Consider the following 98,811-nt stretch of genomic DNA (forward strand, 5'->3'; position numbering starts at 1 on the left):
GAGGTCGCCACCCGCAAGGACAAGAGCGCCGCGGCCGCCAAGACGATCCCGCTCAAGCTCACCGTCACGGGTGCCAAGGCCCCCACCGAGACCCCCCAGGTCGTCATCGACGCCCACGGCCTGCCGTACCTGGACAGCAAACTGCCGGTGCGCAAGCGGGTCGCGGACCTGGTCTCGCGTATGTCCCTGGAGGAGAAGGCCGGCCAGATGACCCAGGCCGAGCGCGCCGGCCTCACCTCACAGGGCGACATCGCCGCGTACGCCCTGGGCTCGCTGCTGTCCGGCGGCGGCTCGACCCCGACGCCCAACACCCCCGAGGCGTGGGCGAAGATGATCGACTCCTTCCAGCTGAGGGCGCAGGCGACCCGGTTCCAGATCCCGCTGATCTACGGGGTCGACGCGGTCCACGGCCACAACAACCTGGCCGGCGCCACGATCATGCCGCACAACATCGGCATCGGAGCCACGAGGGACCCGAAACTGGCCGAGAAGGCCGGTGCGGTGACGGCCAGTGAGGTACGTGCCACCGGTATCCCCTGGGACTTCGCGCCCTGCCTGTGCGTCACGCGCGACGAGCGCTGGGGCCGCTCCTACGAGTCCTTCGGCGAGGACCCGGCCCTCGTCGAGTCCATGGAGACGGTCATCCAGGGCCTCCAGGGGCGCGCCGACGGCAAGGACCTGAGCCGCGACGACAAGGTCCTGGCCACCGCCAAGCACTTCGTCGGCGACGGCGGCACCGAGTACGGCTCCTCGACGACGGGGTCGTACAAGATCGACCAGGGTGTCACGAAGGTCACCCGCCGGCAGCTGGAGGACATCCACCTGGCGCCCTACCAGACGGCGGTCGACCGCGGCATCGGCTCGGTCATGCCGTCGTACTCCTCGCTGGACATCCTCGGCGACGGCCAGGGCCCGGTGAAGATGCACGCCCGCGGCGACATGATCAACGGCGTGCTCAAGGACCGGATGGGCTTCGACGGCTTCGTCATCAGCGACTGGAACGCCATCGACCAGCTCCCCGGCGACTACGGGTCCCACGTCCGCACCGCGGTCAACGCGGGCGTCGACATGATGATGGTGCCGTACACGTACAAGGACTTCCGTACGGCGCTGATCAGCGAGGTGCAGGCGGGCCGCGTCAGTGAGAAGCGGATCGACGACGCCGTCTCGCGCATCCTGACGCAGAAGTTCAAGCTGGGCCTGTTCGAGCACCCGTACGCCGACACGAGCGGCGCCGCTCGGATCGGTTCCGCCGAGCACCGGGCCGTGGCCCGGCAGGCGGCCGCCGAGTCGCAGGTGCTGCTCAAGAACGCGAACGGCGTGCTGCCGCTGAAGCAGAGCCAGAAAGTGTACGTCGCCGGCTCCAACGCCGACGACCTCGGCAACCAGACCGGCGGCTGGACCATCACCTGGCAGGGCGCCTCCGGCAACCACACCCAGGGCACGACCATCCTGCAGGCGATGCGCAAGGCCGGGGGAGACGTCACCTACTCCAAGGACGCCTCGGCACCGCTGAACGGCTACGACGTCGGCGTGGTCGTCGTCGGTGAGACCCCGTACGCCGAGGGCGTCGGCGACGTCGGCAACGGACACTCCCTGCAGTTGTCCGCCGCCGACAAGGCCGCCGTGGACAAGGTGTGCGGCGCCATGAAGTGCGCGGTGCTGATCGTCTCCGGACGGCCGCAGCTGATCGGCGACCAGCTGGGCAAGATCGACGCCCTGGTGGCCTCCTGGCTGCCGGGCACCGAGGGCGACGGCGTCGCCGACGTGCTCTACGGCAAGCGCCCGTTCACCGGCCGGCTCCCGGTCACCTGGCCGAAGTCCGAGGCACAGCTGCCGATCAACGTCGGCGACTCCTCGTACGACCCGCAGTTCCCCTACGGCTGGGGACTGACCACGCTCACCAAGGCCCCGGCGGGCGGTACGGCGACCCTGAAGGCGCTGGAACACGCCGCCGCCGTGGCCGAGAAGGCGGGGTCCGCGCGGGCGGGTCAGGAGATCGTGGCCAAGGCACGGCAGCTCGTCCAGCAGAAGGTGGGATCCGGGATCACGGCGGCCGTCTCCGGGCCGTTCGCGGACGCGGACCATCTGCTGCTGACGGGCAAGTACGGGGCCGCGGTCGCGAGGCTGACGGAGGCATACCGGGCGGCGTGACGGCCTGGTGGCTCCCCCGGCGGGCGGCACAGCGTGCATGTGCCGCCCGCCGGGCATACCGGTCTCCGGGGCCGACGGCGCCGGCCTCCCCGCCTCGGGCCGCCGGTTCGCCCCGCACGTGCCGCACCGGGGCACACCCCCGGGCCCGGCGTCCGGTTCCGGGTGCCGTCGGGTAGCGTCGAAGTATGAAGACCGCGCTGGTCCGAGGACTCGCCGTCCCCCTGGTCGCCCTGGTCATGGCCGCTCTGACGGTCCTGTCCACCGGAGCCGCCCATGCGTACGCGGCCACCGACATCTCGGCCATCGCAGCCTCGCTGCGCCACGGCCCGGTGTATGTCGATCCGGCAGCCTCCGGGCAGCTGTCCACCGCCGACGCCGACGCGCTCGCGAAGAAGATCGAGGATGCCGGCAAGCCCGTCTTCGTCGTGGTCCTGCCGGCCGGCTACCCCACCCAGAACCTCTTCTCCGATCTGCGCACGGCCACCGGCATCACCGGTGTGTACGCGATCCGGCTCGGCGACCGCTTCGACGCCCGGGCCGACTCCTCGGTGCTGCCCCGCACCGCCGTGCAGAACCTGGTCACCAGCGTCCAGGGCGAGAGTGCCAAAGCCCAGCTGACCGACTTCACCGACCGGGCCCTGGTCAGCGTCCGGGGCCACGCACCCTCGTCCTGGGGCACCTCGAGCGGCCGGAGCGGGGTCTCGTCCACCGCGCTGATCACCGTCGGCGCGGTGCTGGTGGCCGGTGGCGTGGGCGCCTACGCGCTCGTACGGCGCAGCCGGCGCCGCCGGGAGGAGGAGCAGCGGGCCGCGCTGGAGAAACTGCGGGTCGTGGTCGACGAGGACATCACCGCCTTCGGTGAGGAACTGGACCGTCTCGACTTCCACCCGGCACAGCCTGGCGCGGACGACGCGATGCGCGCCGACTACGAGCGGGCGCTGGACGCCTACGAGCAGGCGAAGTCGTTCATGGCCGCGGCCCAGCGCCCGGAGGACGTCAAGCCGGTGACCGAGGCCCTGGCGGACGGCCGCTTCTCGCTGGCGCTGCTCGCCGCCCGGCGGACCGGCCGTCCCCTGCCCGAGCGCAGGCCGCCGTGCTTCTTCGACCCGCGCCACGGCCCGTCCGTCGCCGACGCGACCTGGACACCCGCCGGCGGCGCACCCCGCGAGGTTCCGGTCTGCGCCGCGGACCAGGCCCGGCTGGCCGACGGCCGCGACCCTGCGGTCCGCGAGGTGGACACCGAGTACGGCCGCCGTCCGTACTGGGACGCGGGCCCCGCCTACGGCCCCTGGGCGGGCGGCTACTTCGGCGGCGGCATCCTGCCGGGGCTGCTGGTGGGCACCCTGCTCGGCAACATGATGGCCACCCCCTCGTACGCGGCCGACTACGGCGCCGGATACGGCGACTTCGGTGGCTACGACGGCGGTTACGAGGGCGGCGACATGTCGGGCGCGAACTTCGACCCCGGCGACTTCGGCGGCGGCGGGGGAGGGGACTTCGGCGGGGGCGGGGGCGGGGGCGACTTCGGCGGAGGCTTCTGAACCGGCCGGCCTACCCGTCCCCTCCGGGCCGGACCGCAAGCCGCCGCACATACGACGCGCCCGCCTTCCACAGACGGGGAGTGGAAGGCGGGCGCGTTCGTGTGCGCCTGGGTGGGCGCTCGATGGACCTGTGGGTCAGGCCTGCTTGATCGCCGAGAGGTCGAAGACCAGCTTGATCTTGTCGGAGATCAGCACACCGCCCGTCTCCAGGGCTGCGTTCCAGGTCAGGCCCCACTCCGAGCGCAGGATCTCCGCCTTGCCCTCGAAGCCGACGCGCTCGTTGCCGAACGGGTCCTTGGCGGCGCCGTTGAACTCGAGGTCGATGGTGATCTGCTTGGTGGTGCCGAGGATGCTGAGGTCGCCGGTGATCCGGTAGTCGTCGCCACCCAGCGCTTCCGCCTTGGTGGAGCGGAACGTCATCTGCGGGTGGTCCTCGATCTTGAAGAAGTCCGCGCTCTTCAGGTGGTTGTCGCGGTCGGCGGAGCCCGTCTCGATGCTGTCCATCTTGACGTCGATCGAGGCGGTGGACTTCGACGGGTCCGAGCCGTCCAGGTGCAGCGTGCCCTCGAAGTCCTGGAAGCCGCCCTTGACGTTCGTGACCATGGCGTGGCGGGCCACGAAGCCGATCGTCGAGTGGGACGGGTCCAGGGTGTAGGCGCCGGTCAGCGCGGCGAGGTCGGTGTTGCTCTCGGCGGGGGTGTCGGTGCTCTTACGGCCGAAAATGCCCATGACGTGTTTGCTCCTTTGGGGGACGGTTCGCGGCCTTGGAGAGGCCGCGAAGCCAAAGCTGTTTAACGTTCAACGATGCGAACAGACTCGACCGTAGACTTATTCCGTTCAATTTTCAACGTCATCGGTACGTGTCGCCGACGACGTTGCGCCGTCCCCGATGACGTCGCGTCGTCGGGGGTGGCGGAGTGGCGCACTCCCGGCGGGCGGGTACGGTGGACCGGCCGACGGTCGTGTGCGGCCGCTCCCGCGGTCGGGACGGGTGGTCCCAGGGCGGCCGTTCGGGGTCCCGTGTCACTCCGAGGATGGCATGCGGGAGCCCCCGATGTGAGGTTCCTCTCGGTCGAGCCTGTTGTGCGACCTCTACAACGCCCACGCCCTCTGAGCAGTCGGATGGGCTGCATCCGATGGGGATTCTGTTCAGTGCTACCAGGAAAACGGGCCGGAGACTGTACAGAGTGGACGGCTCGCTTTGCTTGGTGGACTTCATAAGGTCGCTACATGACCGTTTTGGAAGAGGCTGTAGGTTCCGGGAGCGAGCCCACGGATGCGCGCGGCCGGGTCGCCGAGCTGCACGACATCCGTGCGCAGGCCGTGGCCGGGCCCAGCGAGAAGGCGACCGAGGCGCAGCACGCCAAGGGCAAGCTGACCGCCCGGGAGCGGATCGAACTGCTCCTGGACGCAGGGTCCTTCCAGGAGGTCGAGCAGCTGCGCCGGCACCGGGCGTCCGGGTTCGGCCTGGAGGCCAAGAAGCCGTACACCGACGGTGTGATCACCGGTTGGGGCACGGTGGAGGGCCGGACGGTGTTCGTCTACGCCCATGACTTCCGCATCTTCGGCGGCGCGCTGGGCGAGGCCCACGCCACGAAGATCCACAAAATCATGGACATGGCCATCGCGGCCGGCGCCCCGCTGGTGTCGCTGAACGACGGCGCGGGCGCCCGTATCCAGGAGGGTGTCAGCGCGCTCGCGGGCTACGGCGGCATCTTCCAGCGCAACACCAAGGCGTCCGGCGTCATCCCGCAGATCTCCGTGATGCTGGGCCCGTGCGCGGGCGGCGCGGCCTACAGCCCCGCCCTGACGGACTTCGTCTTCATGGTCCGCGAGACCTCGCAGATGTTCATCACGGGCCCGGACGTGGTCAAGGCCGTGACCGGCGAGGAGATCTCCCAGAACGGCCTGGGCGGCGCCGACGTGCACGCCGAGACCTCCGGTGTGTGCCACTTCGCCTACGACGACGAGGAGACGTGCATCGCCGAGGTGCGCTACCTCCTGTCGCTGCTGCCGCAGAACAACCGGGAGAACCCGCCGCGGGTGGAGTCCACCGACGCGGTGGAGCGCCGCAGCGACGTCCTGCTCGACCTGGTGCCCGCGGACGGGAACCGGCCGTACGACATGGCGAAGGTCATCGAGGAGATCGTCGACGACGGCGAGTACCTGGAGGTCCACGAGCGGTGGGCGCGCAACATCATCTGCGCGCTGGCCCGGCTGGACGGCCAGGTGGTGGGCATCATCGCCAACCAGCCGCAGACCCTCGCCGGGGTCCTGGACATCGAGGCGTCGGAGAAGGCCGCGCGCTTTGTCCAGATGTGTGACGCCTTCAACATCCCGCTGGTGACCCTGCTGGACGTTCCGGGATTCCTGCCCGGTGTCGACCAGGAGCACGGCGGGATCATCCGCCATGGCGCGAAGCTGCTGTACGCCTACTGCAACGCGACCGTGCCCCGGATCTCGCTGATCCTGCGCAAGGCCTACGGAGGCGCCTACATCGTGATGGACAGCCAGTCCATCGGGGCGGACCTCACCTACGCCTGGCCGACGAACGAGATCGCCGTGATGGGCGCGGAGGGCGCGGCCAACGTGATCTTCCGCCGCCAGATCGCGGGCGCCGAGGACCCGGAGGCCATGCGGGCGCGGATGGTCAAGGAGTACAAGTCCGAGCTGATGCACCCGTACTACGCGGCCGAGCGCGGGCTGGTGGACGACGTCATCGACCCCGCGGAGACGCGCGAGGTCCTCATCAAGTCGCTGGCGATGCTGCAGTCCAAGCACGCGGACCTGCCCTCCCGCAAGCACGGCAACCCCCCGCAGTAACCGAGCGGACCCTCCGCGGCAACCTCGCGGACCTCTCTCTCACGGAGACTGACATCCATGAACACCCCTGACATCCGCGTCGAGAAGGGCTATGCCGAGCCCGAGGAAGTGGCCGCCATCACGGCCATCCTGCTGGCCCGTGCAGCCGCCCAGCCGTCCACGACGATCCCGGCCCACCGCGGCCGCGCGAAGGCCGGCTGGCGCCGCCTGGAGCGCGAGCCCGGCTTCCGGGCGCCGCACAGCTGGCACGGCTAGGCCTTCCCCTCAGCAGTCCGAGAAGGGCCCCTCCGCCACGGAGGGGCCCTTCTCGGTGCACGGCGCACACGGAGGTGCACAGGAAAAAGAAATCCCCGCGCCCCATGAAAGGGGGCGCGGGGATTTAACGCGATCAGCCACGGACAGTCCGCAGGCGTCCTGCGATCCGCCGGGCCGGCCCGGCGGATGCGATCTGCGCCTAGCGCAACCGAGCCATCAGCGCGTGCTCCACGAGCGTGATCAGGGCACTCTTGGCATCCGCGCGATGGCGGGCGTCCGTCGTGATGATCGGGGCGTCCGGGCCGATCTGCAGTGCCTCGCGGACTTCCTCGGGCGCATAGGGCTGATGTCCGTCGAAGCCGTTGAGGGCGACGACGAAGGGCAGGCCCGAGTTCTCGAAGTAGTCGACGGCGGGGAAGCAGTCGGCGAGGCGGCGGGTGTCGACCAGGACGACGGCGCCGATGGCGCCGCGGACCAGGTCGTCCCACATGAACCAGAAGCGGTCCTGGCCGGGTGTACCGAAGAGGTACAGGATCAGGTCCTGGTCCAGGGTGATGCGGCCGAAGTCCATGGCCACCGTGGTGGTGGTCTTGTCCCCGGTGTGGGTGAGGTCGTCGATGCCCGCCGAAGCGGACGTCATGACGGCCTCGGTGCGCAGCGGGTTGATCTCCGAGACGGCGCCGACGAACGTGGTCTTGCCCACGCCGAAGCCGCCCGCCACCACGATCTTCGCGGACGTGGTGGAGCGGGAAGGACCGCCGCTAGAGCTTGCGAAGTCCACTGAGCACCCTTTCGAGCAGTGTCACGTCTGGCTGGCCGCCGGCGTTCTCGTCGCCGCCGGGCTGATGAATGGCGACCAGTCCCGCCTCCGCCAAGTCGGCGACGAGAATTCTGGCCACGCCGAGAGGAATCGTCAGGAGCGCCGACACCTCGGCCACCGACTTGATCTCCCGGCACAGGTTGCAGATCCGCTGATGCTCGGGCAGCTGGCCCTGCATCTGGTGCGGAGATGCGGTGGTGTGCACCAGCGCCTCGATGGCGAGCTGGTAGCGCGGCCTGGTACGACCGCCCGTCATGGCGTACGGGCGCACCAGAGGGTTGTTCGACGACCCGGCGGGCGCGGGCTCCGGCGAGCGGCGCTGCGGCTGCACGGGCTGGATGCGCGGTGCCGGCGGCTGGTCGTACGGCGACGGCCCGGGACCCTGTGGGCCCTGGGGCGCGTACGGCTGACGCCGCTGGCTCGGCGCGGAGGGGAAGTTGTACCGATTGTGCTCACCCTGGCCCGGACCCTGACCAGGGCCGTAGGACCAATTGCCCGAGGACGAACCGCCTGGGGGTGTTGCCACTTTCTCTCCTCCTCCGACTGCGCTGTGCACCCATCCTGTGGAAGCCGCGTCCCGAAACCTTACGGCCACGGGACGCGAATACGCACCGTCCGTCTGTTAGTTGAGAAGGCTTCCCTGAAGCTCCGCACGAAGGTCCGGAGTGAGAACCGTGCCGGCACGGTCCACCAGAAGCGCCATCTCGTACCCAATGAGGCCGATGTCCGCCTCCGGGTGTGCAAGAACCGCGAGCGACGAACCGTCGGAGACGGACATGATGAAGAGGAATCCCCGCTCCATCTCCACAACTGTCTGGTTCACACTGCCGCCCTCGAAGATGCGGGAGGCGCCCGCGGTCAGCGAGGTCAGACCGGAAGCGACGGCCGCCAACTGGTCGGCGCGGTCGCGCGGAAAGCCTTCGGACATCGCCAGAAGGAGTCCGTCGGCGGAGACCACCACGGTGTGGGACACCCCAGGGGTGTTGTCCACGAAGTTGGTGATCAACCAGTTCAGGTTCTGTGCCGCCTGGCTCATCGGGCTCACACTAACGCTCCTGGTTGTAGGTGCTGTCAGGACCGAAGCCCTGGCCGTTCGTTTCACTGCCTGCGTTGCGTCCCCGCTGGACGCCTCGACGCAGGTTGCTCAGCCTGCCCCGCACGTCCTCGGGGGCACGGGAGACCTGTGGGCCTCCCTGCGGGGTCGTCTCCGCGGCGCCCTCGATCAGGTTCGCCTTGGGCACCCGTCGGGGCAGACCGGAAGAGGTGACCCCGCCCGCCTTGGGTTTCCGGAGCTGCGTCGCCTGCTGCCACCGCTCGTCGTTCGCGGAGCGCCAGTCGTCGCCCGGCTCCATTGCCGACGGCTCCTGCGTCACGGGCTGCTGTCGGCCGACGGCGCCGTTCGGGGTGGAGCCACGACGGGGCAGTCCGGCGTCGGTGAGCTCGTGAGCGGCGGAGGAGGCCGGTCCGGGACGGTCGAAGCCTACGCGGTCCCGCTCACTCACGTCAGCGGCCTGCATGGATTCCGTTTCCGGAGCGTAATCAGCGCGGTAGGCGCTCTGGTACCCGTCCTGCTTCGGCCAGTCGTCCCGGTAGCGCGACTCGTCGAAGGCCGAGAACGTCTCCGAAGCGGTGCCCTGGGTCGCCGAGCGGTTGTCCTGCACCGGCTCCGCATAGGCGGGCTCCGGGTAGCCGCCGGTGGACGGGAAGCCGTCACCCTGCGGCAGGCCGCCGGCTGGCGGGTAGTACGTCTCGTCGTACGCAGGCTGCTGCGGATCGCCGTACGCCGTCTGCTGGTCGTAGCCCGGCTGCTGCTCGTCGTACGGGTGCTGTCCGTTGTCGTACGCGCCCTGCTGTGGCTGGAAACCGTCCTGGTAGGTCTCGGCGGGCTCCTGCGCCTCCTCGGGGCGGCCGTGGCCCTGCGCCTGAGCTTCCAGGGCCGCACGGCGCTCCTCGCGCATCAGCGAGCGGCCGACGGGGTCCAGGTCCCTGATGTCGTCGGGGACCTCGGTGTAGCGGCTGTCGTCGAAGCCGAGATCCGCGGCGGTCAGCATCGGCTGTGCGGACCCGAAGTCCTCGCCCCGGAACTGCTGCTCCGGGATGATCTGCGAGACGGTGAACTCGTCGCGGCCCATCGGCTGCTCGCCACCGCCACCGTGGGTGATGGCGTCCGGGAGCATGACCAGCGAGGTGGTGCCGGCCTGCTCGCCGGAGGGGCGCAGCTGGACCCGGATGCCGTGCCGGTCGGACAGCCGGCCGACCACGAAGAGGCCCATGCGCTGGGAGATCGCGGCGTCCACGGTCGGCGGGTTGGCCAGCTTGTGGTTGATGTCCGCGAAGTCCTCGGCCGTCAGGCCGATGCCCTTGTCGTGGATCTCGACCATGATCCGGCCGTCCGGCAGCCGTGTGGCGGTGACCCGGACCTTGGTCTGCGGGGAGGAGAACGTCGTGGCGTTCTCCAGCAGCTCGGCGAGCAGATGCACGAGGTCGGTCACGGCGCGGCCGTGGATCTCGGCCTCCGGGACGCCGGAGAGCTCGATGCGCTCGTACTGCTCCACCTCGGAGGAGGCGGCGCGCAGCACGTCGACCAGCGGGACCGGCTGGTCCCAGCGTCGGCCGGGCTCCTCGCCCGCGAGGACGAGGAGGTTCTCGCCGTTGCGGCGCATACGGGTCGCGAGGTGGTCCAGGCGGAAGAGGTTCTCCAGCTGGTCCGGTTCGGCCTCGTTGTTCTCCAGGTCGGTGATCAGGGTCAGCTGGCCCTCGATCAGCGACTGGTTGCGGCGCGAGAGGTTGGTGAAGATCGCGTTGATGTTGCCCCGCAGCAGGGCCTGCTCGGCGGCGAGCCGGACGGCCTCGCGGTGGACCTGGTCGAAGGCGCGGGCGACCTCGCCGATCTCGTCCGTGGAGGTGATCGGGATGGGTGCCACACGGGTGTCCACGCGACCGGGGTCCGTGCGCGAGAGCTGGTCGACCAGCATCGGCAGACGCTGCTCGGCGACACCGAAGGCGGCGTTGCGCAGCTGGCGCATGGAGCGGCTCATCTGGCGGGCCATGAGGCTGGCGATGATGAACGCGGCGAGCAGGGCGACGATGACGATGGCACCGGTGATGAACGCGGACTGCTTGGCGTCGTCGGCGATGTTCGAGGCGTCCGCCACGGCCTTGTCGGCGAGGTCCGATTCGATCTGACGGTAGGCGTTGTACTTGAGGGTGTTCACCGCCAACCAGTTCTCGGGGGTGACGCCCTGCTTGGCGAGCGCTGCGACGGCCGTCTGGTTCGGGGCCGACAGGGTGGCGAGCGCGGAGACCATGTTCGTTGCGGGGTCGGACGTGGGTTTGGACGGCGGTGGCACGTACGTCTGGCCCTTGGCCTGCGCGTCCGCGGCCGCCTTCTGGGCCAGAGCCTTGCCGTCCGCCTCCACCTTCGTCTTGGCCTCGTCCAGCTTCCTGGCGTCCGCCGCGGTGCCACCGCCGAGGTACTCCTCGACAGCGATGCCCTCGAGGTAGGCGTACGAGGAGAGGGCGACGCGCTGCTTGGCGAAGCTTTCGGCGTCGGGGCCGGGCTGGATCAGCAGGTGCAGACCGATCGAGCGCTCCAGCGAGAGCGCGGCCTTGGTGAGCGAGATGGCGTAGACGCTGCGGCCGTAGCTGGTGATGTTGCCGGTGCCGAGACCGAGCTCGTTGGCGAACTCCATCAGCGGGTGCGCGACCCCGACGTAGTCCTCTTCGGTCTGAACGCCCTTGAGCTTGGTGTACGCGCCATCGCGCAGGTCCGGCAGCTTCTTCTCGGCCGTACGGAAGATGCCGAGCCGGCGCTCCAGGCCGGATTTGTGTGGCATGTTCAGGGCGGCCCGGTCGAAGGCGTCGGCAGCCTTGTCGGTGGCGAGCCTGACCTGGACGACGGTCGGGTCCTTCGCGCCCTTGCCTGTCAGCAGGGGTGCCGCGGACGCGTCGCGCTCCTGGTAGAGCGCGTCGGCGTAGCTCAGTGACGCCTGCACCAGCCGGGCGGTGTTCTCGGCGTCCTTGGCCTGGTTCCAGGTGTCGATCGAGCTCTTCACCTGGAAGCCGCCCATGACCAGGCCGACCAGCACGGGTATGAGAAGGATCGCGTTCAGCCTGGTCGGCACACGCCAGTTGCGCGGCGAGATACGACTGCCGCTGGGCGGGAGAGCCGACGGCTCCGGGCCGGACGCTTGTGCGGGTGCCGCTCCGCGCGGCGGCGGGGTGAAGTTGCCCCGTGCCGACGGCTCGGGACCGTTCTTGCTTCGCCTCACTCGACCAACAACCTCTCGGCGACGGCACCTTCGTCGTGCCGCGGTGTCTCCAAGCCCTGTCTCCGACCTGTACGTCTTTGACCAATGGGCAGTTCAGGCATTCCAGCACGTCGGCCTGTGCGATTCCAAACACTCGGAAGCGAGCATTCCACCTACTGAAAGCCCCCGATAAAACGGTCATAAAGAGCGAGCCCCGCCAAAAGGCGGGGCTTTTGTGAGCGCAGTGACACCGGCCGAACGCGACGCGTGGCGATACCAGCGGATATCTCTGTCGAAACGTTATGAACACAGAGGCCGACCGTGTCAAACGCCACAGCCGGCTCCTGTATGTCTACGACAACTGCTGTATTGCACCGATGACTTGCACTACCGCAGACGTGCCATGAGCGCATGCTCGACCAGCGTGATCAGGGCACTCTTGGCATCCGCGCGATGGCGGGCGTCCGTCGTGATGATCGGGGCGTCCGGGCCGATCTGCAGTGCCTCGCGGACTTCCTCGGGCGCATAGGGCTGATGTCCGTCGAAGCCGTTGAGGGCGACGACGAAGGGCAGGCCCGAGTTCTCGAAGTAGTCGACGGCGGGGAAGCAGTCGGCGAGGCGGCGGGTGTCGACCAGGACGACGGCGCCGATGGCGCCGCGGACCAGGTCGTCCCACATGAACCAGAAGCGGTCCTGGCCGGGTGTACCGAAGAGGTACAGGATCAGGTCCTGGTCCAGGGTGATGCGGCCGAAGTCCATGGCCACCGTGGTGGTGGTCTTGTCCCCGGTGTGGGTGAGGTCGTCGATGCCCGCCGAAGCGGACGTCATGACGGCCTCGGTGCGCAGCGGGTTGATCTCCGAGACGGCGCCGACGAACGTGGTCTTGCCCACGCCGAAGCCGCCCGCCACCACGATCTTGGCGGAGGTGGTCGCCCGACCACCGTCAGAGCTTGCGAAGTCCACTGAGCACCCTTTCGAGCAGTGTCACGTCCGGCGCGCCGCCGTTGTTCTCGTCGCCACCCGGCTGGTGGATGGCGACGAGGCCGGCCTCCGCGAGGTCCGCGACGAGGATCCGTGCCACACCGAGCGGCATGGCCAGCAGCGCCGACACCTCGGCCACCGACTTGACCTCACGGCACAGGTGGCAGATCCGCTGGTGCTCCGGCAGCAGCCCCATCAGCTGCGCCGGGTCGGCCGTTGTACTGATCAGTGCCTCGATGGCGAGCTGATAGCGCGGCCGGGTCCGGCCGCCAGTCATCGCGTACGGACGGACCAGCGGCTGGTCGCCCTCGTCCCCGTACGGCTCTGCGTACGGATCGTGAGAGGCGGTGGGCGGGGTCATGAATCCTCCGGGCGGGACAGCAAGTCGGTCAGTCGTGCCGTCTGACGGGGCCGGTGGGGGGATTGTGGCGGCCGGACGGTGATTTGGTGAGACGGGTGGTGCCGGGGCCGATCAGTGAAGCAGACTGCCTTGGAGTTCGGCGCGCAGGTCCGGGGTGAGCACCGCACCCGCGCGGTCGACCAGGAGTGCCATCTCGTAGCCGACGAGGCCGATGTCGCACTCGGGGTGTGAGAGTACGGCGAGCGACGAACCGTCCGAGATGGACATGAGGAAGAGAAAGCCGCGTTCCATCTCGACGACCGTCTGCGCCACGGTGCCGCCCTCGAAGATGCGAGAGGCGCCGGCGGTCAGCGAGGTGAGCCCGGAGGCCACGGCCGCGAGCTGGTCCGCGCGATCGCGCGGGAAGCCTTCCGACAGCGCCAGAAGGAGTCCGTCGGCGGACACGACGACGGTGTGGGACACCCCGGGGGTGTTGTCCACGAAGTTGGTGATCAACCAGTTGAGGTTCTGTGCCGCCTGGCTCATCGGGCTCAACTAACGCTCCTGCTGGTGAGTGGGGCTCGGGTAGCTGCCGGTCTGGTGGGGACCGGTGCCGGCCTGGCGACCCTGAGCGATGCCCCGTCGGAGATTGGTCAGCCGGCCTCGTACGTCATCGGGCGCACGCGAGACCTGCGGACCGGTGTGGTGCTGTTGCTGTTGGGCTGTGCCCGGCACGAGGTTCGCGCGCGGTACCCGGCGCGGCAGGCCGGAGGTGGTCACGCCGCCCGCGGCGGGCTGGCGTACTCGCTCGGCCTGGCGGACGAGCTCGTCGTTGGGCGAGGTGCGCCAGGCCGCGGTGGCGGCCGGACGCTGAGGCGGGGCGGCGGGGGGCTGCTGCGGACCCTGCGGCGCGTAGCCGTTGCTCTGCGGCTGCTGTCCCTGTCCGCCGCGGAACCAGTTGGTCTCGAGCGTGTCGTACAGCGGCGTACGCCCGTCGCCGGGGCCCGGCGCCGGCGGGAGGGCCTCCGGCTCCTGACGGCGCGGCGGCTGCTGCGGCTGCTGGGGACGCTGCGGGGCCGGCGGCCGGGAGGCCCCGTAGCCGTTGGCGCCGGTCTGCGGCCGCTCGAACTGGCCGGTGGAGGACGGGTCCTGCGGATTCCCGTGGCCCGGGGCGGCGAACTGGCCCGTGCCGGCGGCGTCGTAGCCCGGGGCGCCGAACTGGCCCGTGTTGGAGCCGTCGTAGCCCGGGGCGCCGAACTGGCCCGTGTTGGAGCCGTCGTAGCCCGGGGCGCCGAACTGGCCCGTGTTGGAGCCGTCGTAGCCCTGATTGGCGAACTGACCCGTGTTGGAGCCGTCGTAGCCTTGATTGGCGAACTGGTCGGTGGAGGAGGGACCCTGGGCCCGGCCGGGCGCCTGGTACTGGCCCGTGGGGCTGCCCTGGTCGCGGGTGCCGTAGACGTCCGAGCGGACGAACTGCCCGCCGTTGCTCGGCGAACCCGCCCCGGGACGCGGGGCGTTGAAGTCCGGCCGCGGGAACTCGGAGGTGGAAGCGGGGCCCTGGCGGTCGTCGATGCGGGGCATGGGCGAGGTGGAGGACAGGGCGTCCGGCTCCTCGTGACCGCGAGGGGTGTCCAGCGAGGCCCGCGGCACCGGCGGCTGCGCGTTCTCGTCGCTCCAGCTCGGGGTGCGCTGCTGGTTGCCACCGGGCAGCTCGGCACGCGGACCGCCGCGGCCGGGCAGCTGCGGACGGCGGCGCGGGCCGCGTTCCTTGGGCTGCTTTTGCTGCTTCTGCTGGGGCTGCTGAGGCTCGGCAGCCGGGGCGCCGTCGCCGAAGCCGCCCTGGCGCGAGCTAGTGTCCTGCGCGCCCTGGGTTGCCTGGGGACCGCCCTGGCCCTGGCCGAAAGCACCGGCACCCGCGCCCGCCGGGGCGGGCCGGCCCTGCTGCGGGGAGGCGGGGGCCTGCGGGCCGCCCGGACGTCCGCCCGGGGCGTTGCCGGGCAGTGCGGCACGCGGGCCCTGCCCGGCACCCACCTGACCCCGCTGCGGGGCGGCACCGAGACCGACGCCGCCGGCACCGAACGAGGAGCCGCTCTGCTGGGCCTGCCGACGGGCCGCGGCCACACCGGCGGCGGCCTGAGCGGCGGCCGGGCCGCCGCTCTGCGGGGCGCCCTGGCCCGGCTTGCCGGCCGGCTTCTTGCCGCCCTGGGCGACATCGACCGGGAGCATGACCAGCGCGGTCGTACCGCCGGAGTCGGACGGGCGCAGCTGGATGCGGATGCCGTGGCGCTGCGACAGACGACCGACCACGAACAGACCCATGCGCCGGGACACCGACACATCCACGGTGGGCGGCGCGGCGAGCCGCTCGTTGATCTGTGCGAGGTCCTCGGGGGACAGGCCGATACCCGTGTCGTGGATCTCGATCAGCACCCGGCCGTCGGGCAGGGCGTGACCGGTGACCTTGACCTTGGTCTGCGGCGACGAGAACGAGGTCGCGTTCTCGAGCAGCTCGGCGAGCAGGTGCACGAGGTCGTTGACGACCCGGCCGGCGACCTCGGTGGCCGGGACCGCGGCGAGCTCGATGCGCTCGTACTGCTCCACCTCGGACGCGGCGGCGCGGAGCACGTCGACCAGCGGGACCGGGCGGGTCCAGCGCCGGCCGGGCTCTTCACCGGCGAGGACGAGGAGGTTCTCACCGTTACGGCGCATACGCGTCGCGAGGTGGTCGAGCTTGAAGAGCGAGGACAGCTGGTCCGGGTCGGCCTCGCGGGACTCCAGTTCGGAGATCAGCGACAGCTGGCGCTGGATCAGACCCTGGGAGCGGCGCGAGAGGTTGGTGAACATCGCGTTGACGTTGCCCCGCAGCAGGGCCTGCTCGGCGGCGAGGCGGACCGCCTCGCGGTGCACGTCGTCGAAGGCCGCGGCCACCTGGCCGATCTCGTCCCGGGAGTGCACACCGACCGACTCGACGGAGGTGTCGACGTCCTGCGGGTCGGACTCGGACAGCTGCTTGACCAGCTCGGGCAGTCGGTCCTGGGCGACCTTGGTCGCGGTGTCCTGCAGACGGCGCAGCGAGCGGATCATGGACCGGGCCACGACGAAGGCGCCGACGAGGGAGACACCGAGGACGATAAGGATCAGCGCACCGGAGATCAACGCCTCGCGCTCGGAGGCGTTGCGCAGCTCGCGGGCCTTCTGCTCCATCTCCTCGAGGAGCGTGCCCTCGATCTTCTTCATCTGGTCGATCTTGGCCGTGTCGTCGTCGATCCAGTCCTTGTACGAGCGCTTGTCCTGGTTGCTCATGCCGGAGGCGCTCTGCAGGACGCGTGTGGCGTAGGTGTCGGCCGACTCGATCGTCGGGCTGCCCTGGTCGATCGGCTTCGTCAGGTCCTCGGCGCCGTCGCCGTAGATGCTGTGGAAGCCGTCCAGCTCGGATTTCTGGCTCTGCAGGGCCGAGAGGGCGTACTGGCGGTCGTTCTCGGAGATGTTGCCGAACGTGGTGGGAATCGCCGGCAGGGCCGCGGCGATGACCGCGCGCTGTTCCGAGGCGTACTCCTTGGCGGTCGAGAAGGCCGCCAAGGCGCGCGTGCGCTGGATCATCTCCGGGTTGCTGGTCGCCTCCGCCATGTCCTGGGACAGGCTGAGGAGCTGGGTGATCAGGCGGTGGTACGCCTCGACCGTCTGCGTGGAGTTCTTCGGGTCCTTGTAGGCGGCGGCCCGGATGGAGCTGAGGTTGTTCAGCCCACTCGCGATGCCGACGACGCTCTCGCGGATGCCGGAGAGCTTGCCGCTGTCGGAGGCGTCGCCGATCTCCTGGGTGCCTTCCAAGAAGGAGGCGCGAGCGTGGTTCGTCTTGTCGCGGACGCCCTTGACCTGGAAGTCGTCGTTCGCCGTCGCGCCGTGGGCGAGGGGGCCGGCGGACTGGTCGCGCTCCTCCTGGAGCGCGGCGGCCAGCTGTGTCGCCTGCTTGGTCATGTCCGTCAGCAGCTTCATGTTGTCCAGCTGCTGGATCTGGTTCAGGTTGTCGTTGATGCGCAGGGCACCGAGCGACGTGGCGGCGACCACGGGGAGCGCGAGCAGTGAGACCAGACGCGTGGAGATGCGCCAGTTGCGCAGGGCTATGCGCGGGCCGGGGTCGGTCGAGTTGGTGATCTTGGGTGGGGCGGGCGGTATGGGGGCCGCGGTCGCGCCGGTGCGCCCAGGCCGCTCGGAGCCGCCGCCGGACGGTGCCGGTCCCGGGTTCTGGGCGTGCTGGGGCGAGGAACCACGGTCGGTCCCGCCGTGCGGCTCCGGCTCCGCCGAAGCGCTGCCATCCCTCTTGAAACGTCCCTGCACTAGCGTCGCAACCTCTGGACCAGGCGCCCCTCCGCGCAAGCGGCGGGGCGGTGTCGGCGTCGTGAGGGGGCGTCCTGAATACGCCCCCCTGGTGGTCGTGAGTGACCGGCGCTGGCTCCCCCTGCCCGCCGCTGCTCGGCGCTGCGTTGCGCCCCCTGAGCGCCGGTGCGATCCCGCGGCGGTCCGTGGAATTCCAGCACAGTGGCGGATCTCCAACAAGGCCAATGGTCCAGCCCGTGACCACCGTGACGGCTTGTGAGCGCGCTGTCACAAGCCGTAGAAAGTTATCTCCCTCATAAGGGACTTAAGGCTGCGAACCGCTGGTCCATGCCCGGTGTCCCAGTCGCCATGATCAGGAGCGGAATGCGGGCTTCAATGGGTCAATGTCCGTTTCGAGGGGGCGGAATCGCGGCCCACATTGCCCCTTTTGTTCGTCAGGCAGTGAGCAAACTCACACCGAGCTCATGGCCCTCTTCCGGCTTCCGGTGGGAATTGCATGTTTAGCCTGACGCTTTACAGGGACGGCGAATCCGACAACCCGCGCCCCGTGGAAGGCCTCAGAGGCCCGCCGGGCGCCCGCAAGGACAAGGTCAACGACAACAGTGAAGACCACGATGATGTTCCGCACGATAGCCAACCCGCGGCGCACGACGCTGGCGCACCTCGCCGACGCCGAAGAGCTGCAGGCACCGGCGACGCCGGAACGGTCCGTCGACCTTCCCACTCAGACCGCCAACCCCAGGCGCACCGTTCTCATGGAGGTCCCGGTCCAGGCCTCCGCCGCCGAGTAGTACGCGCCGCAGGCGCCGCCCGCTCAACCGCGATTCCGCAGGAGGGGAACGTGCCGGCCACGGCGCGGCGCTCGTGCGCACCGTGACGCGAGCGATCACGCGGCCCGGGCGATGGCGGGGTGACCGATCGCACGGCGGCTCCTGCGACCGGTGGGTGATCGATCGCACGACTCCGGCGACCGCGGGCGAGCGGTCGGCGGTGCCCGGCGGTCCGCCGTAATGGGCGAGGTCCCCGCCCCTTGCCGCGTTAGCCTGGAGCGTCAGACTCCAGCCGGCTCAGTTAGGGGCGCAAGGATCCCGTGCGCATCGCCAGATTCTCCATTGACGGGAATGTCGCCTTCGGCGCGGTCGAGGGCGACAAGCCGGACGAACTCGTCCTCGACATCATCAAGGGCATCCCGTTCGCGGACTTCGAGCTCTCCGGCACCAAGGTGCCGCTGAGCAAGGTCAGGTTGCTGCCGCCGGTGCTCCCCAACAAGGTCGTGGCCTTCGGCCGCAACTACGCGGAGCACGCGCGCGAACTGGGGAACGAGGTCCCCGACGCTCCGTTCGCCTTCTTCAAGCCGTCCACCTCCGTGATCGGCCCCGGCGACGAGATCGCCTACCCGCCCTTCTCCCAGGAGCTGCACCACGAGGCCGAGCTGGCCGTGGTGATCGGCCGTCTGTGCCGCGAGGTCCCCCGTGAGCGCGTGAAGGACGTGATCCTCGGTTACACCTGCGCCAACGACGTCACCGCCCGCGACGTCCAGCGGCGCGAGAAGCAGTGGGCGCGGGCCAAGGGTTTCGACACCTCCTGCCCGCTGGGCCCCTGGGTGGAGACCGACCTCGATCCCAGCGATCTGACCATCCAGCTCACGGTCAACGGGCAGCAACGCCAGCTCGGCCGTACCAGCGAGATGATCCACTCGATCGAGGATCTGATCGTGAACATCACCGAGGCCATGACGCTGCTCCCCGGCGACGTGATCCTCACGGGCACCCCCGCGGGGGTCGGCCCCCTCAGTGTCGGCGACGAGGTCGCCGTCACCATCGAAGGCATCGGCACTCTCACCAACAAGGTGATCAAGCGTGGCTAACGCGAACGTCCGCGTACGTTTCTGTCCGTCCCCGACCGGCAACCCCCATGTGGGCCTGGTCCGCACCGCCCTGTTCAACTGGGCGTTCGCCCGCCACACCGGCGGCACGTTCGTCTTCCGCATCGAGGACACGGACGCTGCCCGCGACTCCGAGGAGTCGTACGTCCAGCTCCTGGACTCGCTGCGCTGGCTGGGCTTCGACTGGGACGAGGGCCCGGAGATCGGCGGCCCCCACGCGCCGTACCGCCAGTCGGAGCGGATGGACATCTACAAGGACGTCGCGCACAAGCTCCTGGACGGCGGATACGCCTACCGCTGCTACTGCACGACGGAGGAGCTGGACGCCCGCCGCGACGCCGCCCGCGCCGCCGGCAAGCCGTCCGGGTACGACGGGCACTGCCGCGACCTGTCCGCCGAGCAGGTGGCGGCGTACGAGGCTGAGGGCCGCACCCCCATCGTCCGCTTCCGGATGCCCGACGAGACGATCACCTTCAGGGACCTGGTCCGCGGCGAGCTGACGTTCACGCCGGAGAACGTGCCCGACTACGGCATCGTGCGGGCGAACGGGATGCCCCTCTACACGCTCGTGAACCCGGTCGACGACGCGCTGATGGACGTCACCCACGTGCTGCGCGGCGAGGACCTGCTCTCCTCCACCCCCCGCCAGATCGCGCTCTACAAGGCGCTGATCGAGCTGGGCGTCGCGAAGGCCGTGCCCGATTTCGGTCACCTTCCCTATGTGATGGGCGAGGGCAACAAGAAGCTCTCCAAGCGCGACCCGGAGTCGTCGCTGAACCTCTACCGCGAGCGCGGCTTCCTGCCGGAGGGCCTGCTCAACTACCTCTCCCTGCTGGGTTGGTCGCTCGCGCCGGACCGCGACATCTTCTCGGTCGAGGAGATGGTCGCCGCCTTCGACATCTCGGACGTGAACCCCAACCCGGCCCGCTTCGACCTGAAGAAGGCCGAGTCGATCAACGCCGACCACATCCGCCTGCTGGATGTGAAGGACTTCACGGAGCGCTGCCGGCCGTGGCTGAAGGCCCCGTTCGCGCCCTGGGCGCCGGAGGACTTCGATGAGGCGAAGTGGCACGCGATCGCGCCGCACGCGCAGACCCGGCTCAAGGTGCTGTCCGAGATCACGGAGAACGTCGACTTCCTGTTCCTGGCGCAGCCGGTGTCCGACGAGGCGTCCTGGGCGAAGGCGATGAAGGAGGGCAGCGACGCCCTGCTGAGCACGGCCCGCGAGAAGCTGGAGAGCGCCGACTGGACCTCCGCGGAGTCGCTGAAGGAGGCCGTCCTGGCCGCCGGTGAGGTCCACGGCCTCAAGCTCGGCAAGGCACAGGCCCCGGTCCGCGTCGCGGTCACCGGCCGCACGGTGGGCCTGCCGCTCTTCGAGTCCCTGGAGGTCCTGGGCAAGGAGAAGACGCTGGGGCGCATCGACGCGGCGCTGGCCAGACTGGCCGCCTGACACTTTCGTACGTGAGGGGCGGCACCCGAACGGGTGCGCCCCTTCTGCGTTTTCGCGGTGGTCCGCCGGGCCGGTTGAAAGGGACGGACAAGGCCGCCGGCCCCGGGATACCGTCGGAGCATGAGCATCAGCGCCGTCGTCTGGGACGTCGACGACACTCTCTTCGACTACACGACGGCCGATCGCGTCGGCATGCGGGGGCATCTGGCCACCGAGGGGCTGCTCGGCGGGTTCGGGACCGTGGAGGACGCGCTCGTACGGTGGCGGAAGATCACCGACGATCAGTGGGCGCGGTTCGCGGCGGGGGAGACCTCCTTCGAGAACCAGCGCAGGGACCGGGTCCGGGTCTTCGTGGGCGAGGAACTGACCGACGCGGCGGCCGACGCCTGGTTCGCGCGCTATCTGGGTCACTACGAGGCCGCGTGGGCTCTCTTTCCGGACGTCCTGCCCGTCCTGGACGCCCTCGCCGCGAGTCACCGGCACGCGGTGCTGTCCAACTCGAGCCTGCACGTGCAGGAGCGCAAGCTGCGCACGCTCGGGGTCCGCGACCGCTTCGAGTCCGTTCTGTGCGCCGCCGAGCTGGGCGTGTCCAAACCGGACGCCCGTGCCTTCCGCGCGGCCTGCGACGCCCTGGGCCTCGCTCCGCACCATGTGGCGTACGTCGGGGACCACCCGGAGATCGACGGCCGCGGCGCGGCCGAGGCCGGGCTCATGTCCGTGTGGATCGATCGCAGCGCGGTGAGCGCCGTCCCGGACGGGCGTACCCCGCCGCAGGCGGAAGGGGCCGCCGGCCCGCACCGGATCGCCTCCCTCGCCGAACTCCCCGCGGTCCTCGGCGCGGATACCCGTTTTGGAGCGCCGTCCACCTTCGGGTAATGTTCTTCCTGCGCCGCCGGGGAGCGGGCCGAAAGGCCGGAACCGAGGGCGCAAGCTAGAACAAAACCCCATTCGGGGCTTGCGTTCCAGTGGCCTATGGTGTAATTGGCAGCACGACTGATTCTGGTTCAGTTAGTCTTGGTTCGAGTCCAGGTAGGCCAGCTCGCAGAGCTCATCTGCACCCGCGGATCTCATCCGCGAGCCCCCGTTGTGTAGCGGCCTAGCACGCTGCCCTCTCAAGGCAGTAGCGCCGGTTCGAATCCGGTCGGGGGTACAGATCCTTCCCGTCGAGGACAGCTGGGTCGCACCCGCTGGTTTCGATGCAGGATCGCCAGGGCCCCCGTTGTGTAGCGGCCTAGCACGCCGCCCTCTCAAGGCGGTAGCGCCGGTTCGAATCCGGTCGGGGGTACGAATTGGTCTAAACCACATTGGTCTATGGTGTAATTGGCAGCACGACTGATTCTGGTTCAGTTAGTCTTGGTTCGAGTCCAGGTAGACCAGCTCGGATCTGCGGAAACGCAAGATCCTCGCCCCCGTTGTGTAGCGGCCTAGCACGCCGCCCTCTCAAGGCGGTAGCGCCGGTTCGAATCCGGTCGGGGGTACGTTGCCGCAGGGCCCTCACTTCGGTGGGGGCCCTGCGGCATTTCCCGGTGCCTCTCGGGCGCCGGGCGCCTCACTCCAGACCGTAGCGCCGCGCCGACTCCTCCTCCTGCGCCAGTCGGTGCAGCGCACGCAGCACCGGCTCGAAGAGCACGGCCGCCGCGACCGCCGTCTCGACCTTCTCCTCTTCCGAGGTGTGCGTCTCCATGAAGTCGAGGTCGCGCTGTGCGACCTGCCGCATCAACTCCGCGTACGGCGCCATGAGTTCGGCGTCCCAGCGATAACCGAGCCGGATCAGCGTGGCCACCGCCACCACCAGCGAGCGGTGCACGGGCGACAGGGGCGCGAGTTCGCGCGCGGTCTCCCAGCCGAGCCCGCGCAGCAATGTGTCGACCTCCCGGCGGGCGGCCGCCACCGCGGGGTCCTCCTCGTCCGGCTCCGGCCCCTGCGGCAGTGCCCACAGGGCCGCGCCCAGCCGGATCGTACGGCCGAGCGATTCGTCGCCGACGTGCGAGAGGACCTCCTTGGCGGTTGCCACCGGCACCCCGCCCACCTGGATCAGCGCGCGTACCAGTCGCAGTCGGCGCAGATGGCTCTCGTCGTATTCGGCCGTCGTCGTGTTGACCTGGCGGCCCGGTGCCAACAGCCCTTCACGCAGGTAGTACTTGATCGTCGCGGTGGACACACCGCTGCGCTCGCTCAACTCCGACAGCCGCATCCCTTGCGCCTCTCCTCGGGTGGCGCCACTATCCAAGCACGAGGTACTCGGATAGTGGCGCTAGCCAATGTTGGGCCGAGGAGGGCGTCATGTTCGGGAAGGCCATGGCCGCGGGCCGCACCACCGCGGCGGCCGAAGGGGACGTCGTCGTCCTGCTGATCGGCATGAGGATCAACCACTTCTGGGCGGTGCACCACTGGCTGCCCGCGTTCCTCGCGATGCCGCGCATGCTGCGCGAGCTGGGGAAGGATCCCGCCCGGGGGCTGCTCGGCCATGTCCTGCTGACGGCCTCCCCGCGGACCTACTACGTCGTCCAGTACTGGGAGTCCAAGGAGAAGCTCTACGCCTACGCCTCGGCGTCCGACATGTTCCACCACCGGGCTTGGGCGATGATCAACCGCAAGGAGAAGGCGGGGAAGGTCCAAGGCCACGTCGGGATCTGGCACGAGACCTATGTGGTGCCGGAGGGCTCGTACGAGTCGATCTACGCGGACATGCCGGCGTTCGGCCTCGCGGCCGCGCACGGGCAGGTGCCGTTGGAACGGCGGGGACGCCGGGCGGTGGACCGCTTCGCGTACCGGTCCGGGACGAAGCCCGGCCGGGCACCGTCGTCTTCGGCGTAGTGCCCGGCCCGCGACCGGTCTTGATCTCTCTCGCCGCGCCGGCCTGCCGGGCGGCGGGTGTGGATCATGTGTGTACGTGCGCAGCTGATCGCGTCCGTGGTGCGCGCGAGCCGCGCCCCCTTGTGTGACTCGTCCCGGAAGTGGGCCTGCCGCGGCGTTGAGGCCGGCCCACTGCCGGTGACGTGGCGATCGCTCAGCCGGAGCGGCGCAGGGCCTCGGAGAGGCGGGCGGCCGCGTCGATGACGGACTGGGCGTGCATACGGCCCGGGTGGCGCGTCAGGCGCTCGATGGGGCCGGAGACGGACACGGCGGCCACCACGCGGTTCGAGGGGCCGCGTACGGGAGCGGACACGGACGCCACGCCCGGCTCGCGCTCTCCGATGGACTGGGCCCAGCCGCGGCGCCGTACGCCCGACAGGGCCGTCGCCGTGAAGCGGGCGCCCTGCAGGCCCCGGTGCAGGCGCTCCGGCTCCTCCCAGGCGAGCAGGATCTGCGCGGACGAACCCGCCTTCATGGTGAGGGTGGAGCCGACCGGGACGGTGTCCCGAAGGCCGGACAGACGTTCCGCGGCGGCGACGCAGATACGCATGTCTCCCTGGCGGCGGTAGAGCTGGGCGCTCTCGCCCGTGATGTCGCGCAGGTGGGTCAGCACCGGCCCCGCCGTCGCCAGCAGCCGGTCCTCACCCGCCGCCGCGGCCAGCTCGGCCAGCCGGGGACCGAGAATGAAACGGCCCTGCATGTCACGCGCGACCATGCGGTGGTGCTCCAGTGCCACGGCCAGGCGGTGGGCCGTGGGTCGTGCCAGTCCGGTGGCGCCGACCAGGCCCGCGAGGGTGGCCGGACCGGACTCCAGAGCGCTCAGGACGAGGGCCGCCTTGTCCAGAACGCCGACGCCGCTACTGTTGTCCATGCAACGATACTCGCGTCTCACTCTGTGAAACGCAAGTTCAATTTTCCGTGGAAGGCGCCACCCTGGAAGGCACGGCGGCCCGCGGACCGACGGGCCCGGAGGCACACGCCCGCGAACCAGAGGCTCGGGCGCCGCCACCCCAAGATCTCTAGTTGGGTCGGCCCACCACGCCGGCCGAAGGGAAAGCGATGGGTAGGACACTCGCGGAGAAGGTCTGGGACGACCATGTCGTCCGGCGCGCCGAGGGCGAGCCCGACCTCCTCTACATCGATCTGCACCTGCTGCACGAGGTGACCAGCCCGCAGGCCTTCGACGGCCTGCGCAAGAGCGGCCGCCAGGTACGCAGGCTCGACCTCACCATCGCGACCGAGGACCACAACACCCCCACCCTCGACATCGACAAGCCCATCGCGGACCCGGTCTCCCGCGCCCAGCTGGAGACGCTGCGCAAGAACTGCGCCGAGTTCGGTGTGCGCCTGCACCCGCTGGGAGACGTCGAGCAGGGCGTCGTACACGTCGTCGGCCCGCAGCTGGGCCTGACCCAGCCCGGCACGACCGTGGTCTGCGGCGACTCGCACACCTCCACGCACGGTGCCTTCGGCGCGCTCGCGTTCGGTATCGGCACCTCCCAGGTCGAGCACGTGCTGGCGACCCAGACGCTGCCGATGGCCCGTCCGAAGACCATGGCCATCACGGTCGACGGCGAGCTGCCCGAGGGGGTCACCGCAAAGGACCTGATCCTGGCGATCATCGCGAAGATCGGTACCGGCGGCGGCCAGGGCTACATCCTGGAGTACCGCGGCTCCGCCATCGAGAAGCTCTCGATGGAGGCCCGGATGACCATCTGCAACATGTCCATCGAGGCCGGCGCCCGTGCGGGCATGATCGCCCCGGACGAGACGACCTTCGCGTACCTCAAGGGCCGTCCGCACGCCCCCGAGGGCGCCGACTGGGACGCCGCGGTGGAGTACTGGAAGACCCTGCGGTCCGACGACGACGCGGAATTCGACGCCGAGGTCCGCATCGACGCCGCCGCCCTCTCGCCGTTCGTCACCTGGGGCACCAACCCGGGCCAGGGCGCGCCGCTTTCGGCGTCCGTCCCCGACCCTGCTTCGTACGAGGACGCTTCGGAGCGCCTGGCCGCGGAAAAGGCCCTGGAGTACATGGGGTTGACGGCCGGACAGCCGCTGAGCTCCATCGACGTGGACACCGTCTTCGTAGGCTCCTGCACCAACGGCCGCATCGAGGACCTGCGCGCCGCGGCCTCCATCCTCAAGGACCGCAAAGTCGCCGACGGCGTACGGATGCTGGTCGTCCCGGGCTCCGCGCGGGTGGGTCTGCAGGCCGTGTCCGAGGGCCTGGACGTGGTCTTCAAGGAGGCCGGCGCCGAATGGCGGCACGCCGGCTGTTCGATGTGCCTCGGCATGAACCCGGACCAGCTGGCCCCGGGCGAGCGCTCCGCGTCCACCTCCAACCGCAACTTCGAGGGCAGGCAGGGCAAGGGCGGCCGTACCCATCTGGTATCGCCGCAGGTCGCCGCCGCCACCGCGGTCCTCGGCCACCTGGCCTCCCCGGCCGACCTGTCCGACGTCCCCGTGCCCGCTGGAGTCTGAGAACCATGGAAGCCTTCACCACCCACACCGGCCGGGCCGTCCCGCTGCGCCGCAGCAATGTCGACACCGACCAGATCATCCCCGCCCACTGGCTCAAGAAGGTGACCCGGGACGGGTTCGAGGACGGGCTGTTCGAGGCCTGGCGCAAGGACCCGGAGTTCGTGCTCAACCGACCGGAGCGCCAGGGCGCCACGGTGCTGGTCGCGGGCCCCGACTTCGGCACCGGCTCCTCCCGCGAGCACGCCGTCTGGGCCCTGCAGAACTACGGCTTCAAGGCCGTGATCTCCTCCCGCTACGCCGACATCTTCCGTGGCAACTCGCTCAAGAACGGCCTGCTCACGGTGGTCCTGGAGCAGAAGATCGTGGACGCCCTGTGGGAGCTCACGGAGAAGGACCCGACGGCTGAGGTCACTGTGGACCTTGAGGCGCGTGAGGTGCGGGCCGAGGGCATCACCGCCCCCTTCGAGCTGGACGAGAACTCCCGCTGGCGGCTGCTGAACGGCCTGGACGACATCTCCATCACGCTCCAGGACGAGGCAGGCATCGCCGCCTACGAGGCCCGGCGCCCCTCGTACAAGCCGCGGACGCTCCAGGCCTGACGCCCGGCCCCGCAAGGGCTGGTTTCGGCCACCGCAACACCACTCTGTACCCCCAATCGTGGACGGTTGGGGGTACAGCTGTGTCTGCCCCCGAACAGGCCCGGCGCGCCGCCTCGCCCAGCGGCAACTTCCCTGGTTACAAGGGTGATTGCCGGGGTACGCGAACCACGGAGCGGTGCCGCGCCAGGGCGCTCGAAAAGACTGGCGGAGCCGACAGTTGCCCCCAGCGCGGGCGACAACTCGCCCCAGATGGCACAATCTGTGCATGGACGACGACGGCCAACTCGAGCTCTATACGGCGGTCGCCACCCAACTCAAGGAAGCGCACGCCAGGGTGCGCGCACTGCAAGTCCCGGAGGGCGTACGCATGGCGCTGACCCGGAAACTGCTGGTCATTACGGCCGCGGCCAAGCACGATCCCGCCGAAGCGACCAGGCGTCTCGAGCGGTTCATGACCGACCTCGACGAGGAGCGAATCCCCGAAGAGGAACTCTGAGACGCCGAGTCTGTTGCGGCACGAGGGTGATTAGCCCGTTTCGTGTTTGATTTGCGGTATATATCTGCCTAACGTGCGAAAAAGCTTGAACACTTTCGTTCTGGCGATGTCTCCGAAGGGGAAGACGTGAACAAGGCGCAGCTCGTAGAAGCGATTGCCGACAAGATGGGCGGCCGCCAGCAGGCCGCCGACGCTGTCGACGCGGTCCTGGACGCCATCGTCCGCGCGGTTGTCGGAGGCGACCGGGTCTCCGTCACCGGCTTCGGTTCGTTCGAGAAGGTTGAGCGGCCGGCCCGTTACGCCCGCAATCCCCAGACGGGTGAGCGGGTTCGGGTCAGGAAGACCTCTGTGCCGCGCTTCCGCGCGGGTCAGGGCTTCAAGGACCTGGTCAGCGGCACCAAGAAGCTGCCGCGCGGTGGTGAGGTCGCGGTCAAGAAGGCGCCCAAGGGCAGCCTCCAGGCCGGCGGTGCCGCCGCCACGGTCAAGAAGGCCGCTGCCAAGAAGACCGCTGCCAAGAAGGCGGCGCCCACGAAGAAGGCCGTCGCCAAGAAGGCCCCTGCCAAGAAGACGACTGCCGCCGCGAAGAAGACGGCTGCCAAGAAGACGACCGCGAAGAAGACCAGCGCGGCCGCCAAGAAGACCACTGCGAAGAAGACCACTGCCAAGAAGGCTGCTGCGAAGAAGGCCCCGGCGAAGAAAGCCCCGGCCAAGAAGGCGACGGGACGCAAGACCACCGCCAAGAAGACCACGGCCCGCAGCTGAACGGGCCGCACGGACACTCACGCGACGGGCCGGACTCCCCTGGGGAGCCCGGCCCGCGGTCCGCCCAGGACTGTGCTCAGAACGTGTACAGGGTCACCAGCGTGACGTGCCGGGCCTCGCCCTCGCCCTCGGTCTCGATCCGCACCCGCTGTCCCGGGCGCAGCAGCCTGAGCCCGCCCGCCTCGAAGGCCCGTGCGTCGAAGGGGACGGGAGTGCCGTCGTCGAGCAGCACCTGACCGGTGTGCGTCTCGGGGTCGTAGGTGTACGCCGTCGCCTGCATGACCGCAGCCTATCGACCGCCCGGCGGGCCCACCCCGGCCGCGTCCGCGGCGGGCCCTGCCGCATCACGCGCCGTGCTGCCCGGGAATCAGCAGCCGTGCCGCCGCCGCTGCCGTGCGCGGTCCGACGCCGAGCGCCAGCGCCGCGCGCAGATCGTCGCCGGTGTCCACGTCCTGGCGCACCGAATCCACCGACTTGAGCGCCAGTTCCACCGCGCCCGAGGCCCGGTGCCGTACACGGGAATCCGTGCCGAATGCGGGCAGCAATTCCAGGCCCGGGGCCGCGCTCAACAGCGTCGTACCGATTCCGGCGGCGTCGGGCAGAAATGCGCGGGGGAATTCGGCGGCGGCATCGAGTACCCGGGTCAATTCCACGGTGCGCAGGGCGGGGAGATCGGCGTTGAGGGCCGCCACGGAGCCGCCGGGGCGCAGCTCCTGTACGACGGCCGCCGCGTGGGCGAGCGCGGGGTTCAGACCGCCCGCCGGCTCGTCCCGGACGATGCGGGCGCCGAGGGCGGCCAGTTCCCGCCCGGCCAGCGGATCGTCAGTGACGACCGCCACATCGAGCACCGCGGCACTGGAGAGCGCCGCGGCCACCGTGTCCTGCGCGAACGCGAGCGCGAGCCCCGGACGAAGTCCGTCCCCGGCGGTGTCCGAGAGCCTGCTCTTGGCCCGCGCCAAGGCCTTCAGGGGTACGACCACAGTCCACTGCACGAGCGCTCCGTCCCTGTTTTGTCGGTCCATTCTCACCCCGTCCGACCGGTGACGGGCGACGCCGATTCGGGCGGCGGCACATCGGGAAGATGTGCGAAGCCACATCCATGCGCCGTGGTGGGTGACAGGCGGGCGTACCGTGTTCTCGACAGACGGGCGGCCCGGGGCGACACTTGTGCGGCCCACAGCCCCAGCCCCGGGCCTTCGCCCGGTCCCTAGAGGAAGGTGTCCGCGTGCCCCGCCGCAGAATCGGCTTCTGGTACCGCTTCGCAGCGGTCCTCGGCAAACCGCCGCTGTTGGTTCTGCTCAAGCGGGACTGGCGCGGAATGGAGAACATTCCGGCCGACGGTGGATTTATCACAGTGGTGAACCACAATTCACATGTGGATCCGTTCGCCTACGGACACTTTCAGTACAACACCGGGCGCGTTCCTCGTTTCCTGGCGAAGAGCGGTCTTTTCAAGAAGGGATTCGTCGGCGCCGTGATGCGCGGCACCGGACAGATCCCCGTCTACCGCGAGAGCACGGACGCCCTCAGCGCCTTCCGGGCCGCGATCGACGCCGTCGAGCGGGGCGAGTGCGTCGCCTTCTACCCCGAGGGCACCATCACCCGCGATCCGGACCAGTGGCCGATGACCGGCAAGACCGGTGCCGCCCGCGTCGCGCTCCAGACCAAGTGCCCCGTGATCCCCATCGCCCAGTGGGGCGCGAACGAGCTCCTGCCGCCGTACGCCAAGAAGCCCCAGGTCCTGCCGCGCAAGACCCACCACGTCCTCGCCGGTCCGCCCGTGGACCTCGCGCGCTTCTACGACAAGGACATGTCCCCCGAGCTGCTGAAGGAGGCGACGGAGGTCATCATGGCCGCCATCACCCGCCAGCTGGAGGAGATCCGCGGCGAGAAGGCGCCCGAGAAGCCGTACGACCCGCGCGACGTGCGCATCGAGCAGCGCCGTCGGAGTGCCGAACAGGACGAGGCGCGGCAGAAGGAGGGGCAGGGCCAGTGAGCAAGCCGGTCAAGGCGGCCGTGTTCGGAACGGGATCGTGGGGAACCGCCTTCGGCATGGTGCTCGCCGACGCGGGGTGCGACGTCACCCTGTGGGCACGCCGCGCCGAACTGGTCGAGGCGGTCAACTCCACCCGTACGAACCCGGACTACCTGCCGGGCGTCGAACTCCCCGAGAACCTGCGGGCCACCACGGACCCCGCCGAGGCCGCGCGCGACGCCGATTTCACGATACTCGCGGTCCCGTCGCAGACGCTGCGCGGAAACCTCGCCGAATGGTCGCCGCTGCTCGCGCGCGGCACCGTCCTCGTCTCCCTGATGAAGGGCGTCGAACTCGGCTCCGCCATGCGGATGAGCGAGGTCGTCGAGGACGTCGCCAAGGTCGTACCGGAACGCGTCGCGGTCGTCACCGGCCCCAACCTGGCCCGGGAGATCGCCGCCCGCATGCCGGCCGCCGCCGTGGTCGCCTGCTCCGACGAGGCCGTCGCGCAGCGGCTCCAGGCCGTCTGCCACACCCCGTACTTCCGGCCGTACACGAACACCGACGTCGTCGGCTGCGAACTCGGCGGTGCGGTCAAGAACGTCATCGGGCTGGCCGTCGGCATCGCGGACGGCATGGGGCTCGGCGACAACGCCAAGGGCTCGCTCATCACGCGCGGGCTCGCCGAGACCACCCGGCTCGGACTCGTCATGGGCGCCGACCCGCTGACCTTCTCCGGGCTCGCCGGCCTGGGCGACCTGGTGGCCACCTGCTCCTCGCCGCTGTCCCGCAACCACACCTTCGGCACCAACCTGGGCAAGGGCATGACGCTCGAGGAGACCATCGCGGTCACCAGCCAGACCGCCGAGGGCGTCAAGTCCTGTCAGTCGGTGCTGGATCTGGCCCGCCGGCACGGCGTCGACATGCCGATCACCGAGACGGTCGTCGGCATCGTCCACGAGGGCAAGCCGCCTGTGGTGGCGCTCAAGGAGCTGATGTCGCGCAGCGCGAAGCCCGAGCGACGCTGAGCGAACGCGCCGGGCGGACGCTGTCTCAGGGCCCTACGGGCAGGTAGTCTCATCGCGATATGAGCACCGAGAACCTCCCCCAGAGCCCTGAGCAGCCGTCCCGCAAACCGCGCGTTGCCGTTGTCTTCGGCGGCCGCAGCTCCGAACACGGGATCTCCGTGGTCACCGCCGGTGCCGTGCTGCGCGCCATCGACCGGACGAAGTACGACGTGCTGCCGATCGGCATCACCCGGGACGGCCGTTGGGCGCTCACCGCCGACGAACCCGAGCGGATGGCGATCACCGACCGCCGTACGCCGAGCGTCGAGGAGCTCGCGGAGTCCCACGAGGGCGGCGTCGTGCTGCCCGTCGACCCCGCGAACCGCGAAGTCGTCTACAGCGAGCCCGGTTCGGTGCCCAAGGCGCTCGGCGAGGTCGACGTGGTCTTCCCGGTGCTGCACGGCCCCTACGGCGAGGACGGCACCCTTCAGGGCCTGCTGGAGCTCTCCGGTGTCCCGTACGTGGGCGCGGGCGTGCTCGCCTCCGCCGTCGGCCAGGACAAGGAGTACATGAAGCGGGTGTTCACCTCGTTCGGGCTCAAGGTCGGCCCGTACGTGGTGATCCGGCCGCGCGAGTGGGAGCGCGACGAGGCCGCCGCCCGCAAGAAGATCATCGACTTCGCGGGCGAGCACGGCTGGCCGCTGTTCGTGAAGCCCGCCCGCGCCGGTTCGTCGATCGGCATCACCAAGGTCGAGGACCTCGCGGGTCTTGACGAGGCGATCGCCGAGGCCCAGCGGCACGACCCGAAGATCCTGGTGGAGGCCGCGGTGCGCGGCCGCGAGATCGAGTGCGGTGTCCTGGAGTTCGAGGACGGCCCGCGCGCCTCGGTGCCGGCCGAGATCCCGCCGCCGGACGCGCACGCCTACTACGACTTCGAGGCCAAGTACATCGACTCGACGCCCGGCATCGTGCCCGCGCCGCTGACCGACGAGCAGACCGCCGAGGTCCAGCGGCTCGCCGTGGACGCGTTCGAGGCCGCCTCCTGCGAGGGCCTGGTGCGCGCGGACTTCTTCCTCGCCGAGGACGGGGAGTTCGTGATCAACGAGATCAACACGCTGCCCGGCTTCACCCCGATCTCCATGTACCCGCAGATGTGGCAGGCGAGCGGGATCAGCTACGGCGAGCTGGTGGACCGTCTGATCCAGGCGGCCCTGCGCCGTTCCACCGGACTGCGCTAGAGGGCGTCCGGCCCTTCACGCCGCCCGGCGGGAAGGACCGGACACGCCCGGGCGTCCGGCACCGAGTTCACGAGGCGATCCCCTTGGGGATCGCCTTTGTGACGGCTGGGGCCAGATCGGCGAGCGGCCCGACACCGTCGCCGGTCCGGTCCTTGGGGAGGCTCACCTCGACATACGCCTGGCGCAGCGTCGTGGTGAAGAGGAACGAGCCGTCGTCGCGCTTGTGCAGCAGCCAGCCGACGCCGTTCGCCTCCAGCCCGTCCGCCTCCGGATCGTTCATCTCGGCGGGCCTCTCGACACCGCAGCGCAGTATGATCGCCGGGCTTCCCCAGCCCGCCGTCAGCGCGGACCGGGGCTCGGGATCGTTCCGCTCGAGGCCGTCCACCTTCCGCGGCAGCGCCTGGTCCAGGTTCTGGCACAGCTTCGTGACCTTCGCGTCCGGGCTGGGAACCGCGGCCGAGGGGCTGTCGTCGCTTGAGGAACAGCCCGCCGTGGCGATCAGCAGGGCGAGGGCGGGCAGACCGAGTCGCCGGTGACGGAAGAAATCCACCGGCCAAGCGTAGACGGGGGCTAGAGGTGCACGACCGGGCAGGTCAGGGTGCGGGTGATGCCGTCCACTTGTTGGACCTTCGCGACCACCATCCGGCCGAGTTCGTCGACGGTGTCCGCCTGGGCGCGCACGATGACGTCGTAGGGACCCGTCACGTCCTCGGCCTGGATGACCCCAGGGATCTTGCTGATCGTATCGGCGACGGTCGACGCTTTGCCGACCTCCGTCTGGATCAGGATGTACGCCTGTACCACGGAACCTCCAGGGCGGCCACGAGGATCATGTGGGGAGAAGGGACGCCACGGTATCGCGTCGCCGCTCGCCGCGGGGAGACCCGCGGAGGCTGTGGCGTGAGCGCCGGGGAACTCCGGCGACACAAGTTGACGGTCGACTCGACGGTATCGAGGACCACGAGGGCTCGCGACCGGGCGCAGCAGGGAACAGAAGGGGACGAACGACGATGAAGGGCACCGTGGGCGAGCTGGGCGAGTTCGGGCTCATCAGGGAGCTCACCTCCCGGCTCACCACCACCCCGGCGGTCCGGATCGGCCCCGGCGACGACGCAGCGGTGGTCTCCGCGCCCGACCGCAGGGTGGTGGCGAGCACCGACATCCTCCTGGAGGGGCGGCACTTCCGCCGCGACTGGTCGACGGCCTATGACGTCGGCCGCAAGGCGGCCGCGCAGAACCTCGCGGACATCGCCGCGATGGGCGCCGTGCCGACCGCGCTGCTGCTCGGCCTCGTCGTCCCCGCCGAACTGCCCGTCACCTGGCCCACCGAGCTGATGGACGGCCTGCGCGACGAGTGTCAGGTGGCGGGAGCGGCGGTGGTCGGCGGTGACGTCGTCCGCGGCGACACGATCATGATCTCGATCACCGCGCTCGGCGATCTGCGCAACCACGAGCCGGTCACCCGGGGCGGCGCCCAGCCCGGTGACGTCGTCGCCGTCACCGGCTGGCTCGGCTGGTCCGCGGCCGGCTACGCGGTGCTCTCCCGCGGCTTCCGCTCGCCGCGCGCGTTCGTCGAGGCGCACCGGCGCCCCGAGCCTCCGTACCACGCGGGCCCGGCCGCCGCCGGACTCGGCGCCACCGCGATGTGCGACGTCAGCGACGGGCTGATCGCCGACCTCGGGCACATCGCGGAGGCGAGCAAGGTACGGATCGACATCCGCTCCGGGACCATCGACATCCCGTCCCAGATGAACGACATCGGGCAGGCCCTGGGCGTCGACCCGATCCAGTGGGTGCTCACAGGCGGCGAGGACCACGCGCTCGTCGCGACCTTCCCGCCGGACGTGAAGCTGCCGGCGCGCTGGAAGGTGATCGGCGAGGTCCTCAACCCGTCGGCGCTGCCCCAGGTGACGGTCGACGGTGCGCCGTGGACCAGCAAGGGCGGCTGGGACCACTTCGGGGGCATCGAGTCGTAGGGCGAGGGGCGGACGCAGACGCCGACGACGGCCGCTTCGGCGTCCGTCCGCCCGTCACGGCACCGTTCCCGGGCGCGACTCGCCGCTCAGGCGCTCCCGTGGGCGTGCGGGCACAGCAAAAAGCCGGTCCACATTCGTGGACCGGCTCTGTGCAGCGAACCAGCTGTGGCCGCGCGCTTAACTGGCGTCAGCGCGAGACCTTGCCGGCCTTGATGCACGAGGTGCAAGCGTTCACGCGCTTCGGCGTCCCGCCCACCACGGTACGCACACGCTGGATGTTCGGGTTCCAGCGACGGGACGTACGGCGGTGCGAGTGCGAGATGTTGTTGCCGAAGCCCGGCCCCTTGCCGCAGACGTCGCAGTTGGCAGCCACGGGTCACTCCAAAGACTTCAGATGCACTTACGGTTGATCCCGGCATGCCGGGATCAAGATCATAGGATCTGAGTGGCGCTGCCAGGGGGAAGGCCCGATCGGGATCGGGCAACCGGAGCAGCATACAACGCCTGCTCCCGTAGAGCGAAACTACCACGGCTGCCGCGGCCCGGAGGCGCTCGCCCAGGGGCCCGGAGCCCGGGATCCGCACAGCCCTCTTCCGGACCCCGACCACTCTGGGTCTACGCTGCGTCCCACGTCCAGCAGCTCAAGGAGGCGCAGGTGGCGCAGGTGCCGCAGCCATTGGATGCTCTCGCGGTGCGCACCTGGTGCGGGCTCGCGCTCCAGGAGCTGGGGCGGACGCGCGAGGAGATCGACGCGATCAACGTCTATCCAGTGGCCGACGGGGACACCGGCACGAACCTCTATCTCACCGTGGAATCGGCCGCCGCCGCCGTCGAGGCGGTCTTCGCCGGATACGAGGCGGGCGGCACGCAGCGCCCGACGCTCGCCGACGCCGTCCGGGCCATGGCGCACGGAGCGCTCATCGGGGCCCGCGGCAACTCCGGGACGATCCTGGCCCAGCTGCTCCGGGGCATGGCACAGGTGCTCGCCGACGGTGAGACTGCTCACACCGATGCGCAGGGACTGCGGCTCGCGCTCCGACGGGCGGCCGACTCCGCCCGTCAGGCCGTCGCCCACCCGGTGGAGGGCACCGTCCTGACCGTCGCCTCGGCCGCCGCGGACGCGGTGACCGGAACCGAGGGCGACTGCGCGGGCGTCGCACGGGCGGCGTACGAGGGGGCGCGGGCGGCGCTGGCGGCGACGCCCGGGCAGCTGGCGGTCCTGGAGCGCGCCGGTGTGGTCGACGCCGGCGGCCGGGGCTTGGTGGCGGTGCTCGCGGCCCTGGTGGAGACGTTCACCGGCGAGGCGCCGCGGCTGCCGGACAGCACCGGCCGGATCGTCCACGCGCGCGTCGGCGGCGTCACGCCCCTCGTTCCCGGGGAGTGCCCGGACGTCCCGGCCGACGGAGGCGGCCCCGCGTACGAGGTGATCTATCTCCTGGAGGCCGAGGACGCGGCCGTGGCGCGGCTGAGGCGCCGGCTCGACGCCCTCGGGAACTCCCTCGTCGTGGTCGGCGGGGACGGGTTGTGGAACGTCCATGTGCACGCCGACGACGCGGGAGCCGCCGTGGAGGCGGGGGTCGAGGCCGGACGCCCGTACCGGATCCGGATCACGCACTTCGCCGAGGGCGACGTGCACACCGGGGGCGCCGGACGGCCGCCGCGTGAGCGGGTGCAGCGCGCGGTGGTGGCGGTCGTGCCGGGGGAGGGCCTGGCCGGGCTGTACCAGGAGGCCGGGGCGACCACCGTGCTCGCCCGGGCCGGGGAACCGCCCGCGAGCGGTGAACTGGTGGAGGCGGTGCGCCGGGCGCACGCGCGCGAGGTGGTGCTTCTTCCGAACGACGCGGACCTGCGCCACACCGCGGCCGCCGCGGCCGAGCAGGCGCGCACCGAAGGCGTACGTGTGGCGCTGATCCCGACCCGGTCCGCGGTCCAGGGCATCGCCGCGCTGGCCGTGCACGAACCGGAACGGCGGTTCGACGAGGACGTCGTGGCGATGACGTCGGCGGCGGGGGCGACACGGTACGCCGAAGTCGTGGTCGCGGAACTGCAGTCCTGGACGACGGCCGGGATCTGCCAGGCCGGCGACGTCCTCGGCCTGATCGACGGAGACGTCGCGGTCATCGGCTCGGACGTCACGGCGACGGCCGAGTCGGTCCTGGACCGGATGCTCGCGGCGGGCGGGGAACTGGTCACCCTGGTTCTGGGCGACGAGGTCCCGGAGTCGATCTCGGAGCGTCTGGAGTCGCGGGTGCGGGAGTCGTACCTCGCGGTCGACACGGTGGTCTACCGGGGCGGGCGCCAGGGGGCACTGCTGCTGATCGGCGTGGAGTGACGGGGCCTGCGTGCCGGTGGTGAGGGACACCGTGGCGTGAGCCGCCGGGTGCCCGTCGAAGTCGCGGGCACCCGGCGCGCTCCTCACCGTTCCCGGGGTGCCTGAAGCAGCTCCAGCAGCCGTTCCGCCTCGGCCCGCCGCGTTCCGGCAGCCTCGGACGCGCCGTCCGCTTCCTCGTACGCCGACAGCACCGCACGCGCGCGTGCCGCTGCCGCGTCCTGGCGGCCGAGGTCGGCCTCCAGGCGGGCCGCCGTCAACTCCGCGCCGGTGCGGACGTCGAGGGCGTCCGCGCCGAGGGACGTGAACGTCTCGATCGCCTCCGTGAGGTGCGTCAGCGCCTCCTCGAAGGCAGTGCGCATCGCCTCGTCCTCGTCGTCGGCCGACCGGGCGATCAGTTCGCCGAACTGACGGTGCGAGTGGCCGAGTTCCATGGTCAGCCCGGCCCGCGCCGCGGCGTCCTCGGCGTCCGCCGCGGCGGACCCGCACTCCTGTGCCGCCTGTGCCATCAGCTCCCGGGCCGCCTCCAGGCCGGCGTCGCCGCCGGCCGCCAGCCACGCGCGGGCGCGCAGCGCGCGCACCAGCCCGTGCGTGTTGCCCAGCTCGCGCCACAGGTCGGCGGCACGGGCGTACGCCCGGTCCGCCTCCGCGGGCAGTTCGGCGTGTCCGAGCGCCTCGGCGGCCAGATGGGCCAGCATCGCGTGGTCCCGCTGCTCCGGCCAGTGCCGGGCGATCTCCGCTGCCCGCAGCCACCGTTCCGCCGCGGCGCGGTGCTCGCCGAGTTCGGTGTGGCAGTCGCCGAGCCACCACAGCGTCTGCACGATCGCCCCGTCACCGTGCGTCTCGGCGGTCAGATCGGGCAGCGCGGACTCCAGCACCTCGGCCGCCTCGGCGCAGCGGCCCTGGCGCAGCAGGAACCCGCCCAGCTGGTGCCTCGCCCACGCGCCCAGCGTCGCGGCCTCGTCCGCCTCGTCCGCCTCGTCCGCCCAGTGCGCCGCCTCCAGGGCGTGCTCGGCGGCCTCGGTGAACTGACCCGAGGCTCCCAGCGCATCCGCCAGCTGAAGGTGCAGCTGCGCCTGGACGACCGGCTCGAGAAGCTCCCGGCCGTGCTCCAGCGCGTCGCGCGCGGCCCGCTGAGCCGTCTCCGCGTCGCCGAGCTGCCGGGCTGTCTGGGAGAGCCGCACCTCGTGCTCGACCGCGAACCACGGCAGGTCCGCCGCTATGTACTCCTCGGCCGCCTGCGCCAGCAGCTCCACCGCGGCCCCGCCGTCCCCGGCGTGCGTCGCGAGCTCCCCGAGCATGGCCTTCGCCTCTGCGGCCCGGTACGCGAGACGCACCTGAGAGGTGTGCGGCCCGGCGAACGCCAGCAGCTCCCGTACGGCCTCTTCCGCAGCCTCGGGGGAGCCCTCACCCTCGTGCAGTCGGTGCATCAGGATGCGCGCCCGTCCGACCAGCACGGACGCCGTCTGCCGTACACCCGTGCCACCCTCCTCGAAGAGGGCGAGAGCCTGTTCGCACAGCCCGGTGACGGTCTCCAGCGCCTCGTCCGCGTGACCGGTCAGGGCGCGTACGTACGCCCCGCGCGCCCGTGCCGCCAGCGCCTCACCGGGGTCGCCCGCCTCGGCGTACAGACCGGCAGCCCGCTCGAAGGACTCGGCACCCTCCGGACCCCGGCCCAGCGCCTCGTGGTCGACGAGGTCCGCGCGGTCTCTTGCGTCCAGTTCCAGGCCCTCCGCGGCGAGCGCCACCGCCGCCCACGCCTCCACGGCGTCCGGGTGCAGGCGCTCCGACAGCCGCCGGGCCTCGGCCAGCAGATCCGGAAACTCCTGCTCCGTCCGGGCCGGGGCGGCCGGCGGCGCAGCCGCCACGGGTGCCGGCCGGGTCGTGCGCACGCCCAGCGGCAGCCGGTCCACCAGCGGGCGCCGGTCCATCCGCTCCCGGGTGCGCTCGCTGACGTACGAGGTGCCGTTGCGCGTGTCGAAGCGTGCGGCGAGCGCCAGCGCCTCCCCGCGCGCGTGGGCGGCGAGTTCCCGTGCGGTGAACTCCCGGCCCGCCGGTCCCGGTACCGCCTGGTCGCCGAATCCCCGCTCGACCAGCCGGTCCATCAGCAGCGTCACCACGGCCAGGAAGTCCAGTTTGCTGCGCGGCTCCCCGGAGTCCGTGAAGTAGGCGGGCCGCTCGGCCAGCAGTTCCAGACCGCGCGCCTCGTTCCCGGTCAGCGCGCAGAACTCCACGTGGTCCGCGTACGAACCGCGCATGCTCTCCATGGCCCGTACCAGCCGGAAGCCGCGCAGATGGTGCGCCCGCGCCTCGTCCAGGCGGCCCAGACGCACCAGCGACAGCAAGGAGGAGGCGAGCACGGCGTGCGGCTCGTGCGCGCACACGTACTCGCCCTCGAGGACCGGCCGCCACAGCTCCAGCGCACGCTCGTCCTCGCCCTTGCGTGCCTGCCACCACCCCTGGTCGTGCAGCTCGCACGCGTGGCAGTCGGCCATCTCGTCGCGGTCGGCGGCCAGCCATGCCGCGTACGCCCGCTCGGCCCGCTCCAGGTCCCCGGTGTGCGCGGCGACGCTGAACTCGGCGCTGCGCACGGCTCGTTCGGAGTGGCCGGCCAGCCGGTAGCGGTGCTCCATCTCGCCGAGCCACTTCTCCATGGAGGCGAGCGGGATGTGCGGCTGGCCCAGCATGCCCGCCGACATCCACTTGAAGACCCAGTACAGCGAGTGGGTCTCGTACGCGTCGAAGTCCTCGGGGCGTTCGTCCCACATGCGCAGCAGACGCGCGAAGGGGACGAACATCTTGTCCTTCTCGGAGCTGTAGTTGTAGACCTTCAGCTGGTGGCCGAGCGCCTCGATCACGGCCAGCGGGATGTCGAGCTTCTCCGCCTCCACCAGCAGCTGCTCCGCACGCGCGTTGCGCGCCGGACCCTCCGGCTGCTCGTGGTTGTCCGCCATCGCCCGGCGCAGCGAGTCGAAATCCATGACCTCGCTCATCGGGATCCGTCCTTGGGTGAGTTGGTGTGGGTGGCCCATTCGAGGAGGCCGATGAACGCGCGGTTGAGGAGTGCGGAGTCGGCGGGCCGCAGCGGGCGCTGGGCCATCAGCAGGGCCTGGCCGTAGAGGGACTCGGTGGCGGTGCCGATCAGCTCCGGGTCGTCCACCGAGCTGATCCTGCGGATCAGCGGGTTGAGGTGGTTGAGGACCAGACGCGCGCGGGGCGCGCTGCCCCGCAGCGACCCGAGGATCCCCGCCCACAGGTCGCCGGCCTGTTCCTCCGCCTCGGCGCGCGCCTGCTCGTGGCGCGCGGCCCGGTCGTCCAGGTGCAGGGCGGGCACGGAGAGCGGGTGGAACGCACGCAGGACCACGTCGCAGCCCAGCGGGTCGAGGGTGGCGCGCGCGGCGGAGAGGAACGCCGACAGGGCCAGCTCCTCGGCCGGGTCCACCGCGTCCAGATGCGCGGTCACGGTCTCCGCGTCCAGCTCGGCGACCACCGTCCCCGGGCGCACCGACGGCAGTGCCTCCACCAGCTCGGCGTCGTAGGTGTAGCCGCCGTTGACCACGCCGACGCCCTGTGCGGACGCGATCGGCGCGACCTGCCGGTACTCCTCCACGGTCCGGGTGAAGTGCACGACGGGATGCCGCTGTGCGAACTCCTCCAGGGACAGCCGTCCGTCCGTGGTCTCGAAGGGGAGCCACGGCAGCATCGTGCGCAGCATCTCCTTGTCGTGCCGCGCCAGCGACTTCACGCCCAGGTAGTGCACGGACAGGAAGGCCGCCAGGCGCTCGGGGTCGCCGGCCGCCAGGCCCGTCAGCCAGGACCGGATGCGCTCCCCGAGGGCCTCCCGCACGGCCGCGAGGGTCTCGTCCTCGTAGAGGGACTCGCGTGAGGCCGTGGGCCGCAGACTGTCCGTGTCGAGCACACAGCGCACGAAGAACGCCCAGTCCGGCAGCAGCTGTTCGGCCCGCTCGGTGAGCAGCATGCCCTTCAGGTGCACGCGGTGGCTTGCCCGCTGCGCGGGGCTGACCGCGGTCGGCAGCACATAGGCCACGCCCCGGATCCCGGCCAGCGGGACGTCGAGGTCGATCGAGTCCAGCGGGGTGAACCCGAACAGGTCGTGGCAGTGGCGCGCCAGGGCCACCCTGCGGGTGGTGGGTGAGGGGTACGCGCGGTCCCAGGGCGCTGGCAGATCCGTGATCGCCTCGTCGCCGACCCGGACGTCGTACGGCAGCAGCGACCCGAAGTCCCGTGCCAGGAGCCGCACCCGGTCCGCGGAGAGCCACTCGGCGGCGCCGGGACGGGCGACCAGGTGCACGGTGGTGCCGGGTTCGGGCCGGGCATCCGGCGGCAACGTCCGCACGACATAGGACCCGTCGTCGGTGGCCGTCCACTCCACGGGCGGCGCGTCCGGCGTACGGGCGCTGCGGCTCACCACCCGGATGCGCTCGGCGACCACGAAACAGGCGAGCAACCCGATGCCGAACTGGCCCAGGAAGCCGGACCGCGCCTCCTGGAGCCCCTCGGCCCGCTTGGAGCTGCGCCCGATGGTGGCGAGGAGGTCGTGCACGTCCGACTCGGTGAGCCCGATGCCGGAGTCCTCGACGCGCAGGCTGCCGCCGTCGGCGTACAGCCGGACCCGGGCCGGTGCGTCCGGCTGCTCGGACCGGCGGGTCGTGATCGCGTCGACCGCGTTCTGCAGCAGCTCGCGCAGATAGACCTTGGGGCTCGAGTAGAGGTGATGGGAGAGCAGGTCCACCAGACCGCGCAGGTCGACCTGGAACGTATGAGGTGGTTGAGGTGACTGAGGTGCCTGGGATGACTGTGAGGTCTGGGAGTCCATCGTCACGGCGCCGTGGGTGGGGGCAGGTCGACGGCGCGGGGGTCGGGCGGTCCCGGTGGGGCGGTGACCGCGGAACGAGCCGGGGCGCGCCATCCTAGGACGGGAGCCACCCCGCTGACCAGCGGATTTGCGAGACGTATACGGCATTGTCAGTCCGGTGGTGTGCAATGGATCTCGTGCCCGCACTGGAAGACCCGCTGAAGAAGGTGCTCGGCCCCGCCACCGCGAAGGTGATGGCCGAGCACCTCGGCCTGCACACCGTCGGAGACCTGCTCCACCACTACCCGCGCAGATACGAGGAGCGCGGTCAGCTCACCCATCTCGCCGACCTCCCCATGGACGAGCACGTCACGGTGGTCGCCCAGGTCGCCGACGCCCGGCTGCACACCTTCGCCTCGGCCAAGGCCCCGCGCGGCAAGGGCCAGCGCCTGGAGGTCACGATCACCGACGGCAGCGGCCGCCTCCAACTGGTCTTCTTCGGCAACGGCGTGCACAAGCCCCACAAGGAGCTCCTGCCCGGCACCCGCGCACTGTTCGCGGGCAAGGTCTCGGTCTTCAACCGCAGGCTGCAACTGGCACATCCCGCGTACGAGTTGCTGCGCGGCGACGACGTGTCGGAGACGGTCGACAGCTGGGCGGGCGCCCTGATCCCGATGTACCCGGCCACGGCCAAGCTGGAGTCCTGGAAGATCGCCAAGGCGGTGCAGACGGTGCTGCCCAGCGCCCAGGAGGCCGTCGACCCGCTGCCGGACTCCCTGCGCGACGGCAGGAGTCTGGTCTCCCTGCCCGAAGCCCTGCTGAAGATCCACCGCCCGCACACCAAGGCGGACATCGCCGACGCACGCTCCCGGCTGAAGTGGGACGAGGCCTTCGTCCTCCAGGTCGCCCTGGCCCGCCGCCGGCACGCGGACGCCCAACTCCCGGCGGTGGCCCGCGTCCCCGCCCCCGACGGCCTGCTGGCGGCCTTCGACGCCAAGCTCCCCTTCACCCTCACCGAGGGCCAGCGGAAGGTCTCCAAGGAGATCTTCGGTGATCTGGCCACGGAACACCCGATGCACCGGCTGCTCCAGGGAGAGGTCGGTTCCGGAAAGACCCTGGTCGCGCTGCGCGCCATGCTCGCCGTCGTGGACGCGGGCGGTCAGGCCGCCATGCTCGCGCCCACCGAGGTGCTCGCCCAGCAGCACCATCGCTCCGTCGTCGAGATGATGGGGGAGCTGGCCGAGGGCGGCATGCTGGGGGGCGCCGAGCAGGGCACCAAGGTGGTGCTGCTGACCGGGTCCATGGGGGCCGCCGCGCGCCGGCAGGCGCTGCTCGATCTCGTCACCGGGGAAGCCGGGATCGTGATCGGCACCCATGCGCTGATCGAGGACAAGGTGCAGTTCCACGACCTCGGTCTGGTCGTGGTGGACGAACAGCACCGGTTCGGGGTGGAGCAGCGGGACGCGCTGCGCGGCAAGGGCAAGCAGCCGCCGCATCTCCTCGTGATGACCGCGACGCCGATTCCCAGGACCGTCGCCATGACCGTCTTCGGCGATCTGGAGACCTCCGTCCTGGACCAGCTCCCGGCCGGGCGCTCCCCGATCGCCAGCCATGTGGTGCCGGCGGCCGACAAGCCGCACTTCCTGGCGCGCGCCTGGGAGCGGGTGCGCGAGGAGGTCGCCGGCGGTCATCAGGGCTACGTCGTCTGCCCCCGGATCGGGGACGAGGAAGACGCCCCGAAGAAGAAGTCCCCTGAGGACGAGGCCGAGAAGCGGCCGCCGCTCGCCGTGCTCGACATCGCCGGGCGACTGGCCGAAGGGCCGCTCCAGGGCCTGAAGGTCGAGGTGCTGCACGGGCGGATGCCGCCCGACGACAAGGACGCGGTGATGCGGCGGTTCGCCGCCGGTGAGACGGACGTGCTGGTCGCGACGACGGTCATCGAGGTCGGCGTCAACGTCCCGAACGCCACCGCGATGGTGATCATGGACGCCGACCGCTTCGGGGTCTCGCAGCTCCACCAGTTGCGTGGCCGCGTCGGCCGCGGCTCGGCGCCCGGGCTCTGCCTGCTGGTCACCGAGATGCCCGAGGCGAGCGCGGCACGTCAGCGGCTGAGCGCCGTGGCGTCCACCCTCGACGGCTTCGAACTCTCGCGCATCGACCTCGAACAGCGGCGCGAGGGCGACGTCCTCGGCCAGGCCCAGTCCGGGGCCCGGTCCTCGCTGCGCATGCTCGCGGTCATCGAGGACGAGGAGATCATCGCCGAGGCCCGTGAGGAGGCCGCCGCGGTGGTCGCCGCCGACCCGGACCTCGACCGGCTGCCCGGTCTGCGCACGGCCCTGGAGGCCCTGCTGGACGAGGAGCGGGAGCAGTACCTCGACAAGGGGTGACCGAGCGCCCACGGCGCGCGGCCTGCGAAACTGGAGGGGCACACCCGCCCCGTGGAACCGGGCACCCCCGCATACCGACAAGGACCCGAAGATGACTCGCGTGATCGCCGGCCGGGCCGGCGGACGCCGTCTGGCCGTCCCGCCCGGGAACGGCACCCGACCCACGTCCGACCGGGCGCGCGAGGGCCTCTTCTCCACCTGGCAGGCGCTTCTCGGCGGCCCGCTGCACGGCGAGCGCGTCCTCGACCTGTACGCCGGATCGGGCGCCGTGGGCCTCGAGGCGCTGTCCCGGGGGGCCGGTCACACCCTCCTCGTCGAGGCCGACGCCCGGGCCGTGCGCATCGTCCGCGAGAACGTCAGGACACTCGGCCTCCCCGGAGCCGAGGTGAGGGCAGGTAAAGCGGAACAGATCATCAGGACACCGGCGCCTGAACAGTCGTACGACATCGTGTTCCTGGACCCGCCGTACGCCGTCTCGGACGACGATCTTCGCGAGATTCTGCTCACACTCCGCACCGGGGGCTGGCTCACGGCCGAAGCCCTCGTCACCGTGGAGCGCAGCACCAGAGGCGGAGAATTTCGGTGGCCACAGGGCTTCGACGCGATCCGGTCCCGTCGTTACGGCGAGGGGACGTTTTGGTACGGTCGCGCCGCCTCTACGTGCGAAGACGCACGATGACCGGACCGGAGAGCGAGGGATCACAAGTGCGCCGCGCCGTCTGCCCCGGGTCGTTCGACCCGATCACCAACGGACACCTCGACATCATTGCCCGCGCGTCGAAGCTGTACGACGAGGTCTATGTCGCGGTGATGGTGAACCAGTCCAAGAAGGGCCTCTTCGACGTCGACGAGCGGATCGAGCTGATCCGCGAGGTGACGGCCGAGTTCGAGAACGTCGTCGTGGAGTCCCACCACGGCCTGCTCGTGGACTTCTGCAAGCAGCGCGACATCCCCGCCATCGTCAAGGGGCTGCGTGCCGTCAGCGACTTCGACTACGAGCTGCAGATGGCCCAGATGAACAACGGCCTCTCCGGTGTGGAGACCCTCTTCGTCCCCACCAACCCCACCTACAGCTTCCTGTCCTCCTCGCTGGTCAAGGAGGTCGCGGCCTGGGGCGGTGACGTCTCCCACCTGGTGCCCCCGCAGGTCCTCGAGGCCCTGGGCAAGCGCCTCGGGCAGGGCTGAGCGATCTCCCGGCGGGTTCCTCGGAATCTGACACCTCGTCACCTGGTGTCGGGCGGGGCGGCAGTGGTCGTAGAGTCGAACCGTCCGTCTCCAACACAGCTGTAGAGAGTGGCGAGCACACGGTGGACGTGCAGAACAAGCTCGACGAGATCGTCGCGATGGTCACCAACGCCCGGTCGATGCCCATGTCGGCCTCGTGCGTGGTCAACCGCGCCGAGCTGCTCTCGATGCTGGAAGAGGTGCGCGCGGCGCTGCCCGACTCTCTGGCCCAGGCCCAGGAGCTCATCGGCGGCCGCGAGGAGATGGTCGAGCGGGCCCGCCAGGAGGCCGAGCGGATCATCGAGACCGCGCACGCCGAGCGGGGCTCGCTGATCTCCGACACCGAGGTCGCCCGCCGCTCCCAGAACGAGGCCGACCGCATCCTCGCGGAGGCCCGCCGGGAGGCCGAGGAGGTCCGGGCCGAGGCTGACGACTACGTCGACTCCAAGCTCGCCAACTTCGAGGTCGTCCTCACCAAGACGCTCGGCTCCGTCGGCCGCGGCCGGGAGAAACTCCTCGGCACCGGCCCGGAATTCGACGAGCAGGGGTACGTGGACCCCGAGGAAGACGACGCCCCCGAGCGCAGCCACGACCCCGAGACGCTGCGCCGCGACGCCGACGCCTACGTGGACGCCAAGCTCGGAGCCTTCGAGGCGGTCCTCGCCAAGACCCTCGATGCCGTCGGCAAGGGCCGCCAGAAGCTGCACGGCCGGATCGCCAGCGACGACCTCGGCGCCCTCGCCGCGGACCCGACGACCGTCCGGCACTCCAGCGACGCCGACTACCTGGCCGATCTCGCGGCCCTGGCGGACAGCCCCGCCGAGGCCCCCGCGGTCCCGGCCCAGAGCCCCCAGATCCCGGCCCAGCAGGCCGAGCCGGTCTACGCCCAGCAGCAGGATCCGTACGGTTATCAGCAGGTCGACCAGTACGGCTACCAGCAGACGTACGCCCAGCAGGACGCCTATGGCTACCAGCAGGCCGACCCGTACGCCGCCTACCCGCAGCAGACGTACGACCAGCAGGGCGTCTACGACCAGGGGCACGGGCAGGCGCACGGATACACCCAGGGCAACGCCCTCGACGAGACCAGCCTCTTCGACACCAGCATGATCAGTGCCGAGCAGCTCCGCGCCTACGAGCAGGGACGCGGCGGTCACTGAGGGCCGCGGACCCCAGGGTGCGAGCGCACCGGATTGGGCCGTGAGCGGAAGGTCCAGTATCCTGGCACTTCGGTCGCGCGTAGCCTCCGCGATCGGCGCTGCCCGGAATGCCACGGGACGGTGTCCCTTCCGAGTCTTGAAGACCCAGGACTCGAAGACCGAAAGCAGGAATGGCCCTGAACGCCCGCCTCGACCACCGCAACCCCCTCGTGTTCGACACGCACGAGCTGGGGCGGCGTCCTGGTGCGCTGCAGCGCCTGACCCGCACGGTCGACGCCCCGAAGGACCTGGGTATCCAGGGTGTCGTCGGGGTGCCCGAGGGGGCCCCGGTGGAGCTCGAACTCCGGCTCGAGTCGGTCATGGAAGGGGTGCTCGTCACAGGCACCGCCCGTGCATCGGCCGAGGGGGAGTGCGTAAGGTGTCTGGAGCCGCTGGAGCTGGAGCTCGAAGCGGAATTCCAGGAGCTGTTCTCGTACCCTGACGCCGACGACCGGGGCCGTGTGATCACGGAACCGGGCGACGACGCCGAGGACGACGAGGACAGGTTCTTCCTCGAGGACGGACTTTTCGACCTCGAACCTCTGCTGCGCGATGCGGTGGTGCTCGCACTGCCGATGCAGCCGGTGTGCCGGGAAGACTGCCCGGGTCTGTGTTCCGAGTGCGGAGCACGGCTCGCGGACGACCCGGACCACCACCACGACGCCGTCGACATCCGTTGGGCGGCACTGCAGGGACTCGCCGGCACCATGAAGGACGGCGAGAAGGACGAGATGAGCGGCGCCGAAGCGGGCGTCGACGAGAAGCAGGAGAAGTAGCCGTGGCTGTTCCGAAGCGGAAGATGTCGCGCAGCAACACGCGCCACCGCCGGTCGCAGTGGAAGGCTGCGGTCCCCACTCTGGTTGCGTGCGAGCGCTGCCACGAGCCCAAGCAGCAGCACATTGCGTGCCCCTCGTGCGGCACCTACAACAAGCGCCAGGTCCTCGAGGTCTGAGCGGCTGGTGAGAGGTCTGATGTCTGACGCCAAGGCGGATCCAAACGCCAGGAAGAAGGCGGACAACACAGCCTCGTCCCACACGCTTCTGGAAGGGCGGCTCGGCTACAAGCTCGAGTCCGCCCTTCTGGTGCGTGCGCTCACCCACCGTTCCTACGCGTACGAGAACGGCGGTCTGCCGACGAACGAGCGCCTGGAGTTCCTCGGGGACTCCGTCCTCGGCCTCGTCGTCACCGACACGCTGTACCGCACCCACCCCGACCTGCCCGAGGGCCAGCTGGCCAAGCTGCGGGCCGCGGTGGTCAACTCGCGTGCGCTGGCGGAGGTGGGCCGCGGGCTCGACCTGGGCTCCTTCATCCGGCTCGGCCGGGGCGAGGAAGGCACGGGCGGCCGGGACAAGGCGTCCATCCTTGCCGACACCCTTGAAGCGGTGATCGGTGCTGTCTATCTCGACCAGGGCTTGGACTCGGCGGCGGAGCTGGTGCACCGCCTGTTCGACCCGCTGATCGAGAAGTCCTCGAATCTCGGCGCCGGCCTGGACTGGAAGACCAGCCTCCAGGAGCTGACCGCGACCGAGGGACTCGGCGTGCCCGAGTACCTGGTCACGGAGACCGGCCCGGACCACGAGAAGACCTTTACTGCTGCCGCCCGCGTCGGAGGCGTCTCGTACGGCACCGGCACCGGCCGCAGCAAGAAGGAGGCGGAACAGCAGGCCGCGGAGTCGGCCTGGCGCTCCATCCGTGCCGCCGCCGACGAACGCGCGAAGGCGGCGGCCGAGGCGGAGTCGTCCCCCGACGGGGACACCGACACGGCTTCCGCCCAGGCGACGGCCTGAATCCTTCATCACGGAACGCGCCCCGGCACACATGCCGGGGCGCGTTCCGCATCCTGAGGCTCTGCCGAGGCCGCCCCTCGTCCGTCCGGGCCCGCCTCAGGAGCCCTCCGAGGGGCCTTGATCACGAGGTACTCTGCGGACGTCGTCCCTGTTCACCCTTTCGGAGGAGCCCCGTGCCCGAGCTGCCCGAGGTCGAAGTCGTGCGGCGTGGGCTGGAGCGCTGGGTCGCCCACCGGACCGTCGCCGACGTCGAGGTGCTGCACCCGCGTGCCGTCCGCCGGCACACCGCGGGCGGCGAGGACTTCGCGCACCGGCTGAAAGGTCAGCTCCTCGGCACGCCCAGCCGTCGCGGCAAGTACCTCTGGGTCCCGGTGGAGACCACCGGCTCGGCGATCCTGGCCCACCTGGGCATGAGCGGTCAGCTCCTCGTCCAGCCGCACGAGGCCCCGGAAGAGAAGCACCTCCGCATCCGGCTCCGGTTCGACGACGCCCTCGGTACCGAACTGCGCTTCGTCGACCAGCGCACCTTCGGCGGCCTCTCGCTGCACGACACCGCCGCCGACGGGCTGCCCGACGTCATCGCGCACATCGCCCGCGACCCCCTCGATCCGCTCTTCGACGACGAGGCCTTCCACCAGGCGCTGCGCCGCAAGCGCACGACCATCAAACGGGCCCTGCTCGACCAGTCGCTGATCAGCGGCGTCGGCAACATCTACGCGGACGAGGCCCTGTGGCGCGCCGCCGTCCACTACGAACGCCCCACGGCGAACTTCACCCGGCCCCGCACCGCCGAACTCCTCGGCCACGTACGGGACGTCATGAACGCCGCGCTCGCCGTGGGCGGCACGAGCTTCGACAGCCTCTACGTCAACGTCAACGGGGAGTCGGGCTACTTCGACCGGTCGCTGGACGCGTACGGCCGCGAGGGGCTGCCCTGCCGGCGCTGCGCCATGCCGATGCGCCGCCGTGCCTGGATGAACCGGTCCAGCTACTTCTGCCCGAAGTGCCAGCGCGCTCCGCGCCTGCCGGCCCCGCCGACGCGGGGCGAGAACGGCTAGCCGGCTCGTGTCTCGTCGTACCGGCGGCGGGCCTCGAGCACCTCGTCCATGCGTCCCTCCACGCAGTGGATGAGGCTCAGCAGCTGCTCGGCGACCTCACGGCCCAGCGGGGTCAGTTCGTAGTCCACCCGCGGCGGGTTCGTGGGCTGGGCCTCGCGGTGCACAAGACCGTCGCGCTCCAGTGCGTGCAGGGTCTGGGACAGCATCTTCTCGCTGACGCCGGCGACCCGGCGACGCAGCTCGTTGAACCGGAACGAGCCCTCGTACAGCGCCCCGAGCGTGAGCGCCCCCCAGCGTCCCGTGACGTGCTCAAGCGTGCCGCGAGAGGGGCACGCCCTGGAGAACACGTCGTACGGGAGGTCCTGCTCCGGCGCGGTGGTCATGCCGGAAGCGTACGCGACCACAGCGCTGACCGGCAGGTTGCACTAACCGAGGGAAAGCGCCTCCCGCGTGCGCGGGAGACATCGCGGCGAAATGCGCGAATGTGGGCCAGTAAGGTGCTCGGCTGACCTCTGGATAGGCTCCTGGCTGTGAATACGTCCATGATCAGCGGTGGAAGGGCCGAGCCGGCCGTCTTGGACGCGACGGAGCTGTCCTCCGACCCGGAGCTCGAGGCCCGCTTCGCGGAGTCCGCCCACCGGATCCTTGCGGACCTGGTCGGCGGGGGCGCCGCGCTCGGCTGGGTCGAACCACCCTCACTCCTTGAGGTCGCGGAACTCCTGGGCCACGTCGTGAGTGCAGCAAGGACCGGGGACGGGTCCCTGCGTGCCGCATACCTCGACCGTCGGCTGGTCGGACTGGGGTACTGGCTGCGCTATGCCCGACCGACCCACCGGCCGCACGCCGATCTGGAGAAGATCGCGGTGGATGCCGCCGCCCATGGGCGCGGGGTCGGCCGGGCGCTGACCGCCGCCTTGATCGCTGACGCCCGGCGGGCGGATATCGAAGTCCTCACCCTGGACGCCCGTGGCGACAACAGCAATGCCCTGCGCCTCTACCGGTCGCTGGGCTTCACCGAATACGGCCGTCTGCCCGATTTCGTCGCCGTCGGCGAGCGCCGCTACGACAAGGTCTTCTTCATGCTGGACCTGCGCCGGGGACGGGCTGTCCCGGGCGGAGACTCATAGGGAGCTGACCTGCGGCGTCGGCTAGCCGAGCGGTTCGGCGAGCAGATCGTCGATCACCTGGCAGCGAATCTCAGGGAAGGACTCCGCGATCGCCTCACGCATCGATGAAAGGGCTTCTGGATCGACGCCCTGGCACCGCTCGCGGGCTGAGGCGTCCGGCCAGCGTGCGTATGCGACCCAGGTACCGTCATCGGCCTGGTGCAGGCGGGATCCATAGCTGCCGCACTGGTTGTGGATTTCCTCTGTCATCCGGTGCCAACTCGATGCGAACTGCTGCTCTTTGCCTTGATGTAGGCGCCACCGGTAGATGACCGCAAACATGACGCGACCTCTTCTTTCATCGCCCAGTGATCATTTCCTTGATCGGACCAGCACCGTACCGCGGGTGTTGGCGCCTCTGGCCGGTGGCCTGCGCAGGATGGGATGAACCGAGGTCGGCGGGGCGAAGCGATGACGGGTGCTCGACGATCGGCAGCGGCGTCCTGCACTCCGCGCCGCTGCTGTGGCGACAGGGCGGGACAAACGGGACGCACGCGCTACGGCACTGTTGCGCGTCCGTGCTCCTGGACGCGGGGGAGAGCATCACCGGATGCCGTCCAGCGTGAACCTGTACGCGGGCCGCCGTCGATGCCGTCATCGGTGACGAGAGAGCCACCGATGACGGCCCCGAGACGGCCCAGGAGACTTCAGAGGGCGCTGACCTGCGAAGTTCTCAGTACCCGAAGTCCTGTGTCCACCAGGGTCCGCCGGCCCCGTAGTGGACGCCGACGCCCAGGGTCTGGAAGTCGCAGTTCAGTATGTTCGCCCGGTGGCCGGGGCTGTTCATCCAGGCGTCCATCACCTCTTGGGCGGTCGCCTGGCCACGGGCTATGTTCTCGCCGCCGAGGTCGGTTATGCCGAGCGCGGCCGCACGGTCCCAGGGGTCCTGGCCGCTGGGATCGGTGTGGTCGAAGAAGTTCCGCGCGGCCATGTCCTCGCTGAACGCCTGTGCGAGCTTGCGCAGGGTGCCGTTCGGGGTCACGGGGCTGCAGCCCACCTTGGCCCGCTCCTGGTTGACCAGCTTGAGCACTTCGGTCTCGGCCGCGGACTCGGGGGTTGTCGCATGCCCGGGCGGGGTGGCCTTGGGCTCCTTCGTCTTCTCCTTCTGCGCCGGCGGGGCAGCCGGGGCCGTCTGCGTCGCCGTCGGGGACGGAGACTGCGAGGGCTCCTGCGCGGGCGCCGACGCCGCCGGGGAGGCGGGGGCCGAAGGGGCCGTGGTCGGCGTGGTCGTCCGGTCGGCGTCACGGCTCGTGGAGGTGGACTCGCGGCCGCCGTCCGCGGTGCCGTTCGTCCCGCCCTGCTCGGTCGCGAAGCCCGACGGGCTGGTGCCCCCGGCCTGAACGTCGCCGGAGTCCCCACTCACGGTGAAGTGGTTGCTGCCCGGCAGTACCCCGGCGGCGACCGCCACGGTGCCGAGCGCGACGGCCGCGGAGACGCCGAGGAGGCCCGTACGGACCGGCGTCGCGGCCCTCTTCTTGCGGTGCGATCGGGTCGCAAGTCGCTCCGCCTCCAGAACCGCGGCGAAACCGTAGAGGTTCTCCGGGCCGTACCCCTCCGCGGGGGGCTGGGGCTGGTGCTTCTGCGTGACTTCGGTGGCGCGGCCCCCCGTGGCGGCGCGTCCGGCGGCGGAGCGTCGGTGGCGTCCCATCTGCTGGCCTTCCTGGTCTTGCGGTCAGCGCAACTCACACGATCGAGTGAGTTTCACATGAGATTCATATGGGTGGGGACGCTACCGCATGGCGCAAGGGGAGGAAGTGCCTCGTGTGACATTGGCCGGTTAGCGTGCACCCATGAACGACGAAGCACGGCTCGTAGCGTGGGTGCGCGGACGTGTCCAAGGTGTGGGTTTCCGCTGGTTCACCCGGGCCAAGGCGCTGGAGATCGGCGGCCTGAGCGGTTTCGCCGTCAATCTGGACGACGGTCGGGTCCAGGTGGTCGTCGAGGGTGCGCGGGAAGGCTGCGAGGGTCTGCTGGACTGGTTGCGGGGCGACGACACACCCGGACGTGTGGATGGAGTCACTGAGATTTGGGACACGCCCCGCGGGTGCTACGAGGGCTTCTCCATCCGCTGAGTCCGGACCCCGGATCGGGCCCGCGGAAGCGGAAGGGCATGCCGTTGGCACCCACTGTGAGCAGAAAGGGCCTGGTGGTTGCCAAGAATCGCTTGCCGTGGCAGGCTCCGCCGGTAAGGATGATCTCCACGCCCTCAGGGGCCCGCAGGAGCCGCAGCGCAGCCCGTCCAGGGCCGCGCGCCCCCGGGTCGCCCCCCAATGCAGGGCGTGATCGTGTTGACCGTCAAACTTTTTGGTGAGACGCTGAAAGCCCCGCGCACCTTAGCTGTTTGGCATGTAAGAACGGCGCAAAACTCAAGAGTGCCAAGCACCGCGGGTGCGAATTCCCTCACGACCCACACCGCATCGGTCGGTCACTCAGTGTGGAGGACCATCCATCATGGCAAAGGCGCTTCTCGGTTACGTCGGCGGCTCCGACCCTCGACTCCTCGCCGAGATGCGACGGCTCCAGCAGCGCGTCCAGGAGCTCGAGTCCGAGCTCGGACGAATCCAGGCGGAGAACGACGCGCTGACGGCTGCCGCTTCTCACGACAGGATCATGGAGAGCATCGACGCACACCAGGCGGAGCCTGCGCTCACCTGATCACTGCATCGCTCCACCCGACAGCACACGCAGTGGTTCGGCTGCCCGTATCAACCGCTCAGTTGTCAGAGTTGCAAGGGACGCCTCGGCGTCCCTTCTTTCTTGCCCCCGCGCACCCTTTCCGCTCTCTTTAACGGATGGTGTGCCCTGCACGTTCAGGGGTGAAACCGCGGGTTCACGCAGTGAGACACCCGGTGGAAGGTAGAGTCCAGCGGCGTGCACCTCAAGGCCCTGACCCTCCGTGGGTTCAAGTCGTTCGCCTCGGCGACCACGCTCCGGTTCGAGCCCGGTATCACGTGTGTCGTCGGCCCCAACGGCTCGGGCAAGTCCAATGTCGTGGACGCGCTCAGCTGGGTGATGGGCGAGCAGGGGGCCAAGTCGCTGCGCGGCGGCAAGATGGAGGACGTCATCTTCGCCGGCACCACCGGGCGCCCACCGCTCGGCCGCGCCGAGGTGTCCCTGACCATCGACAACTCCGACGGGGCCCTCCCCATCGAGTACGCCGAGGTCACCATCACGCGGATCATGTTCCGCAACGGCGGCAGCGAGTACCAGATCAACGGCGACACCTGCCGGCTGCTCGACATCCAGGACCTCCTCTCCGACTCCGGCATCGGCCGCGAGATGCACGTGATCGTCGGCCAGGGGCAGCTCGACTCCGTCCTGCACGCCGACCCCATGGGCCGCCGCGCCTTCATCGAAGAGGCGGCGGGCGTCCTCAAGCACCGCAAGCGCAAGGAGAAGGCCCTCAGGAAGCTGGACGCCATGCAGGCGAACCTCGCCCGCGTCCAGGACCTGACCGACGAGCTGCGCCGTCAACTCAAGCCGCTCGGTCGGCAGGCTGCGGTGGCCCGACGGGCGGCCGTGATACAGGCCGACCTCAGGGACGCCCGGCTGCGCCTGCTCGCCGACGACCTCGTCCGGCTGCGCGAGGCGCTCAAGGCCGAGATCGCCGACGAGGCCGCGCTCAAGGAGCGCAAGGAGGCCGCCGAGGGCGAACTGAAGAAGGCGCTGCAGCGCGAGGGACTCCTGGAGGACGAGGTACGGCGGCTGACGCCCCGTCTGCAGCGTGCCCAGCAGACCTGGTACGAGCTGTCGCAGCTCGCCGAGCGAGTGCGCGGCACGATCTCGCTGGCCGACGCCCGGGTCAAGAGCGCGACCTCCGCGCCGCCGGAGGAGCGGCGGGGCCGCGACCCCGAGGACATGGAACGCGAGGCCGCGCGTATCCGCGAGCAGGAGGCCGAGCTCGAGGCGGCCCTCGAAGCGGCGCAGCGCGCGCTGGACGACACCGTCGCGCACCGCGCCGAACTGGAACGCGAACTGGCGATCGAGGAGCGGCGTCTGAAGGACGCGGCCCGCGCCATCGCCGACCGCCGCGAGGGCCTGGCCCGGCTCAACGGCCAGGTCAACGCGGCCCGTTCCCGCGCCGCCTCCGCCCAGGCCGAGATCGACCGCCTGGCCGCCGCCCGCGACGAGGCGCAGGAGCGTGCCGTCGCCGCCCAGGAGGAGTACGAAGCCCTCAAGGCCGAGGTCGACGGTCTCGACGCCGGAGACGCGGACCTGGCCGAGCAGCACGAGTCGGCGAAGAGGACCCTCGCCGAGGCGGAGGCGGCCCTGTCGGCGGCCCGCGAGGCGGCCACCACCGCCGAGCGCCGGCGCGCCGCGGTCGCCGCCCGCCACGAGGCACTCGCACTGGGCCTGCGCCGCAAGGACGGCTCGGGCGCCCTGCTCGGCGCGGAGGAGCGCCTTTCCGGACTTCTCGGACCGGCGGCCGAACTGCTGACGGTGACCCCGGGATACGAGGTGCCGCTCGCGGCCGCCTTCGGTGCCGCCGCCGACGCGATCGCCGTGACGAGCCCGGCCGGGGCGGCCGAGGCGATCAGGATGCTGCGCAAGCAGGACGCGGGGCGGGCGGCGCTGCTGCTGGCGGGTGCACCCGAGGAGCCCGCGTACGAGGCCCAGGGCCCGGGTGCGGGCGCCGCGGAGAACCCGCGGGGGACCGGAGAGACCGACGGGCCGGGCACCGCCCCCTCGCCGGCGGCCGGTGCCGGATCGTTTGGGCAGCCCACAGCCGGCGCCCATGACGACGAGGTTCCCGCAGCGCGGGGCGCCCTGGGCGGCGTGCCCGGGTCTTCCTCCGCGGACGGGCCGCCCTTCGCGGCCGACCTCGTCCGGGGTCCCGCCGCTCTGATGCCCGCCGTGCGGCGGCTGCTGCGCGGCATCGTCGTGGTCGGCACCCTCGAGGACGCCGAGGAACTCGTCTACGCGCGGCCCGGACTGACCGCCGTCACCGCCGAGGGCGACCTGCTCGGGGCGCATTTCGCACAGGGCGGATCGGCCGGGGCGCCGAGCCTGCTGGAGGTGCAGGCCTCCGTCGACGAGGCCGCCGCCGAGCTCGCGGAACTCGCCGTCAGGTGCGAGGAGCTGACCGAGGAGCAGCGGCTCGCGGGGGAGCGCCGCAAGGAGTGCGCCGCCGGTGTGGAGGAGCTGGGGGAGCGGCGGCGTGCGGCCGAGCGTGAGAAGTCGTCCGTCGCCCAGCATCTGGGACGGCTGGCCGGGCAGGCGCGGGGCGCCGCAGGAGAGGCCGAGCGTTCCACCGCCGCCGCGGCCCGGGCGCAGGAGGCCCTGGAGAGGGCCCTGGGCGAAGTGGAGGAACTCGCCGAGCGGCTCGCCGTCGCCGAGGAGATGCCGGTCGAGGAGGAGCCCGACACCTTTGTACGCGACCGGCTCGCCGCGGACGGGGCGAACGCGCGCCAGACCGAGATGGAGGCCCGGCTCCAGGTCCGTACGCACGAGGAGCGGGTCAAGGGCCTGGCCGGACGGGCCGACTCCCTGGACCGGGGCGCCCGTGCCGAACGCGAGGCACGCGCGCGTGCCGAGCAGCGGCGGGCCCGGCTGCGGCACGAGGCCGCCGTCGCGGAGGCCGTCGCCTTCGGCGCCCGGCAGCTCCTGGCCCATGTCGAGGTGTCCCTCGGCCGGGCCCAGGCCGAGCGCGTCGCCGCGGAGGCCGCGAAGGCCCGCCGCGAGCAGGAGCTCGCCGCGGCGCGCTCCGAGGGCCGCGACCTCAAGGCCGAGCTCGACAAGCTCACGGACTCCGTCCACCGGGGTGAGGTGCTCGGCGCCGAGAAGCGGCTGCGTATCGAGCAGCTGGAGGGCAAGGCGCTGGAGGAACTCGGTGTCGAACCGGCGGGTCTGATCGCCGAGTACGGCCCCGACAAACTGGTTCCGCCCTCGCCGCCCGCCGAGGGCGAGGAGCTGCCCGAGGACCCCGAGCACCCGCGTAATCAGCCCCGCCGGTTCGTCCGCGCCGAGCAGGAGAAGCGGCTCAAGGCCGCCGAGCGGGCGTACCAGCAGCTCGGCAAGGTCAACCCGCTGGCCCTGGAGGAGTTCGCGGCGCTGGAGGAGCGTCACAAGTTCCTCAGCGAGCAGCTGGAGGACCTCAAGAAGACCCGGGCCGACCTGCTTCAGGTGGTGAAGGAGGTCGACGAGCGCGTCGAGCAGGTCTTCACGGAGGCGTATCGGGACACTGCACGGGAGTTCGAGGGCGTCTTCAGCCGGCTCTTCCCGGGTGGCGACGGACGGCTTGTGCTGACCGACCCGGACAACATGCTCACCACGGGCGTCGACGTCGAGGCGCGGCCCCCGGGCAAGAAGGTCAAGCGCCTGTCCCTGCTCTCGGGCGGCGAGCGGTCGTTGACCGCCGTGGCCCTGCTGGTGTCCATCTTCAAGGCGCGGCCGAGCCCGTTCTACGTGATGGACGAGGTCGAGGCTGCCCTCGACGACACCAACCTGCAGCGGCTGATCCGCATCATGCAGGAGCTGCAGGAGGCCTCGCAGCTGATCGTGATCACGCACCAGAAGCGCACGATGGAGGTCGCCGACGCGCTCTACGGCGTCTCCATGCAGGGCGACGGTGTGTCGAAGGTCATCTCCCAGCGGCTGCGATAGATAGATGCGACGTACACCGTTCTGACCTGCATCTTCTCAAGACTTCAATACATGAACGCAAGTGCAGATCGTTTTCGGGCCTAGCTTCAGACTCACCGGCTTTTGACTTCGAAACTTGAACACATAGTCTCTGCAACGTTGCTTTTACCTTCAGGTGTGAGCGGCGTGAACAGGTGCTCCCTGGGTACTTGGATGCCACCCATGCCCTGAAAGGGCTCGCCCCCCACCCCCGGCGGCGTTGCCGGTGGCCCGAGGAGTTACACACGTGACCAGCACGGCGCAGGCACCTCAGACAGGAGCCAGGACGGCTCACCCCGAACATCTCGGGCACGTCATCTTCATCGCGGCGGCGGCCGCGATGGGCGGCTTTCTCTTCGGCTACGACAGTTCCGTGATCAACGGCGCCGTCGAGGCCATCCGGGGCCGCTACGACATCGGCTCCGCAGCGCTGGCCCAGGTCATCGCCGTCGCCCTGATCGGCTGCGCCATCGGCGCCGCCACCGCGGGCCGGACAGCCGACCGCATCGGCCGCATCCGGTGCATGCAGATCGCCGCGGTCCTCTTCACCATCAGCGCCGTCGGCTCCGCGCTGCCCTTCGCCCTGTGGGACCTCGCCTTCTGGCGCATCATCGGCGGCTTCGCCATCGGCATGGCCTCCGTGATCGGCCCCGCCTACATCGCCGAGGTCGCCCCGCCCGCCTACCGCGGCCGGCTCGGCTCCTTCCAGCAGGCCGCGATCGTCGTCGGTATCGCCATCTCGCAGTTGGTCAACTGGGGCCTGCTGAACGCGGCGGGCGGCGACCAGCGCGGCCGGCTGATGGGTCTCGAGGCCTGGCAGGTCATGCTCGGCGTGATGGTGATCCCGGCGGTCCTCTACGGCATGCTCTCCTTCGCCATCCCCGAGTCCCCGCGCTTCCTGCTCTCCGTCGGCAAGCATGAGCGCGCCCGGGAGATCCTCGCCGAGGTCGAGAGCAAGGACGCCGACCTGGACGCACGCGTCGCCGAGATCGAGCACGCCATGAAGAGCGAGCACAAGTCCACCTTCAAGGACCTGCTCGGCGGCGGTTTCTTCTTCAAGCCGATCGTCTGGGTCGGCATCGGCCTGTCGGTCTTCCAGCAGTTCGTCGGCATCAACGTCGCGTTCTACTACTCCTCGACGCTGTGGCAGTCGGTCGGCGTCGACCCGAAGGACTCGTTCTTCTACTCGTTCACGACGTCGATCATCAACATCGTCGGCACCGTGATCGCGATGATCTTCGTGGACCGCATCGGCCGCCGGCCCCTCGCCATCATCGGTTCGGTCGGCATGGTGGTCGGCCTCGCCCTGGAGGCCTGGGCGTTCTCGTACCACCTGGTCGACGGCAAGCTGCCGGCCACCCAGGGCTGGGTCGCCCTGATCGCCGCCCATGTGTTCGTGCTCTTCTTCGCCCTGTCCTGGGGTGTGGTCGTCTGGGTCATGCTCGGCGAGATGTTCCCGAACAAGATCCGTGCCGCCGCCCTGGGTGTGGCCGCCGCCGCGCAGTGGATCGCCAACTGGGCCATCACCGCGAGCTTCCCGTCGCTGGCCGACTGGAACCTGTCCGCGACCTACGTGATCTACACGGTCTTCGCCGCCCTCTCCATTCCGTTCGTTCTCAAGTTCGTGAAGGAGACGAAGGGCAAGGCGCTGGAGGAGATGGGCTGACCCGTCGCTTCGAGCTCGAGGAGAAGGGTCAAGTCCCCGCTGCCCCTCTCCTCGGACCCACCGCCGCCCGGCTCGGTCGCCCGAGCCGGGCGGCGGTGTCGGGTGCGGCTCCGCTCGCCCCTGCCCGTCAGCGGTGGCGAACGAGGATCAGTCCGTCAGCCGGGGCAGTACCTGCTCGCAGAACAGATGCAGGCTGCGCCAGCCCTCGTCGAGGGGCATCCCGGCGACCAGGGGGTGCAGGACGTGGTTGTCCAGGCCCAGCGCGACGCAGTCGTCGGGCGTCAGGATCCGGTAGACGCCCTCCGCGCGCAGTTCGTCCACCGTCGTGGCGGCCGACTTCACCGCCGAGCGGACGTCTCCGGACTGCCAGGAGGCGTAGGTACGCGCCTCGTGCAGGAAGTGCTCGCCGTAGTGCGCCCACGCCAGCTCCGGGTCCTCGGCGATGTGCAGCAGGGGAGTCTCGGCGGCGGGCATCATGGTCCAGCCCTCGGTGCCGTACTCCACGAGCCGCTCCTTGTAATACGCCTCCAGCTCCGGCAGGTGAGCGCTGGGGAAGAACGGCAGGCCGAGCCGCGCGGCACGGCGCGCCGCCGCCTTCGAGGAGCCGCCGACCAACAGCAGGGGGTGCGGATTGGTGTACGGGCGCGGGGTGACGCGCACGGTACGGCCGCGGTAGGTGAACTCCTCGCCGGTCCAGGCCCTGAGCAGGGTCTCCAGCAGCTCGTCCTGGAGCTGCCCGCGCCGCGTCCAGTCGACGTCGAAGAGGGCGTACTCCTCGGGCCGGTAGCCGATCCCGGCGACGGTGACCAGCCGGCCGCCGCTGAGCAGATCGAGTACGGCGATGTCCTCGGCCAGCCGCAGCGGATCGTGCAGCGGACCGATGAAGGCGGAGACGGTGACCGCGACACGCCGGGTCGCGCCGAAGACGGCGCCCGCGAAGGCGAGGGGCGAGGGCAGCCAGTTGTTCGCCACCCCGTGGTGTTCCTCCGTCTGCACCGTGGTGATCCCGCGCTCGTCGGCGTACGCGGCCATCTCCACGGCCGCCCGGTAGCGGGCGCCGAGCGAGGCGCGGGTCGCACCGGGCTCGACCAGGTTGAAACGTACGACCGTGACGGGCATGCGAGGAGCCCCCTTCGCGTTCGCCGGGCGGGTGTGCAGGGAGGACCGTAACTGACGAGGCGTCAGATAACCAGGTGTGCGCACCCCGGAGCCGCCGCCGAACGGCCCGGTGGCCGGTCGCGCATACTGGGACGCGTTATGGACATCGTCATCCTTGCTGTAGTCATCGCCGTGGTCGTGATCGGCGCGCTCGGCGGGCTCCTCGTCGGCACCCGGCGCAGAAAGCCGCTGCCTCCGGCGCCCCCCAAGACGCCCGACATCACCGCCCCTCCGGCCGAGCCGCACGTCGGCGAAGAGGCCGAGACACCGCGCGACGAGGAGCGCCGGACGATCGAGGAGGTGGACCTTCCACAAGGTCCGGCTCCCGTGGTCGTCGAGGAGCCGCCCACCGTCGAAGCGCCCCCGATCGAGATCCCCGAGCCCACAGCCGGCCGTCTGGTCCGGCTGCGTGCCCGGCTGTCCCGCTCGCAGAACGCGCTCGGCAAGGGGCTGCTCACGCTCCTGTCCCGGGAGCACCTCGACGACGAGACCTGGGAGGAGATCGAGGACACCCTGCTCACCGCCGACGTCGGTGTGCAGCCCACCCAGGAGCTCGTCGAGCGGCTGCGTGAGCGGGTGCGGGTGCTCGGCACCCGTACGCCCAACGAGCTGCGCGGGCTGCTTCGGGAGGAGCTGCTCACGCTGATCCGCACCGACATGGACCGCACCGTCCGCACCGAGCCCGAGGCCAGCAAGCCCGGCATCGTGATGGTCGTCGGCGTCAACGGCACCGGCAAGACCACCACCACCGGCAAGCTCGCCCGTGTCCTCGTGGCCGACGGCCGCACCGTGGTCCTGGGTGCCGCCGACACCTTCCGTGCCGCCGCCGCCGACCAGTTGCAGACCTGGGGCGAGCGGGTCGGCGCGTACACCGTGCGCGGGCCCGAGGGCGGCGACCCCGCCTCCGTCGCCTTCGACGCGGTCAAGGAAGGCAAGGAGATGGGCTACGACGTCGTGCTCATCGACACCGCGGGCCGCCTGCACACCAAGACCGGCCTCATGGACGAGCTCGGCAAGGTCAAGCGCGTCGTGGAGAAGCACGCCCCGCTCGACGAGGTGCTGCTCGTCCTCGACGCCACGACCGGGCAGAACGGTCTTGTCCAGGCCCGTGTCTTCGGCGAGGTCGTGGACATCACCGGCATCGTGCTCACCAAACTCGATGGCACGGCCAAGGGCGGCATCGTGGTCGCGGTCCAGCGCGAGCTGGGCGTCCCGGTGAAGCTGATCGGCCTCGGCGAGGGTGCCGACGACCTGGCGCCCTTCGACCCGGAAGCGTTCGTGGATGCGCTTATCGGCGACTGACGGTTCCCGCGAGGCGTACGGCCGTCACGAACCCGTGCGCGACGAGGGCCCCACTCCATCGTGCGGATGGAGCGGGGCCCTTCTGTTGCGCCGAGGCCACCGGGTCAGGCGCGGGAGCGGTGCGCCAGGTAGGCGAGCGTGCCGATCAGCAGGCGCGCGGCCGGTGGTCGGGTGGCCGAGTCCAGGGCGGGGGAGCGCAGCCAGCGGACCGGCCCGAGGCCGCCGCGGTCCGAGGGCGGAGCGGTGATGTGGGCGCCGGGGCCCAGGGCGTGCAGATCCAGGGCCGTGTCGTCCCACGCCATCCGGTAGAGCAGTTCGGGGAGCTCTGCCGCGGAGCCCGGGGCGACGAAGAAATGGGCCCGGCCGTCGGGAGTGGCCGTCACCGGGCCGAGCGGGAGGCCCATGCGCTCCAGCCGGATGAGCGCACGCCGCCCCGCCGACTCGGCGACCTCGATCACGTCGAACGCCCGGCCGACGGGCAGCATCACCGCGGCACCGGGCACCTCAGCCCAGGCCTCGGTCGCCTCGTCGAGCGTGGCGCCCGCCCGCACCGCCGGCGCGAAGTCCAGCGGATGCGCGCCGGGCGCGTCGCAGTCCCGCTTGCCGCATGAGCACATTCCCGCGGCCGCCCGGGCGCCGGGCACCACGTCCCAGCCCCACAGGCCCGTGTACTCGGCCACGGCAGTGCACTCCGACGAGCGGCCCCGGCGCCGAGCGCCGGGCCTGATGTCGCGGATCGCCCGCGTGCCGCCGATCGTGAAGCCCATGCCCCCTCCAACGGGTCCGACGCACCGACGGTTACGCGGTGGAATCAAATCGTGACTCTGTGTCCCGGATTCGCCGGTGATCGCCGCGTGGTCCGGGCGGCGTCCCGTTGCGTCCCGGGTGGTGCGCCGGGCGGCGCGCGCCCGTGAGTGCACCGTCCCATCCGCTTCCGCCCGTCATGTGTCAAGTGAATCGCGCACAGGCCACGTTGAGTTCATCCGAAGGGGTGGCGAATGGTGGCGATTCTGGAATCGCCATGGCTGGGCGCGTGATCGTAGGACTACTTTGAGTGCACGATTCCTGGAGATGCACGCACTCGTGGGTATGCCGGAGGCAACCCGGTTCCCGTTCGACAGGTGAGAACTGTCGGACGCGGGGCCGTATTCACCGGCATTCTGGTAGGGCTTTGCGTACACAGCGCACAAGCGGATTGACAGATGGGGGCGTTCCAGTGGGCGACAACGGCGGAAGCGGTGCGAACGCTGACAAGCGCCCCAACGAGCTGCTCGGCTCCTGGTTCGCGCGCAGCGGCTGGTCCAAGGGCGAGCTCGCACGCCAAGTGAACCGCCGGGCTCGCCAGTTGGGTGCCAGTCACATCTCGACGGACACCTCGCGGGTGCGCCGCTGGCTCGACGGGGAGAATCCGCGCGAGCCGATCCCGCGGATCCTGTCGGAGCTGTTCTCGGAGCGCTTCGGCTGTGTGGTCGCGGTCGAGGACCTCGGGCTGCGCACCGCCCACCAGTCACCCTCCGTGTCCGGCATCGACCTGCCCTGGACGGGCCCGCAGACAGTGGCGCTGATCAGCGAGTTCTCGCGCAGCGACCTGATGCTGGCGCGGCGCGGCTTCCTCGGGAGCTCGCTCGCCCTGTCGGCGGGCCCGGCCCTCATCGAGCCCATGCAGCGCTGGCTGGTCCCCGGGCCCACCGCCCCGCGCGAGGAGCCCGTCCCGTCCGCGCGGGGCCGGAGCCGGCTGTCCAAACCCGAGCTCGACCTCCTCGAGACCACCACGGTGATGTTCCGCAAGTGGGACGCCCAGTGCGGCGGCGGTCTGCGCCGCAAGGCCGTCGTCGGCCAGCTCCACGAGGTGACCGACCTCCTCCAGGAACCCCAGACCGAGGCCACCGCCAAGCGCCTGTTCAAGGTCGCCGCCGAGCTGGCCGAGCTGGCCGGCTGGATGAGCTACGACGTCGGGCTGCAGCCCACGGCGCAGAAGTACTTCGTCCTCGCACTGCACGCCGCCAAGGAAGCGGGCGACAAGCCGCTCGGCTCGTACGTCCTCTCCAGCATGAGCCGCCAGATGATCCACCTCGGCCGGCCCGACGACGCTCTGGAGCTCATCCACCTCGCCCAGTACGGGAGCCGGGACTGCGCGAGCCCGCGCACCCAGGCGATGCTGTATGCGATGGAGGCCCGCGCGTACGCGAACATGGGCCAGCCCGGCAAGTGCAAGCGGGCCGTCCGGATGGCCGAGGACACCTTCGCCGACGCGGTCGAGTTCGACGAGCCCGAGCCCGACTGGATCCGCTTCTTCTCCGAGGCCGAGCTCTACGCCGAGAACTCCCACTCGTTCCGCGACCTCGCCTATGTCGCTGGCCGCAGCCCCGCCTACGCCTCCCTCGCCGAACCCCTGATGCGCAAGGCCGTCGACCTCTTCGCCGATGACTCCGAGCACCAGCGGTCGTACGCACTCAACCTCATCGGTATGGCGACCGTGCACCTCCTGCAGCGTGAGCCCGAGCAGAGCGCGGTGCTGGCAAAGCGGTCGATGGAAATCGCCAAGAACGTGCGGTCCGAACGTGTCAACACGCGGATCCGAAAGACCGTCGACACGGCTGTACGCGATTTCGGTGATCTTTCCGAGATCGTCGAATTGACCGACCACCTCGCCACCCACCTGCCCGAGACCGCCGAGGCGGTCTGACCCCTTCCGGCCCCGTCACTCGAAGGGCCCCATGCGACCCCGGCCGCGGCCGCCATCCCGAACTGCCCGACTCGGCTCCCCCTGCCAGGTCATCGGATGGCTGTCGCGGCCGGCCTGCATTCCGTGATCTACCCGGGCGGAATCGCGCGAATGATCAGCCGACGTGCGGCGACGTCGGCGCACGCATCCGGGCGGATGCCATTCCCGGCAGGTTGCGTCACGATAACGATCAACGCGGTCGGCATCCTGCAGTTCATCAACGCGTAACACTCCCGGCGCCTTCGTCACTGCGGTGAAACATCGAGGGGCTTCGACGGAAACGGCGCTGCGCCAATCTCATGGCGCATAACCGGCCCACCCCTCACTGACCGGACCGCTCAGGCTTCGCCCGCACGGGGCCGTACCAACCGACGAGGAGACGCCGATGGCACCAGCCATCATGCTTGCGGCGGACGCACCCAAGCTGTCGTCCGCCAATACAGGCTTCATGCTCATCTGCTCCGCCCTGGTGATGCTCATGACCCCGGGCCTGGCCTTCTTCTACGGAGGCATGGTCCGCGTCAAGAGCACTCTGAACATGCTCATGATGAGCTTCATCAGCCTCGGGATCGTCACCATCCTGTGGGTGCTCTACGGCTTCTCCATGGCCTTCGGTACCGACAGGGGCTCGGTCGTCGGCTGGACCTCCGACTTCGTCGGCTTCAGCGGCATCGGCAAGATGGACCTCTGGCCCGGCTACACCATCCCGGTCTTCGTCTTCGCCGTCTTCCAGCTGATGTTCGCCATCATCACGCCCGCACTGATAAGCGGCGCCCTGGCGGACCGCGTGAAGTTCTCGGCCTGGGCGATCTTCCTGGTGCTGTGGGTCACGATCGTGTACTTCCCGGTCGCCCACTGGGTCTGGGGCACCGGCGGCTGGGCCTTCGACCTCGGCGTGATCGACTTCGCCGGCGGTACGGCGGTCCACATCAACGCCGGTGCGGCGGCGCTCGGCGTGATCCTCGTCATCGGCAAGCGCGTCGGCTTCAAGAAGGACCCGATGCGTCCGCACAGCCTCCCGCTGGTCATGCTCGGCGCCGGTCTCCTGTGGTTCGGCTGGTTCGGCTTCAACGCCGGCTCGTGGCTCGGCAACGACGACGGCGTCGGACCGCTGATGTTCGTCAACACGCAGATCGCCACCGCGGCCGCCATGCTGGCCTGGCTCGCCTACGAGAAGATCCGCCACGGTGCGTTCACCACGCTGGGTGCCGCCTCCGGCGCGGTCGCCGGTCTGGTCGCCATCACCCCGTCCGGCGGTGCGGTCTCCCCGCTCGGCGCGATCGCCGTCGGCGCCATCGCCGGTGTCGCCTGCGCCGCGGCCGTCGGCCTGAAGTTCAAGTTCGGCTTCGACGACTCGCTCGATGTGGTCGGCGTCCACATGGTCGGCGGAATCATCGGCTCCCTGCTCATCGGCTTCTTCGCCAGCGGCAAGGGCCAGTCCGCGGTCAAGGGCCTCTTCTACGGCGGCGGCCTCGACCAGTTCTGGAAGCAGTGCGCCGGCGTCTTCGCGGTCCTCGCCTACTCCCTCGTCGCCTCCGCGATCCTGGCCTTCCTCCTCGACAAGACCATCGGGATGCGGGTCCCCGAGGACGAAGAGGTCTCCGGGATCGACCAGGCCGAGCACGCCGAGACCGCATACGACTTCAGCGGCGCCGGTGGCGGTGTCCTCGGGAGCGTCGCCTCGGCCCTCACCGCCGCGCAGACCAAGAAGGTGGACGCATGAAGCTCATCACCGCCGTCGTGAAGCCGCACCGGCTCGACGAGATCAAAGAGGCCCTCCAGGCCTTCGGAGTACATGGTCTGACGGTCACCGAGGCGAGCGGCTACGGTCGGCAGCGGGGACACACCGAGGTCTACCGGGGTGCCGAGTACACGGTCGACCTGGTCCCCAAGATCCGTATCGAGGTACTGGCCGAGGACGACGACGCCGAACCGCTCATCGATGTCATCGTCAAGGCGGCTCGTACCGGCAAGATCGGAGACGGCAAGGTCTGGTCCCTCCCGGTCGAGACGGCCGTCCGGGTCCGGACCGGCGAGCGCGGCCCCGACGCGCTGTAAGGCACCGAGGAACAGGAGTCGCCGGGTGACGAGTACGGACGTGCGTACGGGTGCAGAGGGCTCGGGACCCAGAGGCTACGCGGCGGCCCGGCTGCGCCTCCTCCAGGAGGGGGCGCAGTCCGGGCCGTCGCGCCGTTCGGCCCTGGCCGCACTGACCGACGGCTGGCTGGCCGAGCTGTTCACCGCGGGTGTCGAGGGCCTGCGCGGTGTCTCCCTGGTCGCCGTCGGGGGATACGGCCGCGGCGAACTGTCGCCGCGCAGCGACCTCGATCTGCTTCTGCTGCACGACGGCGGCGACAGCAAGGCGGTCGCCGCCCTCGCGGACCGCATCTGGTACCCCGTCTGGGATCTGGGCCTCGCCCTCGACCACTCCGTACGCACCCCGTCCGAGGCCCGCAGGACCGCGGGCGAGGACCTCAAGGTGCAGCTCGGCCTGCTGGACGCACGGCACCTGGCGGGCGACCTCGGGCTGACCGCGGCCCTGCGGACGGCCGTCCTCGCCGACTGGCGCAACCAGGCCCCCAAGCGCCTGCCTGAGCTACAGGAACTGTGTGCCGAACGGGCTCGGCGCCAAGGTGAGCTGCAATATCTGCTGGAGCCGGACCTCAAGGAGGCCCGGGGCGGGCTGCGCGATGCCACCGCCCTGCGCGCGGTCGCCGCCTCCTGGGTCGCGGACGCCCCGCGTGAAGGCCTGGCGGACGCCCGGCGCCGGCTGCTGGACGTACGGGACGCGCTGCACCTGACCACCGGGCGCGCCACCGACCGGCTGGCTCTGCAGGAGCAGGACCAGGTCGCCGCCGACCTCGGCCTGCTGGACGCCGACACGCTCCTGCGCCGGGTGTACGAGGCGGCGCGGGTCATCTCGTACGCGAGCGATGTGACATGGCGTGAGGTGGGCCGTGTCCTGCGGTCACGCGCGGTGCGGCCTCGGCTGCGGGCCATGCTGGGCGGTGGCAAGCCCGTCGCGGAGCGGTCCCCGCTGGCCGAAGGCGTGGTGGAACAGGACGGCGAAGTGGTGCTCGCCCGGGCCGCGCGCCCTGAGCGGGATCCCGTGCTGCCCCTGCGCGCCGCCGCTGCCGCCGCCCAGGCCGGCCTCCCGCTCTCCCTGCACGCCGTACGCCGTATGGCCGCCACCGGCCGCCCGCTGCCGACGCCCTGGCCCGCCGAGGCCCGGGAACAGCTCGTCACCCTGCTGGGCTCCGGCCGCCCGACCGTCGAGGTCTGGGAGGCACTGGAGGCCGAGGGGCTGATCAGCCGTCTGCTGCCCGACTGGGAGCGCGTGCGCTGCCGCCCCCAGCGCAACGCCGTGCACATCTGGACCGTCGACCGGCATCTGATCGAGACCGCCGTACGCGCCTCCGAGCTGACGCGCCGGGTCGGCCGCCCCGACCTCCTCCTGATCGCCGCGCTTCTGCACGACATCGGCAAGGGCTGGCCCGGCGACCACTCCGTGGCGGGCGAGATCATCGCGCGGGACGTGGCGACGCGCATCGGTTTCGACCGCGACGACGTCGCCGTGCTCGCCGCGCTCGTACGCCACCACCTGCTGCTCGTCGACACGGCCACCCGGCGCGACCTGGAGGATCCGGCCACGGTGCGCTCGGTCGCCGAGGCCGTCGGCTCGCAGAGCACGCTGGAACTGCTGCATGCGCTGACCGAGGCGGACGCCCTGGCCACCGGCCCCGCCGCCTGGTCGTCCTGGCGGGGCGCGCTCGTGAACGACCTGGTCAAGCGGGTCTCGGCGGTGCTGGCCGGCGACGACCCCGCCGCCCCGGAGGCGGCCGTGCCCACCGTCGAGCAGGAGCGGCTCGCCATCGAGGCGTTCCGTACGGGCGGACCGGTGCTCGCTCTGCGTGCACAGCCCGAGCCGCCGTCCGAGGAGCGCTCCGGCGAACCGGAACCTCTCGGCGTGGAGCTTCTGATCGCCGTACCGGACCAGCCCGGGGTGCTGCCCGCGGTGTCGGGTGTGCTGGCGATGCACCGCCTCACCGTCCGCACGGCGGAGCTGCGCGCCCTGGACCTGCCGGACGGTGTCCACGAGGGCTCGGTCCTGCTGCTCGACTGGCGGGTCGCGGCGGAGTACGGCTCGCTGCCGCAGTCCGCCCGGCTGCGTGCCGACCTCGTACGGGCCCTGGACGGTTCCCTGGACATCGGCGCACGCCTCGCCGAGCGGGACGCGGCCTACCCCCGCCGCCGGGGCGTGCTGGCGCCGCCGCCCCGGGTCACGATCGCCCCCACGGCCTCCCGGCACGCCACGGTGATCGAAGTACGCGCCCAGGACGCACCGGGGTTGCTGTTCCGGATCGGGCGGGCACTGGAGAAGTCGGGCGTACGGGTGCGCAGCGCGCATGTCAGCACCCTGGGCGCGAACGCCGTGGACGCCTTCTATGTGACGACTGCCACGGATACGCCGCTGCCGGGGGAGGACGCGGCCACGGTGGCACGGATGCTGGAGGAGACGCTGCGGGCCTGAGGCCTGGCCGGTTCCACCGGCCCGGGAGCGGGCCCCCGGCCTGCTCTTCCGTCGGCGGGGATGATTTGCCCGCCGGTCCGGATACCCTGGAGGACAGCCCAGAACGCCCCCGACTCCGAGGACCGACGCCGCCGTGTTCGACACCCTCTCCGACCGCCTCAGCGCGACTTTCAAAAACCTCCGCGGGAAAGGCAGGCTCTCCGAGGCGGACATCGACGCCACAGCGCGCGAGATCCGCATCGCGCTCCTCGAAGCGGACGTGGCGCTGCCGGTCGTCCGGACCTTCATCAAGAACGTCAAGGAGCGCGCCCTCGGCGCCGAGGTCTCCCGGGCCCTGAACCCCGCCCAGCAGGTCCTCAAGATCGTCAACGACGAGCTGGTCACCATCCTCGGCGGGGAGACCCGTCGCCTCCGGTTCGCCAAGCAGCCCCCGACGGTGATCATGCTGGCGGGTCTGCAGGGTGCCGGTAAGACGACCCTCGCGGGCAAGCTCGCCAAGTGGCTCGAGGAGCAGGGCCACTCCCCGCTGCTGGTCGCGGCCGACCTCCAGCGCCCGAACGCCGTGAACCAGCTCAGCGTCGTCGCCGAGCGCGCGGGCGTGGCCGTCTTCGCGCCGGAGCCGGGCAACGGTGTCGGCGACCCGGTCAAGGTCGCCAGGGACTCCATCGACTTCGCCAGGACCAAGGTCCACGACATCGTGATCGTGGACACCGCCGGCCGCCTCGGCATCGACCAGGAGATGATGCAGCAGGCCGCGGACATCCGGGACGCGGTCTCGCCCGACGAGATCCTCTTCGTCGTCGACGCGATGATCGGGCAGGACGCCGTCAACACGGCCGAGGCCTTCCGGGACGGCGTCGGCTTCGACGGTGTGGTGCTCTCCAAGCTCGACGGCGACGCCCGCGGTGGTGCGGCTCTGTCGATCCGCCAGATCACCGGCAAGCCGATCATGTTCGCGTCGAACGGTGAGAAGCTCGAGGACTTCGACGCCTTCCACCCGGACCGGATGGCCTCCCGCATCCTCGACATGGGTGACCTGCTCACCCTGATCGAGCAGGCGGAGAAGACGTTCAGCCAGGAAGAGGCCGAGAAGATGGCCTCCAAGCTGGCGTCCAAGAAGGGCCAGGACTTCACCCTGGACGACTTCCTGGCCCAGATGGAGCAGGTCAGGAAGATGGGCTCCATCTCCAAGCTGCTCGGCATGCTCCCGGGCATGGGCCAGATCAAGGACCAGATCAACAACCTGGACGAGCGGGACGTCGACCGCACGGCCGCGATCATCAAGTCGATGACTCCGGGCGAGCGCCAGGAGCCGACGATCATCAACGGCTCGCGCCGGGCCCGTATCGCCAAGGGTTCGGGTGTCGAGGTCAGCGCGGTCAAGAACTTGGTCGAGCGCTTCTTCGAGGCGCGCAAGATGATGGCGCGCATGGCCCAGGGCGGCGGCATGCCCGGTATGCCGGGGATCCCGGGCATGGGCGGCGGCCCCGGCCGCAGCAAGAAGCAGCCGAAGAAGGCCAAGGGCAAGCAGCGCTCCGGCAACCCGATGAAGCGCAAGCAGCAGGAGCAGGAGGAGGCCGCGCGTCGCGCCGCCGCGGCCGAGGGCGGCGCCTTCGGCCTGCCGCAGCAGAGCGATCAGGAGTTCGAGCTGCCGGACGAGTTCAAGAAGTTCATGGGCTGACTTCCACGGCGGTCCACGGGGCCGTACGAGGCTGAGGGCGTCCCTGTCGCAGGGGCGCCCTCAGCGCGTGCCGGGGCCTTCTGGGTGCCGTACCGTCCGATATATGACGAATGCCGCGCCACCACGCAAGACCCCGGACAAGCCGTGGCGCACCGAAGGCACTCCGGAGGAGTCATCCCGGCGATCCGGCGGCAGAAAACCCCCGGGCGGCTGGTGGAGTCTGGCCGCCGCCGCAGTGATCGTCTTCGTCGTCGCCTACGCCGCCCTCACCTACTTCACCGCGGCCAATCAGCCGACGATCTCGTACACGGAGTTCAGCAGGCAGCTCGGCAACGGCAACGTCTCCAAGGTCTACTCCAAGGGCGACGCGATCCAGGGACAGCTGAAGATCGCGCAGCCGAACCCGGGCGGTGGGAAGTACACCAAGTTCAAGACGCAGCGCCCCGCCTTCGCCGACGACAGGCTCTGGCAGAACCTGACCAAGCACCATGTCACGGTGACCGCCCAGCCGGTCGTGCAGGAGCGCAGTTTTCTGTCCAACCTGCTCATCTCACTGCTGCCGCTGCTGATCCTGGTGGCGGTGTGGGTCTTCATCGCGCGGCGGGTGCGGACCGGGCTGGGCGGCCCGGGCGGCATGCTGGGCCGCAGGGCGCCCCCCAAGCCCGTCGAACTGCAACCGGGCAAGCTACGCACCACGTTCGCCGATGTGGCCGGGATCGACGAGGTCAAGGGCGAGCTGAGCGATGTCGTCGACTTCCTCAAGAACCCGGACGCCTACCGCAGGATGGGCGCCAAGATGCCGCGCGGCGTGCTGCTGACGGGCCCGCCGGGCACCGGCAAGACTCTCCTGGCACGGGCGGTGGCCGGCGAGGCGGGCGTGCCGTTCTTCTCCGCCTCGGCCTCCGAGTTCATCGAGATGATCGTGGGCGTCGGCGCCTCCCGGGTCCGCGAGCTGTTCGCCGAGGCCCGCAAGGCGGCCCCGTCGATCATCTTCATCGACGAGATCGACACGATCGGGCGGGTGCGGGGCGGCGGGGCGTCGCTGGGTGGCCATGACGAGCGCGAGCAGACGCTGAACCAGATCCTCACGGAGATGGACGGTTTCACCGGTTCGGAAGGCGTGATCGTCATCGCGGCCACGAACCGGGCCGACGTCCTGGACCCGGCACTCACCCGGCCCGGCCGCTTCGACCGGGTGGTCACCGTCTCACCGCCGGACCGCGGCGGCCGCGAGGCGATCCTGGGGATCCACACACGCGAGATGCCTCTCGCTCCGGACGTGGACCTGCCCCAGGTGGCCCGGATGACCCCGGGCATGACGGGTGCCGAACTGGCCAACCTCGCCAACGAGGCGGCGCTGCTGGCGGTCAAGCGGGGCCAGCAGCAGATCATGCAGCAGGACTTCCTGGAAGCCCTGGAGAAGGTGCAGCTCGGTGCCGAACGCTCGCTCCTGCTGCCCGAGGAGGACCGCCGGCGCACCGCGTACCACGAGAGTGGACACGCCCTGCTGGGCATGCTGCAGCCCGGCGCGGACCCGGTGCGCAAGGTCACGATCGTGCCGCGCGGCCGGGCGCTCGGGGTGACGCTGTCGACCCCCGAGGTGGAGAAGTACGCGTACTCCGAGGAGTACCTGCGGGGCCGCATCATCGGCGCCCTCGGCGGCATGGCGGCGGAGGAGGTGGTCTACGGAGTCATCACCACGGGATCCGAGAGCGACCTGGAACAGGTCACCAACATCGCCCGCGGCATGGTCGCCCGCTGGGGCATGAGCGAACGGGTGGGCCGCTTCTCGGCTCTGCCCAGCGACGCCCAGCAGGCGTACGGCCTCTCCGCGGCGCCGCACACGCTGGATGTGATCGAGAGCGAGATGCGCAGCATCGTGGACCAGTGCTACGCCGAAGCGTGCCGCAAGCTCGAGGAGCACAGGGGCCAGCTGGACGCTCTCGCGGAAGCCCTCCTGGCCAACGAGACCCTGGACGAGGCGCAGGCGTACCGCATCGCCGGGGTCCTGCGCCTGGGCAAGGACGACTGAGCGCCCGCGGAGCCGGCAGGGCGCGCTCGTCTAGGGGACGCGCACGATCAGGTAGCGGAACACATTCGGCATCCACACCGTGCCGTCGGCCCGCAGGTGCGGGTGCAGCGCCTCGGCCAGCTCCTTGTCCACCTGTTCCCGGTCCGTGGCGGCGATCGCCGCGTCGAAGAGCCCCGTCGACAGCATCCCGCGTACCGCGCTGTCCAGGTCGGCGTACCCGAAGGGGCAGGCGACCCGCCCCGATCCGTCCGGCCGCAGCCCGCAGCGCTGCGCCGCCTCCTCCAGGTCGTCGCGCCGGGCCGGGTGCCGGCCGCCCGCGCCGTCCTCGGGATCGGCCAGTTTCCTCGCCAGGCCGAGCGCCGGCGACGTGCTGCACCGCTCCGGCGGGCCCCAGCCGGTGAGCACCACGGCCGCACCGTGCTCGGCGAGCGGCTTCGCGTCCGTGAGCCGGCCCGCGAGGACCGCACCGTCACCGGCGGCGGCTCCGATCGGCTCGAAGGCGGTCAGCAGGTTGTACGCCGGCGCTCCGGGGGCGGGCGCCGCGTCCCGCGGGGAGCCGTCGACGATCCGGGTGCCGGCACACGCGCGCGTGCCCGGCGTCCGCGGGAGCAGCCGCTCCCGGGCGAGTGCCAGGCGTTCGCGGGCGCCGCTGTCGACACCGGTGACCGAGGCGCCCCGGGAGGCGGCCATCAGCAGGGCGAGACCGGCACCGCACCCGAGCCCGAGCAGCCGTGTCCCGGAGTCCACTTCGAGCCGCTCGTACACGGCTTCGTAGAGCGGCACCAGCATCCGCTCCTGGATCTCCGCCCAGTCACGCGCGCGTGCACTCCGGTCCACGCGGGGAGTCGCTCCCGCGTGGGGGATGTGCTGTCGCACGAGAGTAGGTGTCATCGAAAGCGCCTCATTCCGCCGAGAGTTGTCGCTGCGTCCGTTTCCTTCAGCCCCCGTGATGCGCGCTTGTGCTCCCCCCGAGTCCCCCCGTATGCCAGGTAACTCCGCGCCCGTCGTGGCGTCCAGGGGGTGCGGAGGACTCCTTGTGAGCCGTCCGTGCGCCCCCTCCACCCCGGGTGACAAATTCATTCACGGCGCGCGGAGGTGTCCCCGTACCATCGCGCCATGGCAAAGGCACCCGTTCTCACACCCCGGGCGGACGACTTCCCGCGCTGGTACCAGGACCTGATCAACAAGGCCGAACTGGCCGACAACGGGCCGGTGCGCGGCACCATGGTCATCCGACCGTACGGGTACGGACTGTGGGAGCGGATGCAGGGCGAGATGGACGCCCGCATCAAGGAGACGGGCACCCAGAACGCGTACTTCCCGCTGCTGATCCCGCAGTCGTACCTCACCAGGGAGGCCGACCACGTCGAGGGGTTCGCGCCCGAACTCGCGGTGGTCACCCACGGCGGCGGCAAGGACCTCGAAGAACCCGCCGTGGTCAGGCCCACCTCCGAGACCATCATCAACGACTACTTCGCCAAGTGGATCCAGAGCTACCGCGACCTGCCGCTGCTGATCAACCAGTGGGCCAACGTGGTGCGTTGGGAGCTGCGGCCCCGCCTGTTCCTGCGCACCTCGGAGTTCCTGTGGCAGGAGGGCCACACCGCGCACGCCACCTATGAGGAGGCCCGCGACTTCGCCGCCCACATCCAGCGGAACGTCTACGGGGACTTCCTGGAGAACGTCCTCGCGATCGACTTCGTGTCCGGCCGCAAGACGGTCAGGGAGCGCTTCGCCGGCGCGATCAACACCTTGACGCTGGAAAGCATGATGGGCGACGGCAAGGCCCTCCAGATGGTCACCAGCCATGAGCTGGGCCAGAACTTCGCCAAGGCGTTCCACACCCGCTACCTGTCGAAGGACGGCACGCAGGAGTACGTCTGGCAGACCTCCTGGGGCTCCACCACCCGCATGATCGGCGCGCTGGTCATGACACACGGCGACGACGACGGACTCCGCGTCCCGCCGCGCCTGGCGCAGATTCAGGCCGTTGTCCTCGCGATCAAGGACGACGACGCGGTTCTGGCCAAGGTCCGCGAGCTCGGCGACCGGCTCAAGGAGGCCGGGATCCGTGTCCAGGTGGACGACCGCACCGACACCCCCTTCGGCCGCCGCGCCGTCGACTGGGAGCTCAAGGGCGTGCCCGTCCGCATCGAGATCGGCCCCCGCGACCTGGAGAACGGCACGGCGATGCTGGCCCGTCGCATCCCCGGGGGCAAGGAGCCGGTGGCGCTCGAGTCGATTCCGGGGCTGCTTCCGGGGATCCTCGAGGAGGACCAGGCGCTGCTCCTGACGCAGTCGCGGGAGCGCCGCCTGTCCCGTACGGCGGAGGTCTCGACGATCGACGAGGCCGTCGAGGCGGCGGTCGCCGGCGGCTGGGCCCGCATTCCGTGGTCCGTGCTCGGCGAGGACGGCGAGGCCAAGCTGGCCGAACACGCCGTGACCGTACGCTGTCTGGTCACCGAGGACGGGGCGGTTCCCGACGCGGACGACGCACCGGGTAACGTCGCGGTCGTCGCGCGCGCTTATTGAGGTAAGAGACCGAAACACCTCTTGCGCATCGGCAGACCCCAGCTGCCCCGGCGTGCGCGGTTCACCTACGCGTCGGCGCGTAGTGGTCGCTACGCACCGGCTTGGTATGAGCTGTGAGGCTTCTCCGCAGATCAGCGCACCCGCCCTCCTCCGGACGCATCAGTGCCAACTGACGGGTAAGTGCAAATTATTTGGGATGCCCCGGAATAGGAACACGGGAGCACTCAGGCTCGTTGTCATTACGTGAGCACGACACCACCTGTTCTCGCCGCAGAGCTGGCGCAGGCGTGGGCCGACATTCAGCGGTACCACCCCGAGCTGCCCGATCTTGCCGCGCCCGAGTCCCTGATCGGAGAGTCCTCGTCCGCATGCGGGCACGAACTCTCTTTCGAGCGACTGCTCCATGAGGCAGTCCATGGCATCGCCGCTGCCCGCGGTGTACGCGACACCTCCCGTGCCGGCCGATACCACAACCGCAGATTTCTCGCCATCGCCGAGGAGCTGGGCCTGGACCACCCCGAGGAACCGCACCCGAGCAGCGGTTTCTCCCTGGTCACGCTCAATCCCGAGGCAAAGCGCCGCTACCGGCCGACGATCGAGCGGCTCCAGCGCGCGCTGAAGGCCCACACGGCAGCCACCGCCGCGGACACGGCCCGCTCGTTCCGGGGCCCGGCCGCCCGCCACGGCTCCTCCGGCGGCGGCGTCCGCGTCAAGGCGGTCTGTGACTGCGGCCGCAACGTCCGCGTCGTCCCGTCGGTCCTGGCACAGGCCCCGATCGTGTGCGGCGGCTGCGGAAAGCCCTTCCGCATCCCCGAGCCGGTGGGGGCCGCGGCGAGCTGATCAGACGGCTGCTCGTGGCGGCCGTACCTCAGCTTCGTACGCGGTCGTGATCGGCTGCGGGCCCATGCGGCATGCCGCATGGCGGGCGTGACAGCACCCGGTGAGCGTCGGGTGGCGCGGCGACGCGCGGGAGTCCCCGGCGCCGGGTGTGTCTCTGTCATGCCCAGGTGCCACGGCCGTGGCCCCCGGCAGTGTGTGGCACAATGGCTAGCTGTACTCGACAGCCGCACAGGACCCCTCTCTCCTCCGGCTGACGCGTCCATCGGGCACTCGGGTACCGCAACCCCACGCGGCAATCTCGCCGTGCCCAACCACGTCAAATCCAGGAGAACCCACTCCCGTGGCAGTCAAGATCAAGCTGAAGCGTCTGGGCAAGATCCGTTCGCCTCACTACCGCATCGTCGTCGCCGACTCCCGCACCCGCCGTGACGGCCGGGCGATCGAGGAGATCGGCAAGTACCACCCGACGTACAACCCGTCGGTGATCGAGGTCGACGCCGAGCGCGCGGCGTACTGGCTCGGTGTCGGCGCCCAGCCGACCGAGCCCGTGCTCGCCATCCTGAAGAAGACCGGCGACTGGCAGAAGTTCAAGGGCGAGCCCGCCCCGGCGCCGCTGCTGGTTGCCGAGCCCAAGGCCACGCGTCCGACGTTCGAGGCTCTCGCCGGTGACGACGAGGGCAAGGGTGAGGCGATCACCCAGAAGAAGAAGGCCGAGAAGAAGGACGAGGCCGCTGCCGAGTCCGCTTCTTCTGAGTCGACCGAGGCCTGAGCATGCTCGAGGAGGCTCTCGAGCACCTCGTGAAGGGCATCGTCGACAACCCTGACGATGTGCAGGTGGCCTCGCGCAACCTGCGCCGTGGACGTGTGCTCGAGGTCAGGGTCCATCCCGACGACCTCGGGAAGGTGATCGGTCGTAACGGCCGCACCGCACGCGCCCTGCGCACCGTCGTGGGTGCCATCGGCGGCCGCGGCGTCCGTGTCGACCTCGTCGACGTGGACCACGTCCGCTGACGCTTTCGCAACCGGCTCGGGCCGGGGAGGGCCAACTGGGCCGTCCCCGGCCCGCGGTCGTTACGACAGGAGATCTTCACAAGTGCAGCTGGTAGTCGCACGGGTCGGCCGCGCCCACGGCATCAAGGGCGAGGTCACCGTGGAAGTACGCACCGACGAGCCCGAGCTCAGGCTCGCACCCGGCGCCGTACTGGCCACCGATCCCGCGTCCGCGGGCCCGCTCACCATCGAAACCGGCCGGGTGCACAGCGGCCGGCTGCTCCTGCGCTTCGCGGGCGTCCAGGACCGGAACGCCGCCGAAGCCCTCCGCAACACGCTTCTGATCGCGGAGGTGGACCCGGACGAGCTCCCCGAGGGCGAGGACGAGTACTACGACCACCAGCTGATCGACCTCGACGTCGTGACGCGGGACGGCGTGGAGGTCGGCCGGATCACCGAGATCTCGCACCTGCCCTCCCAGGACCTGTTCGTGGTGGAGTGCCCGGACGGGAGCGAGGTGCTGATCCCCTTTGTCGAGGAGATCGTCACCGAGATCGATCTCGAGGAGCAGCGCGCCGTCATCGACCCGCCGCCGGGCCTGATCGACGACCGCGCGGAGATCGCGTCCGCCAGGGAGTCCGAGGGCCAGACGGGAGAGCCGTCCGGAGAAGAGGCGTAATGCGGCTCGACGTCGTCACGATCTTCCCCGAGTACCTGGAACCGCTGAACGTCTCCCTGGTCGGCAAGGCACGCGCGCGTGGGCAGCTGAACCTCCAGGTGCACGATCTGCGCTCGTGGACGTACGACCGCCACAACACGGTCGACGACACGCCGTACGGCGGCGGCCCGGGCATGGTCATGAAGACCGAACCCTGGGGTGACGCCCTCGACGACATCCTGGCCGACGGATACGAGACGGGTGCCTCGGCCCCCGCTCTGATCGTCCCCACACCCAGCGGCCGTCCCTTCACCCAGGAACTCGCCGTGGAGCTCTCCGAGCGCCCGTGGCTGGTCTTCACGCCCGCCCGCTACGAGGGCATCGACCGCCGTGTCATCGACGAGTACGCGACCCGGATACCGGTGTACGAGGTGTCCATCGGCGACTACGTCCTGGCCGGCGGCGAGGCTGCGGTCCTGGTCATCACCGAAGCGGTGGCCCGGCTCCTGCCGGGAGTCCTCGGCAACGCCGAGTCGCACCGGGACGACTCCTTCGCGCCCGGCGCGATGGCGAACCTCCTGGAGGGTCCCGTCTACACCAAGCCGCCCGCCTGGCGCGGCCGGGGCATCCCCGAGGTGCTGCTCAGCGGTCATCACGGCAGGATCGCCCGCTGGCGCCGGGACGAGGCACTGAAGCGCACGACGGCCAACCGGCCCGACCTGATCGAACGCTGCGATCCGACGGCCTTCGACAAGAAGGACCGCGAGATGCTCTCCATCCTGGGCTGGGCACCCGATCCCGACGGCGCACCGCACGGCCGATTTTGGCGCAGGCCGCAGCACGTGGAAGAATAGGCGGCTGCTGTCCGCGTCCGGCGTGCGCCCCTGCCACAGGGGGACACGACGTCCGCCCCGACCCGGACGGCGATTCTTACCGAGAACCTACGTACCGCCGATGACCTGTGGCATCGGTGAAGAAAGCAGACGACATGTCTCACCTGCTCGACTCCGTCGACTCCGCTTCGCTGCGCAGCGACGTCCCGGCCTTCCGTCCGGGTGACACGGTCAACGTCCACGTCCGCGTCATCGAGGGCAACCGCTCCCGTGTGCAGCAGTTCAAGGGTGTGGTGATCCGCCGGCAGGGCTCCGGCGTGCGCGAGACCTTCACGGTCCGCAAGGTCTCCTTCTCCGTCGGCGTCGAGCGCACCTTCCCGGTGCACACCCCGATCGTGGAGAAGATCGAGCTCGTCACCCGCGGTGACGTGCGCCGCGCCAAGCTGTACTACCTGCGCGACCTGCGCGGCAAGGCGGCGAAGATCAAGGAGAAGCGCGAGAACTGAGCGCTTCGGCGAGCGAACCGCAGGAGCGCCCCGGCGTCGGGCACGAACGCAGACAGGCCCGCAGGGCTGAGCACGTTCGGCCTCCCGGCACCGGCTTCAGCACCCCTGAGGTGAGTGAGCCACCACATGGGGGTCCACAGCGAGGCCGGATAGCATCTGGCCCCGATGGACACCCGAGCACAGCACACGGAGCGCGACCGCTCCTCCAGCCCCGCCGGTTCCGAGGCGAACTCGGACACAGCGGGCCAGGAGGGACGGTCGCGCTTCGCGTTGCCGTCGCAGGTGATCGACCGGGTGCCAGGCGGGCGGGTCACCCTGACCGTGCTGATCTGCCTGCTGTTCCTCCTCGCGCTCAGCGCGTTCGTGACCCAGCCGTTCGACATCCCCAGCAGGTCGATGGAGCGCGGATTGAGGGTTGGGGACCGCGTGCTCGTAAATAAGTTGGCGTACCGTTTCGGATCGAAGCCGCAGCGGGGTGACGTCGTCGTCTTCGACGGCACCGGGTATTTCGGGAGCGCCGACTACGTCAAGCGGGTAGTAGGTGTGGGGGGAGACCAGGTGGTCTGCTGCGACAAGGAGGGGAGACTCGAGGTGAACGGCCGGCCGGTCGACGAGTCGTCGTTTCTGTACCCCGGCAACAGCCCGTCCGACGTCCTCTTCGACGTCGTGGTGCCGGACGGCACACTTTTCGTGCTGGGCGACCACCGCAGCGACTCCAGTGACTCCCGCGACCACCTGGGCTCGCCCGGCGGCGGAATGGTCCCCGTCGGCGCCGTGATAGGCAGGGTCGACTGGGTCGTGTGGCCCTCCGCGCACTTCAGGCACATCACCCGTCCCGGCACCTACGCGCGTGTACCGTCCCCGGCGGACGGTGCCCATGGGTAACCGCGGCAAGCCGCGCGGCGTGCCGGCCGACACCGGCCTGCAGAACCTACTGCCCACCGGTTCACGGCGCGCCTCGGCAGGCACCCCCACCGGGCGCAGCCGGGCCGAGCGGCGCAAGCTCCAGCGCAAGGTCAAGCGCAAGAGGAGGCGCTCCGCCGTCAAGGAGATACCTCTCCTGGCCGGTGTCGCCGTCCTCATAGCCCTCGTCCTGAAGACCTTCCTCGTGCAGGCCTTCGTGATCCCGTCCGGATCCATGGAGAACACGATCCAGATCGGCGACCGCGTCCTCGTCGACAAACTGACACCGTGGTTCGGTTCCAAGCCGCAACGCGGCGACGTGGTGGTCTTCCGTGACCCCGGCGACTGGCTCGCGGGCGAGCAGACGGCCAAGAAGAACGACCCGGTGGGCATCAAGCAGTTCAAGGAGGGGCTCACCTGGATAGGTCTGCTGCCCTCCGACAACGACAAAGATCTGATCAAGCGGGTCGTCGCCGTCGGCGGGGACACGGTCAAGTGCTGTGACGCCCTGGGGCATGTCACCGTCAACGGCGTGCCGCTGAATGAGCCGTACATTCACCCGGGGAACAAACCTTCCGACTTCTCGTTCTCGGTGACCGTTCCCCCGGGCCGGCTGTGGGTCATGGGCGATCACCGCGCCAACTCGGCCGACTCGCGTTACCACCGCACCGAGGCGTTCAGCGGTACTGTTTCGGAGAAGTCCGTCGTCGGCCGCGCCATGGTCATCGCCTGGCCGATCGGGCACTGGACACGCCTGAAAGAGCCTGACACTTACGCGTCGGTCCCGGGCGGGTCGAACACCGCGCTCGGTCTGTCGCATAGGGTGGCCTCCGCGGATCGATACGGATTGATCCCCCTCCCGAGCCCTGCGGAACTCCCGCTCGTTATGGGAGTGGTGGGCCTGCGTCGACTGGGGCGCCGGCGGCGATATGGACTGAGGAGTGGATGTGGGGGATTTGGCGGTCGGCGCACGGTCCGGGCACGAGGGCCCCGAAGAGCGGCCGGAGCGACCCGACGAGACGGCCCCCCCGGCGGCGGAGGACCGCATCGGCTCCGGGAGTGAGTCCTATGACGGCGGCGATACACGGGATGGCGACGGGCAGCCTCCTCAGGAGCCGAAGAAGCAGCGCTCCTTCTGGAAGGAGCTCCCGCTGCTCATCGGCATCGCGCTGGTTCTCGCGCTGCTGATCAAGACGTTCCTGGTGCAGGCGTTCTCCATCCCCTCCGACTCGATGCAGAACACGCTCCAGCAGGGCGACCGCGTCCTCGTGGACAAGCTGACCCCCTGGTTCGGCTCCCAGCCCTCCCGCGGCGAGGTCGTCGTCTTCCACGACCCGGACAACTGGCTGGCGGGCGAGCCCACCACCAACCCGAACGCCCTGCAGACGGCCCTGAGCTGGATCGGCCTGATGCCGTCGGCGGAGGAGAAGGACCTCATCAAGCGGGTCATCGGCGTCGCCGGCGACACCATCGAGTGCAAGGGCACCGGCCCGCTGCTGGTCAACGGCAAGGCGCTGAACGAGCCGTATGTGTACCCCGGCAACACCCCGTGCAGCGTCGACGACCAGGGCGGCCAGTTCAAGGTCATGGTTCCGCCGGGCAAAATTTGGGTCATGGGTGACCACCGGCAGAACTCGCTGGACTCCCGCTACCACCAGCAGGACCAGTACCAGGGCTTCGTGCCGGTCGGGAACGTCGTGGGCCGGGCCATCGTGGTCGCCTGGCCGCCCACCCGCTGGGACACGCTGCCGGTCCCGGACACCTTCGACCAGGGCCTGAGCGTGGCGGCCCCGGGGGCGCTCGGGCTGACGGGCGCGGTGCCGCTGGTGCTCTGGCGCAGGCGCCGGATCACCGCGAGCCTTACCGCCGGAAACCCCAGGGTTTCTGGCAGCGGTACCGCCCGGTAGGGTGCCGTCCCAGATCGCCGATCTTCCGTGGCCCGGTGCGGGCCACGGGATCGAATCTCCGACTTGGGGAGCACTGGGATGAGCGGGACTGGTCGTACGGAAGAAGGCCGCGGACGGCTCGGCAACACACTGTCGGGACTGGCCGTGGCCCTCGGCTGTGTGCTCTTCCTCGGCGGATTCGTCTGGGGTGCGATCGTCTACAAGCCCTACACGGTGCCGACCAACTCCATGACGCCCACCATCGCCGCCGGTGACAGGGTGCTCGCCCAGCGTGTCGACGGGGCCGACGTCAAGCGCGGCGACGTCGTCGTCTTCAAGCAGAAGAGCTGGGGCAACATGCCGCTGGTCAAGCGGGTCGTGGCGATCGGCGGCGACACGGTCGCCTGCTGCACCGACGGCAAGCTGACCGTCAACGGCAAGGAGATCCAGGAGCCGTACCTCCCCAAGGGCTCCGCCGCCGAGTACAAGACCATCCCGACCATCACGGTCCCCAAGGACCGGCTGTTCCTCCTCGGTGACGAGCGCAGCGGGTCCCTGGACTCCACGGCGCACCTCACGGAGGCCTTCAACGGCACGGTGGCGCGCAGCGGCGTGGACACCCGGGTGGACGCCGTGGTGTGGCCGATGAACGGCATGCTGGTGCGCCCGACCGGCTTCCAGGCACTGGGCCCGATCTCGTCGCCCGGACCGCTGCGGCTGATCGTCGGAGCGATCGTGGCGGGCGCGGTGCTGGTGATGGTGGGTGCCGCCTACGGCCCGATCGCGAAGCTCGCGAGCCGCGGGCGCAGCACCCCCCGGAGGGAGCTGGCCGGTGTCCGCTGAGCCGGCCGCGGGCGGGCTGCGCAAGGTGGCCCGAGTGGTGCTGCTCGATCCCCGGGACCACATTCTGCTGCTGCACGGGCACGAGCCGGACGACCCGGCCGACGACTGGTGGTTCACGCCCGGCGGCGGCCTCGAGGGCGACGAGACGCGCGAGCAGGCCGCGCTGCGTGAGCTGGCCGAGGAGACCGGCATCACGGACGTCGAGCTGGGCCCGGTGCTGTGGCAGCGGATGTGCTCGTTCCCTTTCGCCGGCCGCCGCTGGGACCAGGACGAGTGGTACTACCTCGCCCGTACGACCCGAACGGCCCTGGTCACGGCCGCAACGGGCCTGACGGAGCTGGAAAAGCGCAGTGTGGCCGGTGCACGGTGGTGGTCGTGCGGGGAACTGGCCGAGGCGCATGAGACGGTGTATCCGAAGAGACTCGCCGAGCTGCTGCGGACGCTGCTCGACGAGGGTCCCCCGGCCAGGCCCGAGATCCTCGATACAGAAATCGTCTAGAGGCGCACGGGACTGGCGCACAATGGTGGGATCGCACGGTTGAAGGGGAACATGCCATGAGCGCCGAGGACCTCGAGAAGTACGAGACCGAGATGGAGCTCAAGCTCTACCGGGAGTACCGCGATGTCGTCGGTCTGTTCAAATACGTGATCGAGACCGAGCGGCGCTTCTACCTCACCAATGACTACGAGATGCAGGTGCACTCCGTACAGGGCGAGGTGTTCTTCGAGGTGTCCATGGCGGACGCCTGGGTCTGGGACATGTACCGGCCTGCTCGCTTCGTGAAGCAGGTTCGGGTCCTCACGTTCAAGGACGTGAACATTGAGGAGCTGAACAAGAGCGATCTGGAGCTCCCGGGCGGCTGAAGGCAGCGGCCGCTGTCGGCGTAAGGGGGGCCGTCTGTCGCCGTGCGGGTGGGGATCTTGTCCTCGGCCGCCACGGTGGCGGTGAAGGCTGCCCTCGCGAGGTGACGGGGGGAGTCGCACCTGCGAGGTGATGGAGTTGTCGCACCCGCGAGGTGACGGAGATGCCGCACCCGCGAGGGTGACGGTGTTTTCCACAACCTGTGACTTGTCCACCAAGATCTACTTCGTGACGGCGGATGCGTGACGGTTGGCGCCGGAGGTGGTGCCGACATGAACACGCATCAGTCACGCAGTGCACTCGGCAGGTACGGAGAAGAGCTCGCCGCCCGGCGGCTGACGGCGGCCGGGATGACGGTCCTGGAGCGCAACTGGCGCAGCGGCAGGAGCGGCGAGATCGACATCGTGGCCAGGCACGGCGACGTCCTGGTCGTGTGCGAGGTCAAGACGCGCAGGGGCGGCCGCTTCGAGCATCCGATGGCCGCCGTCACACCGGTGAAGGCCCAGCGGCTGCGTGACCTCGCCGAGCGCTGGATCCAGATGCACGGAGGGGCACCGCCTGGCGGGGTGCGGATCGACGTGGTCGGTGTCGTCCTGCCCGAGCGCGGCGCCCCCGTGGTCGAGCACGTGCGGGGGGTGACGTGATGGGCTTCGCACGTGCGTGCTCCGTGGCCCTGGTCGGCGTGGAGGGCGTGGTGGTCGAGGTCCAGGCCGACCTGGAACCCGGCGTGGCCGCGTTCACCCTGGTCGGTCTGCCCGACAAGAGCCTGACGGAGAGCCGGGACCGGGTGCGGGCCGCGGTGGTCAACTCCGGAGGCGAGTGGCCGCAGAAGAAGCTCACGGTCGGGCTCAGCCCCGCCTCCGTACCGAAGGCGGGCAGCGGTTTCGACGTCGCCGTCGCCTGCGCGGTGCTCGGCGCCGCGGAGCGGATCGACCCCCGGGTGCTCGCCGACATTGTGATGATCGGCGAGCTCGGCCTGGACGGGCGGGTCCGCCCGGTCCGGGGGATCCTGCCGGCGGTACTGGCCGCGGCGGAGGCGGGTTACGAGCAGGTGGTCGTGCCGGAGTGCGCCGCTGCCGAGGCCTCCCTCGTGCCCGGAGTGTCCGTACTGGGTGTGCGCAGTCTGCGCCAGTTGATCGCCGTCCTCGCGGACGAGCCCGTGCCCGAGGAGGAGCCGGACGAGCCGGGCCGCCCCGACCCGCTCCTCGCCGGACTGCGCGCACCGGGCGCCGAGGCGGTCACCGGGATCCATGGCGCGGGTGCCCCGCAACACGACCAGGGCCACGACCTCGTCGACGTGGTGGGCCAGATCGCGGCCCGTACGGCGGTGGAAGTGGCCGCGGCCGGAGGGCACCACCTGTTCCTGGAAGGGCCGCCGGGCGCCGGAAAGACGATGCTCGCAGAGCGTCTGCCGGCCGTCCTTCCCCGACTCGGCAGACAGGAGTCGTTGGAAGTCACCGCCGTGCACTCGGTGGCGGGCCTGCTGCCACCGGGCAAGCCGCTGATCGACATCGCCCCCTACTGCGCCCCGCACCACTCGGCCACCATGCAGGCACTCGTCGGCGGTGGTCCCGGCATCGCCCGGCCGGGTGCCGTGTCCCTCTCCCACCGGGGCGTTCTGTTTCTGGACGAGACACCCGAATTCAGCAGCCGGGCCCTGGACGCGCTGCGCCAGCCCCTGGAGTCCGGCCACGTCGTCATCGCCCGCAGCGCCGGTGTCGTGCGGTTCCCGGCGCGGTTCCTGATGGTGCTCGCGGCCAACCCGTGCCCCTGCGGCCGCTTCTCGCAGCGCGACAGCCTGTGCGAGTGCCCGCCCTCGGCCATCCGCCGCTATCAGGCCCGGCTCTCCGGCCCGCTCCTGGACCGGGTCGACCTGCGCGTCGAGGTGGACCCGGTCACCCGGGCCGAACTCACCGGGGGCGGCGCTCGGGGCGAGACCACCGCGAGGGTCGCCGACCGGGTCCGTGAGGCCAGGGAGAGGACGGCGGCGCGTCTGGCGGGCACACCGTGGCGGACCAACAGCGAAGTCCCCGGGCGGGAGCTGCGCAGCCGCTGGCACGCCGCGAGCGGCGCGATGGACGAGGCCGAGCGCGGCCTGGAGAGGGGCGTTCTCACAGCCCGGGGGCTCGACCGTGTGCTGCGGGTCGCCTGGACCGTCGCGGACCTCCTGGGCCACGACAGGCCGAGTGCTACGGACGTGGCACTGGCCCTGCAGCTGCGCACCGGGGTCCCCCACGGGGTCCCCATGGCCATCGGGGCACTGACGTGAGCGCGGGCGGCGCCCCGGACGGTGAGTGCCTCACCCGGATCTTCCTCAGCCGGGTCGTCGAGCCCGGGGACGAGGCCGCGGGCCGCTGGCTGCGGGAGCGCGGCGCCGAGGAGGTGGCCCGGCGTCTGCGGGAGGGCGGACAGCGGCTTCCGGGTGTGAGCGAGAAGCGGTGGGCCGGGCTGCGGGCGCGGGCCGAGCGGGCGGAGCCGTTGCGGGACTGGGCCGCGGCCCGGGAGGCGGGGGTGAGATTCGTGCACCCGGGAGCGCCCGAGTGGCCCGCCCAGCTCGACGACCTCGGGGACGCCCGACCGGTCGGGCTCTGGGTGCGTGGACTGCCCAGTCTGCGGATATGGGCCCTGCGGTCCGTCGCCGTCGTGGGCGCCCGGGCCTGCACGGAGTACGGGGCGCACATGGCGGCCGCCCTCGGCGCGGGGCTCGCGGAGCGCGGCTGGGTGGTCGTCTCCGGCGGCGCGTACGGCGTGGACGGGGCCGCTCACCGGGGCACCCTCGCGGCCGGCGGCGCCACCGTCGCGGTGCTGGCCTGCGGAGTGGACCGGCCCTATCCGCGCGGACACACCGAGTTGATCAGCAGGATCGCTCAGCAGGGGCTGGTCATCGGGGAGTTGCCACCCGGGGAGCATCCGACGCCGAGCCGATTCCTCCTCAGGAACCGCGTGATCGCGGCGCTCACCCGGGGCACGGTGGTGGTCGAGGCGGCCTACCGCAGCGGGGCGCTGGTCACGGCACGGGCGGCGCAGCGGCTCGGCCGGTACACCATGGGCGTGCCGGGACCGGTCACCAGCGCACTCTCGGCCGGTGTCCATGAACTTCTGCGCGGGGACGCCGTGCTCGTCTCCGACGCCGCCGACGTGGTCGAACTGGTCGGTGACATGGGCGAACTGGCACCGGACCGGCGCGGCCCCGTACTCCCTCGTGACCTGCTGGAACCTGCCGCCCGGCGCGTTCTGGCGGCGCTACCCGCACGCAGCGCGACATCGGTGTCCGAAATTGCGCGCGACGCACAAACGACCGAGGACGACGCGGTCGCGCGACTGTACGAACTCCGATCACTTGGTTTCGTCGAACGACACGACGACGGCTGGAAGTTGACACGCCAGGCCGTTGAAACCCCCCGACAAGATCGCGGCCGGTGCTGACCGAGCGTGTTCGGCCGTCCGGGCGACCCCCGACAGCCTTGGCAGTTCCCGTAGTTGACCCTTTCCGGCGATCACACAGGGCGACGCGCTCGGTTGCGGAAGGCGCCCCTCCGCGCCCGTTCGCGCACGGGTGATCCCCCATCCTTCGCACACTGCGACGCCGCAGTCACGCTACGCTCACGAGGATCCCGACTCAGACAGGCATCTCGACATCAGACCGACAGCTCACCCAGGCAACCCCAGTTCACTGCAGAACGGCACAAGGCGACGAATGCCCCAGCACACCTCCGGGTCCGACCGGGCGGCGCTTCCCCCAGCCGCCCGTGACGGCGGCAGCGTGCGCCCGCCCGCTCCCTCGACGCTCGACGAGTTGTGGCGGTCGTACAAGGAGACGGGGGACGAGCGGCTGCGGGAGCAGCTGATCCTGCACTACTCGCCTTTGGTCAAGTACGTGGCCGGCCGGGTGAGCGTGGGGCTGCCGGCCAATGTGGAACAGGCTGACTTCGTCTCCTCCGGGGTCTTCGGGCTGATCGACGCGATCGAGAAGTTCGACATCGACAGGGAGATCAAGTTCGAGACGTACGCGATCACGCGGATCCGTGGCGCGATGATCGACGAGCTGCGGGCGCTGGACTGGATCCCGCGGTCGGTGCGGCAGAAGGCGCGCAGCGTGGAGCGGGCGTACGCGACGCTGGAGGCCCGGTTGCGGCGGACGCCGTCCGAGGTCGAGGTAGCGGAGGAGATGGGGATCGGTGTGGAGGAGCTCCATGCCGTCTTCAGCCAGTTGTCGCTGGCGAACGTGGTGGCCCTGGAGGAGTTGCTGCACGTCGGGGCCGAGGGGGGCGAGCGGCTGAGCCTGATGGACACCCTCGAGGACACCGCCGCCGACAACCCGGTGGAGGTGGCCGAGGACCGGGAGCTGCGCCGGTTCCTGGCGCGGGCGATCAACACCCTGCCCGACCGGGAGAAGACCGTGGTCACGCTCTACTACTACGAAGGGCTCACTCTCGCCGAAATCGGCAATGTGCTCGGGGTGACGGAGAGCCGGGTGAGTCAGATCCACACGAAATCGGTGCTGCAGCTGCGGGCCAAGCTGGCGAGCTTCGGGCGCTGAGACAGCACCCCTTGGCGCGGCGTCCTCCGCGTAGACAGCCCACCGACCTGCGGAATCAGTCCGTGGGCGGCCCTGGCGGGCGGAGCCTGGGAGCAGGGCACATGGCGGGTGTGCTCCCGTCGGCGGCGGTCCGTCCGTACAGTGGTTGACGTGCCAAGGATTCGAGCGGCCTCCGTGGCCGAGCACCGGTCGATGCAGCGAGCCGCCCTGCTGGACGCGGCGCGGTCCCTGTTGTCCGAGGGGGGTACGGAGGCGCTGACCTTCCCGGCCCTCGCCGAGCGGACGGGCCTGGCGCGGTCCTCGGTCTACGAGTACTTCCGCTCCCGCGCGGCCGTCGTCGAGGAGCTGTGCGCGGTCGACTTCCCCGTCTGGGCGGCCGAGGTCGAGGCGGCGATGGCTGCGGCGGACGGGCCCGAGGCGAAGATCGAGGCCTATGTGCGGCGGCAGCTGGCGCTCGTGGGGGACCGGCGGCACCGCGCGGTGGTGGCCATCTCCGCGAGCGAACTGGACCCCGGGGCGCGCGACAAGATCCGGGCGGCGCACGGCGGGCTCGTCACGATGATCGGCGACGCTCTCGGCGAGATGGGACACCGTGAACCCCGGCTGGTGGCGATGCTGCTCCAGGGCGTGGTCGACGCGGCGGTGCGGCGTATCGAGCTGGGCGCCGCCGAGGATCCGGCCGCCATCACGGAAGCGGCCGTCGCGATGGCCCTGCGGGGCGTCCAGGGCTGAGCGCGGCGCCGGGCACGGCATCGGCAGCCAGGAGAGCGAACCCGCGACTACGGGACGGCACCTGAACGGGTGTGCCCTCTGCTAAGGCACCGACTGTCAGGGCGTGCTCCCGGCTACGAAACGGCACCCGAACGGGCGTGCCCCCGGCTACGGCACAGGCATCTCGTCCACCCGTAGCAAGCGGGACGGTCCGGTCCGCAGCAGCCAGGGCGGCAGCAGGGACAGGGGGTTGAGGTAGGCCTCCCCTCTGCGCAGGCCCCAGTGCAGGCAGGGTCCCGCGCAGTGGGCGGTCGGCGGTTCCAGTACGCCCAGTACCTCACCCGGCTCCACCTCGTCGCCCTCGTGCACCGATGCGCGTACGGGCTCGTACGTCGTCCGCAGCGGCGGGTCGCCGGTCCCCGCCAGGTCGACGGAGACGACGCCCCGCCCGGCCACCCGCCCGGCGAAGGCGACCCGGCCGCCCGCCACCGCCCGTACCGGATCTTCCGCGGCCGCCGCCAGGTCGACGCCCCGGTGACCCGGGCCGTACGGATTCGCCGGTGGGTCCCAGCCCCGCAGGACCACGGGGTGGACGCCCACCGGCCAGACCCGGGCGACGGCCGGCACCGGCGCGCCGGGGTCCGGTGCGGGTGTGGTGGCCGGATACCGCGGGCCTGGCTCGTCCGCCCGCGCGGCCGGCGCCCCAGCGCACACCGTCATCATCAGCAGCACCGCAGACCAGGTCCGCAGGCATCGTTCCGCTCGCATGCGAATACCGTCCCGCACACCGCGTGATCATGGCCGAATCTGTGGACAACCGCCCGGTTGGGGACAGCGGCGTCACCCGCCGCTCCGCCGGTCCCTTACACTTCTTGTGGCGATCCGGGTCACCGGGTCGACTTCGCACGCCCCGACACCAGGCCCTCATGGGGCCGGTGTCAGCGCTCCTCGGTCCTTTGCGGCACGGCGCATCGCGGGCGTCAGGCGCGAGTGCCATCCCGGTGCCCGCGGCACAACCGAGAAAACTCAAGGAGAACGGCCATGGCCGTCGTCACGATGCGGGAGCTGCTGGAGAGCGGCGTCCACTTCGGTCACCAGACCCGTCGCTGGAACCCGAAGATGAAGCGCTTCATCTTCACCGAGCGCAACGGCATCTACATCATCGACCTGCTCCAGTCGCTGTCGTACATCGACCGCGCCTACGAGTTCGTCAAGGAGACCGTCGCCCACGGCGGCACCGTCATGTTCGTCGGTACGAAGAAGCAGGCGCAGGAGGCCATCGCCGAGCAGGCCACTCGCGTCGGCATGCCGTACGTCAACCAGCGCTGGCTGGGCGGCATGCTCACCAACTTCTCGACCGTCTACAAGCGTCTGCAGCGCCTCAAGGAGCTGGAGCAGATCGACTTCGAGGACGTCGCCTCCTCCGGTCTGACCAAGAAGGAGCTCCTGGTCCTCTCGCGTGAGAAGGCCAAGCTGGAGAAGACCCTCGGCGGTATCCGCGAGATGCAGAAGGTGCCGAGCGCCGTCTGGATCGTGGACACCAAGAAGGAGCACATCGCGGTCGGCGAGGCCCGCAAGCTCAACATCCCGGTCGTCGCCATCCTCGACACCAACTGCGACCCCGACGAGGTCGACTACAAGATCCCGGGCAACGACGACGCGATCCGCTCCGTCACCCTGCTCACCCGTGTGATCGCCGACGCCGTCGCCGAGGGCCTCATCGCCCGCTCCGGTGTCGCCGCCGAGGGCAAGGGTGAGAAGGCCGCGGGCGAGCCGCTCGCCGAGTGGGAGCGCGACCTGCTCGAGGGCGAGAAGAAGGCTGAGACCGAGGAGGCCGCTCCGGCCGCCGAGGCGCCCGCCGCCGAGGCTCCGGCCACCGAGGCGCCCGCCGCCGAGGCTCCGGTCACCGAGGCTCCGGCCGCCGAGGCTCCGGCCGCCGAGGCTCCGGCCACCGAGGGCGAGCAGGCCTGACCTCAGGTCCGTTCGGCTGATGTGAGGGTGGGTGGCGCCGACCGCGCCACCCGCCGTTCACCCGCAGCCCTTAGATCTTCGTAGCCCGTAGATCTTTGGCGGCCGCCCGTACGATCCGTGGCGGCCGCCGACTTCGAGACTTCGAACTCCGAGAAGAGATTCACAGATCATGGCGAACTACACCGCCGCCGACGTCAAGAAGCTCCGTGAGCTCACTGGCGCCGGCATGATGGACTGCAAGAAGGCGCTGGACGAGGCCGAGGGCAACGTCGAGAAGGCTGTCGAGGCGCTCCGCATCAAGGGCCAGAAGGGCGTCGCCAAGCGCGAGGGCCGCTCCGCCGAGAACGGCGCCGTGGTCTCCATCATCGCCGACGACAACTCCTCCGGTGTCCTCGTCGAGCTGAAGTGCGAGACGGACTTCGTCGCCAAGGGTGACAAGTTCCAGGCCGTCGCCCAGGCGATCGCCGAGCACGTCGCCAAGACCTCCCCGGCCGACCTCGAGGCCCTGCTCGCCTCCGAGATCGAGCCCGGCAAGACGGTCCAGGCGTTCGTGGACGAGGCCAACGCCAACCTCGGCGAGAAGATCGTCCTTGACCGCTTCGCGCAGTTCGCCGACGGCTTCGTGACCGCGTACATGCACCGCACCATGCCCGACCTGCCGCCGCAGATCGGTGTCCTCGTCGAGCTGGACAAGCCGAACGCCGAGGTCGCCAAGGGCATCGCGCAGCACATCGCCGCCTTCGCGCCGAAGTACCTCTCCAAGGAGGACGTCCCGGCCGAGGTCGTCGAGTCCGAGCGTCGTATCGCCGAGGAGACCACCCGCGCCGAGGGCAAGCCCGAGGCCGCGATCGCCAAGATCGTCGAGGGTCGCCTCAACGGCTTCTTCAAGGACGCCACGCTGCTCGGCCAGCCGTACGCGCTCGACAACAAGAAGTCCGTCCAGAAGGTTCTGGACGAGGCGGGTGTCACCCTGAAGCGCTTCACGCGCATCAAGGTCGGCATCTGAGTCCGTACCGCGATCGACGCGCGACCCCGATAGGGTCGTAAGCAGTCGTCCATGCTGTGCGCATTTGCGGTCCGCGCACCAGCGCGGCGGACGACAGCAGATCTGACGAGGAGGCCATTGCCGCGTATGGGATGCCAAACACCCATCGGCAATGGCCTTCTTCGTATGTGCACCACGAGGAGATCTCCATGACCACCAAGGCCGAGAAGCGCGACGACGGCAAAGTAAGCGGCCGGTTTCTGCTGAAGCTGTCCGGAGAGGCGTTCTCAGGCGGTACCGGACTCGGCGTCGATCCGGACGTGGTGCACGCCATCGCCCGTGAGATCGCGGCCGTGGTGCGCGACGGATCCCAGATCGCCGTCGTCATCGGCGGCGGCAACTTCTTCCGCGGCGCCGAGTTGCAGCAGCGCGGCATGGACCGCGCCCGTTCCGACTACATGGGCATGCTCGGCACGGTCATGAACTGCCTTGCCCTACAGGACTTCCTGGAGAAGGAGGGCATCGACTCGCGCGTGCAGACCGCCATCACCATGGGCCAGGTCGCCGAGCCGTACATCCCGCTCCGTGCCGTGCGGCACATGGAGAAGGGCCGCGTGGTCATCTTCGGCGCCGGTATGGGCATGCCGTACTTCTCCACCGACACGACCGCCGCCCAGCGCGCCCTCGAGATCGACGCCGAGGCGCTGTTGATGGGCAAGAACGGTGTCGACGGGGTCTACGACTCGGACCCGAAGACCAACCCCGAGGCCGTCAAGTTCGACTCGCTCAGCTATGGCGAGGTCATCACCCGCGACCTCAAGGTCGCCGACATGACCGCGATCACCCTGTGCCGGGACAACAAGCTGCCCATCCTGGTCTTCGAGCTCCGGGCCGAGGGCAATATCGCGCGGGCCGTCAAGGGTGAGAAGATCGGCACACTCGTGGGTGACCAAGGCGGCCGGGACTGACCAGAGGCAGACCCGTCCGACGGGGTGAGCCCCGTCCGGGCGACGGACCTGACCGGGGGATGGACAATGTCCTACCGGTCCGGAACCGTGCAGGAAGAAGACGCGACGCAGCCGGCGGCCGCCCACGGATGCCGGGCCTACTCAAGACACGCAGGAGCAAGTGGTGATCGAAGAGACCCTCCTCGAGGCCGAGGAGAAGATGGAGAAGGCCGTCGTGGTCGCCAAGGAGGACTTCGCCGCGATCCGCACCGGCCGTGCGCACCCGGCGATGTTCAACAAGATCGTGGCCGACTACTACGGCGCACCGACGCCGATCAACCAGCTGGCCTCGTTCTCGGTGCCGGAGCCGCGCATGGCCGTGGTGACCCCGTTCGACAAGAGCGCGCTGCGCAACATCGAGCAGGCGATCCGCGATTCCGACCTGGGCGTCAACCCGAGCAATGACGGCAACATCATCCGCGTGGTGTTCCCCGAGCTCACCGAGGAGCGCCGCCGCGAGTACATCAAGGTGGCCAAGGGCAAGGGCGAGGACGCCAAGGTCTCGATCCGCTCCGTGCGTCGCAAGGCGAAGGACGCCATCGACAAGCTGATCAAGGACGGCGAGGTCGGCGAGGACGAGGGCCGCCGTGCGGAGAAGGAGCTCGACGACACCACCGCGAAGTACGTCGCGCAGGTGGACGAGCTTCTGAAGCACAAGGAAGCGGAGCTGCTCGAGGTCTGATGAACGACTCTTCCTGGGGGGCGCCGCCACAGACCGGGTACTGGGGGCCCGCCGACCAGGGGCCGCCCCACGGCCCCGGCCCGGCGGGTCCCGCGTACGATGCGCATGACGCCCAGCAGACTCGCCCCATGCCCATCGTGCCCGAGGTACCCGCGCCCGGCGGAGACCAGGATGACGATCCGGGGGCCGCTCGGGTGAGCGGCCCCTTGTTCCGCGACGAGACGCCGCAGGCGCCGGCCCGCTGGGCGGTGCCTGAGAATCCGGAGCCCATGCCCGACGCCCCGCAACCGGCGCCCGCACCGCAGAAGAAGAGCGCGGGCCGTGACCTGGGCGCGGCCATAGGGGTCGGCATCGGGCTCGGTGTCGTGATCGTCGCGTCGTTGTTCATCGTCAAGGCCGTCTTCGTCGGCGTCGTCGCGGTCGCCGTCGTGGTGGGCCTGTGGGAGCTGACCAAGAGGCTGGAGGAGCGCAAGGGCATCAAGGCGCCCCTCGTGCCGCTGGCGGTCGGCGGCGCGGCCATGGTCGTCTCGGGGTATGTGCGGGGCGCCGAGGGCGCCTGGGTGGCAGTGGCGCTCACGGCGCTCGCTGTCCTGGTCTGGCGTATGACGGAACCGCCGGACGGCTATCTCAGGGACGTCACGGCAGGTGTCTTCGCTGCCTTCTACGTGCCGTTCCTGGCCACGTTCGTCTCGATGATGCTGACCGCCGAGGACGGTCCGCGACGGGTGCTTACGTTCCTGGTGCTGACGGTCGTCAGCGACACGGGCGCGTACGCGGTCGGCTGGCGCTTCGGCAGTCACAAGCTCGCTCCGCGCATCAGCCCCGGCAAGACGCGAGAAGGTCTGGTCGGCGCGGTCACCTTCGCGATGGCCGCTGGCGCGTTGTGCATGCAGTTCCTGATCGACAACGGCTCATGGTGGCAGGGTCTTCTGCTCGGTCTCGCGGTCGCGGCCAGCGCCACCCTCGGCGACCTCGGCGAGTCCATGATCAAGCGCGATCTCGGCATCAAGGACATGGGCACGCTGCTGCCGGGACACGGCGGCATCATGGACCGCCTGGACTCGCTCCTGCCCACGGCGCCGGTGGTGTGGCTGCTGCTCGTGCTGTTCGTCGGGAACGGCTGAGGGATCTCCGCGCGTCGCCGGTCTTCACTTCTCCGTCGAGGGGCTCGTCGTCCACAGGACACGAGCCCCTCTTCGCATACCGCGGTACCGCCTTCGTCATTCAGGCCACACGTCCGGCCCGCCCCCGCGCCACTCGATCAGGTCCGACGTCGAGGCGTCGACGTCCTCGAGTCCTGCCCGCCGCATGAACTCTTCGACGTCCCGCGGGCCGTGTGCCAGACCGAGCGTCGCCGCGTCCGCCGTCACCTTGCGGCCGCCGCGGGCCGACGGCGGATGCACCACCACAGGTCGTTCTCCGGACATGCCCACAGAATCGTTCGCCCCTTCCCGGCATGCGTCCTGGCATCGTGTCACCGCAGCCTCGTCACCGTGAAGCCCGTGTGCCGCACCGTCTCCGCCAGGACCTCCACGACCAGTCCGGGCATCGTGACGGTGTAGGTCTCACCGGCGTCCGTACGGCCGTACGCGCATCCGCGCGGTGTGGCGACGCATGCCCCGACCTGCCCGGCCAGGGGAGTCGCGAGAGTCTGCGAGAGCACGGCGCGCCCGTCCGGCAGGCGCACGGCGAGCGCACGCGGCCGCTGCGCCGGACCGGTGTAGCCGAGCACCTCGGCGTCGAAGGTCTGGGTGTGCTGGATCTTCCTCCACGACGAGGAGCAGCCCGCCTGGTACGTCGATGCCGCCTGCTTGGCGACGACGCACTCGACTCCGGCGTCCTGGAGCGAGTCGTACCAGGCCTGTGCCACATCCGGGTCGTCCGAGGCCGGCACCGCCCGGATCCGCGACGGCGACGGCAGGCCTTCCAGGACCTCGAGCATGGCCAGGCGCCGCTCCTCATAGGGGTGGTCCCGCATGTCCGTACCCGGCAGGGCCAGGACGTCCCACACGAGGAAGCGCGCCGGATGCGCCTGCGTCGCCGCCCCCACCCCTGGCGGTGCGGAGGCCGTATGGGACTGAGCCGCCTCGAGGGAGAAGCGCCCGTCGACCGCGACGACGGCCTGGCCGTCGAGGACGACGCCCCGCGGCAGGTCCATCCCGGCCAGGGCGAGGTCCGTCCACGACGCGGTCACATCCTGCCCGGACCGTGACTGGAGGCGCACCGCGTCCGCCGTGCGCCACATGACCGTCCGGTGGCCGTCCGGCTTGATCTCGTACCACCAGCCCGGCCCGGTCGGCAGCGTCGGCACCGGCCGGGCGAGCGCCACCTGTACCGGAAACTCCACGCGATCATCCTCCGACTGCGGCGGAAGGGCCGCCCGCACACCACGAGCAATCGTTCATGCGTTCGATTCTAGGCCTGTGCAGGCACGAACACCACGGGCCCCGGCGGCCGAGGCCGCGTGCCCTGTCGCACGACGTGGTCGCCGAGGCGCCGGAGCGGGCACTCAGGGTCCGTGGAAGGCACAGCCCCTCGTGTCCGATGTGGCCGATCGATGGGGTCGACCACCTCCGTGAGCAGGAAGGCGGCTGGTGTGACCGGGGCATCACTCGCTCTCGACGGGGAACACGGAAAACGGCGGACGAGGCGTTTCTCCGGTGAGGGGAGGCGGCCATATGACTACTGCAGGCGGTTCTCAGGAGACGGTTGCCAAGGCCCTTGAGGCCCTCGGCACGGGTGCCTACCTGACGGACGCGCGCGGCTGCATCGTGGGCGTCAACAGGCGCGGCGAACAACTCCTGGCACGTCCCGCCTCCGGTCTGCTCGGCCATGACGCACACGACCTGCTGCACCGCAGCAGCGGCGGGGAATCCGTGCCGAGGGCCCAGTGCAGGATCTGGGAGTGCATCCTCGCCGGACGCACGGCGCAGGGCGCCGACGAGTGGCTCGAGCGCGGTGACGGCACGCTGCTGCCGGTGTCGTGGCTGGCCACCCCCTGCGACATCGGCGTCCGGCCGTCGATCACCCTCGTCCTCTTCCACTCGGAAGGCCAGGCCGAGGTGCCCGCCCAGCGGCCACCGGCCAGCGGGCGGCTCTCCGATCTGCAACGGCTGACGTTGCTCGCCGAGACGACCACCCTGCTCACCTCCACCCTGGACATCGACGAGGCGCTGCACCGCCTGATCGGCCTCGTCGTGCCCCGCCTCGCCGACTGGGCCGTCATCGACCTGATCAGCGAGGAGGACGAGGTGATCCGCTTCGCTGTCGCCCATGCCGAGAGCGGCACCGTGGAGTTCCGGGAGGATCTCCAGGGCCCCATGCCGCCGGTACCCCAGGACTCCGCGATGCCCCTGTCCCGTGCCCTGCGTGGCATCGCGTCGACCCTCGTCAGCCCCGAGACCTACCAGGGCCAGCCCGATTCCGGCATCGCGGTCGAGCAGCGGCGCCTGTTCGAGGTGACCGGCATGCACTCGGCCGTCGTCGTCCCCATCCGCAGCCTGCGCGACGTACTGGGTGCCCTCACCCTCGGCCGCGCCGACCAGCCCGAGCAGTTCACCTCGACCGACATCGCTTTGCTGGAGGACATCGCCCGTCGCGCCAGCCTCGCCCTCGACAACGCCCGTCTCTACCAGCGGCAGCGCAAGGTCGCGGAGACCATGCAGCGCCATCTGCTGCCGCATCTGCCGCGTGGGTCGGGCCTCGGCATGACCGCCCGCTATCTGCCCGCGCCGGACGCCTCGCAGGTCGGCGGCGACTGGTACGACGCGTTCACACTGACGGACGGCGCCACCGCGCTTGCCATCGGCGACGTCGTAGGCCACGACCTGGACGCGGCGGCCGGCATGGCCCAGTTGCGCAACATGCTCCGCGCGTACGCCCTGTCCCAGCTGGAGCCGCCGAGCAAGATCGTGGAATGGCTGGACAACGCGACCCTGCACATCGCGGAGGTCTCCATGGCCACGCTGGTCTTCGCCCGCATGACGGTCAACGACGCCGGCCAGTGCGAGCTGTCCTGGACCAACGCGGGGCATCCACCGCCGCTGCTGGTCACTCACGAGGGCCTGGCCCACTATCTGACCGACGGCCACGGGATCCTGCTGGGCATCGCGCCCGACCAGGTCCGTCCCGATGCCACGGTGCAACTGCCGCCCGGGGCGACCCTTCTCCTCTACACCGACGGACTGATCGAGTCCCCGGGGCGGATTCTGGACGAGGGCCTGAACCGCCTGCGCAGACATGCGGCGTCCTTGGCCCACCGTCCCCTGGAGTCCTTCGCGGACCAGGTGCTGGCACGGGCGCGCCCGGCGGACAACGAGGACGACGTGGCCCTGCTGGCGGTGCGGGTGCCCAGCTCGTGCCGTTGAGTCCGCGTCGCCGGCCGTCTGCCGCGGAGACAGGGCCTCGACCTGCAAAGACGCCACCTCGGTCCGTAGTGGGCCAGGGCCGTCCGAGGACGCGCCGGCTGGGAGAAGCACCCGATCCACGGCCTTCCTCACGGGCGGCCCGACGCGGTCAGCCACCCAGCAGTGTGCTCAGGAACGCGATGATGACGCAGAGCGCCGCACCCAGAAGCAGGATGATCCCTGCCTGACCGAGCCGGAGCCCTGCGCGGCCGACGAGGCCGGCGCGGAGTTCGGGCCGGCCAGTGGAGTTCGCCCGGGAGGCGAGTCCGGCCCCCGCAAAGACGAACAGGGCCATGCCGAACAGCGTCAACGCCGCGTACCCCTCGGCGCGGGCCGGGCTGATCCGCATGTAGGAGTCAGCGCCGGTCCGGTCCAGGCGGGTGATCTGCCCTGAGGCCAAGGACGGGTTCACGGTGAAGCGTGCCGCTGGGTCCGTGGAGCGGCCGTCGTCCGACCGGAAGGCGCCGGTGCACCAGATCTCGGGCTTCGGATGACCGACCCGCCCGTGCGCAGGATGCGACCGTGAGCGTGCAGGGCTCGCCCAGCAGGCCGACGGCGTGGCCTGCCCGGTAGAGCCCGAAGGTGATCAGCCCGGCCCCGATCAGCGCGAACAGGACAGAGAACGCCGGCCGCTGGGCCGGGTTCGCCGACCGCGACGGCCCACGGTTCGAGATCACCGGTGCCATGTGCTGCCTCCCCGACGTGGCGGTCTCGCGAAGACGACACGTGAAGCTACCGAACGGGCCTAGAGCCGGCGCCACTGGGGGCCACTCTGGGACGGCCGTATGAGAGCACGCAACGGCCCCTGGAATTCGCCTGAAAGGGGAGGAGGGCCGAGCCCTGATGGTCCGGCTGCTGGTCGACGCGGGGGACGGGGAAGCGATCGAGTCGTGGACTCCTTGCCCGGGTGCGAATGTGTGGGTGGGTGTCACTGATGGTGCGGGGTGTTGTCGCGGATGTTTGGTGTTCTGGCCCTGACGCCCACGCCTGACACCACCAGCCCCGTACACGGGCGGTCAGCGCCGAACTCCGGAGGACGATCCCTCGCGGGCCGCGGTCGGTCGACCGAGACCACCAGTCCCCTGTGATCGACTTCCCAATGACGTTGTCAAGCTGTCGCCGTGACCGAAGGTATGGCCTGGTAACACCGTCCGTCACGTAGGAGGGCCCACAGAACGTTGACGCGTCGGCGGGCGAGGGCCAGCACAGCCTGGGTGTGCCGTTTCCCTTCCGCTTTCTTTCGGTCGTAGAACCGTCGTGATTCCTCACAATTACGGATGCTGATGAGGGCGGACATGTAGAAGACCCGTTGTAGACCGCGGTGATACCGCGTAGGGCGGTGGCGGTTGCCGCTGACACGGCCTGAGTCCCGGGGCGCAGGCGCCAGGCCAGCGAATCCCGCGAGGTGATCAGGCGTGGCGAAGAAGGCCATGTCACCGCCGGTGACAGCTACGAATTCGGCTCCAAGCAGGGGCCCGATGCCGGGCAGACTGGTGATCACAGGAGCCAGTTCGTGCTTGCGGAACCGGCTTTCGATGAGCTTGTCGACCTCAGTGATCTTCTCATTGAGGTGCATCACTTCCCGTGCGAGCGTGCTCACCATCTGAGCGCTGGCCTTCTCGCCGACGATCGCGGTGTGCTGGCGCTCAGCTGCCTCGGCAGCCGCCTTCGCCAGCGCCGCGGCGCCTCGCACCTTGCGGTTGCGCAGCCAGGCTTCCAGCCTGCTCACGCCCATTCGTCGAATGGA

The 98,811-nt window shown here is 70.4% G+C and carries 91 protein-coding genes and 5 tRNA genes (1 of these 96 running past the window's edge); 67 read left to right on the forward strand and 29 right to left on the reverse strand.

Annotation, left to right across the window (positions count from 1 at the left end):
- A protein-coding gene (locus ABZ904_RS12150; protein ID WP_359394913.1) for a glycoside hydrolase family 3 N-terminal domain-containing protein crosses the window boundary here: on the forward strand, positions 1 to 2,154 show its 3' portion. 867 nt of this gene lie to the left of the window's left edge; 2,154 of the gene's 3,021 nt are visible here — the last part of the coding sequence; the start codon falls outside the window, past its left edge; its stop codon occupies positions 2,152 to 2,154.
- A gap of 185 nt (positions 2,155 to 2,339) precedes the next feature.
- Complete coding sequence (locus tag ABZ904_RS12155; RefSeq protein WP_359394911.1) at positions 2,340 to 3,695, forward strand: hypothetical protein; 1,356 nt, start codon at positions 2,340 to 2,342, stop codon at positions 3,693 to 3,695.
- A 135-nt stretch (positions 3,696 to 3,830) separates the two neighbouring features.
- Here the strand turns inward: ABZ904_RS12155 and ABZ904_RS12160 are convergent, their stop codons facing one another.
- Entirely contained in the window at positions 3,831 to 4,424 is a 594-nt protein-coding gene (locus ABZ904_RS12160) for a YceI family protein (RefSeq protein WP_359394909.1), read from the reverse strand.
- Positions 4,425 to 4,925: 501 nt separating this feature from the next.
- Between ABZ904_RS12160 and ABZ904_RS12165 the strand changes: the two genes are divergently transcribed.
- Together ABZ904_RS12165 and ABZ904_RS12170 are read left to right on the forward strand one after the other, a co-directional pair.
- Positions 4,926 to 6,518, forward strand: a complete 1,593-nt coding sequence (locus ABZ904_RS12165; RefSeq protein WP_359394906.1) for an acyl-CoA carboxylase subunit beta — start codon at positions 4,926 to 4,928, stop codon at positions 6,516 to 6,518.
- Between the two features lie 57 nt (positions 6,519 to 6,575).
- Positions 6,576 to 6,773 carry an acyl-CoA carboxylase subunit epsilon gene (locus tag ABZ904_RS12170; RefSeq protein ID WP_359394904.1) on the forward strand — a complete coding sequence of 66 codons (198 nt, stop codon included), beginning with the start codon at positions 6,576 to 6,578 and terminating at the stop codon, positions 6,771 to 6,773.
- 199 nt (positions 6,774 to 6,972) lie between these two features.
- Here the strand turns inward: ABZ904_RS12170 and ABZ904_RS12175 are convergent, their stop codons facing one another.
- The 8 genes from ABZ904_RS12175 to ABZ904_RS12210 form a co-directional block, all read right to left on the reverse strand.
- Positions 6,973 to 7,554: an ATP/GTP-binding protein gene (locus ABZ904_RS12175; RefSeq protein ID WP_361822801.1), complete on the reverse strand. Its 582-nt coding sequence runs from the start codon at positions 7,552 to 7,554 to the stop codon at positions 6,973 to 6,975.
- On the reverse strand, positions 7,535 to 8,119 hold the full coding sequence (locus ABZ904_RS12180; RefSeq protein WP_359411812.1) for a DUF742 domain-containing protein: 585 nt from the start codon (positions 8,117 to 8,119) through the stop codon (positions 7,535 to 7,537). Before ABZ904_RS12180 ends, ABZ904_RS12175 begins: the two co-directional genes overlap by 20 nt.
- 96 nt (positions 8,120 to 8,215) lie before the next feature.
- Entirely contained in the window at positions 8,216 to 8,629 is a 414-nt protein-coding gene (locus ABZ904_RS12185; protein ID WP_005479603.1) for a roadblock/LC7 domain-containing protein, read from the reverse strand.
- A 10-nt stretch (positions 8,630 to 8,639) separates the two neighbouring features.
- Positions 8,640 to 11,864: a nitrate- and nitrite sensing domain-containing protein gene (locus ABZ904_RS12190; protein ID WP_360998365.1), complete on the reverse strand. Its 3,225-nt coding sequence runs from the start codon at positions 11,862 to 11,864 to the stop codon at positions 8,640 to 8,642.
- 366 nt (positions 11,865 to 12,230) lie between these two features.
- Positions 12,231 to 12,806 (reverse strand): ATP/GTP-binding protein, encoded by a 576-nt coding sequence (locus ABZ904_RS12195; protein ID WP_043444120.1) that lies wholly within the window; start codon positions 12,804 to 12,806, stop codon positions 12,231 to 12,233.
- Complete coding sequence (locus ABZ904_RS12200) at positions 12,787 to 13,185, reverse strand: DUF742 domain-containing protein (protein WP_103838060.1); 399 nt, start codon at positions 13,183 to 13,185, stop codon at positions 12,787 to 12,789. The genes ABZ904_RS12195 and ABZ904_RS12200 overlap by 20 nt, the downstream gene beginning before the upstream one ends.
- Positions 13,186 to 13,296: 111 nt before the next feature.
- A complete protein-coding gene (locus tag ABZ904_RS12205; protein WP_037764993.1) occupies positions 13,297 to 13,710 on the reverse strand; it encodes a roadblock/LC7 domain-containing protein in 414 nt (137 codons plus the stop codon).
- 9 nt (positions 13,711 to 13,719) lie between these two features.
- A complete protein-coding gene (locus ABZ904_RS12210; protein ID WP_361822806.1) occupies positions 13,720 to 17,499 on the reverse strand; it encodes a nitrate- and nitrite sensing domain-containing protein in 3,780 nt (1,259 codons plus the stop codon).
- Between the two features lie 602 nt (positions 17,500 to 18,101).
- Between ABZ904_RS12210 and ABZ904_RS12215 the strand changes: the two genes are divergently transcribed.
- From ABZ904_RS12215 to ABZ904_RS12255, 9 genes are all read left to right on the forward strand, one after another.
- Positions 18,102 to 18,290 (forward strand): hypothetical protein, encoded by a 189-nt coding sequence (locus ABZ904_RS12215; RefSeq protein ID WP_359397074.1) that lies wholly within the window; start codon positions 18,102 to 18,104, stop codon positions 18,288 to 18,290.
- 299 nt (positions 18,291 to 18,589) lie between these two features.
- Positions 18,590 to 19,366, forward strand: a complete 777-nt coding sequence (locus tag ABZ904_RS12220; protein WP_359397076.1) for a fumarylacetoacetate hydrolase family protein — start codon at positions 18,590 to 18,592, stop codon at positions 19,364 to 19,366.
- Positions 19,359 to 20,834 (forward strand): glutamate--tRNA ligase, encoded by a 1,476-nt coding sequence (gene gltX, locus ABZ904_RS12225; protein ID WP_359397078.1) that lies wholly within the window; start codon positions 19,359 to 19,361, stop codon positions 20,832 to 20,834. The genes ABZ904_RS12220 and gltX overlap by 8 nt, the downstream gene beginning before the upstream one ends.
- Before the next feature lie 120 nt (positions 20,835 to 20,954).
- The gene (locus tag ABZ904_RS12230) at positions 20,955 to 21,710 is read left to right on the forward strand and encodes an HAD family hydrolase (RefSeq protein ID WP_359397080.1); all 756 of its coding nucleotides are present in this window, start codon (positions 20,955 to 20,957) and stop codon (positions 21,708 to 21,710) included.
- 90 nt (positions 21,711 to 21,800) lie between these two features.
- A tRNA-Gln gene (locus ABZ904_RS12235) sits at positions 21,801 to 21,872 on the forward strand.
- Between the two features lie 39 nt (positions 21,873 to 21,911).
- Positions 21,912 to 21,984 (forward strand) — tRNA-Glu (locus tag ABZ904_RS12240).
- A gap of 62 nt (positions 21,985 to 22,046) precedes the next feature.
- Positions 22,047 to 22,119 (forward strand) — tRNA-Glu (locus ABZ904_RS12245).
- 20 nt (positions 22,120 to 22,139) lie between these two features.
- A tRNA-Gln gene (locus ABZ904_RS12250) sits at positions 22,140 to 22,211 on the forward strand.
- Between the two features lie 28 nt (positions 22,212 to 22,239).
- Positions 22,240 to 22,312: transfer RNA gene (locus ABZ904_RS12255), tRNA-Glu, on the forward strand.
- Positions 22,313 to 22,383: 71 nt separating this feature from the next.
- On the opposite strand, the gene ABZ904_RS12260 is transcribed toward ABZ904_RS12255, so the two are convergent.
- Complete coding sequence (locus ABZ904_RS12260) at positions 22,384 to 23,028, reverse strand: MerR family transcriptional regulator (protein WP_361822811.1); 645 nt, start codon at positions 23,026 to 23,028, stop codon at positions 22,384 to 22,386.
- A gap of 89 nt (positions 23,029 to 23,117) precedes the next feature.
- Between ABZ904_RS12260 and ABZ904_RS12265 the strand changes: the two genes are divergently transcribed.
- The gene (locus ABZ904_RS12265) at positions 23,118 to 23,651 is read left to right on the forward strand and encodes a DUF4188 domain-containing protein (RefSeq protein ID WP_359397084.1); all 534 of its coding nucleotides are present in this window, start codon (positions 23,118 to 23,120) and stop codon (positions 23,649 to 23,651) included.
- 193 nt (positions 23,652 to 23,844) lie between these two features.
- On the opposite strand, the gene ndgR is transcribed toward ABZ904_RS12265, so the two are convergent.
- Positions 23,845 to 24,561, reverse strand: a complete 717-nt coding sequence (gene ndgR / locus ABZ904_RS12270; protein ID WP_359397086.1) for an IclR family transcriptional regulator NdgR — start codon at positions 24,559 to 24,561, stop codon at positions 23,845 to 23,847.
- A gap of 188 nt (positions 24,562 to 24,749) precedes the next feature.
- On the opposite strand from ndgR, the gene leuC reads away from it, so the two are divergent.
- From leuC to ABZ904_RS12290, 4 genes are all read left to right on the forward strand, one after another.
- On the forward strand, positions 24,750 to 26,174 hold the full coding sequence (gene leuC, locus ABZ904_RS12275) for a 3-isopropylmalate dehydratase large subunit (protein WP_360998369.1): 1,425 nt from the start codon (positions 24,750 to 24,752) through the stop codon (positions 26,172 to 26,174).
- Between the two features lie 5 nt (positions 26,175 to 26,179).
- Positions 26,180 to 26,773, forward strand: a complete 594-nt coding sequence (gene leuD, locus ABZ904_RS12280; RefSeq protein WP_359397091.1) for a 3-isopropylmalate dehydratase small subunit — start codon at positions 26,180 to 26,182, stop codon at positions 26,771 to 26,773.
- 265 nt (positions 26,774 to 27,038) lie between these two features.
- Entirely contained in the window at positions 27,039 to 27,269 is a 231-nt protein-coding gene (locus ABZ904_RS12285) for a hypothetical protein (protein WP_359397093.1), read from the forward strand.
- A gap of 126 nt (positions 27,270 to 27,395) precedes the next feature.
- Positions 27,396 to 28,031 carry an HU family DNA-binding protein gene (locus ABZ904_RS12290; protein ID WP_359397095.1) on the forward strand — a complete coding sequence of 212 codons (636 nt, stop codon included), beginning with the start codon at positions 27,396 to 27,398 and terminating at the stop codon, positions 28,029 to 28,031.
- A gap of 76 nt (positions 28,032 to 28,107) precedes the next feature.
- On the opposite strand, the gene ABZ904_RS12295 is transcribed toward ABZ904_RS12290, so the two are convergent.
- The gene (locus ABZ904_RS12295; protein ID WP_360998371.1) at positions 28,108 to 28,311 is read right to left on the reverse strand and encodes a hypothetical protein; all 204 of its coding nucleotides are present in this window, start codon (positions 28,309 to 28,311) and stop codon (positions 28,108 to 28,110) included.
- 64 nt (positions 28,312 to 28,375) lie between these two features.
- Positions 28,376 to 29,023: a 2-phospho-L-lactate guanylyltransferase gene (cofC, locus tag ABZ904_RS12300; RefSeq protein WP_361822817.1), complete on the reverse strand. Its 648-nt coding sequence runs from the start codon at positions 29,021 to 29,023 to the stop codon at positions 28,376 to 28,378.
- Positions 29,024 to 29,256: 233 nt separating this feature from the next.
- On the opposite strand from cofC, the gene ABZ904_RS12305 reads away from it, so the two are divergent.
- The 3 genes from ABZ904_RS12305 to ABZ904_RS12315 are packed head-to-tail and all read left to right on the forward strand — an operon-like array spanning position 29,257 to position 32,251.
- On the forward strand, positions 29,257 to 30,027 hold the full coding sequence (locus tag ABZ904_RS12305; RefSeq protein ID WP_359397102.1) for a lysophospholipid acyltransferase family protein: 771 nt from the start codon (positions 29,257 to 29,259) through the stop codon (positions 30,025 to 30,027).
- Complete coding sequence (locus tag ABZ904_RS12310; protein WP_359397105.1) at positions 30,024 to 31,034, forward strand: NAD(P)H-dependent glycerol-3-phosphate dehydrogenase; 1,011 nt, start codon at positions 30,024 to 30,026, stop codon at positions 31,032 to 31,034. The genes ABZ904_RS12305 and ABZ904_RS12310 overlap by 4 nt, the downstream gene beginning before the upstream one ends.
- Before the next feature lie 59 nt (positions 31,035 to 31,093).
- Complete coding sequence (locus ABZ904_RS12315; protein WP_359397108.1) at positions 31,094 to 32,251, forward strand: D-alanine--D-alanine ligase family protein; 1,158 nt, start codon at positions 31,094 to 31,096, stop codon at positions 32,249 to 32,251.
- A 67-nt stretch (positions 32,252 to 32,318) separates the two neighbouring features.
- Here ABZ904_RS12315 and ABZ904_RS12320 read toward each other — a convergent pair whose 3' ends face one another.
- Positions 32,319 to 32,801: a DUF3515 domain-containing protein gene (locus tag ABZ904_RS12320; protein ID WP_359397111.1), complete on the reverse strand. Its 483-nt coding sequence runs from the start codon at positions 32,799 to 32,801 to the stop codon at positions 32,319 to 32,321.
- A 20-nt stretch (positions 32,802 to 32,821) separates the two neighbouring features.
- Positions 32,822 to 33,055 (reverse strand): Lrp/AsnC ligand binding domain-containing protein, encoded by a 234-nt coding sequence (locus tag ABZ904_RS12325; RefSeq protein WP_017947604.1) that lies wholly within the window; start codon positions 33,053 to 33,055, stop codon positions 32,822 to 32,824.
- Between the two features lie 206 nt (positions 33,056 to 33,261).
- Here ABZ904_RS12325 and ABZ904_RS12330 point away from each other — a divergent pair, with 206 nt between their 5' ends.
- A complete protein-coding gene (locus tag ABZ904_RS12330) occupies positions 33,262 to 34,227 on the forward strand; it encodes a thiamine-phosphate kinase (RefSeq protein WP_359397115.1) in 966 nt (321 codons plus the stop codon).
- 187 nt (positions 34,228 to 34,414) lie between these two features.
- On the opposite strand, the gene rpmB is transcribed toward ABZ904_RS12330, so the two are convergent.
- Positions 34,415 to 34,600: a 50S ribosomal protein L28 gene (gene rpmB / locus ABZ904_RS12335; protein ID WP_003993230.1), complete on the reverse strand. Its 186-nt coding sequence runs from the start codon at positions 34,598 to 34,600 to the stop codon at positions 34,415 to 34,417.
- Positions 34,601 to 34,882: 282 nt separating this feature from the next.
- Here rpmB and ABZ904_RS12340 point away from each other — a divergent pair, with 282 nt between their 5' ends.
- The gene (locus ABZ904_RS12340) at positions 34,883 to 36,559 is read left to right on the forward strand and encodes a DAK2 domain-containing protein (protein WP_359397117.1); all 1,677 of its coding nucleotides are present in this window, start codon (positions 34,883 to 34,885) and stop codon (positions 36,557 to 36,559) included.
- A gap of 83 nt (positions 36,560 to 36,642) precedes the next feature.
- Here ABZ904_RS12340 and ABZ904_RS12345 read toward each other — a convergent pair whose 3' ends face one another.
- Both ABZ904_RS12345 and ABZ904_RS12350 read right to left on the reverse strand, forming a co-directional pair.
- On the reverse strand, positions 36,643 to 39,549 hold the full coding sequence (locus ABZ904_RS12345; RefSeq protein ID WP_361822822.1) for a tetratricopeptide repeat protein: 2,907 nt from the start codon (positions 39,547 to 39,549) through the stop codon (positions 36,643 to 36,645).
- Complete coding sequence (locus tag ABZ904_RS12350; protein WP_361822879.1) at positions 39,546 to 41,393, reverse strand: HSP90 family protein; 1,848 nt, start codon at positions 41,391 to 41,393, stop codon at positions 39,546 to 39,548. Before ABZ904_RS12350 ends, ABZ904_RS12345 begins: the two co-directional genes overlap by 4 nt.
- 167 nt (positions 41,394 to 41,560) lie before the next feature.
- Between ABZ904_RS12350 and recG the strand changes: the two genes are divergently transcribed.
- The 8 genes from recG (at position 41,561) to mutM (ending at position 49,027) form a co-directional block, all read left to right on the forward strand.
- Complete coding sequence (gene recG / locus ABZ904_RS12355) at positions 41,561 to 43,759, forward strand: ATP-dependent DNA helicase RecG (protein ID WP_361822825.1); 2,199 nt, start codon at positions 41,561 to 41,563, stop codon at positions 43,757 to 43,759.
- A gap of 91 nt (positions 43,760 to 43,850) precedes the next feature.
- Entirely contained in the window at positions 43,851 to 44,438 is a 588-nt protein-coding gene (gene rsmD, locus ABZ904_RS12360) for a 16S rRNA (guanine(966)-N(2))-methyltransferase RsmD (protein WP_359397125.1), read from the forward strand.
- Between the two features lie 26 nt (positions 44,439 to 44,464).
- Positions 44,465 to 44,944 (forward strand): pantetheine-phosphate adenylyltransferase, encoded by a 480-nt coding sequence (gene coaD / locus ABZ904_RS12365; RefSeq protein WP_359397239.1) that lies wholly within the window; start codon positions 44,465 to 44,467, stop codon positions 44,942 to 44,944.
- A 122-nt stretch (positions 44,945 to 45,066) separates the two neighbouring features.
- Complete coding sequence (locus tag ABZ904_RS12370) at positions 45,067 to 46,143, forward strand: ATP synthase F0 subunit B (protein WP_359397127.1); 1,077 nt, start codon at positions 45,067 to 45,069, stop codon at positions 46,141 to 46,143.
- A 170-nt stretch (positions 46,144 to 46,313) separates the two neighbouring features.
- Complete coding sequence (locus tag ABZ904_RS12375) at positions 46,314 to 46,958, forward strand: YceD family protein (protein ID WP_359397129.1); 645 nt, start codon at positions 46,314 to 46,316, stop codon at positions 46,956 to 46,958.
- Positions 46,959 to 46,960: 2 nt separating this feature from the next.
- Positions 46,961 to 47,134 carry a 50S ribosomal protein L32 gene (gene rpmF / locus ABZ904_RS12380; RefSeq protein WP_003951102.1) on the forward strand — a complete coding sequence of 58 codons (174 nt, stop codon included), beginning with the start codon at positions 46,961 to 46,963 and terminating at the stop codon, positions 47,132 to 47,134.
- A 19-nt stretch (positions 47,135 to 47,153) separates the two neighbouring features.
- Positions 47,154 to 47,969: a ribonuclease III gene (gene rnc, locus ABZ904_RS12385; RefSeq protein WP_359397132.1), complete on the forward strand. Its 816-nt coding sequence runs from the start codon at positions 47,154 to 47,156 to the stop codon at positions 47,967 to 47,969.
- A 173-nt stretch (positions 47,970 to 48,142) separates the two neighbouring features.
- Entirely contained in the window at positions 48,143 to 49,027 is an 885-nt protein-coding gene (mutM, locus tag ABZ904_RS12390) for a bifunctional DNA-formamidopyrimidine glycosylase/DNA-(apurinic or apyrimidinic site) lyase (RefSeq protein ID WP_360998376.1), read from the forward strand.
- Here the strand turns inward: mutM and ABZ904_RS12395 are convergent.
- Positions 49,024 to 49,410 carry a helix-turn-helix domain-containing protein gene (locus ABZ904_RS12395; protein ID WP_359397136.1) on the reverse strand — a complete coding sequence of 129 codons (387 nt, stop codon included), beginning with the start codon at positions 49,408 to 49,410 and terminating at the stop codon, positions 49,024 to 49,026. The genes mutM and ABZ904_RS12395 overlap by 4 nt on opposite strands.
- Positions 49,411 to 49,569: 159 nt before the next feature.
- Between ABZ904_RS12395 and ABZ904_RS12400 the strand changes: the two genes are divergently transcribed.
- Complete coding sequence (locus ABZ904_RS12400; protein ID WP_359397242.1) at positions 49,570 to 50,154, forward strand: GNAT family N-acetyltransferase; 585 nt, start codon at positions 49,570 to 49,572, stop codon at positions 50,152 to 50,154.
- A 21-nt stretch (positions 50,155 to 50,175) separates the two neighbouring features.
- On the opposite strand, the gene ABZ904_RS12405 is transcribed toward ABZ904_RS12400, so the two are convergent.
- A complete protein-coding gene (locus ABZ904_RS12405; RefSeq protein ID WP_360998378.1) occupies positions 50,176 to 50,475 on the reverse strand; it encodes an antibiotic biosynthesis monooxygenase in 300 nt (99 codons plus the stop codon).
- 391 nt (positions 50,476 to 50,866) lie between these two features.
- On the reverse strand, positions 50,867 to 51,841 hold the full coding sequence (locus ABZ904_RS12410) for a CAP domain-containing protein (protein ID WP_359397141.1): 975 nt from the start codon (positions 51,839 to 51,841) through the stop codon (positions 50,867 to 50,869).
- 142 nt (positions 51,842 to 51,983) lie between these two features.
- On the opposite strand from ABZ904_RS12410, the gene ABZ904_RS12415 reads away from it, so the two are divergent.
- From ABZ904_RS12415 to ABZ904_RS12430, 4 genes are all read left to right on the forward strand, one after another.
- On the forward strand, positions 51,984 to 52,265 hold the full coding sequence (locus ABZ904_RS12415) for an acylphosphatase (RefSeq protein ID WP_361822831.1): 282 nt from the start codon (positions 51,984 to 51,986) through the stop codon (positions 52,263 to 52,265).
- Between the two features lie 379 nt (positions 52,266 to 52,644).
- Entirely contained in the window at positions 52,645 to 52,848 is a 204-nt protein-coding gene (locus tag ABZ904_RS12420) for a hypothetical protein (RefSeq protein ID WP_055493509.1), read from the forward strand.
- A gap of 216 nt (positions 52,849 to 53,064) precedes the next feature.
- Entirely contained in the window at positions 53,065 to 56,796 is a 3,732-nt protein-coding gene (locus ABZ904_RS12425) for an AAA family ATPase (protein WP_361822834.1), read from the forward strand.
- 265 nt (positions 56,797 to 57,061) lie between these two features.
- Entirely contained in the window at positions 57,062 to 58,480 is a 1,419-nt protein-coding gene (locus tag ABZ904_RS12430) for a sugar porter family MFS transporter (protein WP_359397149.1), read from the forward strand.
- A 147-nt stretch (positions 58,481 to 58,627) separates the two neighbouring features.
- Here ABZ904_RS12430 and ABZ904_RS12435 read toward each other — a convergent pair whose 3' ends face one another.
- Positions 58,628 to 59,599: an LLM class flavin-dependent oxidoreductase gene (locus ABZ904_RS12435; protein ID WP_359397151.1), complete on the reverse strand. Its 972-nt coding sequence runs from the start codon at positions 59,597 to 59,599 to the stop codon at positions 58,628 to 58,630.
- A gap of 138 nt (positions 59,600 to 59,737) precedes the next feature.
- On the opposite strand from ABZ904_RS12435, the gene ftsY reads away from it, so the two are divergent.
- Positions 59,738 to 60,940, forward strand: a complete 1,203-nt coding sequence (gene ftsY / locus ABZ904_RS12440; protein ID WP_359397152.1) for a signal recognition particle-docking protein FtsY — start codon at positions 59,738 to 59,740, stop codon at positions 60,938 to 60,940.
- A gap of 104 nt (positions 60,941 to 61,044) precedes the next feature.
- Here ftsY and ABZ904_RS12445 read toward each other — a convergent pair whose 3' ends face one another.
- Entirely contained in the window at positions 61,045 to 61,707 is a 663-nt protein-coding gene (locus ABZ904_RS12445; protein WP_360998381.1) for a bifunctional DNA primase/polymerase, read from the reverse strand.
- Positions 61,708 to 62,156: 449 nt separating this feature from the next.
- Between ABZ904_RS12445 and ABZ904_RS12450 the strand changes: the two genes are divergently transcribed.
- The 6 genes from ABZ904_RS12450 to ftsH all read left to right on the forward strand — a co-directional run bounded on the left by ABZ904_RS12450 (position 62,157) and on the right by ftsH (position 71,909).
- Positions 62,157 to 63,626, forward strand: a complete 1,470-nt coding sequence (locus ABZ904_RS12450; RefSeq protein ID WP_361822840.1) for a hypothetical protein — start codon at positions 62,157 to 62,159, stop codon at positions 63,624 to 63,626.
- A 424-nt stretch (positions 63,627 to 64,050) separates the two neighbouring features.
- Entirely contained in the window at positions 64,051 to 65,388 is a 1,338-nt protein-coding gene (locus ABZ904_RS12455; protein ID WP_359397161.1) for an ammonium transporter, read from the forward strand.
- Positions 65,385 to 65,723, forward strand: a complete 339-nt coding sequence (locus tag ABZ904_RS12460) for a P-II family nitrogen regulator (RefSeq protein ID WP_359397163.1) — start codon at positions 65,385 to 65,387, stop codon at positions 65,721 to 65,723. Before ABZ904_RS12455 ends, ABZ904_RS12460 begins: the two co-directional genes overlap by 4 nt.
- Before the next feature lie 25 nt (positions 65,724 to 65,748).
- The gene (locus ABZ904_RS12465; RefSeq protein WP_361822844.1) at positions 65,749 to 68,196 is read left to right on the forward strand and encodes a [protein-PII] uridylyltransferase; all 2,448 of its coding nucleotides are present in this window, start codon (positions 65,749 to 65,751) and stop codon (positions 68,194 to 68,196) included.
- 133 nt (positions 68,197 to 68,329) lie between these two features.
- A complete protein-coding gene (ffh, locus tag ABZ904_RS12470) occupies positions 68,330 to 69,877 on the forward strand; it encodes a signal recognition particle protein (RefSeq protein WP_360998383.1) in 1,548 nt (515 codons plus the stop codon).
- A gap of 103 nt (positions 69,878 to 69,980) precedes the next feature.
- Entirely contained in the window at positions 69,981 to 71,909 is a 1,929-nt protein-coding gene (ftsH, locus tag ABZ904_RS12475) for an ATP-dependent zinc metalloprotease FtsH (RefSeq protein WP_359397171.1), read from the forward strand.
- 30 nt (positions 71,910 to 71,939) lie between these two features.
- Here the strand turns inward: ftsH and ABZ904_RS12480 are convergent, their stop codons facing one another.
- Positions 71,940 to 72,800 (reverse strand): SAM-dependent methyltransferase, encoded by an 861-nt coding sequence (locus tag ABZ904_RS12480; RefSeq protein WP_360998385.1) that lies wholly within the window; start codon positions 72,798 to 72,800, stop codon positions 71,940 to 71,942.
- A 225-nt stretch (positions 72,801 to 73,025) separates the two neighbouring features.
- On the opposite strand from ABZ904_RS12480, the gene proS reads away from it, so the two are divergent.
- The 18 genes from proS to ABZ904_RS12570 all read left to right on the forward strand — a co-directional run bounded on the left by proS (position 73,026) and on the right by ABZ904_RS12570 (position 88,034).
- Positions 73,026 to 74,441 (forward strand): proline--tRNA ligase, encoded by a 1,416-nt coding sequence (gene proS, locus ABZ904_RS12485; protein WP_359397173.1) that lies wholly within the window; start codon positions 73,026 to 73,028, stop codon positions 74,439 to 74,441.
- A 243-nt stretch (positions 74,442 to 74,684) separates the two neighbouring features.
- The gene (locus tag ABZ904_RS12490) at positions 74,685 to 75,281 is read left to right on the forward strand and encodes a hypothetical protein (protein WP_360998386.1); all 597 of its coding nucleotides are present in this window, start codon (positions 74,685 to 74,687) and stop codon (positions 75,279 to 75,281) included.
- A gap of 340 nt (positions 75,282 to 75,621) precedes the next feature.
- Positions 75,622 to 76,050: a 30S ribosomal protein S16 gene (gene rpsP / locus ABZ904_RS12495; protein WP_359397178.1), complete on the forward strand. Its 429-nt coding sequence runs from the start codon at positions 75,622 to 75,624 to the stop codon at positions 76,048 to 76,050.
- 2 nt (positions 76,051 to 76,052) lie between these two features.
- Complete coding sequence (locus tag ABZ904_RS12500; protein ID WP_003973401.1) at positions 76,053 to 76,292, forward strand: RNA-binding protein; 240 nt, start codon at positions 76,053 to 76,055, stop codon at positions 76,290 to 76,292.
- 82 nt (positions 76,293 to 76,374) lie between these two features.
- The gene (gene rimM, locus ABZ904_RS12505) at positions 76,375 to 76,950 is read left to right on the forward strand and encodes a ribosome maturation factor RimM (protein ID WP_359397180.1); all 576 of its coding nucleotides are present in this window, start codon (positions 76,375 to 76,377) and stop codon (positions 76,948 to 76,950) included.
- Positions 76,950 to 77,783 carry a tRNA (guanosine(37)-N1)-methyltransferase TrmD gene (trmD, locus tag ABZ904_RS12510; RefSeq protein ID WP_360998387.1) on the forward strand — a complete coding sequence of 278 codons (834 nt, stop codon included), beginning with the start codon at positions 76,950 to 76,952 and terminating at the stop codon, positions 77,781 to 77,783. The genes rimM and trmD overlap by 1 nt, the downstream gene beginning before the upstream one ends.
- 134 nt (positions 77,784 to 77,917) lie before the next feature.
- Complete coding sequence (gene rplS, locus ABZ904_RS12515) at positions 77,918 to 78,268, forward strand: 50S ribosomal protein L19 (protein WP_128380949.1); 351 nt, start codon at positions 77,918 to 77,920, stop codon at positions 78,266 to 78,268.
- A 165-nt stretch (positions 78,269 to 78,433) separates the two neighbouring features.
- On the forward strand, positions 78,434 to 79,153 hold the full coding sequence (gene lepB / locus ABZ904_RS12520; protein ID WP_360998388.1) for a signal peptidase I: 720 nt from the start codon (positions 78,434 to 78,436) through the stop codon (positions 79,151 to 79,153).
- Positions 79,146 to 80,234: a signal peptidase I gene (lepB, locus tag ABZ904_RS12525; RefSeq protein WP_359397187.1), complete on the forward strand. Its 1,089-nt coding sequence runs from the start codon at positions 79,146 to 79,148 to the stop codon at positions 80,232 to 80,234. The genes lepB (ABZ904_RS12520) and lepB (ABZ904_RS12525) overlap by 8 nt, the downstream gene beginning before the upstream one ends.
- Positions 80,119 to 81,078, forward strand: coding sequence for a signal peptidase I (gene lepB, locus ABZ904_RS12530; protein ID WP_359397192.1), 960 nt, complete (start codon positions 80,119 to 80,121; stop codon positions 81,076 to 81,078). The genes lepB (ABZ904_RS12525) and lepB (ABZ904_RS12530) overlap by 116 nt, the downstream gene beginning before the upstream one ends.
- Positions 81,079 to 81,156: 78 nt before the next feature.
- Complete coding sequence (gene lepB, locus ABZ904_RS12535) at positions 81,157 to 81,900, forward strand: signal peptidase I (protein ID WP_359397195.1); 744 nt, start codon at positions 81,157 to 81,159, stop codon at positions 81,898 to 81,900.
- Positions 81,890 to 82,399: an NUDIX hydrolase gene (locus ABZ904_RS12540; protein ID WP_359397198.1), complete on the forward strand. Its 510-nt coding sequence runs from the start codon at positions 81,890 to 81,892 to the stop codon at positions 82,397 to 82,399. The genes lepB (ABZ904_RS12535) and ABZ904_RS12540 overlap by 11 nt, the downstream gene beginning before the upstream one ends.
- Before the next feature lie 56 nt (positions 82,400 to 82,455).
- A complete protein-coding gene (locus ABZ904_RS12545) occupies positions 82,456 to 82,764 on the forward strand; it encodes a DUF2469 domain-containing protein (RefSeq protein WP_003965949.1) in 309 nt (102 codons plus the stop codon).
- Between the two features lie 240 nt (positions 82,765 to 83,004).
- Positions 83,005 to 83,406, forward strand: coding sequence for a YraN family protein (locus ABZ904_RS12550; protein WP_360998389.1), 402 nt, complete (start codon positions 83,005 to 83,007; stop codon positions 83,404 to 83,406).
- A complete protein-coding gene (locus tag ABZ904_RS12555) occupies positions 83,406 to 85,031 on the forward strand; it encodes a YifB family Mg chelatase-like AAA ATPase (RefSeq protein WP_361822854.1) in 1,626 nt (541 codons plus the stop codon). Before ABZ904_RS12550 ends, ABZ904_RS12555 begins: the two co-directional genes overlap by 1 nt.
- Positions 85,028 to 86,188, forward strand: a complete 1,161-nt coding sequence (dprA, locus tag ABZ904_RS12560) for a DNA-processing protein DprA (protein WP_359397200.1) — start codon at positions 85,028 to 85,030, stop codon at positions 86,186 to 86,188. The genes ABZ904_RS12555 and dprA overlap by 4 nt, the downstream gene beginning before the upstream one ends.
- A 271-nt stretch (positions 86,189 to 86,459) precedes the next feature.
- Positions 86,460 to 87,302, forward strand: coding sequence for an RNA polymerase sigma factor WhiG (gene whiG / locus ABZ904_RS12565; RefSeq protein WP_359397202.1), 843 nt, complete (start codon positions 86,460 to 86,462; stop codon positions 87,300 to 87,302).
- Positions 87,303 to 87,476: 174 nt separating this feature from the next.
- A complete protein-coding gene (locus ABZ904_RS12570) occupies positions 87,477 to 88,034 on the forward strand; it encodes a TetR/AcrR family transcriptional regulator (protein ID WP_359397244.1) in 558 nt (185 codons plus the stop codon).
- 147 nt (positions 88,035 to 88,181) lie between these two features.
- Here ABZ904_RS12570 and ABZ904_RS12575 read toward each other — a convergent pair whose 3' ends face one another.
- A complete protein-coding gene (locus tag ABZ904_RS12575) occupies positions 88,182 to 88,781 on the reverse strand; it encodes a M23 family metallopeptidase (protein ID WP_360998408.1) in 600 nt (199 codons plus the stop codon).
- 273 nt (positions 88,782 to 89,054) lie between these two features.
- Here ABZ904_RS12575 and rpsB point away from each other — a divergent pair, with 273 nt between their 5' ends.
- The 5 genes from rpsB (at position 89,055) to ABZ904_RS12600 (ending at position 93,782) form a co-directional block, all read left to right on the forward strand.
- The gene (rpsB, locus tag ABZ904_RS12580; protein ID WP_361822859.1) at positions 89,055 to 89,984 is read left to right on the forward strand and encodes a 30S ribosomal protein S2; all 930 of its coding nucleotides are present in this window, start codon (positions 89,055 to 89,057) and stop codon (positions 89,982 to 89,984) included.
- A 169-nt stretch (positions 89,985 to 90,153) separates the two neighbouring features.
- The gene (gene tsf, locus ABZ904_RS12585) at positions 90,154 to 90,990 is read left to right on the forward strand and encodes a translation elongation factor Ts (RefSeq protein WP_360998410.1); all 837 of its coding nucleotides are present in this window, start codon (positions 90,154 to 90,156) and stop codon (positions 90,988 to 90,990) included.
- Between the two features lie 188 nt (positions 90,991 to 91,178).
- Positions 91,179 to 91,937: a UMP kinase gene (gene pyrH, locus ABZ904_RS12590; RefSeq protein ID WP_359397211.1), complete on the forward strand. Its 759-nt coding sequence runs from the start codon at positions 91,179 to 91,181 to the stop codon at positions 91,935 to 91,937.
- Positions 91,938 to 92,100: 163 nt separating this feature from the next.
- Positions 92,101 to 92,658: a ribosome recycling factor gene (frr, locus tag ABZ904_RS12595; protein WP_014675285.1), complete on the forward strand. Its 558-nt coding sequence runs from the start codon at positions 92,101 to 92,103 to the stop codon at positions 92,656 to 92,658.
- Positions 92,658 to 93,782 carry a phosphatidate cytidylyltransferase gene (locus ABZ904_RS12600; RefSeq protein ID WP_359397214.1) on the forward strand — a complete coding sequence of 375 codons (1,125 nt, stop codon included), beginning with the start codon at positions 92,658 to 92,660 and terminating at the stop codon, positions 93,780 to 93,782. Before frr ends, ABZ904_RS12600 begins: the two co-directional genes overlap by 1 nt.
- A gap of 96 nt (positions 93,783 to 93,878) precedes the next feature.
- Here ABZ904_RS12600 and ABZ904_RS12605 read toward each other — a convergent pair whose 3' ends face one another.
- Positions 93,879 to 94,085 carry a hypothetical protein gene (locus tag ABZ904_RS12605; RefSeq protein WP_359397217.1) on the reverse strand — a complete coding sequence of 69 codons (207 nt, stop codon included), beginning with the start codon at positions 94,083 to 94,085 and terminating at the stop codon, positions 93,879 to 93,881.
- Between the two features lie 47 nt (positions 94,086 to 94,132).
- Complete coding sequence (locus tag ABZ904_RS12610) at positions 94,133 to 95,005, reverse strand: DNA ligase (protein WP_361822864.1); 873 nt, start codon at positions 95,003 to 95,005, stop codon at positions 94,133 to 94,135.
- Between the two features lie 331 nt (positions 95,006 to 95,336).
- Here ABZ904_RS12610 and ABZ904_RS12615 point away from each other — a divergent pair, with 331 nt between their 5' ends.
- The gene (locus tag ABZ904_RS12615) at positions 95,337 to 97,025 is read left to right on the forward strand and encodes a SpoIIE family protein phosphatase (protein ID WP_359397221.1); all 1,689 of its coding nucleotides are present in this window, start codon (positions 95,337 to 95,339) and stop codon (positions 97,023 to 97,025) included.
- A 148-nt stretch (positions 97,026 to 97,173) separates the two neighbouring features.
- Here ABZ904_RS12615 and ABZ904_RS12620 read toward each other — a convergent pair whose 3' ends face one another.
- Both ABZ904_RS12620 and ABZ904_RS12625 read right to left on the reverse strand, forming a co-directional pair.
- Positions 97,174 to 97,464, reverse strand: coding sequence for a hypothetical protein (locus ABZ904_RS12620; protein ID WP_360998411.1), 291 nt, complete (start codon positions 97,462 to 97,464; stop codon positions 97,174 to 97,176).
- A gap of 708 nt (positions 97,465 to 98,172) precedes the next feature.
- On the reverse strand, positions 98,173 to 98,811 hold a 639-nt coding region (locus ABZ904_RS12625), incomplete at its 5' end, for a transposase (protein ID WP_361822867.1).

It is taken from the genome of Streptomyces sp. NPDC046900 (assembly GCF_040644975.1).
GTDB lineage: Bacteria > Actinomycetota > Actinomycetes > Streptomycetales > Streptomycetaceae > Streptomyces.

What these genes read in the sequence shown, in the direction of transcription:
- ABZ904_RS12435 (WP_359397151.1), bottom strand. Translation starts at nt 59,599, where the DNA reads ATGCCCGTCACGGTCGTACGTTTCAACCTGGTCGAGCCCGGTGCGACC.
- ftsY (WP_359397152.1), top strand. Translation starts at nt 59,738, where the DNA reads ATGGACATCGTCATCCTTGCTGTAGTCATCGCCGTGGTCGTGATCGGC.
- ABZ904_RS12285 (WP_359397093.1), top strand. Translation starts at nt 27,039, where the DNA reads ATGGACGACGACGGCCAACTCGAGCTCTATACGGCGGTCGCCACCCAA.
- ABZ904_RS12185 (WP_005479603.1), bottom strand. Translation starts at nt 8,629, where the DNA reads ATGAGCCAGGCGGCACAGAACCTGAACTGGTTGATCACCAACTTCGTG.
- ABZ904_RS12460 (WP_359397163.1), top strand. Translation starts at nt 65,385, where the DNA reads ATGAAGCTCATCACCGCCGTCGTGAAGCCGCACCGGCTCGACGAGATC.
- ABZ904_RS12455 (WP_359397161.1), top strand. Translation starts at nt 64,051, where the DNA reads ATGGCACCAGCCATCATGCTTGCGGCGGACGCACCCAAGCTGTCGTCC.
- ABZ904_RS12400 (WP_359397242.1), top strand. Translation starts at nt 49,570, where the DNA reads ATGATCAGCGGTGGAAGGGCCGAGCCGGCCGTCTTGGACGCGACGGAG.
- rnc (WP_359397132.1), top strand. Translation starts at nt 47,154, where the DNA reads ATGTCTGACGCCAAGGCGGATCCAAACGCCAGGAAGAAGGCGGACAAC.
- lepB (WP_359397187.1), top strand. Translation starts at nt 79,146, where the DNA reads ATGGGTAACCGCGGCAAGCCGCGCGGCGTGCCGGCCGACACCGGCCTG.
- ABZ904_RS12575 (WP_360998408.1), bottom strand. Translation starts at nt 88,781, where the DNA reads ATGCGAGCGGAACGATGCCTGCGGACCTGGTCTGCGGTGCTGCTGATG.
- pyrH (WP_359397211.1), top strand. Translation starts at nt 91,179, where the DNA reads ATGACCACCAAGGCCGAGAAGCGCGACGACGGCAAAGTAAGCGGCCGG.
- ABZ904_RS12545 (WP_003965949.1), top strand. Translation starts at nt 82,456, where the DNA reads ATGAGCGCCGAGGACCTCGAGAAGTACGAGACCGAGATGGAGCTCAAG.
- ABZ904_RS12375 (WP_359397129.1), top strand. Translation starts at nt 46,314, where the DNA reads ATGGCCCTGAACGCCCGCCTCGACCACCGCAACCCCCTCGTGTTCGAC.
- ABZ904_RS12165 (WP_359394906.1), top strand. Translation starts at nt 4,926, where the DNA reads ATGACCGTTTTGGAAGAGGCTGTAGGTTCCGGGAGCGAGCCCACGGAT.
- ABZ904_RS12345 (WP_361822822.1), bottom strand. Translation starts at nt 39,549, where the DNA reads ATGAGCGAGGTCATGGATTTCGACTCGCTGCGCCGGGCGATGGCGGAC.
- ABZ904_RS12170 (WP_359394904.1), top strand. Translation starts at nt 6,576, where the DNA reads ATGAACACCCCTGACATCCGCGTCGAGAAGGGCTATGCCGAGCCCGAG.
- rsmD (WP_359397125.1), top strand. Translation starts at nt 43,851, where the DNA reads ATGACTCGCGTGATCGCCGGCCGGGCCGGCGGACGCCGTCTGGCCGTC.
- ABZ904_RS12605 (WP_359397217.1), bottom strand. Translation starts at nt 94,085, where the DNA reads ATGTCCGGAGAACGACCTGTGGTGGTGCATCCGCCGTCGGCCCGCGGC.
- proS (WP_359397173.1), top strand. Translation starts at nt 73,026, where the DNA reads ATGGCAAAGGCACCCGTTCTCACACCCCGGGCGGACGACTTCCCGCGC.
- ftsH (WP_359397171.1), top strand. Translation starts at nt 69,981, where the DNA reads ATGACGAATGCCGCGCCACCACGCAAGACCCCGGACAAGCCGTGGCGC.
- ABZ904_RS12160 (WP_359394909.1), bottom strand. Translation starts at nt 4,424, where the DNA reads ATGGGCATTTTCGGCCGTAAGAGCACCGACACCCCCGCCGAGAGCAAC.
- ABZ904_RS12395 (WP_359397136.1), bottom strand. Translation starts at nt 49,410, where the DNA reads ATGACCACCGCGCCGGAGCAGGACCTCCCGTACGACGTGTTCTCCAGG.
- rpsB (WP_361822859.1), top strand. Translation starts at nt 89,055, where the DNA reads ATGGCCGTCGTCACGATGCGGGAGCTGCTGGAGAGCGGCGTCCACTTC.
- ABZ904_RS12480 (WP_360998385.1), bottom strand. Translation starts at nt 72,800, where the DNA reads ATGACACCTACTCTCGTGCGACAGCACATCCCCCACGCGGGAGCGACT.
- lepB (WP_359397195.1), top strand. Translation starts at nt 81,157, where the DNA reads ATGAGCGGGACTGGTCGTACGGAAGAAGGCCGCGGACGGCTCGGCAAC.
- ABZ904_RS12420 (WP_055493509.1), top strand. Translation starts at nt 52,645, where the DNA reads ATGGCAAAGGCGCTTCTCGGTTACGTCGGCGGCTCCGACCCTCGACTC.
- ABZ904_RS12265 (WP_359397084.1), top strand. Translation starts at nt 23,118, where the DNA reads ATGTTCGGGAAGGCCATGGCCGCGGGCCGCACCACCGCGGCGGCCGAA.
- rplS (WP_128380949.1), top strand. Translation starts at nt 77,918, where the DNA reads ATGTCTCACCTGCTCGACTCCGTCGACTCCGCTTCGCTGCGCAGCGAC.
- ABZ904_RS12330 (WP_359397115.1), top strand. Translation starts at nt 33,262, where the DNA reads ATGAAGGGCACCGTGGGCGAGCTGGGCGAGTTCGGGCTCATCAGGGAG.
- ABZ904_RS12260 (WP_361822811.1), bottom strand. Translation starts at nt 23,028, where the DNA reads ATGCGGCTGTCGGAGTTGAGCGAGCGCAGCGGTGTGTCCACCGCGACG.
- ABZ904_RS12445 (WP_360998381.1), bottom strand. Translation starts at nt 61,707, where the DNA reads ATGGGCTTCACGATCGGCGGCACGCGGGCGATCCGCGACATCAGGCCC.
- ABZ904_RS12415 (WP_361822831.1), top strand. Translation starts at nt 51,984, where the DNA reads ATGAACGACGAAGCACGGCTCGTAGCGTGGGTGCGCGGACGTGTCCAA.
- ABZ904_RS12230 (WP_359397080.1), top strand. Translation starts at nt 20,955, where the DNA reads ATGAGCATCAGCGCCGTCGTCTGGGACGTCGACGACACTCTCTTCGAC.
- ABZ904_RS12555 (WP_361822854.1), top strand. Translation starts at nt 83,406, where the DNA reads ATGGGCTTCGCACGTGCGTGCTCCGTGGCCCTGGTCGGCGTGGAGGGC.
- leuC (WP_360998369.1), top strand. Translation starts at nt 24,750, where the DNA reads ATGGGTAGGACACTCGCGGAGAAGGTCTGGGACGACCATGTCGTCCGG.
- lepB (WP_360998388.1), top strand. Translation starts at nt 78,434, where the DNA reads ATGGACACCCGAGCACAGCACACGGAGCGCGACCGCTCCTCCAGCCCC.
- tsf (WP_360998410.1), top strand. Translation starts at nt 90,154, where the DNA reads ATGGCGAACTACACCGCCGCCGACGTCAAGAAGCTCCGTGAGCTCACT.
- ABZ904_RS12155 (WP_359394911.1), top strand. Translation starts at nt 2,340, where the DNA reads ATGAAGACCGCGCTGGTCCGAGGACTCGCCGTCCCCCTGGTCGCCCTG.
- leuD (WP_359397091.1), top strand. Translation starts at nt 26,180, where the DNA reads ATGGAAGCCTTCACCACCCACACCGGCCGGGCCGTCCCGCTGCGCCGC.
- ABZ904_RS12600 (WP_359397214.1), top strand. Translation starts at nt 92,658, where the DNA reads ATGAACGACTCTTCCTGGGGGGCGCCGCCACAGACCGGGTACTGGGGG.
- ABZ904_RS12350 (WP_361822879.1), bottom strand. Translation starts at nt 41,393, where the DNA reads ATGGACTCCCAGACCTCACAGTCATCCCAGGCACCTCAGTCACCTCAA.
- ABZ904_RS12410 (WP_359397141.1), bottom strand. Translation starts at nt 51,841, where the DNA reads ATGGGACGCCACCGACGCTCCGCCGCCGGACGCGCCGCCACGGGGGGC.
- ABZ904_RS12405 (WP_360998378.1), bottom strand. Translation starts at nt 50,475, where the DNA reads ATGTTTGCGGTCATCTACCGGTGGCGCCTACATCAAGGCAAAGAGCAG.
- ABZ904_RS12295 (WP_360998371.1), bottom strand. Translation starts at nt 28,311, where the DNA reads ATGCAGGCGACGGCGTACACCTACGACCCCGAGACGCACACCGGTCAG.
- ABZ904_RS12500 (WP_003973401.1), top strand. Translation starts at nt 76,053, where the DNA reads ATGCTCGAGGAGGCTCTCGAGCACCTCGTGAAGGGCATCGTCGACAAC.
- trmD (WP_360998387.1), top strand. Translation starts at nt 76,950, where the DNA reads ATGCGGCTCGACGTCGTCACGATCTTCCCCGAGTACCTGGAACCGCTG.
- ndgR (WP_359397086.1), bottom strand. Translation starts at nt 24,561, where the DNA reads ATGGACAACAGTAGCGGCGTCGGCGTTCTGGACAAGGCGGCCCTCGTC.
- whiG (WP_359397202.1), top strand. Translation starts at nt 86,460, where the DNA reads ATGCCCCAGCACACCTCCGGGTCCGACCGGGCGGCGCTTCCCCCAGCC.
- ABZ904_RS12615 (WP_359397221.1), top strand. Translation starts at nt 95,337, where the DNA reads ATGACTACTGCAGGCGGTTCTCAGGAGACGGTTGCCAAGGCCCTTGAG.
- ABZ904_RS12205 (WP_037764993.1), bottom strand. Translation starts at nt 13,710, where the DNA reads ATGAGCCAGGCGGCACAGAACCTCAACTGGTTGATCACCAACTTCGTG.
- recG (WP_361822825.1), top strand. Translation starts at nt 41,561, where the DNA reads ATGGATCTCGTGCCCGCACTGGAAGACCCGCTGAAGAAGGTGCTCGGC.
- ABZ904_RS12315 (WP_359397108.1), top strand. Translation starts at nt 31,094, where the DNA reads ATGAGCACCGAGAACCTCCCCCAGAGCCCTGAGCAGCCGTCCCGCAAA.
- ABZ904_RS12200 (WP_103838060.1), bottom strand. Translation starts at nt 13,185, where the DNA reads ATGACCCCGCCCACCGCCTCTCACGATCCGTACGCAGAGCCGTACGGG.